The organism is Pseudomonas sp. HLS-6 (genome assembly GCF_002753995.1).
Lineage (GTDB): Bacteria > Pseudomonadota > Gammaproteobacteria > Pseudomonadales > Pseudomonadaceae > Aquipseudomonas > Aquipseudomonas defluvii.
Window position 1 is genome coordinate 3,818,514 of record NZ_CP024478.1, and the last position, 115,343, is coordinate 3,933,856.

Here is a 115,343-nt window from a genome sequence, read left to right on the forward strand (position 1 = left end):
TGCGAGCCATTCCCAAATTGGCAAAACCACCCTTGCTGGCCGAATTCATTGCGCCCCGCTCCCCTGCTGCCATCCCGGAAACCCCGGAAAATCCCCAGGACGCAGAGTGGCAATCACGCAAGCCGCCGCACAAGCCTTTGGCGTCGGAATAATGGCAAAAAGCTAGGTGTGCGTCGTTTTCAGTAAGCTGAAGGTCGCGCTGACGATGCCTGGGTTACCGCCTGAAAATACCCGCTGTACGGGACAGACCACATTCGGCAAACAGCCCCTCAGGCTCAATCACCCAGATCAATCATCGAGTATTTCGCCAAACGCTAACCCTTGCCGATACCGCCCGCAGGGGCTATGAACAGGCTTGACCTTTTCATTAGAGAACGACGCCATGCCCGCCTTGAACAACCGCCGTTTCCTGCTCGCCAAACGCCCAGTGGGCGCCGTGACACGGGATGACTTCACCTTTGAGCAGGTGCCCGTCGACGAACCGGCAGACGGCCAGGTGCTGGTCAAAAACCTCTACCTGTCACTGGACCCGGCCATGCGCGGCTGGATGAATGAGGGCAAGTCCTACATTCCACCAGTGGCTCTCGGTGAAGTGATGCGCGCCTTGGGCGTTGGCGAAGTGATCGCCTCGAAACACCCCGACTTCGCCGTAGGCGACTACGTCAACGGCGCACTCGGCGTACAAGACTACTTCCTCGGGGCGCCCAAAGGCTTCTACACCATCGATCCACGGCTGGCACCGCTGCCGCGCTACCTGTCGGCACTGGGCATGACCGGCATGACCGCCTACTTCGCCCTGCTGGACGTTGGCGCACCCAAGGCCGGTGAAACCGTGGTGATATCCGGCGCGGCCGGTGCGGTCGGCAGCATCGCCGGGCAGATCGCCAAGCTCAAAGGGTGCCGCGTGGTCGGCATTGCCGGTGGGCAGGAGAAGTGCCGCTACCTGATCGATGAGCTGGGCTTCGACGGCATCATTGACTACAAAGCCGAAGACGTCCTCGAAGGCCTCAAGCGCGAGTGCCCCAAGGGTGTGGATATCTATTTCGACAACGTTGGTGGCGACATCCTGGATGCTGTGCTCAGCCGCCTGAACTTCAAGGCGCGGGTGGTGATTTGCGGCGCCATCAGCCAGTACAACAACAAGCAGGCGGTGAAAGGACCGGCCAACTACCTGTCGCTACTGGTGAATCGGGCACGGATGGAAGGCTTTGTGGTGATGGACCACGCCCCGCAGTTTGCCGCCGCCGCGCAGGAAATCGCCGGCTGGCTGGCCACCGGCATGCTGAAAAGCCGGGAGGACGTGGCCGAAGGGCTGGAAACCTTCCCCGAAACCCTGTTGAAGCTGTTTAACGGGGAAAATTTCGGCAAGCTGGTGCTTAAGCCCTGATCTCGGCAACCACGTCGGCCAGCGCTTTGGCTGGATCGGCGGCCTGGCTGATCGGACGACCAATCACCAGGTAGTCGGAGCCTGCATCCAGCGCCTGACGAGGTGTCAGGATACGGCGCTGGTCATCCTGAGCGCTGCCCGCAGGGCGGATACCCGGGGTGACCAGTTGCAGCGACGGGTGAGCTGCCTTCAGCGCCGGGGCTTCCAGAGCCGAGCAGACCAGGCCGTCCATACCGGCCTTCTCGGCCAGCGCAGCCAGGCGCAGCACCTGCTCTTGCGGCTCGATGTCCAGACCGATGCCGGCCAGGTCTTCGCGCTCCATGCTGGTGAGCACGGTAACACCAATCAGCAGAGGCTGAGGGCCGCTGCGCTGGGCCAGCACGTCACGGCAGGCCGCCATCATGCGCAGGCCACCGGAGCAATGCACGTTCACCATCCACACGCCCATCTCGGCAGCCGCTTTGACAGCCATGGCGGTGGTGTTCGGAATGTCGTGGAATTTCAGGTCGAGAAACACCTCGAAGCCTTTTTCACACAGGCTCTCGACGATGCCCGAAGCGCTGCTGGTGAACAGCTCCTTACCGACTTTGACCCGGCAAAGGCTAGGGTCCAGCTGATCGGCCAGCTTCAGGGCGGCGTCACGGGAAGGGAAATCCAGGGCGACGATAATAGGCGTCTGGCAGACGGACATGGGCAAGTCTCTTGGCAAGTCGAAATCGGCGCGCATTGTAGCCGATGCAGCGGCGCAAGGGGGCCCACTGATCACGAATTCGCCGTCAACCCGCTAGCCCTCTTATACTTCAGGTAATACACCCAACACTAAACAAGGAGCACCCCATGCCCTGGTATGCCTGGTTGATCCTGGTGGTTGCCCTTGGCTCCATCATTGGCGGCCTGATGCTGCTGCGCGACACCGCACAAAAACTGCCGCTGACCGAAGAACAGCTCAAGCGCATTCACGAACGCAACGCCGAAATGGACGCCAAAGACGCCAAGGACCGCTAAACATGCGGGACCGAGCCCGCCCGAAAAAATGGACTGCCCACCAAGGGATGGATTTGTGTCCAATTTCTCGGAGGCAGTCCAAAAAGTAGGAGCGGGCTTGCCCGCGATGGAAGACAACACCTCCCCAGCGCCAAATGCTCACAACGCCGCGCCGACACATCCGCCCCACTCCCGATCAGTTAACCGTCAACTTATCGCGATTGCGCTCCAGCAGCGCTTTGCCAATACCCTTGACCTCCAGCAGCTCATCAACCGACGCAAAGTCCCCGTGAACCTCACGGTAGGCGACGATAGCCTCGGCCTTGGCTTTACCGATACCGGTCAATTCACTTTGCAGGGCAGCGGCACTGGCTTTATTCAAATCAACCTTACCCACGCTTTGCTCAACAACAACCTGAGCGACAGGCTGGGCCGGGGCCGTTGGCGCCGCCGAAGCGGGCAATGAAAAGGTCGCGAACAGGGCTAACAGCAGAGAGGACAAGTACATATGGCGCATAAGGTGACACTCCTTAGGTCGTTTGCTTGCTGAGGCAGCTTTTCCTTGGCTGCCCCTGAAACCTAGCCCCTGAGTGCCGTGCGTCAAACGCGATAAGCCGAGGATTTTTTACTAAATTCGACAGCGCGTTCACCCCCAGCCTTGCCTGCACACCTCAACAGACACCCACCCAAACGAATGCAAAATTCGTAAAGGAAATGTAAAAAAAATGTAAAAAAACCTAAAAATGCTATGTTCATCAGTCACATGGCATTTTGATATAGGGCTTCAAACGTGGGCAGGGATGCGAAACAACTGGTCAAGGACTTCCCTTTTACCTACACCCATCAGCGGTCGACACTGCACTTCAGCACGCCGATTACGCCCCGTGTGGCTGACGCGATGAAACATTTGCTAACCCAGGCACGCCAAGACAAACGCGTGAGTGCGCCGGTACTCAGCAGCGGTTGCCGCCTGTTCGCAAAACGCCAGCCCATCGACACCTTCAAGAAAAAAATACGTATCGCCAGAGGCCGCGCCAAACGTTGCGGCATGTATGACTGGCCCATAGAAGAGTTGATGAACACGGCTGAAGCCCAACGGCGCGGTGTACGCGTGCCGTCGTTGATAGCCTTTGGCTACACCCGCTCGCCTGTGGGGCTGGCAAACGACGTGATCATCATCACCGAGCTACTGCCCGACCACACCGATGGCCTTAAAATGGGTGAACGCCAACCCTCATAGGGTTGAACACCTCATCGCAAAAGCCTTCGAATTGCTGCAGGCCCTGAACAGCAAAGGCATCATTCACATGGACCTGTGGGCCGCGAATGTGATGCTCGCCAACACCGGCGACGCCCCTGCCCATGCCATCGACCTTGAGAACTGCTTCCTGAAAGCGCCCGACGACCTGAGCGAAACCCTGGCCTTTCAGTTTGGCTTTTTCTACCACCGGGAAATCTATCGGTTCATCACAGAAGCGCGGTATGACGCGCTGGTGTATGACGCGCTGAACGCGTACCCGGGTGTGGATAAGTCACGGTTTGCCAAAGTGTACGAGGAGAGCAAGCACCAGCATATTGGGCGTAAGGAACGGCGTGTAGTGGTCAACTAATCCCGGACACTGCGTTAAGTTTTTCCTCAACCACGGCGGGCGCCAACCCGCCGTTGAATTGATGTGGCCGTTGCCAGTTGTACCTGTGCATCAGAAATCGGCCAATATCCTGCTGTGCCAGCGAAGCGCTCATGTAGCCCACGGTTAGTATCCATTCCGTTTTCAGGCTGCGAAACAACCATTCCATCGGCGCAGTGTTGTGGCAGTTTCTACGTCGGCTCATGCTCTGTTTAAAAACGTTAGCGCCACAGTCGCTGGCGAAAGTTGCGGCTGCCATATTGGCTTCCAAGGTCGCTATGAAACATAACGTACTGAAGTCGGCCTCGCTGCTCATAGGCCGCCTCTAGCGCCTTAATCACCAGGTCGGCATCAGGCTTCGATGAAGATGCCCAGCCCACCACGCGACGGGCAAAAAGATCAATCACCGCTGCCAAATAGTGCCAGCGACCTTGAGCCCATACATACGTGATATCACCGCACAAGACTTAATTCGGCGCCGACACGGTGAACTCTCGATCCAGCACGTTCAGGATATCCGGCCGTTCCACCGTCGCGTTTTATAGGCATGTGAGCCACGTTGCTTGCTGATCAGTTTCATTTCGCTCATCAGCTTGCGCACCTTGAATCGTCCAATCTCTATGCCGTCCTCTCGCATCATGAACATGATGCTTCGGCTGCCCGCCGCGCTGCGGCTTTGGGTGAACAGTTCGTTCACCCGGCTGCGCAAAACCAGCCGCTCAACGTCTGGAGATCGACGCTTGCGGCAGTGCGTGTAATAGCAGGATCGAGTGACTTCAAATACCGAGCGCAACAGATCAACAGGCTCTTCAGCACGGAGTTGATCAATTAACGCAAACGCTCGTGTTCCTCGGCCTTCAAGAGCTCGGTGGCCTTTTTAATATAGATTTTTCCCGTTCCAATCGATTGATCCGGGCTTCCAACTCTTGGATTTTTTGCTGTTCGGGCGTCAGCGCTTTACTGGTCGGCGTCACACCATTGCGCTCTTCCTGAAGCTGGTTAACCCATCGACGCAGGGCCGACTCCACCAGCCCAAGCGAACGGGAGGCATCGATATGGCTGTAGCCTTGGTCGAGTACCAGGCTGGCCGCTTCGCGCTTGAATTCTGGGGTAAAGGTACGATGTTGCTTGGTCATCAGACACCTCTCTATGGCGAGCATTCTCGCCTAAGGAATCTCCGAACAAGTCACCCAACAGCAGACAACGGACGATTTTGGGGCTCAGAAAAGCTCGACTTGCGGTCACCGGCTACTGAAAACCAGGGCGCCCCCCTGGTTTTCAGACCTTACGGGCGCACCTCTCCCGCAGCGTTCAATAACTGCCGGCGTACCATCCACAGATTCGACAGCGCAAACAGCGTGGTCAACTACGCTGTGTTCTTGGCCAAGCCGCGAAAGCGAGTCTTTACATAGCAGAACTGGCGTTTGATCACCCGGAACGGGTGCTCCACTTTCGCACGTACCTGCGCCTTGGCCTTTTCGATCTTGCGCTTGGCTTTGTAGAGCGCGCTGCGTTTGCCCAAGTGTTTGTAAGTGCTGCGTCGCGCGGCGATCTGCCAGATCACTGCCCGCCCTTAATGCTCTGATCTTTTCTCAACCCCGGTATAACAGCCGACGTTCTCTGCGCCATGCAGCAGATGGGCAACTTCCGTTACGTCGGCCACGTTCGCAGCCGTGCCGTGAACGTGATGCACCAGCCCCGATTCAGCATCTGCGCCGATATGGGCCTTCATGCCGAAATGGTGAGTCGGCCACAGGAACTGCCCCCGTAGCCGCTCGCAGAACCGTACGTGACACTCTCGCGTCATACGGCTCCCGTTATCCAACCTGTTGCTCGGTTACTTGCCAGTGATAAAACAGTCGAGGGGCAGCCTTATGCACCGTGTCCAACCATTCAGATATACGCCGCTTGCGCCCGTGAAGTATTTTGTACTTACGACCGGCCCAACGCTTGAGCGCGCTATCGATATGTCGAAAGATACCAAGCATGGCCGTCCGATAGAACGCGCCATAGTACTGCCACCAACCTTGTATCACTGGGTTGTAAAGCCGAGCCACAGCAGCCAGCGTCACATGAGTTTGGCGGCTGACCCGCCACTCGCGCACTGCTCGCCGCATCCGCTTCAACGCTTGCGCACTGACTCCCGGAAGGAAGCTGGTGAAAAGCTTGTTCTGCTGGCCGATTGCCTTCCTAGGTCTAAAAGTGAAACCAAGGAAGGTAAAGCTCACATGCGGATACCCTGCGCGTCGATTGCTGTCCTTGCAGTACACGATTTTCGATTTCTCGGGATGCATCGTGAGGCCACAAACCGCTAGACGTGAAGCGATTGAACGCATCACGTGTTCTGCTTGCCTCTGGCTACGACAATGCACTACCGCATCATCGGCATACCGGGCAAAAGGACAGTTTGGGCTATTTCGTTGCATCCATGCGTCAAAGGCGTAATGCATGAACAGATTCATCAACATGGGACTGATCACGCCGCCTTGCGGGGTGCCACGTTCGCGTTGAATGCGAACGCCATCTGCTGCCTCGAATGGAGCAACCAGCCATCGTTCGATGTACAGCAGTATCCAATCCTCTTTGATATGGGTTCGCACCGCTTTCATCAGCAGTTCATGATCAATGTGATCGAAAGCCGCCTTGATATCAAACTCCACCACCCAGTCGTATCGCCAGCAGCGTTCGCGTGTGATCGCTATGGCCTGTTTGGCTGAACGTCCTGGTCGGTATCCATATGAGTCCGGATGGAAAAGCGCATCCAGCTTTGGCTCGATGAGGAGTTTGACTACAGTTTGTGCGATACGGTCGCTGACCGTCGGCACTCCCAACCTGCGTATACCCCCCGATGCCTTCGGTATCTCAACAGCCTTGACCGGCGGCGGGAAATAAGACCCCGACGACATTCGATTCCATAGGTTGTAAAGATTCTTCGGCAGGTTCCGCTCAAAATCGGCAATGGTCTCATCGTCGATTCCAGCAGCTCCCCGGTTGGTTCTGACCTGCTGATAGGCCTCCCATATCACGCGCTTCGCTATGTTGTAAGGTTTGTTCGAACTCACACCGCTCATCCCCTGAGGTTGGCGGCGTTCGTTGACAGGATAACGCCTCCCCTTCGCTCCAGCTTCATTACAAAGCCTTCATCACTACTACAGGAGGCTCCGCCCCTTATTCCAGCATTGGTATTCTTCCTCATGGTTTTAGCCATTTGTCATTTTCCTTTGCATCTGGAACAAGGTTCTCACGTTCCGTACCCAAGCCTGTATGAAGATCATGCCGCCTTTACACCGGCTGCCACTGGGGCCGTAAGCAGGTAACGCCCCAACTCGTCCTGAAGCCAATACTCAACCTCAGTTTCGACAGCACTTTAGGGAATAACGATGCGTCATCGGACGGTTTGCTCTCGCTCATCTTCTCCATACTCACCTGCCATCATCATGGGATGACTTTTCCTCGGTCGCTCACCACCGCACCTTTTGGATGCAGCAGCACCGGGTGGTTTGAAGCCTGCTCCTGCAAGCCGACTTCGGAAGGCCTACTTCCATCTTCGGTACAGCATCACAGGTCATACGACCTGTGTTCGTGACACACAGTACTGGTTGCCCTTTTTCGTCTGATGCATCTCTGGATCGCGCTTGCCTTCCTTGTTCTTGGTCGAACTAGACGCGTGGATGATCGTGGCATCCACAATGGTGCCCTGACGCAACGACAGCCCCTTGTCCCGCAGGTAGGCATTGATCGTTTCCAGTATGCCTGCCGCCAACTGGTGTTTCTCCGTAAGCGTCCAGCCAAGTCACCTTCCGCAATCCCGCATTAAGGGCGATGGTGTCCGCGTATTTTTAAGCGGACGCGATAGCCCTTATCGCCGGGATTTCCATGCGCCAACGAAGCTCTTACCCCAAACCGTTCAAGGCCCAGGTTGTTCAGGAGTGCCTGCAACCTGGTGCGACCGTCTCCAGCGTGGCCATACGCCATGGCATCAACGCCAACGTCATTCGCAAGTGGCTACCGCTTTATCGGGATCAACTGCCAGCGGCGTTGCCGGCGTTCGTTCCTGCGAGGGTTACGCCCAAACGACCAGCTGAAGCAGCGGTGATTATCGAGCTACCGCTGGGCGCGCAATCGGTCACGGTGAAATGGCCAGCCTCCGATCCTGAAGGTTGCGCCCGCTTTGTCCGTGGGCTCGCCCAGTGATCCGCGTGGATAGTATCTGGCTCGCCACCGAGCCGATGGATATGCGTGCGGGTACTGAAACCGCGTTGGCCCGCGTGGTGGCGGTGTTCGGTGCGGCGAAGCCGCACTGCGCCTATCTGTTCGCCAATCGCCGCGCCAACCGCATGAAAGTTCTGGTGCATGACGGCGTGGGTATCTGGCTCGCCGCGCGGCGCTTGCACCAGGGCAAGTTTCATTGGCCAGGCATCCGGCACGGCTCGGAAGTCGAACTCGACACCGAGCAACTTCAGGCTTTGGTACTGGGGTTGCCCTGGCAGCGAGTCGGCGCAGCCGGCGCGATCACAGTGCTGTAGCACCTGCCATTAGCCCATCGGTTTATCTCCGCTGACCGCCTGCTCTGGCACAATCAGCGGCATGACTTCCTCGCCCAATCTCGACCAACTGACACCTGACCAGCTGCGCGCACTGGCCGCGCAGTTGCTCACGCAAGTCGATGCGATGGGCAAAAAGATCCACCGCGATCAAACAGTCATCGAGCAGCTCACCCACGAAATCGCATGGTTCAAACGGCACAAGTTCGCCAAGCGCAGCGAGCAGCTAAGCCCTGATCAGGGCAGCCTGCTTGATGACCTGCTCGACACCGACATCGCCGCCATCGAGGCCGAGCTGAAAGCCGTCAATCCTCCGGTTACCCCAGCCGAACCACGCCAACAACCCAAGCGCACACCGCTGCCACCGCAATTTCCGCGCACCGTGATCCGTCACGAGCCGGAGAACACCCAGTGCGCCTGCGGTTGCCAGCTTCAGCGCGTCGGCGAAGACGTCAGCGAAAAGCTCGACTACACGCCGGGCGTGTTCACCGTCGAACAGCACGTGCGTGGGAAATGGGCCTGCCGCCAATGCGAAACGCTGATCCAGGCGCCCGTGCCGGCCCAGGTGATCAACAAGGGGATCCCTACCGCCGGCCTGCTGGCTCACGTGATGGTGGCCAAGTTCGCCGACCACCTACCGCTGTACCGGCAGGAGAAGATCTTTGGCCGTGCCGGCCTGGCCATCGCTCGTTCGACACTGGCACAGTGGGTCGGGCAAACCGGCGTGCAGCTCCAGCCCCTAGTCGATGCGCTGCGCGAAGCGGTGCTTGCCCAGCGCGTGATCCATGCCGACGAAACCCCGGTTTCGATGCTCGCGCCCGGCGAGAAGAAGACCCACCGTGCCTACGTCTGGGCCTACAGCACCACGCCCTTCGCCGATCTGAAGGCCGTGGTCTACGACTTCAGCCCCAGCCGTGCCGGCGAGCATGCGCGCAATTTTCTTGGCCAGTGGAATGGCAAGCTGGTCTGCGACGACTTCGCTGGCTACAAGGCCAGCTTCGAGCAAGGCATCACCGAAATCGGTTGCATGGCTCACGCCCGCCGCAAGTTCTTCGATCTGCACGCGGCGAACAAAAGCCAACTGGCCGAACAGGCGCTGCACTCTATCGCTGGGCTGTACGAAGTCGAACGCCAAGTGCGCGACATGAGCAATGAAGAACGCTGGCGAATACGGCAGGAAAAGGCTTCACCGCTCCTCGACGCACTACATGACTGGATGCTGGCCCAGCGTGATCTTGTGCCCAACGGCTCAGCCACGGCGAAAGCTTTGGATTACAGCCTCAAACGCTGGGTAGCGCTGACGCGCTACCTGGACGATGGCGCTGTGCCCATCGACAACAACCAAGTCGAGAACCAGATCCGCCCGTGGGCTCTAGGTCGCTCCAATTGGCTGTTTGCCGGGTCGCTACGCAGCGGCAAACGGGCGGCGGCAATCATGAGCCTGATCCAGTCGGCGCGGATGAATGGGCATGATCCGTATGCCTATCTCAAGGATGTGCTAACGCGACTGCCGACGCAGAAGGCCAGCGCTCTGGCCGAGCTGCTGCCGCACAGCTGGGTATCCGTCGGCAAGGTGTAATGCCCGTTCGCTTACGTTTCTCCAGCAAGTGCCGGAAATTCATGATCGTCGTGTCTTCCGGGATCGGGGCGCTGAGCGTCAGCCGAGCAAACTGGCGCATGGAGGTGATCTCGTACAACGCTTCTTCCATCGCCGGATCGCTCAGCGAAAACCAGTTCTGCAGCAAGTGAATGCGCAGCATCGTTTCCAATGGATAAGGCTTACGACCGCCAACGGCCTTCGGATAGTGCGGCTCGATCAACGCGACCAACCCGCTCCACGGCACGAACTGTTCCATCTCGACCAGGAAACGCTCACGGCGGGTCAGCTTGCGCTTACCGGCGTACTCGAAATCGGAAAAGCTCATCCGACTCATGGGCAAGGCTTGTGAGGGGCTGGTTGAACGGGGGCTATTTCAGCGCTGGTCGGGCGAACTGTGCTGACTTGATCGGAGAATCCCTAAATGGGTGTCCGGAATCATTAGACCACTACACTTGCTCCTTGACCATCAAGAGCGCGGTTGCCTTTTTAATATCGATTCTTCCCGTTCCAGCCGATTGATCCGAGCTTCCAGTTCTTGGATTTTTGCTGTTCAGGTGTCAGCACTTTACCAGTCGGAATCACGCCATTTCGCCACCGTTGAAGCTGGCTACCCCAACGACGCAAGGCCGAACCAACCAGTCAAAGCGAACGGGCTGCATCGACATCGCTGTAGCGTTGCTCGCGCACCAAGCTGACAGCCTCGCGCTTGAATTCCGAGGTAAAGGTACGACGTTGTTTGGTCATCAGCCCCCCCTTTATGGCGGGCATTCTCGCCTAAATGGGTGTCCCCACTAAACGGCTTTCAAGGATGCACCATGACTCTCCGAGACCGAACACCTAGGTATGACTTGAAAGAATTATCTAATTTTCGCAGAATACCTAGACTAAGGCCTACTGAATTTCCAAGTGACGCCCTTTACCAACGGCAAGCTCGCTTGCAAGAGCACAAGCAGCTGCATAGAAATCATTCCTGATTGAGATGGATCAGGTGGTGCCATGGAAAGATTGATTACCTTGACCGAACCATACTATCCAAATGGCAAAGGCGTATTTCAGCGCATCTGGCAGTTTTTTCAGTTCCGTAGCGGTCTGGTGATGGAAGAAACCCCAAAAAGAACTGGTACCCCACGCCGGCAAATGGGGGTAGCTTTGGCATGCCTCACTGGTGGATCCACGATGCTCAGCTCCCAGCACCGACCCAAGAGAGATCGGCAGGCGACAAGCGCATGGGTGGCCTCAAATGTTTTTTAAGGGACCGTTACCTGCCGCTACGCGAGGACGCCATCATTAAACTCGGCACACTGGCGACCGTAACCAAGATTGCAAATGTCACGAAGCTCGACGAACTGCCGTACGCAAGAGAAAGCGCAGCGAATGTAAGTGCCTGTTACATCAAGAGCGTGCCACAACCAATGATACCGTCCACCCAGTCAGATTTATGAATGACGCATAGTCGCGCAAGATAGCGGCGCTTGCAACATGGAAGCTCTCTCTACGGGATCCCATGATAACTGCCAACTGTCTTGCGAGGCATTTTCGAGGAGAGCTCAAGCCAGTAAACATACTGATCTCAGACCAATACCTCCACAGGAATAAATATATTTTACAATCCCTAGCTCCATCCTACCAATGCAGCCTTTAATTACTGGATAGTACAATGTCATCATCACAAAGCCTAGGGATTACCAAGTGGCGAGACCTAGTTATAAACCTTGTATCCAAGGAAATCAAAATTCGCTACACGGGAGCAGCCCTGGGGTTCATTTGGTCCTTGGGCAACCCACTTGTTGTGACCCTTACCTACTACGTAGTTTTTACCTATATCTTGCCAAGCAACCAAGATCGCTTTGCTCTTCATCTAGTAACAGGTGTCGTCCACTGGATGCTATTATCTCAAGTTATTTCTCAGAGTGGTGAGTGGCTGATCAATAACAATAATCTTATCCGCAAGCTCCGCTTCCCTCGCATACTACTACCCCTATCGAGTGCACTAACAGTGATCGTTTTTTGGGGCGTCGCCATGATTGTCTACGCGATCCTTTTTTCCCTACTTGGCGGCATTGCAACCAAGGCATTACTTTGGTACCCGGTCATTTTAGCATCCTTTATAGCGCTTATTATGGGAATTGGCCTAGCAATCAGCGTCATACAGATTACCGTACGCGACACCAAACATTTTGTAGACGTTTTTCTACCACTTCTATTCTGGTTCACCCCTATTGTATGGATGACTTCTTCGCTGCCTGTCAGCACGGCTAAAATTGTCGCCTTCAATCCCATTGCACCTTATTTTAACAGTTTCACTGCCATTCTCCATGATGGCGTCAGCCCCAATAATATCGACTTATTATTTTGCACAATACTGGGTGCCACATCTCTTTTAATCGGCCTTGCCATATTCAAAAAAGCAGACAAGATGGTGGAGTATCTATGAGCAATATCGCCATTAAAGCCGAAGGCCTCAGCAAGCAATTCATTCTTCGCCACAATCGAGGTGGCCTGAAACAAAAAATCCTGGGCCTATTTGACTCTCAATACCGCGAGCGCGTTGAGCGTTTCATGGCAGTCAATGAAGTTTCATTCACCCTAAATAAAGGCGAATCGCTAGCCCTTATTGGCCATAATGGTTCAGGTAAAAGTACACTACTGCAGCTAATCTCTGGCATTCTCGTCCCAACCAGCGGAAGCGTCAGCACTGTAGGCCGTGTGGCACCATTGATCGAGTTGGGAGTTGGCTTCCACCACGAGCTCACTGGCGAAGAAAATATTTACCTTAACGCCAGCCTGTTCGGCCTAAGCAACAAAGAAACACGTGCAAGATTTAATGAAATCGTTGACTTTTCTGGACTGGGAAACTTTATCGACACGCCAGTAAAGAACTACTCATCAGGCATGTACATGAGACTTGGTTTTTCGGTGGCTGTCCATGTAGAACCACAGACCTTGCTAGCCGACGAAGTACTGGCAGTTGGTGACGAGGACTTCAAGCAAAAATGCCACCAGCGAATACGTGACATGCAAGATGATGGCATGGCTCTAATCCTCGTCACTCATGCAGCAGAACAGGGCAAGCAGTTCTGCCAGCGTTACCTAACTCTTGAGCACGGCCGGGTTATTGACCAAGGCTTCTTTTAACTATGGCACACCTTCAAAATTAAGTTTTTGAAAATCCAAAATACCACATTTACAAAGGTATTAATTATGCTGCAAATTATCATTCCGATGGCGGGAGCAGGAAGCCGTTTTGCTGTTGCCGGGTACAAAGATCCAAAACCGCTGATCCCCATACACGGGGTACCTATGATTAAGGTTGTCATCGACAACCTCACCCCTGACTGCGAACACAAGTTTATTTTCATCTGCCAGGCGAAACATGTCGCAGACTACGGTCTTAAAGAAAAGCTGAATACCTGGGCGCCTAATTGCGAAATTATCGAGCTCGACGGTATAACTGAGGGCGCAGCCTGCACTGTATATGCCGCAAAAAACCTGATTGATAACGATCACCCCGTGATGATAGCCAATAGTGATCAGTACGTGGATATGGATATTAATACCTACCTGCAGGCGATGGACGAGGCCTGCGCAGACGGTTTGATCATGACGATGAAGGCTAATGACCCGAAGTGGTCGTTCGTTGGCTTCAACGATAGCGGCCTTATCAATCGGGTTATCGAGAAGGAGGTTATCTCCGATGAGGCAACTGTTGGAATCTACAATTTTCGCTACGGAAAGCAGTTAATATCCGCCATCAAATCAATGTTTGAAAAGGACCTCCGCGTCAACGGTGAGTTCTACGTCGCCCCAGCCTACAACGAAATTATCGAACAAAACACAAAAGTTATCCATTACTGCATCGGCTCTGAAGGTCAAGGAATGTATGGCCTAGGAATTCCGGCAGACCTGGAACTGTTCCTATCACTTCCGGTAAGCAACAGAGCTACCTCGACCGAGGCCGCCTGATATGCGGATCATAAGCCACCGTGGCTACTGGCTGCAGAAGTCGGAGCGCAACCAACCTGAAGCTTTTCATAGGTCGTTCGACCTCGGTTTCGGCACAGAAACCGACGTACGTGATGTTGCTGGCCAGCTCGTAATTTCCCACGACATGCCAGTAGGCCATGAACTAACCCTCGACAACCTCCTCGAAATAATGGCAGATCGCAACCTACCTTTGGCAATTAACATTAAGGCTGATGGTCTGGCTAAAGCCGTGAGAGAAAAGTTTGACCAGCACGGTCACACCAACTGGTTCGTCTTCGACATGGCGGTTCCGGACATGCGCAGCTACATGCGAGAAGGCATCGCCACCTATACCCGTCTTAGCGAAGTGGAGCAATCACCAGCATGGCTCGACCAAGCAGCAGGTGTTTGGCTCGATGGATTCGAGGGCGAATGGTACACCAACTCCCTCATCACGAACCTACTATCTCAAGGTAAGCAGGTTTGCGTAGTTTCTCCGGAACTCCACGACCGCAGCCCAACGGCGCTATGGCAGCAGCTGTCCGACCTAAAGTCGGAAGACGGCCTAACACTATGCACCGACCTCCCAGAAGATGCAGTTAACTTTTTCAAGTGAGGCAATCATGATCAAAGCAGTAATTTTCGATATGGACGGTGTCCTCATCGAAGCTAAGGAATGGCACTACGACGCACTGAACAAGGCGCTCAACCTCTTCGGCTACAACATCAGTCGCCATGAGCACTTGACCTCCTATGACGGCCTGCCGACCTCACGCAAACTCGACATACTGAGCGTCGAACGTGATCTACCGGTTGCCCTGCATAAATTCATCAACGAGATGAAACAGGTCTACACAATGGAAATAGTGTATGCCCAATGCAAGCCGACTTTCGTACACCAGTATGCATTGTCCTCACTGAAAAAGTTTGGCTACAAACTAGCCGTCGCTTCCAACTCCATCCGCAATACTGTAGAGGTGATGATGGACAAGGCAAATCTCGACCAGTACCTCGACCTGCAACTCTCTAACGAAGACGTAGAGCGGGCCAAGCCAGCACCGGATATCTACCTTAAGGCCATCAACAGTCTGGGTTTGGCGCCTGAAGAGTGCCTGATCGTCGAAGACAACGAAAACGGTATCAAGGCGGCAGTAGCGTCTGGCGCTCATGTTCTGGTTGTCTCGGAAACCACTGATGTAAATCTTGAAAATATCCTCAACAAGATCGACGAGATCAATTCCAACCTCAACACGGTAGCCAACCTATGAATATGCTGAATGTAATCCTACTCTCTGGCAAAAAAAATGAAGTGCAACGCAGTGACGGAGAGTATCCAGAATATCTGTCAGAGTGCGACGGCAAGCCCTTAATTCAGTCCCTCATCGAGAACTGCGCAGCACTCAGCCCACGCAAGATAATCTGCATGTTCTCCAGCAGCGATACTACCAAGCTGCATCTGCGAAACATGGTTCACCAGATGCATCCAGCGGCCAGTGTCCTTCCAATCCAAGATATAACCAAAGGAGCGGCTTGCACCGCCCTGCTGGCAAGTGAGCAGATCGACAACGACGAAGAGTTGCTGATCCTTAGCACTACCGAAGTTTTGGACGTGTCGCTGGCTGACGTGGTGCACACATTCCGCGAGAATGGCGATGATGCTGGCGTTGTTATCTTTAAATCGCTACACCCCCGCTATTCGTTCGTGCGCCTAGCCACTGACAATCTTGTAGTTGAAGCTGCTGAAAAAAACCCGATCAGCCCCCATGCTATTGCCGGAGTGTACTGGTTTAAGTCTGGCTCGATGTTCGTATCGGCGGTGAAGGACATGATCCGTAAAGATGCCAAGGTCAATAACAGTTTCTTCATATCTCCATCCCTTAACGAGTTGGTGTTACAGCACAAGAGAATTGGCACCTACCGTATAGAGCCAACCCAGTACCGACCACTGAAAACCCATAGCCAACTTCAGGCATTTGAAACAGGAACTAATCGATGAACTCAGCACAATTGAAAGACATGGTCAAAGGCTGGTTCGTAGGAGGGTTTGAGCCGACCGCTTTCAGCACAGAGGCCTGTGAAGTCGGTGTCAAGGCCTACAAGGCTGGTGATAACGAAGCGGCACACTACCACAAGGTTGCGACGGAGATAACGCTGGTACTCTCAGGGACGGTAGTGATGCGTGACCAAGAGTTTGCTGAGGGCGATATCGTGGTACTTGAGCCCGGTGACGTCACCGCATTTAAAGCTATCACTGATGCAGTAACCGTCGTGGTCAAAGTGCCAGGCGCCCTGAATGACAAGTACGTTGTCTAACACATGAAAACGACCCATCTCCAACACCATCCAGGTCTCGAATACATTTCAACGGGCAAGTTGCGTGAACTCCCAGAAAATCTGCCACTGCCTCATGAGTGTTCGAGCTTCGTTTCCTTCCGCAAGCATCCATCTCGAAAGCCTGACCTGATCATTAAGAAGCTGCATGCTGCTCAACGGCCGCGGGAGATTTATGGCAATGGGTCGTACTGTTTCTATGCTGTTCAGAGTGACTCGCCGCTCGCACCGCTTCTGTTGTGGGATGCCGCTCACTTCCTTAGTATTGGCGAGAAAATCACCGTTATCGAAGACACATCTGTTGACTTCTATCTAGATCGCGAGTATTTCACAGGATCACTCAAAGCGATTGCACGCTCACCCAAGTCGGTTACCTACGAGAAGACATCAAAATTGGCAGCTGAGGTCGATGACGACCTCGATAGCTGGACTTTTGGCATCCCTGTCGGGCCGGAGGACGCTACTATTCTGAATGCCGTTGTGAAGCGCATTATGGAAATAGATATCCCGAACAAGGAGATCATCCTATGCGGCACACCGGGGAGTAACTTCGCCTACTTCGATAAGGTGAGCATTGTAGGCGAAGACATATCTGCCCCGCCGGTACAAATTTGTAAGAAAAAGAACCGCTTGGCTCTAGAAGCAAAATACAGCAATCTAGTGATCCTGCATGATCGTGTCTTCTTACCGAAACACTTCGGCGAGATGGTTCGCCGATTTGGCCCACGCTACCCGCTGATGACACTGCAGAGCATGTTCTTCGACAACCAAGTAAGCATGCACCCACGTCGCTACTCCGATTATGGCATGGCTATGGGTGAGATTGCTCAGGGTCTGCAAGGTTTGCACCGCAACTCCGGGAAAGCTGCAATCATTGCGCCTTCGATTTTCAGTGAAATCGAACGAACCGGATTCTGCTTCGCCAGTCCCATGCGCTACAACAAAGACACTAACTACCCCACCGGTAGCCTCTACATCTGCCGTAAAGAAGTCTGGAATTCTTACCCGCTGGACGAATCCCTATACTGGGTTGAATTTGAGGATATCGAGCAAGGCATTCGTGCTTCAAAAGCGGGCATTCCGAGCAGGGTCAACCCTTACGGTATTACCCAGTCGATTACTTCTCGTGCTCTACTGGGAGTGAAATTACCGGTAGAATTAATGAGCGGGCGCCTTGGGCATACCGGACCTTATAACTTCTCCGTACTAAAGAAGAAACCTCTATTCAAAGTTTCGACTGAAAATGCTCTTACCAAACTGCAGCAGTTTGCAAACAAATACGTTACCAACCCGACAACAGTCGAAATTCCAACCGGCGTGCGCAACATCAAACCTCGCGCTTGGGTAGAGCTGATCAACGAGGTAATTCAAAAGTCCACGTTCAGATATGATGTCGACGCAGTCCGCGAGTTTATTTCTGACTTTGAGAAATTGGTGCTACTCGACCAACTGCCGAACATGAGACAGAAAGATTTAGTTTGTCGTTTTTTCCTCGAACCCGCTAAAACAAAGAAAACGCTGATCACCCATAGCAACGAAATACACAACATGTTACATCAACGAGCCCTACAGACATGGTTCCTCAGTACCGTTACTGACTACTTTCACTATAATCTACTATCCCTTCCGGGAATCCTAGTTTCGGCGATGCGCGTCTACAAGAATAATGGGAAGGTTTTCTACTTTGAGAGTTTCGGCGCTGCTGTCAAAGCAATTTATAACTCGACCCCATTCAACTCCTACACCGAGACTTCCGAGTGAACATCTTCGTCGTTTCTCAACTAAATCCGAAGCCTACGAGCCAGGAGCTGATCAGCCAGCTTTCCCGCATCCAACACGAGAACAGAAAAACCGTCCCTATCATTGTAGTGGATGAACTCTATAACTTGTCGGAGCTTCTAGGTCGTAACCCACCGAAAGATTACACTCTGTTTAATCTGAATGACTTCCTGCATGAAAAAGTCAGCATCACCGATGGCGCCATGTGCACGGATCCAAACAAAATTACTGTACACATGAATAAAATCGATAGCAGTTGGATACTTATTGATTTTGGCCAGCACGCCGAGAAAACATGCGCCGAATTTATACTAAAGCTCTCGCGCTACAGCTATATAAATCCAAAACTTCAAAAACGCAACCTAGTTTTTACCGTACCGAGTATGTATCTCGGAACATTTGCACAGAAGATCAACGAATCTTTCAATAACCTGCCCATAAGCAGAATCTCCACACCCTATTCAGACCAAATAATAACAATGCTTTTCTTCAACACGATTAAAAAATTATCAATCAGCCTTCCGCTACCAAGCGGAGCACTGCCCCCAATAAAAAACCTGCTCCGACGCACTTACAAACGTCTTTTCAAATCTGCCAAATGAGCCGCACCGATACTGAACTTATATGACCAAATATCTTTGGCCGCCGCCACCCGAGAGGTGAGGCGACAGCATTTCATTCGGAGCGCGGGCGAAGCATCAAAATGAATAGTGGACGCCAGGCTGATTGTGCTGTGGGCGCTTTTACCATATGATCGTATGAAGAGCACTGCTCGCGAACCATTTGACGAGTCAAATCTTATAGACACCTGTATATGACAAAAGCACAACCCCAAGGAATCCTAAAAAAAGCCAAGCATAGCCTGAAAAAATCTAATTTAAATTTCATCTAACCACTAACACTAACGGGCATGTGCATCAACGATGCTAGACTCATAAGCGCACATAAAAACGACAGAAACACACACTGTGTCCGCATTAAGAAAAGTAGTTGATTGGCTGTTGCGACATCACAGTTTCACGCTCGCCAACAAGCTCAGCGGCTAATAGATTAGCAAAGGGTAGCACATATGGAATGGCATCTTACGCCTATTGAGGCGGAAAAAATCAGCATAGTGATCCAAGGTCCTCTTTACAGGAATCTGAGCCCAGAGAGGGGGATCTTTGCATGCATCGCCTCGATCAAAAAACACTTTCCAACGGCTGAAATCATCGTGTCAACTTGGACACATGAGGATACCTCCGGTATTGAGGCGGACCAGATTGTAGTTTCGGAAGATCCTGGTTACTTTCTCGACTGCTCGGGCAACCAGTTTAACTCGAATCGTATGCTGCGCTCAACGCTATCCGGTATTCAGGCGGCCACAAGGCCATACGTCATGAAATTTCGTGCGGATCACAACATGACCAGCACTTCCCTTGCCGTCATAGGAGAACCAGAGCATTTCGCTCCCGACGAGCCGAAACTGTTCAAAACCCCTATTACCATCACAACCCTCTACATCCGCAACCCAATAAAAGTCCCTATGCTGTTTCACATCTCGGATCTGGTTCAGTTCGGAACCCGAGAGGATATGCTCTCTTTCTGGAACCAACCGCTATTTAAGGAGAACGAAGTATTCCATAGCCGGCCATTTCGCAACCCATTCGGAAACTTCACGGGGTACTCGGCGGCTTACAAAATGGCAGAACAGTGCTTAATGCTCGGTGCCATGCGTATGCATGGTATTGACGTACACCTTATGCACCCCTGCCAAGTACGCATAAGCGACCTTAAACTATGGGAGTCTATCCTAAGGATCAATTTCAGGGTAATAGAGTACTCTGAGGCGGGTGTAGATTTTCCCGAGCGCTTCCTAAGCACTGGCTTCCCCTTGAGAACACTCTACAAGGCCTCAGAGATCAGACAGCTATACCGTCTTAGCCTAATTGGCTACCGACTAAAAATAGCCAGAATCTGGATCAACCAGTACGTCCTGAATTGCTTCCGTTCCACCTGGTGGGTTTCACTGGCCTCTATCGTTCTTTTCAGTACATCCCCAACGCTTGCGAAGGCTATACGTTCGCATTGGAGGAAGCTTAGGAGCGTAATCCACCCGGACTCAGGCCGAATGTGAAGAGCGTTTTACTCAGACGCAGGGAAAGGCAGACGCGCAATACGCCTACCTCAAAGCTACTAATTCGACACAGTGGCTTGCTCAGCGTCTTTAGACCGCATCGGCACCGCCAACAAAATCGCCACTGGCAACCAGAACAACGTCCAGTAGTCACCAGGTCGAGTAAAGATCCGCTCAACATCCGTAAGCATGGCGATCAGCGCAAAGACTAATGCAGGAAATGCAAGGCGCACCCAATAGTTGCTGCGCAGTTTCCACGCTTTATGGGCCAACCCCAGTAGACCCGCGCCTAGCAACGCAAGCGAAACGATGCCGCTGTCGTAGGCCTGTTGGAGGTACAAGCTATGGGCATGAGGGGAAACATGAACACCATCAGGCCAGCGATACTCGAAGGGTGTGCCCAACCCGTGCCCAACGGCCCAGTTACCTGACATGACTTTAAAATAGTAGACCCAAATAGGCCCGCGTCCAGACAACTGCTTTTCCTGAAACTCAATGATCAACTGTGGCCAAAACTTGATAAGCAGTACAACGACAAGCACTGTGCCGATCCCCAACAACCACCAACCGAGCCTGGAGTTTTGTAAAATGACTACAGCCACAATACCACCCAGCAAGGCAAACCATGCCCCCCTAGTATAAGTCAACAATACATAAAGGCTCAACAGCATGAAAATAGCGAGCCAAAACAGCGCTGACTTGAACACCGTGCGCTTATCCAATGCCACACCGAGCGCCCAAACAGCGATTGCACCGTGAAAAATACCCGCGACTACAGGCCAGCCGTAATTGGCAAAATTCCCGATACCCGAGCGATCTATACGGTAAGCACGATAGGCCAGTGGTTTATCCAAAATGCCAAACTGATAAACAATGCTGACAAGGGCACCTATAGCAACCATGACCACCCCTGCCAACAACGCTTTCTTCAGAAAGGCCTCATTGTAGGACATTAGTAAGTAGATCGCTTGAAGATACAGGGCAATCAACAACCCTCGCTTCGCAAGCGAGAACGCATCCTTTTCAGAGCCTGTTGCCCATAGTGTACTCAAGCCAACCCAAAGCAGAAAAAAAATCCATGGGATATAGTGAACCGACGGTACACATTTACTCCGAACGATCAATTTGTAGAAAACAAAAATTAGCGCCGGCAAAAGAAGCCATATATATACCTGAGTGCCCCTCGCACCACCGGACTGGATCCAAACCTTACCACTCAACTGAATGAATAACCCAATAGCCAGCATCCAGATCAAAACAAGCTGCCAGCTTCGTCCTCTAGAAAAATCACTCCGCAATACTTCTACTCCATTCATAACCACCACTACCTCCTCAAACAAAATCAAAATGCGTTTTTATTAATGAAGCCTTTAAAAACAGTAAGAACTATAATTTTCAGGTCAACCCAAAGTGACCAGTTATCGATATACCAAAGATCGTACTCGACACGCTTTTGCATTTTCTCAAGCGTATCTGTCTCACCGCGGTAGCCACTGACCTGAGCCCAGCCGGTGATACCTGGCTTGACCTTATGCCGCTGCATGTAAGATTCGACCAAGTCCTTGTAGTACTCGTTGTGCGCCAACGCATGAGGGCGAGGCCCAACAATCGACATGCGCCCTTGGAGCACATTGAAAAACTGCGGTAGTTCATCAAGGCTGGTACGCCGTAAAAACGCTCCGACGTTGGTCACACGCGCATCGTTGCGTGTGGCCTGGGTAATGCCACCTTCGCTATGCACTACCATTGAGCGGAATTTGTACACCTTGAAGTGTTTACCGTTGATACCCATTCGATACTGTTTAAACAAAATCGGACCAGGGGAGGATACCTTGATGGCGACAGCAACGATCAGGCAGACCGGGAGTATCAAAAGGCTGATCAAGCCCCCGATAGTCAAGTCTTCAAGCCGCTTGACCAGCAATGCAGGGCCATCCATCGGACTGCAGCTAAGGTCCAATGAATACAAGCCTGCAATATGGCTCACTTTGTGGTTCAGCAAGCGGATATCACCCCACTCCGGAATGAAGCGAACTGCAACGGTGTGGTGGCGAAGGGCATACATGATGGAGCGGATGACGCCCCCTTCACTGAGCGGCAGGCACAGCCATACTTCATGCACGCCTAACTTATCAACTTTGGCGACCAGGCTGTCCATCCAGTCGTCGTTTTGACTAAATGCAAGGCTTGCGGAGATACGAAAACCGTCTTCTTCCAAGGTACGGCCACTGTTTAGCTGGCTGGCGGACTGCCCTCCAGAATCAACCAGCAGTACACTCTTCAGGTTCAGCCCTGAGCCACGTATACGGCGTAAAAACAAAAACACGGAAAGGCGCAGCAACAAACACAATGCCCCTCCCGTAAATAACATTACACTGAACCAGATGCGGGAATAGCTACCTGAAAGCTTCAGGAAAAACGTCAACGATAAAAGAACACCAGCAGCCGACAGCCAGCAAACCACCAAGACACTGAGTTGACGCCAGAACGACTGGCCTCGCTGCGAGCCATAAACACCGCCCAACGCCAAGCAGATCACGACCACAATGGCCGTAATCATCGTTGCGGTGTTGTAACGCCCCGTCATTTCAAAGTGCTGAAAACGGTAATGGAAAGCAAACAAGCCCGCCACCAAGACGATGACCATGTCCGTTAACGCGACAAAAAAAGGAACGGGATAACGCTCTGCAAATGTTGGTTGATACCGATGAATGACTTGCATGTCTTTGAACAGACCCCAATCTCTATAAAACACTGGTTAGCATGCACTGCAGCCAGGCACCGCGCCCGCAGCCAAAACACCCGACCCTACACAGCAACTCAGAGGCGCCAGCACCGGCCAGCCCCGCCTGAGTCACTATCAGTCATGCTTTGTTTTTTGGCTTGACACGCCCGTACTTGTCTTCAAAGCGAACGATATCGTCTTCACCCAGGTACGTGCCTGACTGAACCTCGATCAGCTCCAATGGGATAACGCCCGGATTTTCCAAGGCGTGAACCTGCCCGATAGGGATGTAGGTAGACTGGTTCTCGGTGACCAGATAGGTTTTGTCGCCATTGGTGACACTCGCCGTACCAATCACCACGATCCAGTGCTCGGCACGGTGATGGTGCATCTGTAACGACAGCTTGGCTCCCGGTTTTACGGTGATACGCTTAACCTGATAACGGTGCCCACTGTCGATCGAATCATATACCCCCCAAGGACGATACACTTCACGGTGATTGGCATGTTCATGGCGCTGGTCCTGCTTGAGCTGCTCAACAATCTTTTTGACGTCTTGCACATGACTCTTGTGGGCAACCAGGACAGCATCCTTGGTCTCAACAATAACCAGGTCCTCGACCCCTACCGTCGTCACCAAGCGATGCTCGGCATGCACATAGCTATGACGAGTACCGTGTTGAAGGACATCCCCCTTCAAGACATTCCCGTTGCTGTCCTTTTCGCTGACATCCCACAGTGCAGACCATGACCCAATGTCACTCCATCCAGCATCCAAAGGCACCATGGCGGCATCGGCCGTTTTTTCCATCACCGCATAATCGATCGAGTCGTCCGGGCACTGGCGAAAGGCATCTGCATCAATACGGGTGAAGTACAGGTCCTGCTCTGCCCCCGCCAATGCCTGACGGCACACCTTGAGAATGTCGGGCTGGAACGCCTCCAGCTCCGCCAAGTAGCGGCTGGCACGAAACATGAACATGCCACTGTTCCAAAAATAGTCCCCAGAGGCAACGTAATGCTGGGCTGTGGGAAGGTCGGGCTTCTCAACGAAACGGTTAACCTTGAACCCTTCACTACCAAGCACTTCGCCCTTCTGGATGTAGCCATAACCGGTTTCAGGGTAGGCCGGTACGATGCCAAAGGTAACAAGCTTGCCTGCTTTGGCTAACACCATGGCAGCCTCAATACTGGCATGGAACGCAGGCACGTCCTGAATCAAGTGATCGGCAGCCAAAACCAGCAGCAACGGATCCTGACCTTCTTCTATGGCCTGTAATGCCGCCAAAGCAATCGCAGGTGCCGTGTTACGTCCCATTGGCTCCAACAGAATGTTGGCCTCCTCCAGGCCAATCTGACGTAGCTGCTCTGCTGCAAGAAACCGATGCTGCTCGTTGCAAATCAAGCGCGGCGCTTGGGCGTCCAGCCCCTGCAGGCGCTCAATCGTTGCCTGCAGCATGGACTGATTCTGGTCGACCAACGGCAAAAATTGCTTAGGGTTAAGTTGACGCGAAAGCGGCCAGAGACGCGAGCCGGAACCGCCAGCCATGATTACCGGAAGCAACATGTGTTTTTGTCCTTTGAAGTCGTACTACCAAAAAATGAATTCTGCATGCCGTGCAGCACGCCCAACACATTACAACAAGAAAGAAAATTAAACCTCATCGATAAACCGAGCCAGAATCCGATCCTTGTCGAGAAAATCATGGGCATATGCTGTAGCAATCAGGTTAGGCAAGGGCATAGCCAGGCAACCCTCAATCCCCCTAAGCAATGCCTCGACAGACTCGGGCTCTACCCGTTCTGCAATGCCTGGATGGTCCAGGCACAGCAAGCCCAGACTGGTCTCAGGGTCTGCGGTTATCACTGCATTGCCGCCTACTGCAAGGATGTTGGTCAGTTTTGATGGCAGTACCGCATCTGCAGCCCCGCGTTTCTGAATGACCAAATGGCAATCGGCACTGGCGAGCAGCGCGGGCAAGTCCTCATAGGGTTGCAAAGGTGCAAAGACCACATTCGACAGTTGCTTCGATGCTGCCAACGCTTGCAATCGGGCCTTACCTGCTCCTTCGCCAACGATCAGGAACACAAGCTCTGCCCGGCCCTTAAGGCGATCCGCAGCTTCGATTACACTTTCCAGCCCCTGCTTTTCGCCTATGTTCCCGGAGTAAAGCAGCACCTTCTTGGCTGGATCAATGCCCAGCCGCGCAAGCAATGCGTCATTACGCGCAACATTGGCAAACCGTGCGGTTTCAGACCAGTTAGGAAAAAAACGCAACTGCTCAACGCTGACACCTTTGCTCTGGGCGAGCCGCAGCATGGCCGCAGAAATGCTTGAAACTCGGTCAAATGCACGCAAAATGAGCCGTTCTGCACCATAAGCAATACGTTTTAGCACGCCGCTGTTGGCAATCCCCAGGCCAAACAATGCATCGACTTCAAAATCCTGAATGTGCAGAACGGCCTTAGCGCCCGTCAGCTTAGCCAGCAGGAGCGTCTGAGGTGCACAAAATAGCGTCGGGACCACCAGAATGACCAGGTCTGGCTTCCACCTCAACTGTGCCAGCATTGCCAACGAAGATGAGATAGAAAAACTTGCCAGGTGCAACAAGCGCGTTAGTGCCGTCGGTTTAGCCGGCACATAGAGCGGGCACCGGTAAACACTGACGCCCTCCTCTTGAGTACAGTTGAAACGCCAGGACGAAAACGCAGGCCACACTTTCCAATCCGGATAGTACGGTGGTGCGGTAACAACCCGCACCTCATGGCCCTGCTCAGCAAGCCAGCGGGCCATTTCGCCGCTGTATTTACCGATTCCAGTCAGCTCTGGGCTGTAATTGATGCCATAAAGCAGAATTTTCATCAGTGAGTCCGAGCGTTTTGCACATTGTCGACGTACCACTGATAGGCACTCTGCAAGCCTTGTTCAAGGCCAATACTGGCTGTCCAGCCCAACGCGGCCAAACGCGAAACGTCCATCAACTTGCGCGGAGCACCGTCAGGCTTCGTCGCATCGAACGTCAGCTTGCCCTGAAATCCGGTCACTTTGGCAACCGTGTGCGCCAACTCAGCAATCGTGCAATCAACTCCCGTACCAACGTTGATGTGAGAAAGCATTGGCTGTGTGTGAGACTGATATAGCTGGGGCTCGAGCTCCATGACATGCACGCAGGCAGCAGCCATATCGTCGACATGCAGAAATTCGCGCATTGGCTTGCCACTGCCCCAGATCACAACCTCTGCATCACCTCGCTGAGTAGCCTCGTGGAACCTACGCAAAAGCGCCGGAATAACATGGCTGTTTTCAGGGTGATAATTATCGTGCGGGCCATAGAGGTTGGTTGGCATCACACTGCGATAATCCCGGCCATACTGACGGTTGTAGCTCTCACAGAGCTTGATACCAGCAATTTTGGCCAACGCATAAGGCTCATTTGTCGGCTCAAGACCACCCGTCAACAACGCAGCCTCTGTCATAGGCTGTACTGCGAGCTTTGGATAGATGCAGGAAGAGCCGAGAAACAGCAGCTTCTGAACACCATTCAAGTGCGCGGCCTGAATGATGTTGGCCTCAATCATCAGATTGTCAAAAATGAAATCGGCCGGATAGGTGTTATTCGCATGGATACCACCTACCTTCGCTGCGGCCAGATAAACCTGATCAATAGCATGAGTTTGGAAAAAATGCCGAACAGCACCCTGATCGAGCAAATCCAACTCTTCCCGCGTTGCGGTGAGGATGTTCGAGTAACCAAGCGTCTTGAGCCTGCGAACGATGGCCGAGCCAACCATTCCACGATGACCGGCCACAAAAATCGACTGTTCCAGATTACGGGCCACAATCAGTTCTCCAGAGATACAGGCAAGTCGTGGCCGTGGGACTTCAGAAGCGCATGGCGCTGAGCTGCTTTCAAGTCCTCGCGCACCATCTCTTCGCACATTTGCTGTACGGTAATTTCCGGTACCCAACCCAATTTTTCTTTAGCCTTGGTTGGATCGCCCAACAAGGTTTCCACCTCTGCAGGCCGGAAATAACGTGCATCCACACGCACAACGACATCACCTACCTTCAGTGCCGGCGCCTTGTCACCTTCAATGTGTTCGACAATCGCATGCTCTTCGACGCCTTTACCTTCAAAGCGCAGCGTAAGACCAAGCTCAGCAGCCGACCACCGCACGAACTCACGCACCGAATATTGCACGCCGGTTGCAATCACGAAGTCTTCAGGTTGTTCTTGCTGCAACATCATCCATTGCATGCGGACGTAGTCCTTGGCATGACCCCAGTCACGTAGGGCATCCATATTGCCGAGGAACAAACACTTTTCCAGGCCTTGGGCGATGTTCGCCAAGGCGCGTGTAATCTTACGTGTTACGAATGTTTCACCACGACGTGGCGACTCATGGTTGAACAAAATGCCGTTGCAGGCATACATACCATAAGCTTCACGATAGTTTACTGTAATCCAGTAGGCATAAAGCTTGGCTACCGCATAAGGGGAGCGAGGGTAGAACGGTGTCGTTTCCTTTTGAGGAATCTCTTGCACCAGTCCATAGAGCTCAGACGTCGACGCCTGATAGAAGCGTGTTTTTTTCTCCAAGCCCAACAAACGAATAGCTTCAAGAATACGCAGTGTGCCCATGGCATCAACGTCTGCGGTGTACTCCGGGGACTCAAAACTCACTGCAACATGGGACTGTGCCCCCAAGTTGTACACCTCATCAGGCTGTACTTCCTGAATAATACGGGTGAGGTTAGAAGAGTCACTCAAATCGCCATAATGCAAAACAAAATTGCGATTATCTACGTGCGGATCCTGGTAGATATGGTCAACACGCTGAGTATTAAAAGACGAAGCACGGCGCTTAATACCATGTACTTCATAGCCTTTCTCCAAGAGAAACTCAGCCAAGTAAGAGCCGTCCTGCCCTGTAACGCCGGTAATAAGTGCCTTTTTCATTTTTCCGCCTTAAAAATATCTTCTTTATTGAGTGGGACATACTCAATAAAATCAAGCCAACCATGTTTAGAAGTATACTTCAGAGACCTACCTAACAATTCAAAAATCTTTCGACAGTACTCATACCGCACAAATACACTCTTCGCATTATCCAGATTCTTAATTATACCTTCACGCCAATTATCACCCGAGGTAGCATTTTTCCTTGGATCCTGACCTGCCTCATAAAAATCCTCAACAGCACCCCCATAATCTTTTAATACATTATGATCACGACCGAGAAGAAACACTCGCTTATAGCCCATATAATGGAGCACTAGAAAAACCATAATAGGACTGGCCTGCGGAGCCAGCACAGGACGAGTAAGATCAATATTTCATCACCCTCTACCCCTTTGGGGTAGCGCATTTGCAAGCCGATGTAGGCACTCAACAGGTCAGCCTTTTTGGGGTCTGGCTGTACCAGCTTGAGTGAGTCGCGGTTGAACTCGTCAAACACCTGCTCGGGCGACTGCCCTGCCTTGCCGAACGCTTCAAACAGTTTGGGGTTGGCGCGAAAGTAGCTGAGGCGCGTGTCGTAGGAGTCCAGCGCCGCACCTACTCGCACCAAGGCCTTGCCGGGCGGCAGGGAATAGACCTCGGTACGGTTCAAGGCGTCCAGGTCGTTGAGGGCTGCGGTGCGCAGCAGCGTGCTCATTTCATACACAGGTGTGGCCAAAAACGCATAAGCGCCGGCAATGAAACGCAAGAGCAACGCCCTAGCCGCAATCAGCTTCTTTTGCTTCCAGATGGATTGCATCATCGCAAAAAGGTCAATTTCATCGTGAGCAACAACGGAGGGTACGCGGGTAATACTGGTCACACCAACTGCCTGTCTGATTGAGTTGAACTGACTCGCCCAGGACAGACAAAAACGTCCATCGTCATCGCTGCCGACTACGATCCTCGAACACTCCCTGTCGTCAGACGACGCAAGGCGGCATTGTGACAGTTTCTGTAAAAGCGGACCACCCTTGAAACAAAGTAACGGTAACGACTCTTATTCCGTGCCGGTTAATGGGGAGCGTTTCGGCGTGAGCACTTGCCGGTACAGGTGGCGCATCAAGGTCAACCCCACACCCACCAGCACACCTGCAACCAGGCCGAGCAGTACAATCAGCAACTTCTTGGGTTTTACCGGCTTGCCTGGAAGCTCTACTACACCATCCTGCCGGTACGTCGCAACCAAGGCAGGGTCGATGCTCAGGTTGCGATAAAACGTCAAGGCTGCCTGTTGCTGGCGCAGGTTCTGGATAAATGGGTCATCAGACTGGCGCTTCTGCAGGTTTTCAATTTCTGCCTCCAGTGCCTTGCTCCCGCGCATATAGGTCAGCGAACCTTCCATGCCCGCGGACACTTCAGCAGAGAGGTTACCGGAAATGATCGGCGGCTTTTCCCGGCCAATAGACTTGGCGACCTGAAGCGTTTCTTTCAATTGCACGATGTCATCTTCGCGTTGCTTGCGTGAGCTTTCCTGCGCGGTCAGGATTTGCTGCTGCAGGTTATTGGCCTTTACCGTGGCATCGCTTTTGATGTTCTTGAGCACTTACCGCTTGGCGCCCCCCCTGCCAGCTGGGCATAGTTCGTCACCCATTCGGCAGCCTGCTGTGGGCTGTAAACGTTCGCGGTAATGGCAAGGCGCGTCGGGGTGTCCCTGGCAGCGACCGCCACAACCAGCAGCTTGTTGAAATCGCTGTACAAGAGATCCTGAGAACCTTTGCGCTCCTGCTCTGTGAGCGTAGGAAGGTAGGCGGTCTGGAAAAAGCTACGGCGCAGCGACTCGGACTGCAGGTGCTTCACGTAGACATCGTAGATATCCTTGACCGTAAGCGTGCCTAGCCCGGTGTCGGGGCCGCGCCCATAGTTGAGGTGCGCGATGTCATTCTGCGTAGGGGGCTGGACGAATACCTTGGCTTCATAAACAGGCCTTGCCAGAAGCGCATAGGCAAGGGCTGCCAGAAAATCACGGCAGTCGTGACCATAATCAGCATTTTCTGCTGCCATAAGCCTTTGATCAGCTCAATCAGGTCGATGTCATCGGATGCGATCAAGCGTTCGCGGTCTTGGGCCATTTATTCTTTTTCCCGAATCCACATTGTAAATGAGTTGTGATATCAACTCCTGAAAAACTCAGGGCACTCACGAGCTGGAAATGACAGGGAATATGGCAATAAGCTATAAATTGAGTAATTGCCTTTTACTTTGTTATTTCTGACCTTAGCACTTGGTTTCTTTCCTAGCACCACGCAGTGAGGTCCCGCTTTTTTGCGCTCTGTTTACAACTGATCCATGTCAGAAAAAATACTGGTCAATACGACTCGCCAGATGAAGTGAAGTTCATTTCACCTGGCTGCCGATCGTCGAAAAAACTGCATTTATCATTAATGATAATAACTAGCAGTAGCGCTATTCACCTTGGGCCTTTATGCGGGTATTTCCACCGAAAGTGCCTTTCCTTGCTCGTTGTAACGGCACCTCAATGCGTGTGCCAATGCGGCCTTGGCCCGCTTCTCTCCGTGCACCAGCAGCACCCTTTCAGGCCACTGCTGCATTCCGGTGACGAAATCCACCAGGCCTTTTTGGTCGGCGTGGGCCGAGTAGCCACCCAGCGTTGCGACTTTGGCCTTGATTTCGTACATCTCTGCATCCAGGTCAATCATCACAAAGCCTTCGGCGCCCTCGCTGGCCTGGATCACCGCACCCGGCGTGCCCCTAGCCTGATAGCCCACAAACAGCACCTGGTGCCGCGGGTCGCCGAGCATGGCCTTGAGGTAGTTAACGATTCGCCCACCTGAACACATGCCGTTGCCTGCAATGACGATAGCAGGCCTGCCGGTGCTCGCCAGGTAGTTGACGGTTTTCTGGTTGCTCGCCAGGTAGTTGACGGTTTTCTGGTGCTGCACATGGCTGTCGAGGGTGATCAGTTGCCTGAAGCGCAGCGGTTTTCGCCCCTCGCTAAGGCGTTGTTGGGCTTCATCGTTCCAGAAGTCGTTGAGTTCACGGTAGGCCTGGGTGAATCGGCTGGCCAGGGGCGAGTCAAGGATGATGGGCAGTTGTGGCCAGTCGATGGGCAGCCCTTGCTGCGCTTCCCGCTCGCCTGTGCAAAGCTCGGCAGGCAGCAGCGCCTTGCGATGGAGGATGTCTTCGATTTCGTAGAGCAGTTCTTGGGTGCGGCCGGCACTGAATGCCGGAATGAGGATGGTGCCATGGTCAGCCAAGGCCTGGTCTATTGCCTGTTCGAGCCGTTGCTGACGGTGAGTGCGGTCTTCATGCAGGCGGTCGCCGTAGGTGCTTTCCAGCACCAGGATGTCGGCGCGCTCCGGCGATTTGGGCGGCTGCAACAATGGCGTATGGGCCGCCCCAAGGTCGCCGGAGAACACGACGCGCTTGCTGGTAGCGGCTTTCGGGTAGTGGATATCGCACTCGATGTAAGCAGACCCCAGCACATGCCCCGCACGCTGAAGGCGGATGTTGCAGACCAGCTCCGGGGTGTTGATGAGCACATGCCATTGGTCGTAGGCCACGGCAATGATGGCTTGCTCTACGCGCTTGAGGTAGCGGTCTACCGTGTTCTGGTCACGGGTAACGCTAAGCTTGAAGGCATCTTCCAAGACCAGCGGCAGCAGCTTGGCAGAAGGCTGACTGCAGATGATCGGGCCGTTGAAACCTGCGGCGAGCAGGTTGGGAATGCGCCCTACATGGTCGATATGAATATGGCTGATTAGCAGGGCCTTGATACCCTCGACCGGGAAGTCGATTTCAAGGTTGGCCGCTGGGCTCGACTCGTCACCCTGAAACAGGCCGCAATCGATCAGCAGGCTGTGGGCGGCATCAAGATGAAGCTGGTGACAGGAGCCGGTTACGCCTTGGGTGGCGCCGTGGTGGGTAATAGCGGGAAAAACCATACGAGCCCGTTCCGTGCATATTTATGGAGCGCTATTACTCCACAGAAGCGTGCGGGCACGGTGCCAGAATCGGATGGGATAGCTGTAGGAAAAGTCCTATTTTTTAGTGCTCTCCAGTATTCCGCTGCCTGAAACCAGGCAGGCCTCAGACACTGGAGCGGCGAGCACGGCCTTTGGCGCGCAGGGCGATGTACATTCCCAACAGTGGGCCTACGGCGAGCCCCAGCAATAGCGCCACCAGCACAATCACCGCAACAGGCAAGGCCGGTGCAGACCAACCAAACAAGACCAGCGCCACGGATTGTTGGTTTTCCAGCACAAACAGCAGCACAACCGCAGCCACCGCCATAACGAACAGCACCAGCAGCAGGCGTTTAAGGTTGCGCATGTTTATCTCCTTTTCCAGACAGTATCACGCCTGTTCCTCGTCTTCATTGACCCGATCCCGTAACTCTTTACCGGGTTTGAAATGCGGCACGAACTTGCCATCAAGGCTGACAGACTGACCGGTCTTGGGGTTGCGCCCTACGCGGGGTGCGCGGTAGTGCAGCGAGAAGCTGCCGAAACCGCGAATTTCAATGCGGTCACCCGTCGCAAGGCACTGGGACATTTGCTCAAGCATGGTCTTGATGGCCAGCTCCACATCTTTGGACGAGAGCAGCCCCTGATGGGTGACAATACGTTCGATCAACTCGGACTTCGTCATATTTTTCCCTTCTTTATCAAGCAGCTAGATCATTGCTTCTTCTGTTTGTAGCATGCTCGGAGGGATTTGAACAGGGTGGATCTTGACTTAATCAAAAATTCAAAATTGCACCATGGTGGGGATGGCCCAGGATGATGGGCTGGCATCAGGAAGCGGGTGCCGATCTGCAAGGGCTGGGTTGAGGCTGATGACGCCATCGCGGGCAAGCCCGCTCCTACAAAGGCCTTGCAAGCTATAAGAGCCGGGCTGAACTGCAATGCAGACGCCGCGAACTTACTGACACCCCGCCTCGTCCAACAAAGGCCGTGCAAGCTGTAGGAGCCGGGCTTGCCCGCGATGCAGACGCCGCGAACTTACTGGCACCGCACCGACGCCATCGCGTGCAAGCCCGCTCCCACAAGGACCTGCTCAGGGGTGCTTTTTTTCGGACACAAAAAAGGGCGACCGAAGTCGCCCTTTTTCTTAACCAGTCAGAACTTAGTTCTGCTTGGCCATTGCCTCGCGCAGCAGGGCAGCCATGGTGGTGTCACCGGTGACTTCTGGAGCGGTTTTCAGGCTCTGGATCGCTTCGCGCTCTTCTGCATCGTCTTTCGACTTGATGGACAGGTTGATTACGCGGCTCTTACGGTCGACGCTGATGATCTTAGCTTCGATCTCTTCGCCTTCTTTCAGAACGTTACGCGCGTCTTCAACGCGGTCACGGCTGATTTCGGAGGCTTTCAGAGTAGCTTCAATGTCGTCAGCCAGGGTAACTACAGCGCCCTTGGCGTCAACTTCTTTCACGATACCTTTGACGATAGCGCCCTTGTCGTTGACAGCAACGTAGTTGGAGAACGGATCGTCTTCCAGCTGCTTGATGCCCAGGGAGATGCGCTCGCGCTCTGGGTCAACCGACAGAATGACGGTTTCCAGCTCGTCGCCCTTCTTGAAGCGACGTACGGCTTCTTCGCCGACTTCGTTCCAGGAGATGTCCGACAGGTGAACCAGACCGTCGATGCCGCCGTCCAGACCAATGAAGATACCGAAATCGGTGATCGACTTGATGGTGCCGGAGATCTTGTCGCCCTTGTTGAACTGGCCAGAGAAGTCTTCCCATGGGTTGGACTTGCACTGTTTGATGCCCAGGGAGATACGACGACGCTCTTCGTCGATGTCCAGAACCATAACTTCCACTTCGTCGCCAACTTGAACGACTTTCGATGGGTGGATGTTCTTGTTGGTCCAGTCCATTTCGGAAACGTGTACCAGGCCTTCCACGCCTTCTTCCAGCTCTGCGAAGCAGCCGTAGTCGGTCAGGTTGGTGACGCGCGCCATGACGCGGGTGCTCTCTGGGTAACGTGCCTTGATAGCAACCCATGGGTCTTCGCCCAGTTGCTTCAGGCCCAGGGATACGCGGTTACGCTCGCGATCGTACTTCAGAACCTTGACATCGATCTCGTCGCCAACGTTGACGATTTCCGATGGGTGCTTGATACGCTTCCAAGCCATGTCGGTGATGTGCAGCAGGCCATCGACGCCGCCCAGATCAACGAATGCACCGTAGTCGGTGAGGTTCTTGACGATACCTTTGACTTGTTGGCCTTCCTGCAGCGATTCCAGCAGAGCTTCGCGCTCGGCGCTGTTTTCGGCTTCCAGGACGCTGCGACGGGAAACGACAACGTTGTTGCGCTTCTGGTCCAGCTTGATGACCTTGAATTCCAGCTCTTTGCCTTCCAGGTGGGTGGTGTCGCGCACTGGGCGGACATCAACCAGGGAACCTGGCAGGAAGGCGCGGATGCCGTTGACGTCAACAGTGAAGCCGCCTTTGACTTTACCGTTGATAACGCCCTTGACCACTTCTTCGGCGGCGAAAGCTGCTTCCAGAACAATCCAGCACTCGGCGCGCTTGGCTTTTTCACGGGACAGTTTGGTTTCGCCAAAGCCGTCTTCGACCGCGTCCAGCGCAACGTGAACTTCGTCACCGACCTTGATGGTCAGCTCGCCAGCTTCGTTGTAGAACTGCTCGAGCGGGATGACGCCCTCGGATTTCAGACCGGCGTGGACAGTAACCCAGTCACCGTCGATATCAACAACGATACCGGTGATGATCGCACCTGGTTGAAGGTTGAGGGTTTTCAGGCTTTCTTCAAAAAGTTCTGCAAAGCTTTCGCTCATTTTAATTCCTGTAGATTAGGGCGAAACAGACGCCCAGCAACCACACTCCAGACAATGTGGGTTTCGTTCATAGTAAGGGCAGCCTGCAGGACGTTGACTGGTGGACCTGCAAACCTCCCTGATCACCCGGCGATGTCGCGCAGTGCGACTTCACTCATGATGCGTTCCAACACCTGCTCGATGGACAATTCCGTGGAATCCAGCTGAATTGCGTCGGGCGCCGGCTTGAGCGGGGCCACTGCGCGCTGGGTGTCGCGCTCATCGCGCGCACGTATCTCATCTAGCAGACTCGACAGACTAACATCATCACCCTTGGCCTTCAACTGCAAGTAGCGTCGACGCGCACGCTCCTCGGCACTGGCCGTCAGGAAAATCTTCAGCGGGGCATCGGGAAACACCACGGTGCCCATGTCACGACCATCAGCGACCAGGCCCGGCGATTCCTGAAATGCACGCTGGCGCTGCAACAATGCATCCCGTACGGCCGGCAGCGAGGCCACCTTGGAGGCATTCGCCCCCACGGTCTCGTTGCGAATGACATCGCTGACGTCGTCGCCTTCCAGAATAATACGCTGCGGCTGGCCATCGCTGGCAGCGATGAATTGCACATCCAGATGAGCGGCCAGCGCCTTGAGCAGTTCTTCGTTGGTCAGGTCTACACCGTGGTTGCCAGCCGCATAGGCCAGCAAACGGTACAGCGCGCCCGAGTCGAGCAGGTTCCAGCCCAGGCGCTTGGAGAGCAGCCCGGCAATGGTGCCCTTGCCGGAGCCGCTAGGCCCGTCGATGGCGATGACTGGTGCTTGCTGGTTCACGACTTGCCCTCTTCAGCAACACGGATGCCGACTTCGGCACACAGCGCCAGGAAGTTCGGGAACGACGTGGCGACGTTGGCACAATCATGGATGCGAATCGGCGCATTTGCACGCAGCGAGGCAACACTGAAGGCCATGGCGATACGGTGGTCACCGTGCCCATGAACTTCACCACCGCCGATAGGGCCGCCATAGATGATGATGCCATCCGGGGTCGGCTCACATTTCACGCCCAGGGTCAGCAGACCATCGGCCATGACCTGGATGCGGTCGGATTCCTTGACCCGCAATTCTTCGGCGCCACGCAGTACGGTACGGCCTTCGGCACAGGCGGCAGCCACGAACAATACCGGGAACTCGTCGATGGCCAGCGGTACCAGCGCCTCAGGAATTTCGATGCCCTTGAGCTTGGCGCCACGCACGCGCAGGTCTGCCACAGGCTCGCCGCCGACTTCGCGCTGGTTTTCCAGGGTGATGTCGCCGCCCATCAAACGCAGGATGTCGATGACACCAGTGCGGGTCGGGTTGATGCCAACGTGTTCAAGCAGCAACTCGGAGCCTTCGGCAATCGACGCTGCCACCAGGAAGAACGCCGCCGAGGAGATGTCGGCAGGCACTTCGATCGACGTGGCAGTGAGCTTGTGCCCGGACTCCAGCGATGCGGTCGCCCCCTCAACCGTGACCGGGTAGCCGAAGCCACGCAGCATGCGCTCGGTATGGTCGCGGGTCGGTGCAGGTTCGGTAACGGTGGTCTTGCCTTCGGCATACAGGCCCGCCAGCAGCAGGCAGGATTTCACCTGGGCACTGGCCATTGGCAGGGTGTAGTTCAGCGCCTTGAGCGTGTGACCACCACGGATGGTCATCGGCGGACGACCTTCGGCAGCGGTTTCAATGACCGCACCCATTTCGCGCAGCGGGTTGGCCACACGATTCATCGGACGCTTGGACAGCGAGGCATCACCGGTCAGTACGGTATCGAAGCTTTGCGCGGCCAGCAGGCCGGACAGCAGGCGCATCGAAGTACCGGAGTTACCCAGGTAGATCGGCCCAGGTGGCGGTTTCAGGCCATTGAGGCCAACGCCATGGATGGTCACGCGGCCGTGATGCGGGCCCTCGATCACCACACCCATGTCACGGAAGGCCTGCAGGGTAGCCAGCGCATCTTCGCCCTCAAGGAAACCTTCCACCTCGGTGGTGCCTTCGGCCAGCGAGCCGAGCATGATCGAGCGGTGGGAAATCGATTTGTCGCCTGGTACGCGAATACGGCCGGACAGGCGACCACCAGGATTTGCCAGGAAAATCAGATCGTTGGAGTTCATAGCGTCCACATAGGCCCGGCGGGCCAGGATTTTACTGAAATGCTCGCGAGCTACCCGAGCGCGGGTGAACACACCCAGCAGCTGGTGCCCGTCCCCTGCATCGACCGCATCGCGCAAGGCGTCGAGGTCGCTGCGAAATGTATCCAGTGTGCGCAGAACAGCTTCGCGGTTGGCGAGAAAAATGTCGTGCCACATGACCGGGTCGCTTCCGGCGATTCTCGTGAAATCGCGAAAGCCGCCCGCAGCGTAACGGAAGATATCCAGGTTTTCGTTGCGTTTTGCCAACGAGTCGACCAGACCAAAGGCCAACAGGTGCGGCAGATGACTGGTTGCCGCGAGCACCTCGTCGTGGCGCTCGACCTGCATGTGCTCGACGTCAGCACCCAGCGCACGCCAGAGGCGATCAACCAGCGCCAAGGCGGCGGGATCGGTCTCGGCAAGCGGGGTCAGAATGACTTTGTGTCGACGAAACAGCTCGGCATTGGAGGCTTCCACGCCGCTTTGCTCGGAGCCGGCAATCGGATGCCCTGGCACGAAGTTCGGCAGGCGTGAGCCAAAGGCCTCGCGCGCTGCGCGCACGACATTGCCCTTGGCGCTACCAACATCTGTCAGTACCGCCTGCCCCAGTTCGAGCTGCGCGAGTTTGGCCAGGAGCTTTTCCATGGCCAGAATCGGTACGGCCAATTGAATGACATCGGCACCGACACAGGCCTTGGCCAGGTCGTCTTCGCAGCGATCGACTACACCCAGCTCAACCGCCAGCTTGCGCGACTGCGGGTCGAGATCGACCCCGACCACTTCACGACACAGGCCGCTTTCGCGCAGGCCCTTGGCGAAGGACCCACCGATCAGGCCCAGGCCGACAACGACCAGGCGCGCAATAATGGGCTCAGCCTTTTCTACTGTCACGTCAACCACAAACCGGCACCCTGTTCAGAACATCACGCATGGCTATACCTCAGAGTACGGCTTTCGGATAGGAGCCCAGTACTTTCAGGGCCACCGCCTCCTGGCTGATCTTCTCCAGCACGGCCTTGATCAGCGGATCGCGGTGGTGCCCGACGAAGTCGATGAAGAAGACGTAGGTCCATTTGCCGCTGCGCGACGGACGGGTTTCGATGCGGGTCAGGTCGATACCGTTCTCGTGGAACGGCACCAGCAGTTCATGCAGCGCACCCGGCTTGTTGCTCATCGAGACGATGATCGAGGTCTTGTCGTCGCCCGTCGGCGGGACTTCCTGGTTACCGATCATCAAGAAGCGCGTGGAGTTGTCCGGGCGGTCTTCGATTTTTTCCGCCAGACGGGTCAGGCCATAGAGCCCAGCCGCCATGTCACCGGCAATTGCCGCGGAGTTCCATTCGCCCTTGACCCGCTTGGCCGCCTCGGCGTTGCTCGATACAGCAACGCGCTCGACGTTCGGGTAGTGCGCATCCAGCCACTTGCGGCACTGGGCCAGCGACTGGGCATGGGAGTAGATACGGCTGATGCTGTCGGTCTTGGTGTTCTCGCCCACCAGCAGGTGGTGGTGAATACGCAGCTCGACTTCACCACAGATCACCATGTCGTGTTCGAGGAAGCTGTCCAGGGTGTGGTTGACCGCACCCTCGGTGGAGTTTTCCACCGGCACGACACCGAAGTTCACGGCACCGGCTGCAACCTCGCGGAACACCTCGTCGATTGCCGCCATTGGCTTGCTGATCACGGCATGGCCAAAGTGCTTCAGGGCCGCCGCCTGGGTGAAGGTGCCCTCTGGACCGAGGTAAGCCACTTTCAGCGGCTGCTCCAGGGCCAGGCAGGAGGACATGATTTCGCGGAACAAACGCGCCATTTCCTCGTTGCCCAGCGGCCCCGGGTTGCGTTCCATGACCCGCTTGAGCACTTGTGCTTCACGCTCGGGACGATAGAACACCGGGGTTTCGCCTTCGCTCAGGGACGCCATCTTGACCCGTGCAACTTCCTGGGCGCAACGCGCGCGGTCGCTGATCAGCTCGAGGATTTTCTCGTCGAGGCTGTCAATGCGCACGCGCAGCGCCTTGAGCTCCTGTTCGGACATCAGGCGTGTTCCTTCTCGAATTCAGCCATGTAGGCCACCAGTGCCTCGATCGCTTCAAGGCCCAGAGCGTTGTAGATCGACGCACGCATGCCGCCTACCGAGCGATGGCCCTTGAGGTTGAGCAGGCCACGGGCATCAGCACCGGCCAGGAAGGCTTTGTCCAAACGCTCGTCCGCCAGGCGGAACGGCACGTTCATCCACGAACGGGCGTTGTGCGCAATCGGGTTGGTGTAGAACTCGCTGCTGTCGATGAAGCCGTACAGGCGGTCTTTCTTCGCCCGGTTACGACGCTCCATGGCCTCGACGCCGCCCTGCTCCTTGAGCCATTCGAAGACCAGCCCGGAGAGGTACCAGGAGTAGGTCGCCGGGGTGTTGTACATCGAGCCGTTGTCGGCTGCGACCTTGTAGTCGAGCATGGTCGGGCAGCTGCTGCGGGCATGGCCCAGCAGGTCTTCACGAACGATGACCACCACCAGACCGCTCGGGCCGATGTTTTTCTGCGCACCGGCATAGATCATGCCGAACTGCGAGACGTCGATCGGGCGCGAAAGGATGTCCGAAGACATGTCGACCACCAGCGGCACGTCACCGGTTTGCGGAACCCAGTCGAACTGCAGGCCGCCGATGGTTTCGTTGGAGGCGTAGTGCAGGTAGGCGGCGTCCTTGGTCAGGTTCCACTCGTTCTGCCCAGGAATGGCCAGGTAATCGTATGGCTTGGCGCTGGCGGCAACATTGACGTGACCGAAGCGGCGCGCTTCTTCAATCGCCTTCTTCGACCAGATGCCGGTTTCCACGTAGTCCGCAGTGCCACCCTCGGGCAGCAGGTTCAGTGGAATTTCAGCGAATTGCTGACTGGCACCGCCCTGCAGGAACAGGACCTTGTAGTTGGAGGGAACAGAGAGCAGATCACGCAGATCCTGCTCGGCTTTCTCGGCGATGGCCACGTAGTCGTCGCTACGGTGGCTCATTTCCATGACCGACAGGCCTTTGCCGTGCCAGTCCAGCATCTCGGCCTGGGCACGCTGCAGCACAGCATCAGGAAGCGCAGCAGGGCCTGCGCAGAAGTTAAAGGCTCGTTTGCTCACATCCACTCTCGCTCTGCTCTTGATGTCTGCGGGATTCGCTGCGAGGCCGATTACCAGCCCCGCAGGCCCTCCCACATAAAATCCGCGTTTACACTATTCCTGCGGCGCTTCTTCTGCGTCCGCGTCAGCATCAACGTCGGTATCAACGTCTGCATCTGCATCTGCATCGACGGCGGTGTCGGCTTCACCTTCGAAACCTTCCTCGTCACCCTCCTCTTCGGAAGGCTCCTGCACGCGCTCAAGGCCCACCAGGGTCTCGTCGCTCGCCAGTTTGATCAAGGTTACGCCCTGGGTATTACGACCCAGGCTGGACACTTCGCTGACGCGGGTGCGTACCAAGGTGCCCTGGTCGGAAATCAGCATGATTTCCTCACCGTCCTGCACCTGAACTGCACCGACCAGGCGGCCGTTACGCTCGTTGCTGACCATGGCGATTACACCCTGGCCACCGCGCTTGTACTCTGGGAACTCGGTGATCGCCGTACGCTTGCCGTAGCCACGCTCGGACGCGGTGAGGATCTGACTGCCCTCCTCCGGAATGATCATCGAGATCAGTTTCTGACCTTCGCCCAGACGCATGCCGCGCACACCGCGCGCGGTACGGCCCATGGCACGTACGTCGGACTCTTTGAAGCGTGTCACCTTGCCCGCGTCGGAGAACAGCATGACCTCACGCTCGCCATCGGTAATGGCAGCGGAAATCAGGATATCGCCCTCGTCCAGCTCCAGCGCGATCAGGCCAACGCTGCGCTGACGGCTGAACTGCTCCAGCGGGGTCTTCTTCACGGTACCGTTGGCGGTCGCCATGAAGATGAAGTGGCCTTCGGTGTATTCCTCGACCGGCAGCATGGTGGTGATGTGCTCACCCTCATCCAGCGGCAGCAGGTTGACCAGCGGACGACCGCGGGCGGCACGCGAGGCCTCAGGGATTTCGTAGGTTTTCAGCCAGTACACCTTGCCCTTGCTGGAGAACAGCAGCAGCGTGGTGTGGCTGTTGGCAACCAGCAGGTGCGAGATGTAGTCCTCGTCCTTGACGCCGGTCGCCGACTTGCCTTTGCCGCCGCGACGCTGGGCCTGGTAGGCCGCCAGCGGCTGGGTCTTGGCGTAGCCGCCATGGGAGATGGTCACAACCCGGTCTTCTTCCGGAATCATGTCACCCAGGGTCAGGTCGAGGCGCGCGTCGAGAATTTCGGTGCGGCGCACGTCGCCGTATTCGGCACGGATCAGTTCCAGCTCTTCGCGGATCACTTCCATCAGGCGCTCGGCACTGTTGAGGATGCGGATCAGCTCGCCGATCTGGTTGAGAATCTCCTGGTACTCGGCCAGCAGCTTCTCGTGCTCCAGGCCTGTCAGGCGGTGCAGACGCAGGTCAAGGATCGCCTGAGCCTGTTCAGGCGACAGGAAGTACTTGCCGTCGCGCAGGCCATATTGCTCGTCGAGGGTTTCCGGACGGCAGGAATCGGCGCCAGCGCGCTCGACCATGACCTGCACGGCACTGGACTCCCAAGGGGTGCTGATCAGCGCTTCCTTGGCCTCGGACGGGGTTGGCGATGCCTTGATCAAGGCGATGACCGGGTCGATGTTGGACAGGGCAACCGCCTGGCCTTCAAGGATATGGCCACGTTCACGCGCCTTGCGCAGCTCGAATACGGTACGACGGGTAACCACTTCGCGGCGGTGACGGACGAACGCCTCGAGCAGGTCCTTGAGGTTCAGAACCTTTGGCTGGCCGTCGATCAGCGCGACAACGTTGATGCCGAACACGCTTTGCAGCTGGGTCTGGGCATAGAGGTTGTTGAGAATGACCTCAGGCACCTCGCCACGACGCAGCTCGATCACGATGCGCATACCGTCCTTGTCGGACTCGTCACGCAGCTCGGTGATACCTTCGAGTTTCTTTTCCTTGACCAGCTCGGCGATCTTTTCGATCAACCGCGCCTTGTTCAGCTGATACGGCAGCTCGGTGACCACGATCTGCTGACGACCACCGACCTTGTCGATGTCTTCGACTGTGGAGCGGGCGCGCATGTAGATGCGGCCACGGCCCGTGCGGTAGGCCTCGATGATGCCGGCACGGCCGTTGATGATGGCCGCGGTCGGGAAGTCCGGACCCGGGATGAACTGCATCAGTTCATCGACCGTGATGTCCGCGTTATCGATCAGCGCCAGGCAACCGTCGATGACTTCGCCCAGGTTGTGCGGCGGAATGTTGGTTGCCATGCCCACGGCGATACCGCTGGAACCGTTGACCAGCAGGTTCGGGATACGGGTCGGCATGACCGCCGGGATCTGCTCGGTGCCGTCGTAGTTGGGCACCCAGTCGACGGTTTCCTTGTGCAGGTCGGCCAGCAGCTCGTGGGCCAGCTTGGTCATGCGCACTTCGGTGTAACGCATCGCGGCTGCGTTGTCGCCGTCGACCGAACCGAAGTTGCCCTGGCCGTCGACCAGCAGGTAGCGCAGGGAGAAAGGCTGAGCCATACGTACGATGGTGTCGTAGACCGCCGTGTCACCGTGAGGGTGATACTTACCGATCACGTCACCGACCACACGGGCAGATTTCTTGTACGGTTTGTTCCAGTCGTTACCCAGCTCGCTCATCGCAAACAGAACACGACGATGCACGGGCTTCAAGCCATCACGCGCATCGGGCAGTGCTCGCCCGACAATGACGCTCATCGCGTAGTCGAGGTAGGACTGTCTCAGTTCGTCTTCGATATTGACCGGGAGGATTTCTTTGGCCAGTTCGCCCATGAGAAGCCTGATTCCTTTTTCTGGTGAAACTCCGTCACATCCATGATCGGACGAACGAAGCTCGCCGCCGCAAAGCTGCTGCCCTGCAACGACTTACGACAAATCAACGAGTTAAGCCATGGATCTGCGCAGTAAAGACAGCCAAATTGAGCGGTCTTGGAAACCGTCGGATGTTACCACAGTCGCCGAGGGCTTGGGAGTACGGCAAAGCGTCGCTGGTGCAGGCACCCTAGCACCCGCGACGATAAAGGCCGCCAAGGGCCACTCAGTCAATGCAGGCGCTTGCGGCACATCAATTGGGCCATTTTCGCGGTATCCGGGCGCTCGACGATGCCTTTCTCGGTGACGATGGCGTCGATAAGGTCCGCCGGGGTCACGTCGAATACCGGGTTGAAGGCATCGACATCGGCACCGACGCGCTGCCCGCCGACGTCCAGCAACTCACTGCCGGCACGCTCTTCGATCGGGATGTCATCGCCACTGGCCAGGCTCATGTCGATGGTCGAGCTCGGCGCCACCACCATGAAACGCACACCATGGTGCATGGCGTTGACCGCCAGTTGGTAGGTACCGATCTTGTTCGCCACGTCGCCATTGGCAGTGATGCGGTCTGCCCCGACGATGACCCAGGTAATGCCCTTGGTCTTCATGAGGTGAGCCGCTGCCGAATCGGCATTCAGGGTCACCGGAATGCCTTCGTTGGCCAGTTCCCAGGCGGTCAGCCGCGAGCCCTGCAACCAGGGCCGGGTTTCATCGGCGTAGACGCGCTCGATCATACCCTCCAGCCAGGCACCGCGAATCACCCCCAGCGCAGTACCAAAACCACCCGTTGCCAGCGCACCCGTGTTGCAGTGGGTCAGTACCGCCTGCTCGCTACCCTGATGCTTGCGAATCAGCTCGACACCCAGCTGAGCCATGGTCAGGTTGGCCTCGCGGTCACTTTCGTGAATCGCGATAGCCTCAGCCTCCATGAGCGCCAGCGGGTCATCGGTGCTTTTCAGGCGTTCCAGGCGCTCGCGCATGCGGTTCAGCGCCCAAAACAGGTTGACTGCGGTTGGCCGCGACTCGGCCAGAACAGTGAAATCTTCTTCCAGCGCCGCTTTCCAGTCGCCACCGACGGCCAGGCGCTGACGCACTGCCAAAACGATGCCATAGGCAGCGCTGATGCCAATTGCAGGTGCGCCACGCACCACCATGGAACGAATCGCCTCGGCCACGCCGTGCGCATCGGTATACGCCAGCCAGGTTTCATCAGCTGGCAGGATGCGCTGGTCGAGCAGGTACAAGGCACCGTCTCGCCAATCGATGGCCTTTACCTTCTCTGCAGCCAACAGTCGATCGCGCATGCCTCACCCCACCATTCAGACATCAAAAGCGAATGATTATAACGATCCCCAGGCGCGGGCGCTCGGGTATACTTCGCCCTTACTCCTTTAGCCCTTGGATTTTCTGCCATGCCCAAGCTTGCCACCCCCCTCGACCTGTTGCTCCTGCCAACCTGGCTGGTGCCCGTCGAACCGGCCGGGGTGGTGTTCAAGGACTACGGCCTGGGCATCCGTGACGGCAAGATCGCCTTCGTGGGCCCACGCGAAGACGCCCTGCGCCACGGCGCCGGGGAGATCCGCGAGTTGCCAGGCTGCCTGCTCAGCCCCGGCCTGATCAACGCACACGGCCACGCAGCAATGACCCTGTTCCGTGGCCTGGCCGACGACCTGCCGTTGATGACCTGGCTCGAAAAGCACATCTGGCCGGCCGAGAGCCGCTGGGTCGACGAAGCCTTCGTGCGCGACGGTACCGACCTGGCTATCGCCGAGCAGCTCAAGGGCGGCATCACCTGCTTCTCGGACATGTACTTTTTCCCGAAGATTGCCAGCGAGCGCGTACACGAGAGCGGCATTCGCGCCCAGATCGCCATTCCCCTGCTGGACTTCCCGATTCCTGGCGCACGCAGCACCGATGAAGCGCTGCACCAGGGGGTCGAGCTGTTCGGCGACCTGCGCCACCATCCCCGCATTACCGTGGCCTTCGGCCCACACGCGCCTTACACGGTGAGCGACGAGAACCTGGAGAAAATCCGGGTGATCGCCGAGGAACTGGACGCGCCGATTCACATGCATATCCAGGAAACCGCCTTTGAGGTCCAGCAGTCGCTGGAGCAGCGTGGCGAGCGCCCTCTGGCACGCCTGGCCCGCCTCGGCCTGCTTGGCCCGCGCCTGCAGGCGGTACACATGACCCAGGTCAGCGACGAAGACCTGGCGCTGCTGGTAGAAAGCAACACCAACGTTGTCCACTGCCCGGAATCGAACCTGAAACTGGCCAGCGGCTTCTGCCCGGTCGAACGCCTTTGGCAAGCCGGCGTCAACGTCGCCGTTGGAACCGACGGCGCGGCCAGCAACAACGATCTCGACCTGCTCGGCGAAACCCGCACTGCGGCCCTGTTGGCCAAGGCAGTGGCTGGCTCGGCCACCGCACTGGACGCACACCGCGCCCTGCGCATGGCGACCCTCAATGGCGCACGCGCACTGGGCCTTGATGCGATTACCGGCTCACTGGAGCTGGGCAAGGCCGCCGACCTGGCCGCCTTCGATCTTTCGGGCCTGGCTCAACAGCCGGTCTACGACCCGGTTTCGCAACTGATCTACGCCTGCGGCCGTGACTGCGTGAAGCATGTCTGGGTCAACGGCAAGCAACTGCTGGACGAGCGGCGCCTGACGCGCCTGGACGAACAGGCCCTGAGCAGCGCAGCCCGCGCCTGGGGCCAGCGCATTGGCGGCCATCACGAATAACCCGTCGCCAGCCCCGCTGCCGACCCGTAACGTATTATTGAAGCTTCAGAGGACTGTTCCATGAGCAACGTCGACCACGCTGAAATCGCCAAATTCGAAGCCCTCGCCCACCGCTGGTGGGACCGCGAAAGCGAGTTCAAACCGCTGCACGACATCAACCCGCTACGGGTCAACTGGATTGACGAGCGCGTCAAGCTGGCCGGCAAGAAGGTGCTCGACGTTGGCTGCGGCGGCGGCATTCTCAGCGAATCCATGGCCCAGCGCGGCGCGACCGTCACCGGTATCGACATGGGTGAGGCACCACTGGCCGTCGCCCAACTGCACCAACTGGAATCGGGCGTAAACGTTGAGTACCGGCAGATCACCGCCGAGGCCCTGGCCGAGGAAATGCCAGGCCAGTTTGACGTGGTCACCTGCCTGGAGATGCTGGAGCACGTCCCTGACCCATCCTCGGTGATTCGCGCCTGCTACCGCATGGTCAAACCGGGCGGCCAGGTATTTTTCTCGACCATCAACCGCAACCCCAAGGCGTACCTGTTTGCGATCATTGGCGCCGAGTACATCATGAAGTTGCTGCCGCGCGGCACCCATGACTTCAAGAAGTTCATCCGCCCTTCGGAACTGGGCGCCTGGAGCCGTGAAGCCGGCCTGAGCGTCAAGGACATCATCGGCCTGACCTACAACCCGCTGACCAAGCATTACAAGCTGGCGGCCGATGTCGACGTCAACTACATGATTCAAACCCTGCGCGAGGAATGAGCATGCGTTTGCGAGCCGTACTTTTTGACATGGATGGCACCTTGCTGGATACGGCGCCGGACTTCGTCGCCATCTGCCAGGCCATGCTGGCCGACCGCGGCCTGCCCCCTGTAGACGAACAGAGAGTTCGTGACGTGATTTCCGGTGGTGCCCGGGCCATGGTCTCGGCAACCTTCGCACTGGACCCAGCCGACGCGGCGTTTGAAGCACTGCGCCTGGAGTTCCTTGAGCGCTACCAGGCCAACTGCGCGGTCCACAGTTGCCTGTTCGACGGCATGGCCGAATTGCTGGCCGACATCGAAAAAGGCAACTTGCTGTGGGGTGTGGTCACCAACAAGCCCGTGCGCTTCGCCGAGCCCATCATGCAACAACTCGGCCTGGCCGAGCGTTCGGCGCTGCTGATCTGCCCGGACCACGTGAAGAACAGCAAGCCCGATCCAGAGCCACTGATCCTGGCCTGTAAAACCCTGAACCTGGACCCGGCCAGCGTGCTGTTCGTGGGCGACGACCTGCGTGACATCGAGTCGGGACGCGATGCCGGCACCCGCACCGCTGCCGTGCGCTATGGCTATATCCACCCCGAAGACAACCCGAACAACTGGGGTGCGGACGTGGTGGTCGACCATCCACTGGAACTGCGCAAGGTGATCGACAGCGCACTCTGCGGCTGCTGATAGCGACTATTTAGAGGTAAACACCATGTTCGACTACTCCGCCCGCCCCGACCTGCTCAAAGACCGGGTCATCCTTGTCACCGGCGCCGGTCGCGGCATCGGCGCAGCCGCCGCCAAGAGCTTCGCTGCCCACGGTGCGACGGTGCTGCTGCTGGGCAAGACCGAAGCCAACCTGACCCAGGTCTATGACGAAATCGAAGCGGCCGGGCATCCACAACCGGTGGTCATTCCGTTCAACCTGGAAACGGCGCTTCCACACCAGTACGACGAACTGGCGGTGATGATCGAGAATGAGTTCGGTCGGCTCGACGGCCTGCTGCACAACGCCTCGATCATTGGCCCGCGGACACCGATTGAACAGCTGTCTGGCGACAACTTCATGCGGGTGATGCACATCAACGTGAACGCCACGTTCATGCTGACCAGCACCCTGCTGCCACTGTTGAAGCTGTCGGAGGACGCTTCGGTGATCTTCACCTCCAGCAGTGTTGGCCGCAAAGGCCGCGCCTACTGGGGCGCCTATGGCGTGTCGAAGTTCGCCACCGAGGGCCTGATGCAAACCCTGGCAGATGAGCTGGAGGGCGTTGCCCCTGTGCGCGCCAACAGTGTCAACCCAGGCGCAACCCGCACCAGCATGCGCGCCCAGGCCTACCCGGGCGAAAACCCCGAAAGCAATCCGCTGCCGGCCGATATCATGCCAGTGTATCTGTACCTGATGGGCCCGGACAGCGCCGGCATCAACGGCCAGGCGTTCGACGCGCAGTAAGCTTCAGCCTTGCACCAGAGCCATCCGTTCGCGGGGGCTCTGGCGCTCATGCGACACTTCCATTTGCATGCAGCGCTCAAGGAACAGGTACATGTATTCGTAACTCTTGCAGATGGCCTGCCGCAGCTCGGCCTGCAAGGCCCTGGACGGGTTGTTGCCGGCCAGCGTGCAGATGATCTCCAGCGCCTCCCATGGGTGCGCATCGTCATACTGAGCGTGCAGATTCAGCCACTTCATAGCGCGCTTGCGCTGCGCTTCCGGGAACGCCTCGGCATAGGCACCGGTAGAGCAGACCAAGGCCGACCACTCACCGGTAGCCCCTTCAATGGCATAGTTGGTCGCTGCAATCGCGATGATCAGCGGGTCTGCCGAGCTGGTGTGCCAGCACCAGTGGCTCAACGCCTGCAGCTCTGTTGGCACCTGCTGCGCCTGCAAGTCGTCGAGGCTGACGCCATGGGCATGGCACCAGTTCAGCCAATAATCAGCATGATTGAGTTCGACGCGAATGTTGCGCATCAGCCAGCGGCGCGCCAGGTCCTCACCGGGATGGCGGGCAAAGCGGGTCTTGGTCAGGTTCTGCGCCATGTACAGGGCGAACTGTTCAACCACCGGCCAGCCACCAATCAGGTACTGACGCATCGTTCGAGCCCCCAAGCGGTTATCGCGCATGCGCTGGTAAAGCTCGTGCTCGACCACCTTTCGCTTACTTTCGCTGCAGGCTTCAATCAACTGTTGGGCCCAGAGCGGGTAACTGGCGGGATCCATCAACGGACCGATTCGAACAAATGCATCATTCACTATCAGCTCCTTTTCCTTGTGATTGTTAATGTTCAGCGAAACGTTCCTGGCGCCTTCATCATCTGAGGGCGCTCCGGCGAACGTTTGCGCTGCAGGCTGTCGCACGAAAACACTGTCGGACGCTCGATGAGGTACCCCTGGGCATAGTCCACGCCAATTTCCCGCAAGGCCTGTTCAATCAGCGGGGTTTCGACGAACTCGGCGATCGTGCGTTTGCCCATGACATGGCCAATGTGGTTGATCACTTCGACCATCGCCCGATTAATCGGGTCATCCAGCATGTCCTTGACAAAACTTCCGTCGATCTTAAGGAAGTCTACTGGCAAATGTTTCAAATATGCGAACGACGACATGCCTGCGCAGAAGTCATCAAGCGAGAACCTGCAGCCCAACCCCTTCAAGTCGTTGATGAAACGAATGGCGCTACCCAGGTTGGCAATGGCACTGGTTTCAGTGATTTCAAAGCAGACCAACTGCGGTGGAATCGAAAACTCGCTGAACATGCGGTGCAGGTATTCAAGGAAGTTGTCGTCGCCGATACTGCTCCCGGACAGGTTGATCGCGCACATGGCCAACGGCCCTTGGCGCGGCCTGTCCAGGGCTTCGCGAATCACCTGAAACACGTTGCGCACGACCCAACGGTCCAGCGCGGTCATCAACCCGTATCGTTCGGCGGCCGGGATAAAGCTGTCCGGCAGGATGGTGCGCCCACTCTCATCGTGCAGCCGCAGAAGAATCTCAAGGTGCCCACCGGCATTGCCAGGCTCACCCAGTGCAGCAATTTCCTGGGAGTAAAGGCAAAAGCGGTTTTCTTCCAATGCGACGTGCAAACGCTGAATCCAGGCCATTTCACCAACGCGCATGGACAACTCGGTGTCGTCGGCATGGTAGACCTGAACGCGGTTACGCCCCTTCTCCTTGGCCATATAACACGCCATGTCCGCGGCCCGTAACGACGCTTCCAGGGTAGCCGGAGGCTGGCTGAGGGGAACCAGGCCAATACTGACCGTGGTCATGAACGGGCGCCCTTTCCAGACAAAATGCAGGCTCTGCACTGTCTGACGAAGGTTTTCGGCAATGCGCTCGGCCTGTTCCGGCGGGCAGTTTTCCAGCAGGATGCCGAACTCATCCCCCCCGAGACGCGCCAAGGTATCCCCTTCACGCAACCCACCCTGAAGCAAGGCACAAATGTGCCGCAGCAACTCATCACCCGCCGCATGGCCAGAGGTGTCGTTGACCAGCTTGAACTGATCCAGGTCCAGGAACAGTAATGAATGGCGCGCCGTACTTCGGCTCAGGCCTGCGAGCGCCTGCTCCAGACGGAACTCGAATTCCCGGCGGTTGGCCAACCCTGTCAGGGCGTCATGGGTGGCCTGCCAGGACAGGTTGGCAATGTATTGGCGCTCCTGGGTCATGTCATGCAGCACCACCACAACGCCACTGATACGCCCTTCGTTGAGTATCGGCGCGCCCACCAGGGCGACGGAAACGGTGCTGCCATCGAGCCGCTGAATCAGCTTGGCATGCTCACCGCCTTCATGCAGGGTGCCGTTGAGAATGTGCTCAATCAGCGTCAGGCTGTCCTTCTCGGCATGCTCATCAAGCAGATTGAACAGTGCCGCCAAGGGCAAGCCCTGCGCCTGCTGGGCATCCCAGTGGGTCAACTGCTCGGCAGCCGGGTTCATGTAGGTAATACAACCATCGACGTCGGTGGTTATCACACCATCGCCAATCGACGCCAGGGTGACTTGCGCACGCTCTTTTTCAACCTGCAGCGCACTGGCAAAGGCTTGGCGCTGAACCAGCAGCTTGTGCGAGCGCTTCCAAGCCAGGGCAATCAGGAACAATGCGGTCGCCACGTTGATGAACAGCAACAGGCGCAGGAGCACCCGCGAGCCTTCGCTCAAGGCATCGCTGAACGCCTTGGCGGCCGGCGCCACGCCCTCATTGATCGAGGCAATCCTGGCCTTCCAGTCGGCCACTTTCCTGGCCGAGGCCTTCCCACGCGCAAAGCCTTGGCGTATTTCCTGGGCAAGAGTGTCGAGTTGCTGCACGAAGCCGTCGCCGACGGCCCACAGTTGAATGGCCTTTTCCAGGTAACTGACATGACGAAAATTCAGGTACAACCAGATCACACTGGAGACGTCATCGGGGTGGTTGCCACCCTGCAACATGCCCTTGCGAGCCGCTGCGATGTCCGGTGTCGGCAAATCCAGTGCGGTGCGCAACTCATGCCCCCCCATGGGCACGGCGATAGCCCGCTGGTACTTCTCGAACGCCGCCTGATCGCCACTGTCGACATACAGCGTAAGGTAGTAGATGGCGTCCTTCTGGCCCTTGGACCAGAGGCTTTCGCCCCCCACGTAACCACGCACAGCCGAGAGCGCGTAAAGGCTGATGCTTCCTAGCAACGCCTGAAACAGCACGACCGCGACAAATGGCCAAATGATGCCCAGCAACTTTGGCGCTTCGAGAGTCCGTTTTCCCTTCATGAGGTCCCTTGCTTGTTGCAGAGCCGTATGAGTCTAAACCTACAACAGACTAGGATATTTGCCACCAGGGCAAACGGCCTTTACCTCAAAATTCGCTTTTCCCGCTCAACTTTGTTGCAGATGCCCATACAGTTTGGCGTATAAACCGCCATCAGCGATGAGCTGCTGATGGCAACCGTCCTCGGCAACATGCCCCCCATCAAACACCAGAACACGGTCTGCCTGCTTCACCGCCGACAGGCGGTGGGCGATGATCAAGGTTGTGCGGGCACTGAGAAAACGGGCCAGGGCCTGATGCAGGTTGTACTCGGTGGCCGCGTCCAGGGCCGACGTGGCTTCATCGAGGATAACCACCTTGGGCTCGGCCAGTACCATCCGGGCAATGGCCAGACGCTGACGCTGCCCACCGGACAGGCGTACCCCGGAGCGCCCTACCACGCTGTCCAGGCCCTGAGGCAGTGCAGCAATAGTGCTATCGAGCTGGGCAATGCCCAATGCCTGCCAGCATGCCTCGTCGGTGCAGTCGCGGCCCATGGTCAGGTTGGCGCGCACGGTGTCGTTGAACAGCGAGGGGTGCTGCAAAACCACGGCCACCTGCTCACGCAAGGTTTCCAGACCAATTTCCTGCAAGGTCGCGCCACCGAAGCGGATCGTCCCGGCTTGCGGTGTGTAGAGCCCCAGCAACAACTGCACCAGGGTGCTCTTGCCGCCACCGCTGGCACCGACTATCGCCACTTTTTCGCCGGGTGCGATCGACAGGTTGAGCTGGTCGAGCACCGGCTCCTCGCCGTAGGCAAAACGCAGGCCGCGCACGTCGATGCCAACCGTGTCACGGCCCTTGAACGGGTCGACGCCCCCGGCAAACTGCGGTTCATCGTCACGCGCCAGCAGTTCGTTGATGCGGGTCAGCGCACCGCCAGCGGCGTAGTAGGCGTATTGCAGGTTCAATAACTGCTCTACCGGCCCGATCATGAACCACAGGTAGCTGAACACAGCCAGCATCTGGCCAATGGAAAGGTCGGAGAACAGCACGGTGAGCATTGCCGCCGCGCGGAAAATATCGATACCAAACTGGAACAACAGGCCACTGGCACGCCCACTGGCGTCACTCTTCCACTGCGAGGCGACGGCATAGTTGCGAACCTCCTGGGCACGTACCCCCAGTCGCCCAAGGAAATAGCCCTGGCGGTTACCGGCTCGAATTTCCTGAATGGCATCCAGCGTTTCTGCCAGGGCCTGGGTAAACCGCGAGGTGCTGTCGTTCTCCAGTTTTTTCAGGTGCTTGACCCGCTTGCCCAATTGCACGGTGGCAAAAATCACCAACGGGTTGAACAGCAGGATCAATAGCGCCAACTGCCAATGCATCCAGATCAGGATGCCGGCCGTACCGGTCAAGGTCAGTACCGCCACCAGGAAGCGGCTGAGGGTTTCACCGACAAACTTGTCCAGGGTGTCGAGGTCGGTCACCAGGTGCGTCGTGACCGTTCCGCTGCCAAGGCTTTCGTACTCGCTCAGGGAGATGCGCTTGAGCCGCTCGATCAGGCGGATACGCAAGCGGTAGACGATGTCTTTGGCCAAGCCGGCAAACAGCCTGGCCTGAACCACGTTGAATGCCAGCGCGAATACCCGCAGGCACAGGGTCGCCAGGAGCATCAGGCCGATATAGCCAGCGGGCACGTGCCAAGCCTGCGGCAGAAACTGATTCATCCATTTCAGCGCGGCGTCGCCATGCCCCAGCAGCACTTCGTCGACGAGCAGCGGCAGCAGCAGCGGGATCGGCACACTGCACAGCGCCGCCAGCACGGCAACGCCATTGGCGATCCACAGGGCTTTTTTGTGTTGCAGTGCCAGGCGACGAATTTCAGCCCAGCTCAGACGATCGCCATGACTTGCCGGTGAACCCGGCACCGGGTCGGGTGAGCCCGGCAGGTCAAGCATGAGCGGCACGCTCCAACCAACGACCGAGCAACGGCGCCAATGCGTCTTGAGGCTGGTAGCCGTTGGTCAGCAGCGCCAACTGGCCATTGCGCTCGGCCAGCAGGGTCGGGAAACCGGCAATACCCAAATCCTGCACCCAGACGAAATCGGCAGCCGTGGCCTGGCGTTGTTCGGCGCTGGTGAAGCGCTCGGAGAACACCGCACGCTCAAAGCCTGCCTGGGTAGCCAGTTCGACCAATTGCGGCGCACGGGTGACATCTTCGCTGCGCTCATAGAAGGCCTGCTGGATAAGCGTGAGCAGGCCCCAGGCGCGTTGCGGGTCAAGGCTGCGCGCCGTCACCAAGGCGCGGCACGCAGGTTCGGTGTCGTAGACGAAACCCTCGGGCATCGCCCCTTCAATGCGAAACGGCTGACCAGTCGCTTCGTGCACCGCTTGCCAGTGCTCAAGGATGTAGCGTCGGGTAGACACATCAAGTGCGCTGCTACCGCTACGCAGGCCACCGACCACCAGATGGGTCGGCACCCCCGCCGCCTGCGCCTGGGCGATCAGGGCCTCGGCCACTGGTGCAAAACCCCAGCACCAGGAGCACATCGGGTCCATCACATAGAGCAGGCGAGCGGACATCATCAAACCTCGGCAGCTTTGCGGTAATTATGGCCAATCGGGTGCGGCTGGTTGCGGGCCTTGGCCAGTTCGATCTGCTTCTGCCGGTCGATGGCGCTGCGGCGCGTCTTCTCGCTCAGGCTGTCCCAGCAGTGCGGGCAGCTGATACCTGGCGAGTAGTGCTCCGAAGCACGGTCTTCCACACTGATCGGCGTGCGGCAGGCGTGGCACTGGTCATAATCGCCTTCGCTCAGGTCATGACGAACGGTGACCCGGTTGTCGAAGACGAAGCACTCGCCCTCCCAGCGGCTCTCTTCCTGCGGCACTTCCTCAAGGTATTTGAGGATGCCACCCTTGAGATGATAGACCTCTTCGAACCCCTCGCCGAGCATGTAGCTGGAGGCTTTTTCACAGCGAATGCCGCCGGTGCAGAACATGGCGACTTTCTTGTGACGGCTTGGGTCGAAGTTGGCCTTGATGTACTCGGGAAACTCACGGAAGGTCGTGGTTTTCGGGTCGATCGCCCCTTCAAAGGTGCCGATGGACACTTCGTAATCGTTACGGGTATCGATCAACAGCACTTCCGGATCGCTGATCAGTGCGTTCCAGTCCTTGGGCTCGACGTAGGTACCGACCTTCTTGTTCGGGTCGACGCCCGGCACACCCAGGGTGACGATCTCTTTCTTCAGTTTGACCTTGGTGCGGTAGAACGGCTGTTCATCGCAGTAGGACTCTTTGTGGTCGATGTCTACCAGGCGCGCATCGCTGCGCAACCAGGCCAGCAGGCCATCGATGCCTTCACGGGTACCGGACACCGTACCGTTGATGCCTTCTTCAGCCAGCAACAGGGTGCCTTTGACGCCATTGGCGGTCATCGTTTCGAGCAGCGGTTCACGCAGCTCGACGTAATCTTCGAGGGTAACGAATTTGTACAGCGCCGCCACGACGATAGCTTGGGTCATGCCTTGATTCTCCAGGTGGCTGTCCTCGCAAAGGACGAACCGGGTGTCAAAAAAAACGCGCCGACGAGCGGCGCGTTGCACATTCTAACAAAAACCCGGCAGCAAAATCAGTGTTTGCTACCACCGGCACAGGTTGGCGAGGCCGGGGCTGCACCGACCTTTTCCCACTCCTGCGGCGTGTAGGTATGCAAGGCCAAGGCGTGGAACTGGCTCATCAACTCGCCCAGGGTGGCGTACACCTTCTGGTGGCGCTTGACGCTGTTCAGCCCCTCGAACTGCTCACTGACCAAAATCGCCTTGTAGTGGGTTTCCTGGCCACGGCTATGCATGTGGCTTTCGTCACGCACTTCAAGGTGCTGCGGGGCCAGGGCGGCCAGGCTTTGCTCAATTCGTTGCTGCATCGACATGACGGGCTCCGCTTACGGCTTCTTGGCCGGCGCGGCCTTGCCCGCGGACGGGTCCAGTTCGGTGGTCATGTCAGACAGCAGCTTGTTGACCACCGGTACTGCGCTTTCCAGTTTCTGCTGGGTCAACTGAGCCGACTGCTGGGTGACCATCGGCATTTTTTCCAGGACTTTCTTGCCCAGTGGCGACTCGTAGAACTTCACCAGGTCTTTCAGCTCGCTTTCGCTGAAGGTGCTGGTGTAGAGCTTAACCATATCGGGCTTGAGCTTGTTCCAGCCGATCGCCTGGTCAAGGGCGGCATTGGCCTTGGCCTGGTAGCTGTCCAGCACAGCCTTTTTCGAAGCAGGTGCCTTGGTCTGTTCAAAGCGCTGGGCGAACATCTGCTGCACTTGCATGTAGACCGGGGTTCCGAGCTTGTCGGCGTGCGCCAGCTTAAGGAAGGCTTCGGCGCTGGCATTGTGGCTGGCAGTATCGGCAAGCACCTGGCCGCTGGCACAAACCAGTACAACTGCGGTGCAAAGGGCGCGAAGACGGGTCATCGGAAATCCTTAATTGTCGGAAGAGGTGGCACCTCAGAGTAGAGCATTCTGCGCCGACTCGGGCTGAGCGCTCAAGTGGATCGACACGTAAAGAAACCGCCGTGTCGAATCAGGACCTAAACTGCGGAATCAGACGACAAAGGAGTGACCGCAGCATGAGCCGTAACGAGACAGACAGCCTGGGAACGGTCGAAGTTCCGGATCAGGCCTACTGGGGCGCCCAGACGCAGCGCTCGCTGATCAACTTCGCAATTGGCAAGGAACGGATGCCGCTGGCTGTCCTGCACGCCCTGGCGCTGATCAAGAAGGCGGCCGCCCGGGTCAACGTGCGTAACGGCAACCTGCCAGCCGACGTTGCCCGGCTGATTGAACAAGCCGCTGACGAGGTACTGGCCGGGCAGCACGATGAGCAGTTTCCGCTGATGGTCTGGCAGACCGGTAGCGGCACCCAGAGCAACATGAACGTCAACGAGGTGATAGCCGGCCGCGCCAACGAACTTGCCGGCCAGGGCCGAGGGGGGAAAGCGCCGGTCCACCCCAACGACCACGTCAACCGCTCGCAGAGCTCCAACGACTGTTTCCCCACCGCCATGCACATCGCCGTAGCACAGGCAGTACACGTGCGACTACTGCCGGCAATCAGCGAACTGGCTGCGGGCCTGGCAGAACAGTCGGTGCGTCATCAGCACCTGGTCAAGACCGGACGCACCCACATGATGGACGCCACACCGATTACCTTCGGCCAGGAACTGTCGGCCTATGTCGCCCAGCTCGACTACGCACAACGAGCAATCCGCTCGGCACTGCCGGCAGTCTACGAGCTGGCACAGGGTGGCACGGCAGTCGGTACCGGCCTGAACGCGCCGAAAGGCTTTGCCGAAGCCATCGCCGCAGAGCTTGCGGCCCTGGCCGGGCTGCCCTTCGTCAGCGCACCGAACAAATTCGCCGCGCTGGCCGGGCATGAACCACTGACGCTCCTGGCCGGGGCGCTGAAAACCCTGGCGATCACCCTGATGAAACTGGCCAACGATTTGCGCTTGCTCAGCTCCGGCCCGCGCACCGGGCTGGCGGAAGTGCGATTGCCGGCCAACGAGCCGGGCAGCTCGATCATGCCCGGCAAGGTCAACCCGACCCAATGCGAGGCGCTGTCGATGCTCGCCTGCCAGGTGCTGGGCAACGACGCCGCGATCGGCTTTGCCGCCAGCCAGGGGCACCTTCAGCTCAACGTGTTCAAGCCGGTGATCATCCATAACCTGCTGCAGTCGATCGAACTGCTGGCCGACGGCTGCCATAACTTCCAGCAGCACTGTATTGCCGGGCTTGAGCCGGATCCTCAGCAGATGGCCGACCACCTGGAACGTGGGCTGATGCTGGTGACGGCGCTGAACCCGCACATCGGCTACGACAAAGCCGCCGAGATTGCCAAAAAGGCCTATGCCGAAGGCAGTACCTTGCGCGAGGCCGCACTGGCGCTGGGCTATGTCAGCGACCAGCAGTTCGACCAATGGGTACGGCCCGAACACATGCTCGATGCGGGCGACAACGGCTGAGTCAGCGTGCCAGGCGCACGCGCCTGGCACGCCAACCGGCAATCAGTGACGGCCCCAGCGCAATCAGCACCGAGCCAAGCACCACGATCACGGCACCGATGTACGCCAGGCCATTGATCTGCTCGGGTTGTACATAACCTGGCCAGAGCATGGCCGCCAGGGCAACACAGCCGAACGTCACCAGCGGGGTGATCGCCAGGGTCGCACTGACCCGCGATGCTTCCCAGTGGGCCAACGCTTCAGCAAAGGCACCGTAGGCTACCAGCGTGTTCAGGCAACAGGCCAACAGCAACCAGCCTTGCAACGGGCTCAGTTGCAGCGCCTCCAATGGGTGCGCCCACGGCGTCAGGATCAAGGCACAGATCAGGTAGATCACCATCATCACCTGTGGCGAGCTCCACACGGTGAGTAATTGCTTCTGGCCCAAGGCATAGAACGTCCACACCGCAGCGGCCAGCAGGATAATCAGAATGCCCTTGGTGTAGGTCCCCAAGGAGGTCAGCAGTTCGTCCAGGCGCTGATTGAAGAACAACCCGAAGCCCAGCAGCAGAATGACCAGGCCGATCCCCTGCCCCAGGCTGAAACGTTCCTTGAAAACCACAACACTACTGATCAACAGTAGCACCGGCCCCATCTGGATCATCAGTTGCGCCGTGCCGGGGCTGAGTATGTTCAGACCGATCAGGTAGAGCACATAGTTGCCGACCAGCCCGCCTACGCAGAGCAACAGCAGAAAACGCCCGTTTCTCCCCAGGGCACGCACGGACGGCAGACGCCGCGTGGCGCCAAGAAAGGCCAGCAGCAGGCCACCAGAAACCAGCAGGCGGAACCAGGTGACAGTGACCGGGTCCATCACCAGCAACACCTGCTTGAGCTTGATCGGAAGGATGCCCCAGAGCACGGCCGTCAACAACGCCAGGAACAGACCGTAGACCCAGCGTCCGGAAGAAATATGCATGACCGCCTCGAAAAACCCTGTGGTGGGGGGAGGCTTGATTCTACGGCGGTCACCGCAACTTACACAGTTACAGATATAGAAAAGAATTCAGCATCTCATTCCATGAAAGCCTGCAAGTGTTACGCGGGCTCTGTTGGAGCTGGCTTGCCTGCGATGGTGTCGGTGGGGTGTCAGTGAGTTCGCGGCGTTTGTATCGCGGGCAAGCCCGGCGCCTACAGGTTACGAGGGCTCTGTTGGAGCTGGCTTGCCTGCGATGGCCTCGGTGGGGTGTCAGTGGGTTCGCGCCGTTTGTATCGCGGGCAAGCCCGGCTCCTACAGGTTACGTGGGCTCTGTTGAAGCTGGCTTGCCTGCGATGGCGTCGGTGGGGTGTCCGTGAGTTCGCGGCGTTTGTATCGCGGGCAAGCCCGGCTCCTACAGGTTACGCGGGCTCTGTTGGAGCTGACTTGCCTGCGATGGCGTCGGTGGGGTGTCCGTGAGTTCGCGGTGGCTGCATCGCGGGCAAGCCCGGCTCCTACAGGTTACGCGGGCTCTGTTGGAGCTGACTTGCCTGCGATGGCGTCGGTGGGGTGTCCGTGAGTTCGCGGTGGCTGCATCGCGGGCAAGCCCGGCTCCTACAGGTTACGTGGGCTCTGTTGGAGCTGGCTTGCCTGCGATGGCGTCGGTGCGGTGTCAGCGAGTACGCGGCGTTTGTATCGCGGGCAAGCCCGGCGCCTACAGGTTACGAGGGCTCTGTTGGAGCTGGCTTGCCTGCGATGGCGTCGGTGGGGTATCCGTGAGTTCGCGGTGGCTGCATCGCGGGCAAGCCCGGCTCCTACAGGCTGCGCGGGCTCTGTTGGAGCTGGCTTGCCTGCGATGGCGTCGGTGGGGTGTCAGTGGGTTCGCGGCGTTTGCATCGCGGGCAAGCCCGGCTCCTACAGGTTACGTGGGCTCTGTTGGAGCTGGCTTGCCTGCGATGGCGTCGGTGGGGTGTCCGTGAGTTCGCGGCGTTTGTATCGCGGGCAAGCCCGGCTCCTACAGCTGGTGCAGTTCTATTAGAGCAGGTGGGGTGTCAGTGGGTTCGCGGTGTTTGTATCGCGGGCAAGCCCGGCTCCTACAGGTTACGCGGGCTCTGTTGGAGCTGGCTGGCCTGCGATGGCGTCGGTGGGGTGTCAGTGGGTTCGCGGTGTTTGCATCGCGGGCAAGCCCGGCTCCTACAGGCTGCGCGGGCTCTGTTGGAGCTGGCTTGCCTGCGATGGCGTCGGTGGGGTGTCAGTGGGTTCGCGGTGTTTGCATCGCGGGCAAGCCCGGCTCCTACAGGTTACGTGGGCTCTGTTGGAGCTGGCTGGCCTGCGATGGCGTCGGTGGGGTGTCAGTGGGTTCGCGGTGTTTGTATCGCGGGCAAGCCCGGCTCCTACAGGTTGCGCGGGCTCTGTTGGAGCTGGCTTGCCTGCGATGGAGTCGGTGGGGTGTCAGTGGGTTCGCGGCGTTTGTATCGCGGGCAAGCCCGGCGCCTACAGGCTGCACGGGCTGCGATGGCGTTGGTGGCTATTTCTTGTTGTTCTTGAACGCCGCTTCCAGCGCTTCGTTGATGGTGCGCAGCACTTTTACCCGGGCCCAGCGTTTGTCATTGGCTTCGACCAGGGTCCAGGGCGCAATTTCGGTGCTGGTACGGTCAACCATATCGCCCACCGCTTCGGCGTATTGCGGCCACTTGTCACGGTTGCGCCAGTCCTCTTCGGTGATTTTGAAGCGCTTGAAGGGGATCTGTTCGCGCGCCTGGAAGCGCTCCAGTTGGGTCTGCTGGTCAATCGCCATCCAGAACTTGACCAGCACCACGCCAGCGTTGTTCAACTGTTCTTCAAAATCATTGATCTCGCCATAGGCCCGCATCCAGTCTGCCTGCTGGCAAAACCCCTCGACTCGCTCCACCAGCACCCGGCCGTACCAGGAGCGATCGAACACGGTGAATTTGCCGCGCCCCGGGACGTGCCGCCAGAATCGCCAGAGGTAAGGCTGGGCACGTTCTTCTTCGGTCGGGGCGGCAACCGGCACGATACGGTATTGACGCGGGTCCAGTGCTGCGGCCACGCGGCGGATCGCACCGCCCTTGCCCGCCGCGTCGTTCCCTTCGAACACGGCCAGCAAGGCATGGCGGCGCATGCGTTTATCACGCAGCAGCCCGGCCAGGCGTGCCTGCTCGGTAATCAGTTGCTCCTGGTATTCGTCCTTGCTCAGTTGCTTGCTCAAATCCAGGCTGCCCAACAAGCTGCGCTGATCAATGCTCTGGCTCAACGGCGCGATGTTACTCGCACGAACCACGCGCCCTTCGGTCTTCAGCGCGTTCTGCAAGCCTTCAAGCAGAATGCGCCCGACTGCCAGGCTTCGGTAATAGGGGTCGACACCCTCGATGACATGCCATGGCGCATAGTCTCGGCTGGTACGGCGCAACACCCGCTCACCAAAACGCACGAAGCGGTCATAGGTCTGTGACTGTTGCCAGTCCAGCGGGCTGATCCGCCAACTGTGCAGCGGGTCGTCCTGCAGGGACTTGAGGCGGGCTTTCATCTGTTTTTTGGACAGGTGAAACCAGAACTTGAAGATCAGCGCACCTTCATCACAGAGCATCCGCTCCAGACGCTCGGCCCCCCCAATGCCCTGGTCGAGCACGGCGTCCTTGAATTCACCATGAACCCGCCCCTGCAGCATCTGGCTGTACCAGTTGCCGAAGAAAATCCCCATCCGCCCCTTGGCCGGCAAAGCCCGCCAGTAGCGCCAGGCCGGTGGATGGGCGAGCTCTTCATCGCTTTGCTGATCGAAGGTACGGACCTCAATCAACCGAGGGTCCATCCATTCGTTAAGCAGCTTGACCGTCTCGCCCTTGCCTGCACCTTCGACGCCATTGATCAATACAATGACCGGAAACCGTGCCTGCTGCTTGAGTTCGAACTGCGCTTCAAGCAACGCTTCTCGCAACGCCGGGACTTCAGCGTCATAGGTGTCCTTGTCGATGGCGTGACCGATTTCAGCAGATTCGAACATGTACCAGGCTCCCTTGGTTGATAAGCAAGCCTAGCGGATCAGCGCGGCTTTTGTCGGCAGAAAAATCAGTACCATGCGCCAAGTCAAACAGCGTTCAACCGATCGGCTAAAATGCCGGTCTTGCCGTTTTCGAGCCGAACATGACCGACGTAACCAACTATGCCCAGATTGACTGGGACGACCAGGGACGCCCGCATTCGCGGCAGTACGATGACGTCTATTTTTCCAAGGAACAGGGCCTTGAAGAAACCCGTCATGTGTTCATTGAGCAGAACAACCTGCGTCAGCGTTTCAGCGCCCTGCAGGACAACCAGTGCCTGGTGATCGGCGAAACCGGTTTTGGTACCGGGATGAACTTTCTTTGCGCCTGGCAGTTGTTCGCCGAATGCGCCGGCCTTGGTGCTCGCCTGCATTTCGTGACGGTCGAGAAATACCCCCTGAGCCGCGCCGATCTGGCCAAGGCCTTGGCCCTGTGGCCGGAGCTGGCAGATTTCGGCAATGCCCTGTTGGCCGAGTATGTGGCGGTGCATGAAGGCTTCCAGCAGTTTGTCTTCGAGCAGGGTCGGGTCACGCTGACCTTGATGGTGGGCGATGCGCTGGAACAGTTACCGCAACTCGATGCCCGGGTCGACGCCTGGTTCCTCGATGGTTTTGCCCCGGCGAAAAACCCGGAAATGTGGACCCCGGAGCTGTTCGCTCAGTTGGCCCGGCTCTCGGCCGAACAGGCCACACTCGGCACTTTTACCAGCACCGGCTGGGTTCGTCGCGGGTTGATGGCTGCCGGTTTCGCGCTGAAAAAGATCCCCGGCATCGGCAAGAAGTGGGAAATCGTGCGCGGCGTCTATGAAGGTTGCCCACCCGAGCAGGCTGCCCCGGCAACTGTCGCGCCCTGGTACGCCCGCCCGCCTGCCCTGCCGGGCCCACGCCAGGCGCTGGTGATTGGCGCCGGCCTGGCTGGCTGTGCGACGGCCGCAAGCCTGGCGGCACGGGGCTGGCAGGTCAGCCTGCTGGATCGCCATGCGCAACCGGCCAGCGAGGCCTCGGGCAACCCGCAAGGTGTGCTCTACCTGAAGCTCTCAGCCCACGGCACCGCCCTGTCGCGGTTGATCATCAGCGGCTTCGGTTACACCCGACGCTTGCTGGAACAACTGCAGCGCGGCCGTGATTGGGACGCCTGCGGTGTGCTGCAGTTAGCCTTCGACGACAAGGAAGATCAGCGCCAGGCCAAACTGGCCGAGGCTTTCGACCCGACATTGCTGCAACGCCTGAACCGTGCCGACGCCGAAACCGTGGCGGGCATCGGCCTGGCCAGTGGCGGCCTGTTCTACCCTGAAGGTGGCTGGGTTCACCCGCCGGCGCTGTGCGCCTGGCAGGCCAAGCATCCGAACATCCGCCTGTTGATGCATCACCAGGTACTGGAACTGCGCAAGGCCGATGGCCAGTGGCAGGCCTGGGAGGGCGAGCGCCTGTTGGCCAGTGCGCCGCTCGCGGTGTTGGCCTGCGCGGCGGAGATCCATCGGTTTGACGGCTGCAGTGAACTGCCGCTCAAGCGCATTCGCGGGCAAATCACCCGCCTGCCGGCCACTGGGCAGAGTTCAACCTTGAGCACCGTGGTCTGCGCCGAGGGTTACGTTGCCCCACCGCGCCTGGGTGAACACACCCTCGGCGCCAGTTTCGACTTCACCGCCACCGAGCTGACGCCGACCGCCGCCGAGCACCAAGGCAACCTGGCGTTGCTACAAGAGATCTCCGCCGACCTGGCGATGCGCCTGGGCGCCGATCATCTCGATCCCGAGGTGCTGGAAGGCAGGGCCGCGTTCCGCTGTACCAGCCCGGACTACCTGCCAATCGTTGGCCCGCTGGCTGATCAAAAAGCGTTCGCTCAGGCCTTTGCGGTGCTGGCCAAAGACGCCCGGCAACAACCGAGCACGCCCTGCCCTTGGCTTGAGGGCTTGTACATCAACAGCGGTCATGGCTCGCGCGGGTTGATCACCGCACCGCTTTCAGGCGAGCTGGTTGCTGCCTGGGCTGACGGTGCACCGCTGCCACTGCCCCGTGCAGTCGCCGAAGCCTGCCATCCGAACCGCTTCATGCTGCGTGAACTGGTTCGCGGCAAGCGCAGACAGGGCGAAGCCAGCCAGTAACGATTCGCGTAGGATGTGGGCACTCTTAACTACGTCCAAGTCCTTTTATGCTGATTCCTTACGACCAACTGGAAGCTGAGACCCTGACCCGCCTGATCGAGGATTTCGTCACCCGCGACGGTACCGACAACGGTGACGAAACCCCGCTCGAAACCCGTGTACTGCGGGTTCGCCAAGCGCTGCTCAAAGGTCAGGCCTTTATCCTCTTCGACCTGGAAAGCCAACAGTGCCAGTTGCTGCCCAAGCACGAAGTCCCTCGGGAACTGCTGGACTGAATCAGTCCGTGCTCATCTTCTTGCCGGCCTGCTCGACAATACGCCGGTAGATTTCCGCCCTGTGCACCTCGATATGCCGTGGAGCGCTGATACCGAAACGTACGGTACCGCCTTCCACGGACAACACTTCGATCCTGATCTGACCATCAATGGCGATCACCTCACCTACCTCACGTCCGATAACCAGCATCGCTTTTTCCTCCAACTTTTGGCGAATCTGGAGACTGCTGCATGGGCAAGGTGCCATCAATGCTGCGAGCGGGATTTAGACAGTTCCCACCGCAATTTCAGATTTTCCCTACAAATAAACTTAAAAAAGAGGCTTTCAGGCGTTGTGAAAACGCGGCCCCAATACAATGAGGGTGGCGCCCAGCACACACAGCAGCGCGCCCATCCAGTCCGTGCTCAACGGCCTGGCGCGTTCGATGACTGCCAGCCAGATCAACGAGGTGACGATGTAAATACCGCCATAAGCCGCGTATGCCCGACCGGCATAGGCCGCCTCGACCCGGGTCAGGATCAGCCCAAACAGGGTCAGGCTGAACAACGCTGGCGCGATCCACCACGCGCTCTTGCCCAGTCGTAGCCAGAGATAGAAGGCATAACAACCGCCAATCTCGAAGACTGCAGCGAGGAAGAACCAGAAGTAATTGATCACGCCAGGGCACCTTGGGTTGTTCAGCAAAGGCGCCCAGAATACCTGAGGCGAACGCTCAAGCCTGCGTCGAGCGAGCCTTGCCGCACATTTTCTCGGCCATTGTGGCCATCTCGTCATACAGCGCCTGAGGGTTTTGCTGCTTGAGTTGCCAGGCCTGGCGACCTTGTTCGTGAGGGAGGATCATGAATTCGCCTTGCGCGACGCGCTGGAAGATATAGTCGGCGATGTCACTCGCCGTAATCGGCGAGCTTTCCAGCAACTTGCCCACTTGCGCTTTCATTGCTGGCGTCGGGCCACGGAACGAGTCCAGCAGATTGGTCTGGAAGTACGAGGGGCACACCACGTGCACAGCGACCTCCTGTTGGCGCAACTCCACCAGCAGGCTTTCCGACAGGGCCACCACGCCCGCCTTGGCCACGTTGTAGTTACTCATGGCAGGGGCCTGCATCAAGGCCGCCATGGAGGCAATATTGATGATCCGCCCCTTGCTGCGGGTCAGCAGGGGCAAGAACGCCTTGCAGCCCTTGACCACGCCCATCAGGTTGATTGCCAGTTGCCAATCCCAGTCCTCCAGCGACAACTCGGCGAAAAAGCCGCCAGAGGCAACGCCGGCATTGTTGACGACGACATCAACGCCACCGAAATGCTCTTCGCAGGCCTGCGCCAATGCTGTCAGCTGGCTGTAGTCGCGCACGTCGCAGCGCTGGGTAAAGCCTGTTCCACCGGCCTCACGCACCAGGGCCAGGGTGTCCCGCAAGCCGGCCTCATTGACATCGGCAAGTGCCAGTTGCCAGCCCTCACGCGCCCAACGCAACGCAATTTCCCGGCCCAGCCCCGATCCGGCGCCAGTGATCATCATGCGGTTTTGCATAGACGGATGCCTCGTTCAACCATGGATACGTTCGGCGAGTGTAGCGAAGGCATGGGCCGGCCCCATCCTTCATCAGGTTGCTGAATGGCGCAGGCTAAATGAACGGCGTGACCTGAAAGCACCGTAGGGCTGGAGACTTGAAACCAGCACCTGCGACGCAAAAGCCCCAAAAAAAATGCCAGTCAATCGACTGGCATTTTTCTGTGGCTTAACCGCTCAGCGTCTTAGTGCGATACCGCACCGCTGGCGCCCAGGCCGGTTTGCGAACGAACGAACTGCGGGTAGAACAGTGCACGTTCTTCATCAGCTGCTTTGGACTTGTCGGTGATCGAGAAGAACCAGATACCGACGAAGGCAATCAGCATCGAGAACAGCGCTGGATACTCGTACGGGTAGATGGCTTTCTCGTGACCGAGGATCTGTACCCAAATGGTTGGGCCGAGAACCATCAGGCCTACTGCACTGACCAGGCCCATCCAGCCGCCGATCATGGCGCCACGGGTAGTCAGTTTCTTCCAGTACATCGACAGCAGCAGTACCGGGAAGTTGCAGCTGGCAGCGATGGAGAACGCCAGGCCTACCATGAACGCGATGTTCTGCTTCTCGAACAGGATGCCCAGGAAGATTGCCAGTACCGCCAGAGCGATCGTGGTGATCTTCGAAACGCGGATCTCGTCCTTCTCGTTGGCGCGACCTTTACGGAACACGCTGGCATACAGGTCGTGGGACACTGCCGAGGCACCGGCCAGGGTCAGGCCTGCAACCACAGCCAGGATGGTCGCGAACGCCACCGCCGAGATGAAGCCGAGGAAGATGCTGCCGCCCACCGCTTTGGCCAGGTGGATAGCTGCCATGTTGTTACCGCCCAACAGCGCGCCAGCCGCGTCCTTGAAGTCCGGGTTGGTGCTGACCAGCAGGATCGCGCCGAAGCCGATGATGAAGGTCAGGATGTAGAAGTAGCCGATGAAGCCCGTTGCATACAGCACGCTCTTACGCGCTTCCTTGGCGTCGCTCACAGTGAAGAAGCGCATCAGGATGTGCGGCAGGCCAGCGGTACCGAACATCAGTGCCAGGCCCAGCGAGAACGCCGAGATCGGATCTTTCACGAGGCCACCCGGGCTCATGATCGCTTCACCTTTAGGGTGAACGCTGATCGACTCGGAGAACAGCATGTTGAAGTCGAAGTTGACGTGTTTCATGACCATCAGTGCCATGAAGCTCGCACCGGACAGCAGCAGTACAGCCTTGATGATCTGTACCCAGGTGGTCGCCAGCATGCCGCCGAACAACACGTACAGCGCCATCAGGATGCCCACCAGGATCACCGCAACGTGGTAGTCCAGGCCGAACAGCAGTTGGATCAGTTTACCTGCACCCACCATCTGAGCGATCAGATAGAACGCTACCACCACCAGCGAGCCGGAGGCCGACAGGGTGCGGATTTCCTTCTGCTTCAGGCGATAGGAAGCGACGTCGGCAAAGGTGTATTTGCCCAGGTTGCGCAACCGCTCGGCGATCAGGAACAGAATGATTGGCCAGCCGACCAGGAAGCCGATCGAGTAGATCAGGCCATCGTAGCCAGAGGTGTACACCAGTGCGGAAATACCCAGGAAGGACGCCGCGGACATGTAGTCACCGGCGATTGCCAGACCGTTCTGGAAGCCCGTGATACGACCACCCGCAGCATAGTAATCCGCTGCCGAGTTGTTGCGCTTGGATGCCCAGTAGGTAATGCATAGGGTGGCGCCAACGAAAACCACGAACATCGCAATGGCAGAAATGTTCAGGGGTTGTTTGTGGACCTCACCGGTCAGGGCTTCTCCCGCCCAGACGGCCGGCGCGAAAACGCCGAAGGCCAGTGTTGCCAGTAAACGCCGGATCATTGCTGAGCCTCCTTGAGAATCGCGTTGTTCAGGTCGTCGAACTCACCGTTCGCGCGACGTACGTAGATCCCAGTGAGAATGAAGGCCGCCACAATAATGCCGACACCCACAGGAATGCCCCACGTAATCGAACTCTCAGGGCTGATCTTGGTGCCCAGAATCTGGGGACCATAAGCGATAAGCAGGATGAAGCCAGTGTAAAGCCCAAGCATGATCGCCGATAGAATCATGGCGAACCGCTCCCGTTTCGAAACCAGCTCCTTGAACCGCGGGCTGTTTTGTATCGAGAGGTAAATGCTGTCGTTCATTGTTTTTGTCCTCGCAGCACAGAGTAGAAAGAACTCACCGCTACTTTATGCTGCCTTGGGACTCACTCCAGACGACCTTAGTCTTAGATGTAAAACTCTTTTGCAGTTTCTGTAACAGCCAGAAATGCAAAGGGCTGCATGATCGCAACGATTCATGCAGCCCTGGAGCCCCGAAAAAAGGCTTGAAGCCGTTACTTGGCAGTCCACTCCGCGACGCGCTCAGGGTGCTTGGCAACCCAATCCTTGGCGGCGGCCTCAGGCTTGGCGCCCTCCTGAATCGCAAGCATGACCTCGCCGATTTCGTCTTTCGACTGCCAGGAGAACTTTTTCAGGAACGTGGCGATTTCTGGCGCCTTGGTCGCCAGTTCTTTGCTGCCAATGCTGTTGACGGTTTCAGCAGCGCCGTACACCCCTTTTGGGTCTTCAAGGAAGCGCAGTTTCCACTTGGCGAACATCCAGTGCGGTACCCAGCCAGTGACCGCAATCGACTGCTGCTTGGCATAGGCACGCCCCAGCTCAGCCGTCATCGCCGCACCAGAACTGGCTTGCAGCTTGTAGCCGGTCAGGTCGTAGTCCTTGATCGCTTGATCGGTCTTGAGCATCACGCCGGAGCCGGCATCGATACCTACAATCTTTTTCTTGAAGCTGTCGTCAGTCTTCAAATCGGCCAGCGAAACAGCCTTGACGTACTCCGGCACGATCAGGCCGATCTTGGCGTCCTTGAAGTTAGGGCCGTAATCGACCACGTTGTCTTTGTTTTTGCTCCAGTACTCGCCGTGAGTGACCGGCAGCCAGGCGGAGAGCATGGCGTCCAGTTTGCCGGTGGCGACGCCTTGCCACATGATGCCGGTCGCAACGGGCATCAGCTTGACCTCATAGCCGAGTTTTTCCTTGATCACTTGTGCCGCGACAAACGTCGTCGCGACGCTGTCCGACCAGCCATCGACGTAGCCGATGCTCACTTCCTTGGCCATCGCCTGCGTGGCGCCCATTGCCAGTACCAGGGCGGAGGCCGCCCCCAGGAGTCGTCGCATTTTCATCAAAGCTTCCCCTCGTTACTTCACGGAAAGTGCAGCGCCCGACGATGGTCGAGCATCGTCACGTTATTTTGGTGCATGGCGCCCCCGTCACGCCCACTTACCAGGACAGCCGAAGCATCAGCGGAGTACTGATGCAAGGCATCATCAACCGACACGTCTCGGGAACCTGCTCTGTCAGCGACCTCAAGACACCGAGAAACGACATCATCAGGCCAGCAGGCCGGGGCGTGGTTCGAACGGCTGCCGGTTATGCCCAAACTTTGCATGCCAAGGCTTTAGCGGGCGGCGTTTGCGGGTACTATTGGCGGCTTTGTTACCAGACGGCGTCGATTAATGTCCTCCTCCGCCCGCTTTCCCGTGCTGCCTTACCTGCTCGCCTGCCTGCTCGGCCTGTTCGCCCTTGCCGGGCTTTGGTACGGGCTGGGGAAACCGGTGGTACTGCCCGATGCGGCCAGTGCCACGCACAAACTCCAATGCGCGTCCTATACGCCGTTCGATAAAGACCAGTCCCCGTTCGACCAGCCTTTCCAACTGCGCCCGGCGCGCATGGATGCCGACCTGGCATTGCTGGCCAAGCGTTTCGAGTGCATTCGCACCTACTCAATGACCGGTCTCGAGGCGATCCCTGAGCTGGCACGCAAGCACGGCCTTAAGGTAATGCTGGGTGCCTGGATCAACAGCAACCCGGCAGACACTGAGAAGGAAATCCAGGCACTGATTGCCTCGGCCAATGCCAACAAGGACGTCGTTCGAGCGGTGATCGTCGGCAATGAGGCGCTGTTGCGCAAGGAAGTGACGGGCCCGCAACTGGCCGGCCTGATCGCCCGGGTGAAAAGCCAGGTCAGCGTGCCGGTGACCTATGCCGATGTCTGGGAGTTCTGGTTGAAACATCCTGAGATTGCCCCAGAGGTGGACTTTCTGACCATCCACCTGCTGCCCTACTGGGAAGACGATCCGAAGCGAATCGACGACGCCCTCGCCCACGTCGGCGAGATCCGCCAGGTGTTCGGCAACCGCTTCGCGCCCAAGGATATCCTGATCGGTGAAACCGGCTGGCCCAGCGAAGGTCGCCAGCGCGAAACCGCCCTGCCCAGCCGGGTCAACGAGGCACGCTTCATTCGTGGTTTCGTGGCCATGGCCGAGCAGCAAGGCTGGCATTACAACCTGATAGAAGCCTTTGACCAGCCGTGGAAACGCGCCAGCGAAGGTGCCGTCGGCGGTTACTGGGGGCTATATGACGCAGACCGTCAGGACAAGGGCGTGCTTGAAGGGCCGGTGTCGAACCTGCCGCTCTGGCCGCAGTGGCTGGGCTTCGGTGGCGTACTGTTCCTGATCACGCTGTGGCTTGCCGGCCCCGTGCGCGGCACCCGCTCGGCCTTGCTGCTGCCGTTGCTGGCAGCAACCGGTGCCGCCAGCATCGGGCTGTGGGGAGAGCTTGCGCGAATCAACAGCCGGTTTGCCGGTGAGTGGTTGTGGGCGGGCCTGTTGGTCGGCTTGAACCTGCTGGTGCTGGCCCATGCGGCCCTGGCACTGGCGACACGTCAAGGTTGGCGTGATCGCGCCTTCAACTGGCTGGAGGCCCGGGCGGGATGGTGGCTGGTGGCGGCAGGCTTTGCCGCAGCGGTAAGCATGCTGGCGTTGGTGTTTGACCCGCGTTACCGCAGTTTTCCAAGCGCGGCATTGGTGTTGCCAGCACTGGTCTATGCCCTGCGGCCGGTACGTGCGCCACGGGCGGAGGTCGGTGTGCTGACGTTTATCATCGGGGCCGGTATCGCGCCGCAACTGTTCCGTGAGGGCCTGGGCAACCAGCAAGCATGGATCTGGGCGGCGGTCAGTGTGGTGATGGTGGTGGGATTGTGGCGGAGTTTGAGGGTGCGTCAGTAACGTACAGACGCTACCACAGCTGGTGCGGGCGCTGTTGAAGCAGGTTTGCCTGCGATGGCGTCGGTGGGGTGTCAGCGAGTAAGCGGTGTTTGCATCGCGGGCAAGCCCGGCTCCTACAGGCTGCGCGGGTTCTGTTGGAGCTGGCTTGCCTGCGATGGCGTCGGTGGGGTGTCCTTGAGTTCGCGGCGTTTGCATCGCGGGCAAGCCCGGCTCCTACAGGCTGGCGCGGGCTCTGTTGGAGCTGGCTTGCCTGCGATGGCGTCGGTGGGGTGTCCTTGAGTTCGCGGCGTTTGCATCGCGGGCAAGCCTGAACTGGCCTAATGATTTTGGACACTTTGATCGGGCGCTATGATGGCGCCCATATCAGAGGATGTTCCGATGCGAAATTCTTATTCGAACGAGTTCAAGCTTGAAGCGGCCAGCATGGTTCTGGACAACGACCAGTCCGTGCCCGAAGTCTGTGCCAGCTTGGGTATTGGTCCCACCGCGTTACGCCGTTGGGTTGAACAGCTTCGCAAAGAGCGGATGGGCGTGACGCCTGTTAATGCCAAGGCAATCACTCCCGAGCAGAAGGAAATTCAGGCGCTCAAGGCACTGCTCAAGCAAAAGGACCGGGATATCGAAATACTAAAAAAGGCCAGTGCTCTCCTGCTTTTGGACGCCAAAGATCATTCCCGCTGATCGATGAGCTGGGCGAGCGTTATGGCATAGCAGACTGCTGTTGGGTGTTCGAAATCAATCGCAGCAGTTTCTATGCTTGGCGTAAACGGCAGGGAAAGACCGACCCGCATCGTGAAGCGCTCAAGGTAGCTTTGATCAAGCTGCACAAGGCCTCACGAGGTTCTGCCGGTGCCAGAACTTTGGCCCGCGAGCTGCAAAACAAAGGTCATCAAGTCGGCCGCTTCATGACCGCGAACTTGATGAAGGAGGCGCAGGTTGTGAGCCGTCAACGGCGACGACATCGTTACCGCTCGACAGGTGTGGAGGCGCTGGTGGCCCCACACGAGCTTAAGCGCCATTTTGATGTGGGGGCGATTAACCAGGTCTGGTGCGGAGATGTGACATATATCCAGATCGGTAAACGCTGGCTGTATTTCGCAGCGGTCTTGGACTTGTTTGCTAGACGTATCGTCGGTTGGGCGTTTTCCCTGATCGCTGACGCTACGCTAGCGAGCAAGGCGCTTCGCATGGCAGCGGAACTGAGAGGGAAACCAACTGGTGTGATGTTTCATTCAGATCAAGGCTGCCAGTACACCAGTCATAAATTCAGGGAAGAGCTGGCTAGATTTGGGATCAGGCAGAGCATGAGCCGTAAAGGTGAGTGTTGGGACAATGCACCTGTGGAACGTTTCTTCGGAAGCCTGAAATCTGAGTGGGTACCTGAAGGCGGTTACGACTCAGAATTAGAGGCAATGGCTGACCTGCAGCGCTATGTGCTGCGTTACAACAACGTCAGGCTCCACAGCTACAACGACTATCTGTCGCCTGTAGCCATGGAGAAACTGGCGGCGTGAAACCTAAAGCGGTGTCCACTTTTACTTGACCAGTTCAGCCCGGCTCCTACAGGTTACGCGGGCTCTGTTGGGGCAGGCTTGCCTGCGATGGCGTCGGTGGGGTGTCCGTGAGTTCGCGGTGGCTGCATCGCGGGCAAGCCCGGCTCCTACAGGCTGCGCGGGTTCTGTTGGAGCTGGCTTGCCTGCGATGGCGTCGGTGGGGTGTCCTTGAGTTCGCGGCGTTTGCATCGCGGGCAAGACCCGCTCCTACAGCTTGCGCGGGCGCTGTTGGAGCTGGCTTGCCTGCGATGGCGTCGGTGGGGTGTCCTTGAGTTCACGGCGTTTGCATCGCGGGCAAGACCCGCTCCTACAGCTTGCGCGGGCTCTGTTGGAGCTGGCTTGCCTGCGATGGCGTCGGTGGGGTGACCGTGAGTTCGCGGTGGCTGCATCGCGGGCAAGCCCGGCTCCTACAGGTTACGCGGGCTCTGTTGGAGCTGGCTTGCCTGCGATAGGCTCAACACGGTCTCAGGGGGTACGCGGCGCCTGCCTAACCAGGCGCAACGCCGCCAGCACCACGGCAAACACGGCCATACTGGCGGTGTACAAGACCAAGGCCGGAATCCCGAACAGTAATGCCAACACCGCCATACGCCAGCCGGCACGCCCCGGGATCAGCATCGCCAGCAGTGCCAGGCCCAACGCCGTCCAGGCCAGTACACGCCAGTGGATCATCAAACCCAACGTCGAACGCACCTGACACGACCAGGTCGTCGCCTGCTCCAGGCACAGGCCAACCCACTGTGGGTCTTCCATCAACACGTAACGCACCCCGTAGCTTGCGGCCAGCCACAACGGCAGCAAAACCAGCAAAGCGACAAACGGTAACAAGCGGGGCATGCGCAACTCCAAAATTCTGAAAATCGGCACCCAGCATAATCGTCCAAACGGTCTATGCAAGGCGAAAGCGCCAGCCCGGGCTACTTTACCCCTATGACCAATCAAACCTGTTGTTGCAGCAACAGATACCGCAACGGCACTATCGGCTGCGATGAATGCAACACCGCTTGGCAACTTTGCCAGCCTCAGGGTTGTCCTAACCTGCGCATTTCGCTTGTATTTTCCGGGGACTCGTCATGCTTCGATCACTGCACCTTGCCACTTTGTTGGGTGGCCTCCTGCTGAGTGCGTGCGCCTTGGCGGCCGATATCGATGCCGCCAGCTACGGTTACCCACTGACCAATCCCTTTGAAGCGACTATCGCCTCGACCCCGCCCGAGCTGCGCCCGGAGCTGCCCAGTGATGAGGATATCCGTCAGTCCGATTACAGCCTGAATCTCAGGCCTGAGCGGGCGTTCAGCCTGCCCGACAATTTTTGGCCCGTGAAAAAACTGCGCTATCGAATGGCCCGTCAGGACCACCCCGCACCGCTGATTTTCCTCATTGCCGGCACCGGTGCGCCTTACAACAGCAGCCTCAACGAGTACCTGAAGAAGCTCTACTACAAGGCCGGTTACCATGTGGTGCAGTTGTCGTCGCCCACGAGTTTCGACTTCATGACCTCGGCTTCGCGCTTCGCCACCCCCGGGGTTTCCAAGGACGACGCCGAAGACATGTACCGGGTGATGCAAGCAGTAAGGGCTCAGCACTCACATTTGCCCATTACCGACTTCTACCTCACCGGCTACAGCCTCGGCGCCCTGGATGCGGCGTTTGTCAGTCATCTGGATGAAACCCGACGCAGTTTCAACTTCAAGCGCGTACTGCTGCTCAACCCACCCGTGAACCTCTATACCTCCGTCAGTAACCTCGACAAGTTGGTGCAGACGCAGGTCAAGGGCATCAACAACAGCACCACGTTCTACGAGCTGGTGCTGGGCAAGCTGACCCGTTACTTCCAGCAAAAGGGCTACATCGACCTCAACGATGCCTTGCTTTACGACTTCCAGCAGTCGCGCCAGCATTTGTCCAACGAGCAGATGGCCATGGTGATTGGTACCTCGTTCCGCTTTTCCGCGGCCGATATTGCCTTCACTTCGGACCTGATCAACCGCCGCGGCCTGATCACCCCGCCCAAGTACCCGATCACCGAAGGCAGTAGCCTGACGCCCTTCTTCAAGCGCGCCCTGCAGTGTGACTTCGACTGCTACCTGACTGAGCAGGTTATCCCGATGTGGCGTGCCCGTACCGACGGTGGCAGCCTGCTGCAACTGATCGATCAGGTCAGCCTGTATGCCTTGAAGGACTACCTCAAGGGCAGCTCGAAAATCGCCGTGATGCACAACGCCGACGACGTGATCCTCGGCCCCGGCGATATCGGTTTTCTGCGTAGCACCTTTGGTGACCGCCTGACGCTTTACCCACATGGAGGCCATTGCGGCAACATCAATTACCGCGTCAACAGCGACGCCATGCTGGAGTTTTTCCGTGGTTAAAAAACTTCTATTCCTATCGGCGCTGTTCACCGCAGGCCTGGCCCAGGCCGACGGCCCTTCGAACCAGACGCGTACGGCGGACGCGGATGGTTTTACCCAGCCGCTCAAGACCCTGAAGTTCAACCCAGGCCTGGACCAGCGCGAATTTGAGCGTTCGACGCTCACCGCCCTGAACGTCTACGACCCATGGGAGTCCTGGAATCGCCGGGTGTACCACTTCAACTACCGCTTCGATCAGTGGGTGTTCCTGCCCGTGGTCAACGGCTATCAGGCGATTACGCCGGGCTTCGTCCGTAGCGGCGTAAGCAACTTCTTCAGCAACCTGGGCGATGTACCTAACCTGTTCAACAGCCTGTTGCAGCTCAAGGGCAAGCGCTCGATGGAGGTCACCGCACGCCTGTTGCTGAACACCACGATTGGGGTCGCAGGGTTGTGGGATCCGGCCACCAAAATGGGCCTTCCGCACCAAAGCGAAGACTTCGGCCAGACACTGGGCTTCTATGGTGTGCCCGAAGGCCCCTACCTGATGCTACCGATCCTCGGGCCGTCCAACCTGCGTGATACCGGCGGACTGGTGGTGGACTATAGCGGCGAGACGCAGCTCAACTTCCTCAACGTTGCCGAGGTCAGCAGCAATCACCCGGAACTGGTCGTACTACGCGCGGTCGACAAGCGCTACACCACCAGCTTCCGCTATGGCCAGACGAACTCGCCATTCGAATATGAGAAGGTGCGCTACGTCTACACGGCAGCACGGCAACTGCAGATCAATGAGTGATCAGAGCCCGAGAAACCGGCTGAGCTGCGAACGCTTGGCCAGGGCATCGCGCCGCCCCAGTTCAATCAGCTCACTGCAGTAGCTGGCCTCGAACAGCAGGTAGCTGAGCACTCCGGCGCCGCTGGTCCTGGTCGCCCCCGGCCCACGCAGGAACAGGCGCAAAGCCGCTGGCAACTCGCGCCGGTGACGGGCTGCGATTTCATCCAGCGGCTGGCTGGGCGCGACCACCAGCACTTCCACTGGCGTCAACCCCAAGTGCTTGGGGCGTCGCTCGGACGGCAACAGGTGGCTCAGGTGGTTAAGCCGCTGCAGTAACTCCAGGTCGTCTTCCAGGCTGTCAATGAAGGTACTGTTGAGCATGTGCCCGCCAATTTGCGCCAAGCTCGGGTGCTGGCCTCTGAAGCTGCGCTGATGCGGGTGAGGTACCGATGGCTGCTGGGGGTTACCACTGACCCCGACCACCAGTACCCGGTTCGCGCCCAGGTGCAGCGCCGGGCTGATCGGCGCCGACTGGCGCACCGCACCATCACCATAGAACTCCTGGCCCAGCATGACCGGCGCAAAAAGCAAGGGGATCGCCGAGCTGGCCAGCAGGTGCTCAATGGTCAAGCGCGTGGGCATGCCGATGCGTCGGTGGCGCAACCAAGGGTCGATAGCACCACGCCCCTGATAGAAGGTCACGGCCTGCCCCGACTCGTAACCGAAGGCGGTCACCGCCACGGCGTGCAGGTGTTTTTGCTCAATCGCCGTGGTAATGCCATTCAGGTTCAAATGCGTATTGAGTAGACCGCGCAACGGGGAGCTGTCAAGCAACGCAACCGGTACTGGCCTGCCCAGCCCCAACAGGCTGTGAAAGACAAAGCGCGCGGCCTGGCGCACCACGCCTGGCCAATCACTGCGCAGCACCTGACTGCTGCGAAAGCCTTGCCAAAGCTCGGTGAGCCGGTGAATCGTCTCGGAAAACTGCATGGCGCCGCTGGCCAGGGTTACGGCATTGATGGCGCCGGCCGAGGTACCGACAATCACCGGGAAGGGATTGGCGGCACCCGCTGGCAACAGATCGGCAATCCCGGCCAACACCCCGACTTGATAAGCGGCACGGGCACCGCCGCCGGAAAGGATCAGACCGGTGACCGGTTCTGCTGCTGCCATGCTGTTGCTCCCTGAGAACTCGCTGGAAAGTCCGTATATGGACTAACGCCGTTTTTCGTAAAGCTTCGGCGCCCCTGGTGGCCGCGATTTGAAGCGTCGATGCGCCCAGAGATACTGCTCAGGGCATTCACGGACCGAGGCCTCAACCCACTGGTTGATTCGCAGGCAATCGGCCTCTTCGGTCTCACCCGGGAAGTCGGCCAGCGGCGGATGGATCACCAACCGGTAGCCGCTACCATCGGCCAGGCGCTGCTGGGTAAAGGGGATCACCCTGGCCTTGCCCAGGCGGGCGAACTTGGTGGTTGCCGTCACGGTCGCAGCCTGAATGCCGAACAGCGGCACAAACAGGCTCTGCTTGGCACCGTAGTCCTGGTCTGGCGCGTACCAGATCGCCCGGCCGGCACGGAGCAGTTTGAGCATACCGCGCACGTCTTCACGCTCCACCGCCAGCGAATCGAGGTTGTGCCGCTCGCGCCCCTGGCGCTGAACAAAGTCGAACAGCGGGTTCTTATGTTCGCGGTACATGCCGTCGATGGTGTGTTTCTGGCCAAGCAAGGCCGCACCGATCTCCAGCGTGGTGAAATGCAACGCCATCAGGATGGCACCCTGGCCATCACGCTGCGCGGCCTGCAGGTGTTCCAGCCCTTCGATATGCGCCAGGCGCGCCAGACGGGCTTTTGGCCACCACCAACTCATGGCCATCTCGAAGAATGCGATACCGGTAGAGGCGAAATTTTCCTTGAGCAGGCGAGTCCGCTCGTCGGACGACAGCTCGGGGAAACACAACTCGAGATTGCGTGCGGCAATACGCCGACGCTCGCCAGCGACGCGGTACATGGCCAGCCCGAGGCCACGGCCGATAGCCAGCAATACCCGGTAAGGCAACTGTACGATCAGCCAGAGCAGGCCCAGGCCCAGCCACAAAGGCCAAAAGCGCGGGTGCAAAAAATACGGACGAAAACGCGGGCGATCCATTCAAGATTCCGGAAAGACAAAGGCCGCGCATTCTACAACGGTTCGGTGCGGGTTGCGGCTAACGAACGATCTCGTTATAAGTCTGGGCACTTTTTCGTAACAAGTCGCCCGATGCAGACCATGAGCCAAACTCAGACGCCCGACCAAGAACCCGTGTTCCAGCTCAAGGGCAGCATGCTCGCCATTACTGTGCTTGAGCTTGCGCAAAACAACCTTGAGGGCCTGGATCGGCAATTGGCCGCCAAGGTTGCCCAGGCCCCCAATTTCTTCAGCAATACGCCGCTGGTACTGGCCCTGGACAAGTTGCCTGCCAGCGAGGGCGCCGTAGACCTGCCGGGGCTGATGCGCGTCTGCCGTCAGCACGGCCTGCGCACCCTGGCGATTCGCGCCAGCCGTATCGAGGACATTGCTGCCGCGATAGCCATCGACCTGCCCGTGCTGCCGCCTTCCGGCGCCCGTGAACGGCCCGTGGAGCTGCCAGAGCCGGTGGTCGAGAAGAAAAAGCCCGAACCACCGGCAGAACCTGCGGTAAAACCGACCAAAATCATCACTTCGCCTGTACGCGGCGGCCAACAGATCTATGCTCAGGGCGGCGACCTGGTGGTGATTTCATCGGTCAGCCCGGGGGCGGAACTTCTTGCCGACGGTAATATCCATGTTTACGGGGCAATGCGGGGACGCGCCCTGGCAGGGATCAAGGGGAACACCAAGGCGCGGATTTTCTGCCAGCAAATGACCGCTGAACTGGTCTCGATCGCCGGGCAATACAAGGTCTCCGAAGACCTGCGCCGCGATCCGCTGTGGGGGGCCGGGGTACAGGTCAGCCTGTCCGGCGACGTGTTGAACATCACCCGTCTTTAACGGATACTGCCGCCATTTTCCGCGCAACTTTTTTCGACGTTGCCGTTTTGTATTTTTTGGGACTGAACGTCCTTTTTTCTTTAGGGGTGATACACCTTGGCCAAGATTCTCGTGGTTACATCCGGCAAGGGTGGTGTGGGTAAGACCACCACCAGCGCCGCTATCGGTACCGGCCTCGCTCTGCGTGGCCACAAGACAGTCATCGTCGACTTCGACGTCGGCCTGCGTAATCTTGACCTGATCATGGGCTGTGAGCGCCGCGTGGTGTATGACTTCGTCAACGTCGTGAACGGCGAAGCCAACCTGCAACAAGCCCTGATCAAAGACAAGCGCCTTGAAAACCTGTACGTACTGGCTGCCAGCCAGACCCGTGACAAGGACGCGCTGACCCAGGAAGGCGTCGAAAAAGTCCTGATGGAACTCAAGGACTCGTTCGACTACGTGGTCTGCGACTCGCCGGCCGGTATCGAGAAAGGTGCCCACCTGGCCATGTACTTCGCGGATGAAGCGATCGTCGTGACCAACCCGGAAGTCTCCTCGGTACGTGACTCCGACCGTATGCTCGGCCTGTTGGCGAGCAAGTCGCGTCGCGCCGAAAACGGCGAAGACCCAATCAAGGAACACCTGCTGATCACCCGCTACCATCCAGAGCGCGTGAGCAAGGGCGAAATGCTCGGCGTTGAAGACGTGAAGGAAATTCTCGCCGTGGCCCTGCTGGGCGTTATCCCTGAATCCCAGGCGGTGCTCAAGGCATCCAACCAGGGCGTTCCCGTCATCCTCGATGACCAGAGCGACGCTGGCCAGGCGTACAGCGATACCGTTGACCGCTTGCTGGGCAAAACCGTGGAGCATCGTTTCCTCGATGTACAGAAGAAGGGATTCTTCGAGCGCCTGTTTGGAGGCAACTAATCAATGAACCTTTTTGACTTCTTTCGTGCCAGCAAAAAAGTAAGTACCGCCTCGGTTGCGAAAGAGCGTCTACAGATCATCGTGGCGCACGAGCGCGGTCAGCGCAGTACCCCGGACTACCTGCCAGCCTTGCAGAAGGAACTGGTGGAGGTGATCCGCAAGTACGTCAACATCGGCAACGATGATGTGCAGGTCGCTCTGGAAAACCAGGGCAGCTGCTCGATCCTGGAACTCAACATCACCCTGCCCGACCGCTAACAGGCAGCCGGGCAAGCCACCACGGCGGCCGCCGGGCCTTCGCACTGCGAGGGCTCGACGGTCGCCGTTGGTGTTTACAGAGAGCACGCAATGCCGCTGTCCAATGTCCACATCCTGCACCAGGATGCCGCTGTCCTGGTGGTCAATAAACCGACCCTGCTGCTGTCCGTCCCGGGCCGCGCCGAGGACAACCGCGACTGCCTGATTACCCGCCTGCAGGAAAACGGCTACCCGGAAGCCCGTATCGTCCATCGCCTGGACTGGGAAACCTCCGGGATCATCCTGCTGGCACGTGATGCCGACAGCCACCGCGAGCTGTCCCGACAGTTCCATGACCGGGAAACCGAGAAGGCCTACACCGCACTGTGCTGGGGGCAACCGGAGCTGGACAGCGGCAGTATCGACCTGCCCCTGCGCTACGACCCGCCAACCAAGCCACGCCATGTGGTGGACCATGAACAGGGCAAACATGCGCTGACCTTCTGGCGTATCGTCGAGCGTTGCGGTGACCATTGCCGGGTTGAGCTGACGCCGATTACCGGCCGCTCACATCAGTTGCGCGTGCACATGCTCTCCATCGGCCATCCGCTGCTGGGCGATCGCCTGTACGCCAACCCCGAAGCATTGGCTGCCCATGAACGGCTGTGCCTGCATGCAAGCATGCTGAGTTTTACCCATCCGGTGACCGGCGAGCGTTTGCGCTTCGAGTGCCCGGCGCCGTTCTGATCGATTGCATCGCCTCTATCGCGGGCAAGGCCGGCTCCAGCACCCTTGCTGGAGCCGGCCTTACTGGCGATTCGGGCCGCCCCAATCCCCAAGCAATACGTTAAACTCGCGCCACTGCTGTCTGGAGTGACTTATGCGCGATGCTCTGAATCAAGGCCTGATCGATTTTCTGAAGGCCTCCCCCACGCCGTTCCATGCCACCACCGGCCTTGCTTTACGCCTTGAAGCGGCGGGTTTCCAGCGCCTTGACGAGCGCGACAGTTGGGCCACCACCGCTGGCGGCCGCTACTACCTGACCCGAAACGACTCCTCGATCATCGCGTTCAAGCTCGGTCGACACTCGCCCTTGATCGACGGTATCCGCCTGGTCGGCGCCCATACCGACAGCCCGTGCCTGCGGGTCAAGCCACAGCCGGAACTGCAACGCCAGGGCTTCTTGCAATTGGGCGTGGAAGTTTACGGCGGCGCGCTGCTGGCGCCGTGGTTCGACCGCGACCTGTCCCTGGCCGGGCGGGTAACCTTCCGCCGTGACGGCAAGGTTGAAAGCCAACTGATCGACTTCAAGCTGCCGATTGCGGTGATCCCCAACCTGGCGATCCACCTCAATCGCGCCGCCAATGAGGGCTGGGCAATCAACGCCCAGACCGAGCTGCCGCCTATTTTGGCGCAGGTGGCCGGCGATGAGCGTGTTGACTTCCGCGCTCTGCTCACCGATCAACTGGCGCGTGAGCACGGCCTGAACGCCGACGTGGTGCTGGACTACGAACTGAGCTTCTACGACACCCAGACCGCTGCGCTGGTTGGCCTGAACGGCGACTTTATCGCCGGGGCGCGGCTGGACAACCTGCTGTCCTGCTACGCCGGCCTGCAAGCCCTGCTCGCCGCCGACAGTGACGAAACCTGTGTGCTGGTGTGCAATGACCACGAGGAAGTCGGCTCTTCCTCGGCCTGTGGTGCCGATGGCCCGATGCTGGAACAAACCCTGCGCCGCCTGCTGCCTGACGGCGATGATTTCGTCCGGACCATTCAGCGCTCGCTGCTGGTCTCGGCCGACAACGCCCACGGCGTTCATCCGAACTACGCCGACAAGCATGACGGCAACCACGGCCCCAAGCTCAACGCCGGCCCGGTGATCAAGGTCAACAACAACCAGCGTTACGCCACCAACAGCGAAACCGCGGGTTTCTTCCGCCATCTGTGCATGGCCGAGGAAGTGCCGGTGCAGAGCTTCGTGGTACGCAGCGACATGGGTTGCGGCTCGACCATCGGCCCGATCACCGCCAGCCACCTGGGCGTGCGTACCGTCGACATCGGCCTGCCGACCTTTGCCATGCACTCCATTCGCGAGCTGTGCGGCAGCCATGACCTGGCGCATCTGGTGAAAGTACTGACGGCGTTCTACCGCAGCCGCGACCTGCCGTAACACCCGGCCTGCCGAAGCAGGCCTTGCTGGGTATTTGAACCGGGCCGTGTGGGATCAAGCTTTGCCAGCGATGCGCGTATCGCGCACTGGCTGACAGGCCGTTGATCCCATCGTAGGCAAGCCTACTCCCACAGGGATCTGCGCAGAACACTGCATTTTCTGTGGTAGCAAGGCTTGCCTGCGATGCTGCCTTTTGCCGGGCCAACCACTGAAACACATCAACCCTGCGCCATAAGTTCCCAGATGGAGAACTCGGCGGGGAGTTTGCCGAGGCGTTGTTCTTCCTGAGCAAGAAAGCGTTCAACTTTCTCGCGATCACCCGCCGGATATCGCAAACGCTCTACAGGGCTGAGGTTGTCCAGAAACTCTATGTAACTGCGATAAAAAGGGCGAGCATCGCCTCCTGGAAAAATAAAGCTGGTTGAAGCCTGAAAATATTCGAAATCCAAGTCACTTTTGGCATGAAGCGCCACATAACGCTCTTCATCCGTATACTCACCGCTTTCGTCCTCCACAATCGCCGCAAGTTCCGGACGGGACAGCCCTGCAAACGGGTTAGACGGCTTACCCTTTCCCTCATGAATGGACAGCAGAAAATCAAAAGACCTCTGCTTTCGAGACAGTTGCTCAGGCGAACAATCTGCCGACACCTCGGCCTGTTTGAAAGCCTCTGCGCCATACATCCTTACCCGTAAAAAGGCCGTTTTACCAAGGCCATGGGCACCGTAAATTCTTTCGTATTTATCCCTGGCTTGATCATTCTGGCGATCGACCTGCGCCATGTTGGCGCTCAACTTCAACCCCTCCGCCGAGAGGCTCACGCTCTCCTTCGTATTTGAGGTTGAAAGGTCTTCTGTGGGTGCTGGTTTTGGTGGTGCTCTAACAATAGCTACCGATGATGGAATTGTGCCTATTTTCATATTAATCCCTCCAACCGCTCCAATACAACGAGGCACTTATTCAAGTGCCTCGCTGAACGATTACTTAATAGAGAACTTCACGGTGTAATTGAAGGGTAGATTGGAATCTGCACCCACCAGTGTTGCGGTACAGGTTGCAGGGCTCGAACCAATAGACACTGCATCCTTCTTCCAGCTAGGCAGGTATCCACCCAGATGCATTTCAACCAGGTGCGATGCCGAGAACCGGCATTTTTTCGAGCCCACTGCGTAAGTAAATCGCATACCGGACGCAATATCACTTCCACTGGTATGAACAAACCTAATACTGGAGTTTTGTAATATATTTGTCGGCAGGGGATTAACACTTCCAAAAAAATACTCATAGCCGTACACAGCTTCTGCACTGGTTTCATTTACAACTGTCACAGTCGCCAGATTGGCCGCTTGTACCGCCCCACCCACCGTACACCCCAACACCACAAAAGAACCCAACAACACTTTCTTGATATTTATCATTCGCGACATCCATTCAAAGGTTAACGACACGCAGCTGTTGCTGCATGTCCGTGCCGGGGAGATTCATCGATCGCTCATGACGCTTTTAACCAGTCGGCAGGAAGCCTTGGGCGCTGTATCAGACGCGATCTGATATCGATGTAGGAAATTTCTCTGCTGTTAGAATCAGCACGGGCCGTGCCCACGCTGACCTCCATCAACCCCGGCCCAGCGATTCCGGCCTATGCTTGCCCCATGAAATTCCACGCTTTGAGAAGGTTCTTGCGCATGTCAGAGTTCCAGATGATGTTCCTCCCGGTGATCGCCGGCCTGATCCTGTTGACCGTCGGTTTCAACATGCGTGAGCGCAATATCGGGGTGCTGATGATGTGGATCGGAACCTTGGGCATGATTGGCATCATGGCCTGGAAGATCCTTGAGAAACTGAACTGACAAATACACTACACTCGGGCGATTGATTGCCTGAGGTCGATTTGCCAGTGCCTGCCTTTTTCCGTTTTTTCGCGCTGTTTCTGATACTGCTGGCGCCCGTCAGCCTGGCACAGGCAGCAGGTTTGCCGGGTTTGCTCGGCAGTAGCAAAGCCCAGCCCGAAGCCACCGAGCCGTTGAGCCAGTCCCTGGACGAGGTCATCAAGCGCCTGGAAAACGATCAGCAACGTGCCAGTTTGCTGGCCGATCTGAAGAAGCTGCGCGACAGCACCAAACAGGCCCAGCCGTCGGTAGAGCAAGGCGTACTGGGGGTGATTGGCAACACCGTGGCCAGCCTCGAGAAGCAGTTCAGTGGTGATGCCAGCCCCTTCACGCGGTGGTCGCAGGAGCTGGACCAGGCTCAGGAGGAACTGGCCGCCCTGATGGTGCCGGTGAAAGAGTTGCCCGCCATGCTGTTCGGCTTTGCCGCGGTCATCGCCCTCTGGAGCCTGTTGGCTTACGGTTTTATCTGGGTCGGGCATCGGGTGCGGCTGCGCTTCGGCCTGACCGAGGAACTCCCCCATCATCCCAAAACCTGGGACATGGTGCGCTTCGCCTTGCGTAAGCTTGGCCCTTGGCTGGTGGCGCTGATCATCACCCTGTACCTGAGTTTTGCCCTGCCCTCGTCACTGGGCAAGTCAATGGCCATGGTGCTGGCCTATGCGCTGGTGGTCGGTACCTGTTTCTCGGCCATTTGCGTGATTGCCTTTTCCTTGCTCGACGGCCCGCACCGCCATCATGCGCTGCACATTTTACGGCGCCGCGCGTTCCGCCCGCTGTGGCTGATCGGCAGTTTTGCCGCGTTCGGTGAGGCGATGAACGATCCGCGCCTGGCCACTGCGCTGGGCACCCACCTGGCGCATAGCCTGGCAACGCTGGCGAATGTGCTGGCGGCCCTTTCCAGCGGGCTGTTCATCCTACGTTTCCGGCGCCCTATCGCTCACCTGATCCGCAACCAACCGCTGTCGCGTCGCCTGACCCGGCGCGCCCTGAGCGACACCATCGAGATTCTCGGCAGTTTCTGGTACCTGCCGGCGTTGGTGCTGGTGGCCATCTCATTGTTTGCCACCTTTGTTTCCGCAGGCGACACCAGCACCGCACTGCGTCAGTCGCTGATGTGCGCCGTACTGCTGGTGCTGTGCATGGTGATCAACGGCCTGGTCCGTCGCCATGCTGCAAAACCGCACCGGAGCAACCGCCGCCAACCGCTCTACTACGAGCGGCTCAAAAGTTTTGGCTACACCTTGGTACACCTGACGATCTGGCTGCTGTTCATCGAGTTGGGGCTTCGGGTCTGGGGCTTCTCGCTGATCGGTTTCGCCGAGGGCGACGGCCATGACGCCGCCATGCGCCTGCTTGGCCTGGGCGGCACGCTGCTCGCCGCGTGGCTGGTGTGGATACTCAGCGATACCGCCGTGCACCATGCCCTGACGCGCTCACGCAAAGGCGCGGCCAATGCCCGTGCACAAACCATGATGCCGCTGATCCGCAACGTGCTGTTCGTGGCCATTTTCATCATTGCGGTGATCGTCGCCCTGGCCAACATGGGCATGAACGTCACGCCGCTGCTGGCGGGTGCAGGGGTGATCGGCCTGGCGATCGGTTTCGGCGCGCAGTCGCTGGTGGCCGATTTGATCACCGGCCTGTTCATCATCATCGAGGACTCCCTGGCCATTGACGACTATGTCGATGTCGGCGGCCACCTGGGAACTGTCGAAGGCCTGACTATCCGTACCGTACGCCTGCGTGATATCGACGGTATCGTCCATACCATCCCGTTCAGCGAGATCAAAAGCATCAAGAACTACTCGCGGGAGTTTGGTTACGCGATCTTCCGCATCGCCATTCCCCACAGCATGAACATCGATCAGGCCATCAGCCTGGTTCGCGATGTTGGCCAGAAGCTGCGCAACGACCCGCTGCAACGCCGCAGCATCTGGTCACCGCTGGAGTTGCAAGGCGTGGAGAGCTTCGAGTCTGGCTCGGCCATCCTGCGGGCGCGGTTCAAGACCGCACCGATCAAACAGTGGGAGGTTTCACGGGCGTTCAACCTGGCGCTCAAGCGCGAGCTTGATGAAGCCGGCCTGGACCTGGCCACTCCGCGGCTGTCGGTGCAGGTGATCACCGCCGGTGGCGGCGCCGAGGGCAACAACGCTTAACCGGCATCGGCTCGAATGCGAATCGCATCATGCCGCCAATACTCCAGGTCGCAGTCGATCAAGCGCCCGTGCTGATCGCTGTTGACCCGAGTGATCTGCAGCCCGGGGCTGCCCGACGATACTTTCAGGGCCATACCCGCGGCGACGGGCAATGCCGTAGGCAGAATTTCAAAACACACCCGGCCGTACTGGATCCCGTAGTGCTCGGCGTACAACTCAGTCAATGACTGGCCCAGGTCGAAGCTGAGGATATCCGGAAAGTACTCAGGGTTCAGGTAGTGCTCGGCATACAGCACCGCACGCCCGTCGATACGCCGTAACCGACAGATCTGAATCACGCTGGACAGCGGCGACAGTTGCAAGCGCGCACAAATCGCGGCGGGCGCAGGTTGCAGACGTGCCGACAACAACTCGGTAGCCGGCACCCGTCCCTGGGCGCGCACCATGGCGTGAAAGTGGCTACGCTCGATCAGGTCATAGGTCAATCGCTCGGGTGCAACGAACCAGCCACGACGCTCTTCACGGTAGATCACCCCAAGGGCTTCAAGCTGCACCAGCGCTTCACGCAGGGTAATGCGCGTCGTGTCGAACACTTCGCTGAGCTTGCGCTCGGCCGGCAACTTGCAACCGGCGGCCAGCAGGCCGTGCTCGATCTGTTCCTGCAACGCCTGGCATATGGCTGTTACTGCGCGTGGTGGCAGTGGACGCATCAAAGGTTACCTATCTGGACTAGTCCAGCGCCAATACTGAGCAGTAAAACGCTCAGAAAGGGGCGCACGGGAATACTTCAAGACTAGGCAATGCAGATGAACGCCAGATGACATTACCGCTCAACGGTCATCAAAACCCTCTCGAACAAGGCCTTCAGGCGTTGCGGATCAAGCACTTGAATCTGGTCTACGCTGTATTTTCAGAGCCAGCTGCCATGCCGGAACAACCCGCAGCGACATCAAAATGTCATGCAGCCGGCCTACCTTGGCTCAGGTATTGCTGACCTAGACCAACCGAATCGCAACAACGTCCAACACCCCATGCGTTTTGCAAGGCACCCAATAAGGAGCTTCGGATGAAACAGCTTTTCCTGGCGTCACTGTTAGGTTCTACCATTGCCCTGTGCACCTCGGCGATGGCCGCCGGTACCGACCTGAAAGCCCTGGAGGACGCTGCCCGTAAAGAGGGCGCGGTCAACAGCGTCGGCATGCCCGACGCCTGGGCCAACTGGAAAGGAACCTGGGAAGACCTGGCCAGCAAGTATGGCCTCAAGCATATGGACACCGACATGAGTTCGGCTCAGGAGGTGGCCAAGTTCGAGGCAGAGAAAGACAACGCCAGCGCTGATATCGGCGACGTTGGCGCCGCCTTCGGCCCGATTGCCGCAGCCAAAGGCGTGACCCAACCCTACAAGCCCAGCACCTGGGATCAAGTGCCTGCGTGGGCCAAGGACAAGGACGGCCATTGGGCGCTGGCCTATACCGGCACCATCGCCTTCATCATCAACAAGCAGTTGGTGAAGGAAGCCGACATGCCAAAAACCTGGCATGACCTGGAAAAGGGCAAGTACAAGGTCGCCATCGGTGATGTCGGCACCGCCGCCCAGGCGGCCAACGGTGTACTGGCTGCCGCCATCGCTTACAAGGGTGACGAGAAGAATCTCGAGCCGGGCCTGCAACTGTTCACCAAGCTGGCGCAGCAGAAGCGTCTGTCGCTGGCCAACCCCACCATCCAGACCCTGGAGAAGGGTGAAGTGGAAGTGGGTGTGGTCTGGGACTTCAACGGCCTGAGCTACCGCGAGCAGATCGATCCGAAGCGCTTTGAGGTCTTGATCCCGGCAGATGGCTCGGTGATCTCGGGCTACACCACCATCATCAACAAGTACGCCAAGAACCCCAATGCCGCCAAACTGACTCGCGAATACATTTTCAGCGATGCCGGGCAAACCAACCTCGCCCGCGGCAATGCGCGGCCGATTCGTGCCGAGCACCTGAAACTGCCCGCCGATGTACAGGCCAAGCTGCTGCCCAATGAGCAGTACAAGGCCGCTCAGCCGATCAAGGATGCCGCGGCCTGGGAAGCCACCTCGAAGAAACTGCCGCAGATGTGGCAGGAGCAAGTGATCATCGAGATGGAGTGAGGCTGTGGGCGCAACCGGGAAACCGTGGCGCCCCGATCGCCGGCAAACCAGTTCCCACAAGGCTCATGTGGGCGCTGGCTTGCCAGCGATGAAGCCCTCCCGCGTACTTCGGAGAAATCATGAAACACAACGTCATTCTGGTCCTGCTTGATGGCCTCAACTATCAGGTCGCACATCACGCCATGGGCCACCTGCATGCCTATGTCGAAGCCGACCGTGCAGCCCTGTACCGCCTCGAATGCGAGCTGCCGGCACTGTCCCGCCCGCTGTATGAGTGCATCCTTACCGGCGTAGCCCCCATCGACAGCGGTATCGTTCACAACAACGTCACGCGCCTGTCCACACAGCGCAGCATCTTTCATTACGCCCACGAAGCAGGCCTGAGCACGGCGGCAGCGGCCTACCACTGGGTCAGCGAACTGTACAACCGCTCACCGTTCGACCCGTTGCGTGATCGCCACACGCACTCGCCGAAACTGCCGATTCAACACGGCCTGTTTTATTACGTCGACCACTACCCGGACTCGCACCTGTTTGCCGATGCCGAGTACCTGCGACGCCGGCATGCCCCGAACTTCCTGCTCGTGCATCCGATGAACATTGACGACGCAGGCCATCGCCACGGGCTGGACAGCCGTCAGTACCGTAACAGTGCACGCGGCGCCGACATCCTGCTGGCCGACTATCTGCAAGGCTGGCTCGACAGTGGCTATCAGGTACTCGTCACCTCTGACCACGGCATGAACAACGACCACTCGCACAATGGCCTGCTGCCTGAAGAGCGCGAAGTGCCGCTGTTCGTGTTTGGCGATGCCTTCAGCCTCGACCCTGCCGCCAAACCCTTGCAGACCGAGTTGTGTGGCACGATTTGCGAGCTGATGGGCATTGCCCATGACAAGCCGGTGTGCCGGGAGCTACTCACGTGAACGCGCTCACTCGCGGTAAATACCTGGCGCTGCTCTGCCTGCTGCCCTTTGCGGTGTTTTTCCTGGTCTTTCAAATTGCCCCGCTGGCCTGGGTCGCCCTACACAGTCTTCAGGCCGAAAGTGGCTGGGGCCTGGACAACTTCAGCAAGGTGTTCAACTCGAAGTTCTACCGCCAGGCTATCCAGCACAGCCTGGAGATCAGTTTCTGGTCGAGCCTGTTCGGCATCCTGATCGCCATCCTCGGCAGCTACTCGCTGCGCCGGGTCGATTCGCGGCTGCGCGACTTCGTCAACGCCTTCGCCAACATGACCAGCAATTTCGCCGGGGTGCCACTGGCCTTCGCCTTCATCATCCTGCTGGGCTTCAACGGTGCCCTGACCATGCTGCTAAAGCAGGCCGGGATCATCGAAGACTTCAACCTGTACTCCAAAAGCGGGTTGATCATCCTCTACACCTACTTCCAGATCCCGCTGGGTGTGCTGCTGCTCTACCCGGCATTTGACGCCCTGCGTGAAGACTGGCGTGAGTCCGCCGAGTTGCTCGGTGCCAACGCCTGGCAGTACTGGCGGCACATCGGCCTGCCGGTGCTGACCCCGGCCCTGCTCGGCACCTTCGTGATCCTGCTGGCCAACGCGCTGGGGGCTTACGCCACGGTGTACGCCTTGACCACCGGCAACTTCAACGTGTTACCGATCCGCATCGCCGCGCTAGTCGCGGGCGACATCTCCCTGGACCCGAACCTGGCCAGTGCACTGGCCATGATCCTGGTCGGCTTGATGACGCTGGTTACCCTGGTTCACCAATGGATGCTGAAGAGGAGCTACCATGTCGCGCGCTGAACCCGCTTCGACCCACCTCTATCATCGGTTGGTGGTCTACGCCCTGTTTCTGCTGTTGCTGTTGCCCCTGGCCGGCACCTTGCTCTACTCCCTGGCCACCAGTTGGTCAGCGAGCATTCTGCCCAGTGGGCTGACCCTCAAGTGGTACCTGGCCTTGTGGAGCGACCCGCGCTTTCTTGCCGCATTCGGCCAATCGCTGCTGGTATGCGTGGGGGCGTTGATTCTCTCGGTACTGCTGATTCTGCCGTTGCTGTTCGTGGTGCATTACCACTTCCCCCGGCTCGACGCACTGATGAACATCCTCATCCTGCTGCCCTTCGCGGTACCGCCGGTGGTGTCCTCGGTGGGCCTGCTGCAGCTCTATGGCTCGGGGCCGCTGGCGATGGTCGGTACGCCATGGATCCTGATCGGTTGCTATTTCACCGTGGCCTTGCCCTTCATGTACCGGGCAATCACCAACAACCTGCAAGCCATTAACCTGCGTGACCTGATGGACGCCGCCCAATTACTCGGCGCCAGTACCTTTCAGGCCGCGCTGCTGGTGGTACTGCCCAACCTGCGCAAGGGCCTGATGGTCGCGCTGCTTTTGTCGTTCTCGTTCCTGTTTGGCGAGTTCGTCTTCGCCAACCTGTTGGTCGGCACGCGCTATGAAACCCTGCAGGTGTACCTCAACAACATGCGTAACAGCAGCGGCCATTTCAACAGCGCCCTGGTGATTTCCTATTTCCTCTTCGTGCTGGTGCTGACCTGGGCAGCCAACCGCCTGAACAAGGACAAGTCGTGATATGAGCTTCGTCAGTGTGCAAAACCTGCAGAAACGTTATGCCGGCAACCCGGTGTTCAATGACATCAACTGCCACATCGAACGCGGTGAGTTCGTCACCCTGCTCGGCCCTTCCGGCTGCGGCAAATCCACCCTGCTGCGCTGCATCGCCGGGCTTACGGCAGTGGACAGCGGCAAGATTCTTCTGGACGGCCAGGACCTGGTGCCTCTGAGCCCGCAGAAACGCGGAATCGGCATGGTCTTTCAGAGCTATGCCCTGTTCCCCAACATGACCGTGGAACAGAACGTCGCCTTTGGCCTGCGTATGCAGAAGGTTGCCCCCGAAGAAAGCCGCAGCCGCGTGCTTGAGGTACTGCAACTGGTCGAGCTGCAAGACTTCGCCAGCCGCTATCCGCACCAGCTTTCCGGAGGCCAGTGCCAGCGTGTGGCCCTGGCCCGCTCACTGGTGACCCGGCCACGCCTGCTGCTGCTCGACGAGCCGCTGTCGGCCCTGGATGCGCGGATCCGCAAGCACCTGCGCGAACAGATCCGAAATATCCAGCGTGAGTTGGGCCTGACGACCATCTTTGTGACCCATGACCAGGAGGAAGCACTGATCCTGTCGGATCGCATTTTCCTGATGAACCAAGGGCGTATCGTCCAGAGCGGCGATGCCGAAACCCTCTACACCGCCCCCGCCGATGCCTTCGCCGCCGGTTTTATCGGCAACTACAACCTGCTCGATGCCGACAGCGCCAGCCGCTTGCTGCAACGACCGATCAGCAGTCGCCTGGCCATTCGCCCGGAAGCCATCGTCCTGAGCCTGAACGGCGAACTGGAAGGCCAGGTACGCAGTCATAGTCTGCTGGGCAACGTGATCCGTTACCGGGTCGAGGCCCGGGGTGTCGAGTTACTGGTCGATGTACTGAATCGCTCGTCTGCCGATCTGCATCCCAATGGTCAACGGGTATCCTTGTCCATCGATCCCACCGCCCTCTGCGAAGTTGCCTGAGGGTTGCACAGGAGTTTGAGTGAAATGGCTTTAGCGATTTTCGATCTGGACGAAACCTTGATCCACGGTGACTGCGCCTCGCTGTGGAGTGAAGAAATGGCCCGCCTGGGTTGGGTCGATGGTGAGTCTTTTCTGCGCCGCGACCGTGAGTTGATGGATGCATATGGCCGTGGCCACTTGGCCATGGAGGACTACATGGCGTTCAGCCTGGAGCCCATTGCCGGGCGTACCCAAGAAGAACTGCAGCACCTGGTGGAGCCTTGGGTCGAGAACATCATTGAGCCGATCATCTTCAGCGAAGCCTGCAAACGGATCGCCGAACACCGCAAGCGTGGCGACCGGGTGCTGGTGATATCGGCCTCCGGCACCCACCTGGTAGCACCCATTGCGGCGCGGCTGGGTATCGACGAATTTCTCGCCATTGATCTTGAGGTCGTGAACGGCGTGTACACCGGCAAGACCCGGGGCGTGCTGACTTACCGCGAAGGCAAGATCACCCGCCTGCTGGAGTGGCTGGATCAGGAAGAAGAGAACCTTGAGGGTGCCAGTTTCTACTCTGACTCGCGCAACGACTTGCCGCTGCTGCTCAAGGTGGACCACCCCGTCGTGGTGAACCCCGACCCGGTACTGCGCGGGCACGCCGAGCAACACGGCTGGCCAATCCTGAGTTGGAGCTGACCAGGGCTGTTCACTTGAGCCCTTGGAGTGCTTGATACGTCAATCAACCACATCAATGAATGGGTATGTTCACGAAGTGAGTGCCAATAGCCACAAACATGCGTTGCCCCCTGATGGCGGCAGGCATATCCGTTTGCGATGTTGGGCCCGATGCCCCGTTCCGCCTTTACGGCGTGTCACTTTTGTCGGGGCAAAAGTGGGTCGCCGTAAAAGGCGAAACCAGCCGGTGGTGCCGCTGCAGGGAATGGATATGTTCGCGAAGTGAATGCCACACATCACAAGCGTGTATCGCCGCTGATGCAAGCAGGCATATCCATTCACGATGTTGGGCCCGATGCCCCGTTCCGCCTTTACGGCGGGTCACTTTTGTGCGGGACAAAAGTAACCAAAACCCCTCGTCCCAACATCCGGCCCTCCGCTGCGCTGCGGGTTCTCTCACTCCAGCAGTGCTCCCGCCGGGACCGCGCTGAAGGGCCTTCCTGGCCCTCAGCACTTGCCAGGCATCCTTGCCTGGCACCCGACTACGCACTGCCTGCGTTCGACCTCCTGAAGGGACAATTTGGCGGCGCCTGCGAGGTCAGCGTATGGAAAAGCATTGGCGCCAAGGTTGGCGCCTTGATGGATAGCGTCGATTTCCTGCGTGGGCTTTGTTTGTCAGTGCGCGCAGTGGCAGGCGCTGCAGGGTGTCCCTTCAGGAGGCTGAGTGGAGCCGTCGCGTAGTGGGGTGCGAGGCAGGGATGCCTCGCAAGCGCTGATGGGCCATGGATGGCCCGTCGGCGCGCCCCCGCGGGAGCGATGGCGTAAGGAAGGAACCCGAAGCGCAGCGTAGGGCCGGATGTCGGGACAGGGCGTTTTGCCCACTTTTGTGCCTTTCAAAAGTGGGTCGCCGTAAAAGGCGAAACCAGCCGGTGGTGCCGCTGCCGGGAATGGATATGTCCGCGAGACAAGTGCCACAAATCACAAACCTGTATCGCCGCTGATGCAAGCAGGCATATCCATTCGCGATGTCGGGCCTGATACCAGGCTATGCCGTTTCCTTGCGCAACGAATTACACCAGGCTTTCGTCAATCACCAGCACCAGCTTGCCCGACACCTGGTTACCCGCCAGTTCGGCAAAGGCAGCCTCGGCATCCTTGATCGGGTAACGACCGACCAATTGCGGCTTGAGCCGCCCTTCAGTGAACAACGGCCACACCTGCTGGCTCAGGTCACTGAGCAGGTCGGCCTTGAACTGGTCATCACGGTTACGCAAGGTCGAACCGGTCACCTGCACGCGCTTGGCCAGCACCTGGGCCAGGTCCAGCTCAGCTTTTCGACCGCCCATCAGGCCAATGATCACCCAACGCCCATCACGCGCCAGTAACTTGAGGTTCAATGCCGCGTAATTGGCCCCGACCGGATCGAGAATCACGTCAAACGGAGCGAAATCGTTCAGGCTTTCCAGGTCATCACCACGCACTACACCGCCCGTGGCGCCGAGGCCCTGGCAGTAAGCCAACCGATCGGCCGAGCCCACGCTGACCCAGCATGGGCTACCAAACGCCTTGCACAGCTGGATTGCCGCCGAGCCGACACCACTGGCGCCCGCGTGCAACAGCACCTTCTCACCCGGCTTGAGCCCCCCCAACTGGAACAGGTTGAGCCAGGCGGTGGCATACACTTCAGGAATCGCCGCCGCTTCGTGCAGGCTCAGGCCTTCAGGCACGGGGAGCACGTGGCGGGCATCGACCACCACTTCCTCGGCCATGCCGCCACCGGACAATAACGCGCAGACACGATCACCGACCTGCCAGGACGCGCCAGGGCCGACTTCGACGATCACCCCGGAACATTCCAGGCCCAGGTACTCGCTCGCGCCCGGAGGTGGCGGATAAAGCCCGGCTTTTTGCAGTAGATCGGCCCGATTGAGGCCCGCAGCCGCAACACGGATTCGTACTTGACCTACATCGCAGGTTGGACTTGTCGTCGTAACCCACTCCACATGTCCGTCAACGCCTTGCAATGCCTTCACAGTGCCTCCATAGTTGTGTTATCACGAGCCCGAGTGCGAACGCGTCGGGCTTTTTGCAGTATGCGTCCGGTTTTTATGGAACCGGCGAATTCAAAGACGGCCTAATATGCGTGATCAATTGCCCTTACGTCGAATCAGCATGAAGCATTTTCTGCCCAGTACCGCCCTCGCATTGTTGATCGGCCTTGGCAGCCTACCGCTGGTGGGCAATGCTTATGCCGCCAACAGTTGGGACAAACTGCAACCCGACCGTGACGAAGTGGTCGCAAGCCTGAACGTGGTCGAGCTGCTCAAGCGCCATCATTACAGCAAACCTCCGCTCAATGACGCTCGCTCAGTCATCATCTATGACAGCTACCTGAAGCTGCTCGACCCGGCGCGCAGCTATTTCCTGGCCAGTGACATCGCCGAATTCGACAAGTGGAAGACTCAGTTCGATGACTTCCTCAAAAGTGGCAATCTCGATCCTGGTTTCACGATCTACAAGCGCTACCTGGACCGCGTCAAATCGCGCCTGGACTTCACCCTCGCGCAATTGGACAAGGGCGTCGACAGCATCGACTTCAACACCCAGGAAACCTTGCTGGTCGACCGCAAGGACGCCCCGTGGCTGAAAAACGAAGCCGAGCTTGACGACCTCTGGCGCAAGCGCCTGAAGGACGAAGTGTTGCGCCTGAAGATAGCCGGCAAGGAACCCAAGGCCATTCAGGAACTGTTGACCAAGCGCTACAAGAACCAGCTGTCGCGCCTGGACCAGACCCGTGCCGAGGATATTTTCCAGGCCTACATCAACACGTTCGCCCAGTCCTACGACCCGCACACCAACTATTTGTCGCCCGACAACGCAGAGAACTTCGATATCAACATGAGCCTGTCGCTCGAAGGTATCGGCGCAGTCCTGCAAAGCGACAACGATCAGGTCAAGATCGTCCGCCTGGTGCCGGCTGGCCCTGCCGCCAAGACCAAGCAGGTCGCGCCAGCCGACAAGATCGTCGGCGTGGCCCAGGGCGACAAGGAAATGGTCGACGTGATCGGCTGGCGCCTGGACGAAGTGGTCAAGCTGATCCGCGGCCCGAAAGGCTCGGTGGTGCGCCTGGAAGTGATTCCAGCCAGCAATGCGCCTAACGACCAGACCAGCAAGATCGTCTCCATCACCCGTGAAGCGGTGAAGCTGGAAGAGCAGGCCGCGAAAAAATCGGTGCTCAAGCTCAAGCAGGATGGCCGTGACTACAAGCTGGGCATCATCGAGATCCCGGCCTTCTACCTCGACTTCAAAGCCTTCCGCGCCGGCGATCCAGAGTACAAGAGCACCACCCGTGACGTGAAAAAGCTGCTGACCGAGCTGCAGAAGGAAAAAGTCGACGGCGTGGTCATCGACCTGCGCAACAACGGCGGCGGCTCCCTGCAGGAAGCCACCGAATTGACCAGCCTGTTCATCGACAACGGCCCGACCGTGCTGGTGCGCAACAGCGATGGTCGAGTCGATGTGCTTGAGGACGAAAACAACGGTGCCTTCTATAAAGGCCCGATGGCCTTGCTGGTCAACCGCCTGTCGGCTTCCGCCTCGGAGATTTTCGCTGGCGCCATGCAGGACTACCACCGCGCACTGATCATCGGTGGCCAGACCTTCGGTAAAGGCACGGTGCAGACCATTCAGCCGTTGAACCATGGCGAACTGAAGCTGACCCTGGCCAAGTTCTACCGTGTTTCTGGCCAGAGCACCCAGCATCAGGGCGTACTGCCAGACATCGACTACCCGTCGGTGATCGACACCAAGGAAATCGGCGAGAGCGCCCTGCCCGAGGCGATGCCATGGGACACCATTCGCCCGGCGATCAAGCCTGCAAGCGATCCGTTCAAGCCGTTCCTGGCTCAGCTCAAGGCACGTCATGACGAGCGCAGCGCCAAGGATCCAGAGTTCGTCTACATCCGCGATCGCCTGGCCCTGACCCAGAAGCTGATGAACGAAAAATCCGTGAGCCTGAACGAAACCGAACGTCGTGCCCGACACGCCACGATCGAAGGCAAACAACTGGCGCTGGAGAACACCCGGCGTAAAGCCAAGGGCGAGGAACCGCTCAAGGAACTGAAAAAAGAAGACGAGGATGCTCTGCCGGCCGAGCCGGATGACACCAAACCCGAGGATGACGCCTACCTGGCTGAAACCGGGCGCATCCTGCTGGATTACCTGAGCCTGAACTCAGCGGTGGCCAAGCATTGAAGCACTAATGGCAAAATAATATGGCTGGACGCTGGCGCGTCATCAAACAGTCATTTATCTGTCGTGAAATAAGGGGCTGCGTACCACGGGTACGCAGCCCTTTTTTCGTAAGGAACGCCTGACATGACCGTGACCGAACAGCTTAGCGCGCTGAGCTCCATCCTGGCTCAAAGCGGCTTGCACAGCCTGTTCCAACCCATCGTCTGCCTATCAGAACGGCGTATTCTCGGTTATGAAGCCTTAAGCCGCGGCCCTTCCAACAGCCCGCTGCACTCCCCCATCAACCTGTTCGCGGTGGCCCGTCAGGCGGGTCGGCTGACTGAGCTGGAAGTGGCCTGCCGAGAAAGTGCCTGTCGTCGCTTCAGCCAGCAAAAACTGGAGGGCAAGCTGTTCCTCAACGTCTCGCCGGAGTCGTTGCTGGAGCCGCAGTATCAGTCGGGGCGCACCCTGAAAATGCTGGAAGACATGGGCCTGTCACCAAGCCGGGTGGTCATTGAGTTGACTGAACAGACCCCCACAGATGATTTCCAACTGTTGTTCAATGCCCTGCACCACTACCGCGACATGGGTTTTTCCATCGCCCTGGACGACCTCGGTGCCGGTTACTCGAGCCTGCGGTTGTGGTCGGAACTGCGTCCGGACTACGTGAAGATCGACCGCCACTTTATCGATGGCATTCACCTGGACGCGGTCAAACGAGAGTTCGTCGGCTCTATCCTGCAAATTGCCAAAGCCTCACGGGCGCAAGTGATTGCCGAAGGCATCGAGTTGGCCGAAGAGCTCAGCGTGCTCACCGAAATGGGGGTGGACCTGGTTCAGGGCTACCTGCTGGGCCGCCCTCAGGAACAGCCGCCGCGCAGTATCCAGAACGTGCTGCCAAGCCAGACGAACGTCAGTCAAACCCTCAGCGAGGAGAGTAGCGACCTCGAGGCGCTGCTGATCGATCAGCCGGCGGTGATGGGCGATACCCCTACCGCACTGGTACTGGAATCGTTCCGCCGCCAGGCCAACCTGAACTCACTGGCCGTGCTGGATGCCAACCAGCGCCCCTGCGGCATCGTTCACCGGCATGCGTTCTCCGACGCCCTGCTCAAGCCCTTCGCGACCGACCTGTTCGCGCGCAAGCCGATCAGCCGGCTAATGAGCGAGGACTTTCTTGCCGTGGAGCTTAGCCAGTCACTGCAGCAGGTCAGCCGACTGCTGACCAGCCGGGCACGCCAGCGCATCGAGGAAGACTTCATCATCACGCAGAACGGGCAGTACCTGGGCCTGGGGCGGGTCATCGACGTGCTCAAGTTGATCACCGAACAAAAAATCCAGCAGGCCCGCTACGCCAATCCCCTGACCTTACTGCCGGGCAACGTGCCGATCCAGCAATGCCTGACGCACCTGCTGCAGCAGCAACGTGAGGCAGCCATCTGCTATGTGGATATCGATAACTTCAAGCCGTTCAATGACATCTACGGCTATGCCCGTGGTGATGAGGTTCTACTGTGCCTGGCGCAGTGCCTGAGTGAACGGGTAGACCCCAGCCGCGACTTCGTCGGGCATATCGGCGGCGATGACTTCATGCTGGTGCTCAGTGCCAGTGACTGGCACACACGCTTGAAGCAATTGCTGGAAGACTTTCAGAAACAGTGCAGACGCTTCTACCGCGCCGAACACCTGGAGGCAGGATGTTTCGTCGGCCATGACCGTCAAGGGCAGCGTCAGTCCTTTGAACTGTTGTCGCTGTCTATCGGCGTGGTACAGCTACACGCACAAGCGGGCCTGCAGCTCAATGCCGGGCAACTGGCAGAGTTGGCCTCCAAGGCCAAGCACCATGCCAAGGACGTCAAAGGCTACAGCCTCTACGTGATCGAAACCGCCGAACTGGCTCAGGCCTCAGCCTCGGCCGGGTAACTGTACTCGAACACCCGAACCACTTCTGACGCATGCCAGGACGCAGCAGCCATGCCATCGGACGGCCCGGAAAAACGCCCCAGGCGCTCGACACACTCGAAAAAGCCGGTGCGTGGCAAGCGACTGGCGCCTTGGCTGATCACCAGCGAACTGCGCAGCGGCTGCTCGGCACGGGCATCCAGCACGGCCAGGTACTCCAGTGCTGCGGTGAGGGTCTGCATGGCCGGGCTCGGCAGTTGCAGGCGCTCAAGCAAGGCGCGATAGGTCAGTAGATGGCGCTGCCGACGCGCGACGTCCAGCTCGCCCAGCAGGCTTTCCCACTGCTGGCGGCTGATCCGCACGCTGCTCACGATGGATCACTCCAGCCAGGCACACCAAGTTCCCACGCCAAGCTACGGCGAATGGCGGCATCGGGCTGGCGCTCGCCACGCTCAATCATGCCCAGGTAGGCCGGGCTGATACCCACGGTTCGCGCCAGTTGCTCTGGGGCCAGGCCCTTGGCCTGACGCAACTGAGCCAACTCACTCAAGCTCGGAACACGGGCCGGTGCCGACTCGACAACCGGCTCGCAGGTAACCTGCTGGCCGCTTGAATCAACCGCAGGCTGGCCGGCGGCCTTGAGCAGGGCCTGGTAGTGCTCCCAGGGTACGACCGCATATTCCGGTTGGCCGTCCCGGCTGATGACCTGAATACCCATTACAACCCCCTCGTAGGACAACTCGCATGTAATCGGTAGGCATAATCCTTATGCCAATTATATTACCAGCCAACGGAAGCGTGCGGCGTCAGCTTTTTTTATGCTCCAGGGACAATGCCTCAGGCGAATCAGGCAAACGCTCTACAACGCGCAGCTTCTCCGGTGCCTGCCGATCACGCCAGGCGCGAAAAGCCGCCATTTCATCGCCCACCGCCTTGAGCACCCAGGCCAGTACCGCGATGTCATCGAGCAAGCCCACCCCCAGCAACCAGTCTGGGATGGCATCCAAAGGGCTGACAAAGTACAACAGGCCAGCAACTACTGTGACCATGGCCTTGGGGCTGATTGCCCGGTACTCGCCGCGCCACCAGGCCAGGCACAGCGCCTGCAACAGGCGTACATCATCTTTCAGCTTGCCCAGCTGCGGCCCTTTGCGGGCCACGGCAAAAATCAGCGCAGGGAGCCGCCCACGGCTGAGCAAACGCTCGGCCAAAGGCAGAAAACGAGTGAAATTCCACGGAGCTTTCATGGAGCCTCCAAGCAATACCTCAGGGAAGGTTATCCACAATTATTGTGGATAACCTTGTGAACAGACCCGCTTTTGAGGCTCAGGGTGCCCGTAGCACAAGGGCCTTACTCAAATCGGGCGTTTTTTACACACCTGTTTAAATACGCAATCGTTCGGCTGCAGCGTCAACAGGTTGGGCGATTCAGACCTCGCCCTGCGTGGGCCTGATGGTACAGGGAAATGCCGCCCTGCCCCAGAAACGACAACGCCCCGTGAGTACGGGGCGTTGTCAGTACAGGCGTAAACTTACTTGGCGTCAGCTTCGGCTTCTGGCTTCGGCTGATCCTTGATGCCCAGCAGTTCCAGCTCGAATACCAGCACGGAGTTGGCCGGGATCATCGGGCTTGGGCTCTGTGCGCCGTATGCCAGATCGGACGGGATGTACAGCTTGTACTTCTCGCCAACGTGCATCAGTTGCAGGCCTTCGACCCAACCCGGGATCACGCCGCTGACCGGCAGGTCAATCGGGCTACCACGCTCAACCGAGCTGTCGAAGACCTTGCCGTCGATCAGCTTGCCTTCGTAATGAACAGTGACCACGTCGGTCGGCTTGGGCTGAGCGCCATCGGCCTTCTTCACGACTTCATACTGCAGGCCGGAAGCGGTGGTGACAACACCCGCCTTCTTGCCGTTTTCTTCGAGGAACTTCTTGCCGGCAGCGGCCGACTCTTCGCTCATCTTGACCAGACGTTCTTCGGCACGCTTCTGCAGTGCGGCGAAGGCTTCGACCAGTTCCTCGTCCTTGATTTTCTGCTCTTTCTTGCCGACAGCATCTTCGATGCCTTGGGCGACCGCCTTGGAGTCGAGGTCGTCCATGCCTTCCTGAGCCAGGCTCTTGCCCATGTTCAGGCCGATACCGTAGGAGGCTTTCTGTGCCGGAGTTTTCAGCTCGACGCTGGTCTGCGAATCGCAACCCGCCAGTACCAGGCCAACCAGGGCAACCGCAGCCGCCAACCGATGCTGTTTCATGCTATTTCCTTGTTCATGCGCCAATAGGGCAATCGAGTAAAGCCGCGAGCTTATCAGGCCGCCACGACCAATGGCTACCGGCATGAGAGCGAGAAAACGGGGATAAGTTCAGACAGATAAAACCTTCTTCATCCAGATGACAGCCAATGGCCGCTATCGCTCAGCGCGATACGCTCCGGCAACCTCGCGCAGCACCTCGCACAACCACTGTGCAGGCAGTGACGGGGGCAAGGCGGCATTGCTGCAAATACCGACCGAACCGCCCGGCTCACGCACGCCCAGGTCCAGTTCGCACAGCTCACCCGCATCAAGATCGACCCGTACGGCATCGCGTGGCGCGACCCAGACCGCATCACTGCCCAATACATACCGGCGGCTCAAGGCCGGGGAAAGGGTTTCCAGGCGTTGCAACGACGGCTTGATCGCGCACTGCACGAACAAACTGTCGGCATGTTTGCGGATGGTGGTCCCGGCCAACGGTAACACCAAGGGGTAATCGCCGACACGGTTGCGTTCCAGCGGCTGACGCTGCAACAACGGATGGCCCGGACGCACCACCAGGGCCATCGACTCGCTGTACAGGTGCTCGAAGATCAGGCCCTGGATTTGCGGGCTGTCGGTCATTCGGCCAATGACCAGATCCAGCTCGCCGACATGCAACTGCGCCAACAGATAGGCACCGGGGCCGGTGGCGACACTGACCACCAGCGCCTCATGACGCTGGTGCAAACGGCAGAGCGCCTCGGGCATCAACAGGCTTTCGACCGTGGACAACACCCCGACCCGCACCTGCGGCGGTGCGTGCTCCTCACCGCGCACGCTGCTCACGCCCTCACGCAAGGCCTGCACGCTAGGGCCTGCATAACGCATGAAGCGAAATCCGGCCGGGGTCAGCTCAACGCCCTGTTTGCCTCGCTCGAACAAGCGCGCCTGCAGCAAGTCCTCCAGTTCCTTGAGGGTTTTGGAGGTCGCAGGCTGACTGATTGCCAGGACATCGGCAGCCTTGGCGAAACTGCCCTGCCGGGCGATTTCGAGAAAGCACAGCAGATGGCGGTATTTGATACGGGTGTCGAGGTTCATGCCAGGCAGTGTAACGGCCTGCCGCGCAGGCGGCGACTGCTTTGAACAGCCACCACCGCCCTCTCAAAAGCCGCCGTGGCCGACGTGTGCTAAGGGGCAGCCACCTCGACGCAGTCGCCATTGAAGCGCACAGCCCATACCCGCAGTACCTGCTGCGGGTCTTCCAGACAGCGCCCGTCCAGCAGACTGAAGTGCTGTTTGTACAACGGCGCCGCCACGACCGGCTGCCCGTTGAGGCTGCCAATGATTCCACGTCCGATCACATTGGCGCCGGACTGCGGGTCATGGTTGTCCACGGCATACAGTGCCTGCGCGGCCTCCGGCAAGTAGAACAGGGCCACCTGGGCGTCACCCAAGCGGGCCACCACCCCTGAATTGGGTACCAGGTCATGGCGGCTGCACACCGCCTGCCAGTCTTGCAGGTCAACACGTACCGCTTGATTCGACGGGTTCATCACAGCACCTCTTCAGTGGTCGGGATCAGGTGAAGCTCGGCCTTGCCCACCGGCCGGCGCTGGCCGCGCTCCTTGACGAAATGAATCGCCGGATCTGCACGGTGGTCGTTGACGAAAGTACGGAAGCGTTTGAGCTTCTCGGGATCCTTCAGGGCATTGGCCCATTCACACTCGTAGCGATCGACTACCTGCTGCATCTGCGCTTCCAGCTCGGCGCCCAAGCCCAGGCTGTCGTCGAGAATCACCGCCTTGAGGTAATCCAGCCCGCCCTCAAGGCGCTCGCGCCAGACCGACGTGCGCTGCAGTTTGTCAGCGGTACGGATGTAGAACATCAATACGCGGTCGATGGTGCGAATCAGGCCGGCATCGTCCAGGTCCGTGGCGAACAGCTCGGCGTGCCGTGGACGCATGCCGCCGTTACCGCAGACATAAAGGTTCCAGCCCTTCTCGGTGGCAATCACGCCGATGTCCTTGCTTTGCGCCTCGGCGCATTCGCGGGTACAGCCAGATACGGCGAACTTGAGCTTGTGTGGCGAACGCAGGCCCTTGTAGCGGTCCTCCAGGGTAAGCGCCATGGCCACGCTGTCCTGCACGCCGTAGCGGCACCATGTGCTGCCGACGCAGGACTTCACCGTGCGGGTTGATTTGCCATAGGCATGCCCGGTCTCAAAGCCGGCGGCGATCAACTCGGACCAGATCTCCGGCAATTCATGCAACTGCGCGCCGAAAAGGTCGATGCGTTGGCCGCCGGTGATCTTGGTGTAGAGGTCGTACTTCTTGGCCACCTGACCAATCACGATCAACTTGTCCGGTGTGATTTCCCCACCCGGAATACGCGGCACCACCGAATACGTGCCGTTTTTCTGCATGTTGGCCATGAAGGTGTCGTTGGTGTCCTGCAACGGCACCAGCGCGGCATCCATGATCGGCTGGTTCCAGCAGGACGCGAGGATCGAGCCTACTGTCGGCTTGCAGATATCGCAGCCCAGGTGGCCACGACCATGACGGGCGTGCAGGTCTTCGAACGTCGTAATGCCCTCGACCCTGACCAATGCATAGAGCTCCTGACGGGTGAAGGCAAAGTGCTCGCAAAGGCTCTTGTCCACCGCCACACCGCGGGCGCTCAGCTCATGCTCGAAGACCTGCTTGAGCAAGGCGGCGCAGCCACCGCAACCGGTGCAGGCCTTGGTCTGGCCCTTGAGTTGCGCCAGGTCGCTACACCCCCCGTCGATAGCAGCACAGATCGCGCCCTTGCTGACGTTATGGCACGAGCAGATGGTGGCGGCGTCTGGCAAGGCATCTGCACCCAGTGCTGGCGTGGCGCTGCCCATTGGCAGGATCAAGCCGGCGGGGTCCGCTGGCAGGGCAATAGCATTCTGCACGTACTGCAACAGAGTGTCGTAGTAACGGTTATCACCGACCAGCACCGCCCCCAGAACGCGCTTGCCCTCGGCGTCGATCACCAAGCGCCGGTAGGCGCTGCCAGCCTCGTCGATAAAGCGGTAGCTGCGCGCACCGGGGGTCGCCGCGTGTGCATCGCCAATGGAACCGACATCCACCCCCAACAGCTTGAGCTTGGTCGACATGTCGGCACCGGCAAAGGCCTCGAATGGCTCACCCGCCAAGGCTGACGCCAGGTTGCGGGCCATGCTGTAACCCGGGGCCACCAGGCCAAAGACGCTGCCGTTCCAGGAAGCACACTCGCCGATGGCAAAAATCCGTGGGTCGCTGGTGCGGCATTCACCATCGATCACGACCCCGCCCCGTGGCGCGATTTCCAGCCCGCAGCCACGGCCCAGGCTGTCCTGCGGGCGAATGCCAGCCGAAAACACAATCAGGTCGGTTTCCAGGAACTGGTCGCCATCGAAATTCATCCGATAACGGAAGTCACTGCCTTCAACAATGCTCTGGGTGGCGCGAGACAGGTGTACGCCGACACCCAACGCCTCAATCTGGGCGCGCAGGGCCGCACCGCCTTCAGCATCCAGTTGCACCGGCATCAGGCGCGGCGCGAATTCCACCACATGGGCTTCAAGCCCCAGGGATTTGAGGGCGTTGGCTGCCTCCAGGCCCAGCAGGCCACCACCGATGACCACGCCACGCTGTGCGCCATAGGCCGCCGCGCGAATCGCATCCAGGTCGTCCAGGGTTCGATAGACCAGTCGCGCCGCACCGTCCGGCCCGGGAATCGGCGGCACGAAGGGATAGGAACCGGTGGCCAGGATCAACCGATCAAACGGGTAGCGGCCCTGCGCCGTCACCACTTCACCGGCCTCGCGGTCGATCTCGACGACCGCCTCCCCCAAGTGCAGCCGCACGCCATGCTCGGCATACAATTGCGCATCACCCAACGCCAGGGTTTCAGCATCGCTGCCACTGAAGTACTCCGACAGGTGCACGCGGTCGTAGGCACGCTGACGCTCCTCGCCGAACACCCGCAGGTCGAAGCGGGCCAAGGCGCCGCGTTCGATCAGTTGTTCGACGCAATGATGGCCCACCATGCCGTTGCCGACGATGATCAGACGTTCCCGTTGCTCGATGGTCGCTTGAGCGTTCATAGCGTTTCCTCACACTGGCCGATCACGGCGGCCGGAAAAACACCCACAAAAAAAGGCGCCTGGAGCCGAAGCTCCAGGCGCCTTTGCCTGGTCGTTCATAGTCGTGGTCCGTGGGGCGGATCGCCGTTGATCACCCCTGGACGTTGTAATGTGTCTTCAGCAGATACCGTGCCAACTGCGCCAACCCCGCCTATTCAAGGGCATCGCCGCAAACTCTAGGCCTCCCGCGGCGCCATCCTGGTGCAGTGCTACCCGTTCTGGGGCATTTCAGTACACATCTCGCCGGTAGCGTTTGGCCCGGCCTAACGCCGCAACATATTCGCCGGCCTGCTCGGTGCTCATCCCTCCGTGCTCGGTCACCACCTGCTGTAGCGCGGCCTCCACATCCCGCGCCATGCGTCCGGCATCGCCACAGACGTAGAAGTACGCGCCCGCCTCCAGCCAGCGCCACAGCTCGGCGCCCTGCTCCAGCATGCGCTGCTGTACATAGACCTTCTCTGCCTGGTCACGGGAGAACGCCGTGTCGAGCCGCGTCAGGTGGCCATCGCGTTGCCAGGCCAGCAACTCGTCGCGGTAGTAAAAATCACTGTCAGCGCGCTGCTCGCCGAACAGCAGCCAGTTGCGCCCACGGGCGCCGCGCGCCTGACGCTCCTGGAGAAACGCCCGGAACGGTGCGATCCCGGTCCCCGGCCCGACCATGATCAGCGGTGCCGTATCATCGCTCGGTACGTGAAAGTGAGCCGAGGGCTGCACAAAGATCCCAACCTGCCCGGCTTCGGCACGATCCGCGAGGAAGGTCGAACACACACCTTTTCGCTGGCGGTAGCGCACCGTCGAAACCGTCAGGTGAACCTGCTGCGGGTGCAACAACGGGCTTGAACTGATGGAGTACAAACGCGGCTGCAGGGGTTTGAGCAGGCTCAGCCAGGTGTCGAGCGACATGCTTACGGGAAACTGCTGCAGCAGATCGACCAGTTGCCGCCCCCATAGCCAGTCCTGCAACGCGGCGTTGTGCGCCGGCTCCAGCAGGCCTTGCAACTCAGGATCAGCACTGCAGCGGGCGACCTGTTCGAGCAGCGCAGGCGTGATACGGGCAATCTCCAGTCGTTCGCGCAGCGCGCTACGCAACGACATGGGTGGCTGGCCCTTGAGGCTGACACTCGCTTCTGCGTCAAGCTTCATGGCACTCAGCAGCTCTTCGACCAGTGCCGGGCAGTTGCGCGGCCAGACGCCCAACGCGTCGCCCGCCTGATACGTCAGGCCGCTGCTCGCAAGATCGAAGACCACGTGCCGGGTTTCCTTGGCGGCACCGGGCGCATTGAGCAGGCGGTTTTCCACCACCCTTACCGGCAACGGCTGCTGCTTGCTGAAGGTTGGCGCTGTCGCCGCCGAGGACGTGACCGCTGGCGCCGCTGCACTTGGCGCCTGCCCAAGGGCCGTCACCAGCGTGCCCAGCCACTGCTCGGCCGGCTCGTCGAAGTCCGGCTCGCACTCGACCCGCTCCAGCAGGCGCACAGCGCCAAGCTCCGCCAGACGCTGGTCCAGCTTGCGGCCGAAACCACAGAACTCGGCGTAGCTGGAGTCTCCCAGGGCCAGTACTGCGTAACGCAGCCCTGTGCAGCGGCTGGCGGACGCAGCCTGCAGGGCCTGCCAAAAGGCCTTGGCGCAATCCGGTGCCTCACCATCACCAAACGTGCTCGCCACCAGCAGCAGGCTGGCGGCGTTGCTCACCTGCTCAAGGCTGACCTGCTCCATGCTGCTCACCTGAACAGCCAGACCGGCCTCCCGCAAACGCTGCGCACAGTGTTGCGCCAGAGCCTGGCCGTTGCCGGTCTGCGAAGCCCAGAGCAGCCAATGGCTAGTGGCTTCGGCAGGCTCCGGGGCCTGGATTGCAGGGGCCTGTACCGAGGTACTGCGCGAAAACAACCCCGCCAGCAACCCTTCCACCAACAGACGCCGCGCCGGCGCCAGTGGTGCATTGACCGGCAAGCTCGGTACGCCCTGCTGAGGGCTGTTACGCAGACCCAGCACATAACCCTGCATATACAGTTGTTCATCCTCGGCCAAAGCCAGTTCAACGCGGTTGTTCAGGCCGAGCAGTTGGCTGAGGGTTTCGATCGGCATGGTCGCAGACTCCTGAAGCGTGTGGGCCGGCAGTTCAACAGTGGCAATACGTTCACCGGCGACCCGGCTGAGGGCCACGGCGCAGTACTTGAACGCCGGTTGCAGGGACACCGGGTCGATGGCATCGCTGGTCAGTGCATTGATCGCCAAACGCTCGCCATAGACATCATTCCAGTGAAAGGGGGCGAAGCAGTTCCCAGGCAGTACCCGCTCACTCAGGCGCGCCGGCAATAACGCCTCACCACGCCGGGAGCGAACCTGCACCTGATCGTGCTCAGCGATACCCAATTGCCGGGCATCTTCGGGGTGAATTTCCAGGTACGGGCCAGGCTCCAGCGCATTCAACGCGCTGACCTTGCCGGTCTTGGTCAGGGTGTGCCAATGGTGCTGTACCCGCCCGGTATTGAGCACCAGCGGGTAGGCTTCGTCCGGTAGCTCCGCTGGAGGCAGGTAGGGCCGGGCAAAAAAGCGTGCTTTGCCGCTGGCAGTAGCAAAGGCGAGTGACGGCCGCTGGCCTTGGGCGTCCTCGTGCAGCCGCTGACTGATACCGTCATTCAGGTAGCGTTGCGGGTGCCGTGTATCAGCCTGATCGGGTGCACAGGGCCATTGCCGTGGCGACTGGCGCAACAAGGGGTAACTGATACCGCGCAGGTCGTAACCTGTGTCGGGGTTCCAGGCCTGGCGCAGTTCATCGAAAATCTGTTCGGCACAGGTGTAGCTGAACGCAGCCTCATAGCCCATCGCACAGGCCACTCGGGCGATGAGTTGCCAGTCGGCCAGGCTCGCGCCCGGTGGCTCGACGGCCTGCGCAGTGAGGGTCAGGTTGCGCTCGGAGTTGACCATTACCCCATCGGCTTCAGCCCAGAGCGCCGCCGGCAGGAGGATATCGGCATAGCGATTGGTTTCGGTATCGAGAAAGGCGTCCTGGGTGATGACCAGCTCGGCCGATTGCAGGCCCTCGATCACCTGCTGACGGTTGGCGACACTGGCCACTGGGTTACTGCAGATGATCCAGCAGGCCTTGATCCGCCCGGCAGCCATGCCCTCGAACATGGCGACGGTGCCGTCTCCGGCCTCGGCCCTCAGGCTGCCACGCGGCACCTGCCAGAGGTCCTCAACGAAATGACGGTCAGCCTTTACCAGCGCCGAACGCTGGCCGGGCAACCCCGGCCCCATGTAGCCCATCTCACGTCCGCCCATAGCATTGGGCTGGCCCGTCAGCGAAAACGGTCCGCAGCCGGGGCGGCAGATCGCCCCGGTGGCCAGGTGCAGGTTGCACAGCGCATTGGTCTGCCAGGTGCCGTGAATACTCTGGTTCAGGCCCATGGTCCAGCAGCTGAGCCACGCGGGTGCTTGGCCGATCCACTCGGCGGCCTTGCGGATATCGGCTTCGGCCAGGCCAGTAATCTGCGCCACCTGCGCCGGCGCATAGTCCTGCAGGAAGTCCGGCATGGCCTCCCAGCCCTCGGTAAAGCGCTCAACGAACGCCGTATCCACCGCGCCGTTGATCAACAACAGGTGCAACAGACCATTGAGCAGTGCCAGGTCGGTGCCGGGTTTGATCTGCAAGAACAGGTCGGCCTTTTCCGCTGTCGCAGTGCGCCTGGGGTCGACCACAATCAGCCGGGCACCGGCCTTGCGCCGGTCAAGCAGGCGCAGAAACAGGATCGGATGACAGTCCGCCATGTTGGCGCCAATGACAAAGAACAGCTCGCTGTGGTCGAAGTCCTCATAGCTGCCAGGCGGGCCATCCGCGCCCAGCGAGAGTTTGTAGCCACTGCTGGTGCTGGCCATGCACAGCCGGGAGTTGGACTCGATATGCCGGCTGCGCACGAAGCCTTTGGCCAGCTTGTTGATCAAGTACTGGGCCTCCAGCGACAGCTGCCCGGAAACGTAAAACGCCAGGGCATCCGGGCCATGCTCGACGAGGAGGGTCTTCAGGCGCCGGGCCGCCTCGTCGATCGCCTGATCAATTGCGGTCTGCACCGGGTCGCGCTGACGCGAGTGACGGACAAAGGCCTGCTCCATGCGCCCCGACTCGCGCAGCGGCTGATGGCAGGTCTGCCCTTTGGTGCAGAGTCGCCCGAAATTGCTTGGGTGCTGTTTGTCACCACTGACCTTGATTACCCGGTTTTCGGCCACGGTCATGACAATGCCGCAGCCGACGCCGCAATAGGGGCAGACGCTGCGCACGGTTGTCTGGGTCATTACCCGGTCTCCTGCTTAGGCAAAACAAAAAGGCGCCCTGCCGCTCCTGCTTGCGTTGCAAGCGGGAGCGACACGGCGCCTTTGTCGTGAATAGAGCAATCTGCGTTGATTGCCTGATGAACAAGCCAAAGCAAGGGCCGCGCCAAACCGCAATACCCCGTCATCTGCGGCGTCAAACCAACGCCACAGGGGTAGCAACGCACCATTGCGGAACAACCCGCACCAGTGCGAGGCAGGCGCTGAAGACTGCAGTTTGCCGCTAACCAGCCAGGTCTCTACAATTCGCGCCAATTAGTGCCGGCGCTCTCCACTCCCCCGCCGGCTCAGGAGCATTTTTCATGGAAGAAATAGAACAGCGCTGGCTGTACGCCCTTTCTGCCCCCATGGCAGCCCTCAACGGTTCCAGTTACACCGCCCCGGACTACATCGAGATGGACCTGCAGGACGGCTGGGGCATCAGCAATCGCGAGCAGTTGCTCGAGATGCTCTACATGGCCGACCGTGGCCATGCCAGCGGGATGCTCGAGGCTTACTGGAACTGGCAGCGCTGCCTGCCCAGTGAATGGTCGGCCCTGCTCGACGGCCTGGCGCCACGGCAACGCGCGCTGCATGAGTTTGCCAGTCGGACCTTCAGCGAATGCGGCCACGGAGGCATTCGTGCCTGGGACCTGGGGCGCATGGGTTTCCTGCTGCGCAACGGCCTGCGCAGCGGCTGGATCAACCTTGATGAAAGCCTCTGGCTACACAGCCGACTGGCCTTGAGGGCACGTCATTACTACAACAGCTGGAGCACCTACCTGGGCGGCTACATGACCGGCCGCATGTACTGGTGCTGCCTGGACAGCGCAGACGACGAGCTCGGCCACGCCCTTGACCGCGAAGGCTACGCCTACTGGAGCCGCTGCAGCGCTCGCGCCCTCGCTCAGGACGCCGCCGAACTGTTTGCCGAACTGCCTTGGGACCTGCCCCTGAACCTGCCACAAAAACCTGACTCGCTTGCGGAGTTCAACTGGTCATGAGCTGCTGGATATCCCTGGGCATCGAGCCTACCCGCGATCAGGACGCCATCCGCAGCGCCTACCGTACGCGCCTGCCAGAGCATCATCCGGAAACCGACCCACAAGGTTTTCAGGCCTTGCGTGAAGCCTACGAGGCCGCACTGAAGGAAGCCCGTAGCGTCGAAACCGCAGACGCCGACGATGAGCAAAGCCCGACCCGCGAGCTGCTGGACGCATTCGACGAACTGTTCAGCGACGGCGCACGACGTTTCGACCCGGCCGCCTGGCGGAGCTATATCGAACGCTTCGACAGCGTCTCACTTGAGGTTGTCGAAGCGCTGCGCTGGAGCCTGCTGGAGCGGCTGATCGACAGCGGGCCGATCTCCAACAATTGCGCACGCCTGTTGGCCGAGCGGCTGGACTGGCAGGGCAACCTGCTGCGTATCGATAACGTCGAGCAGGTCGAAGCGTTTATCGAACGCATCGCGCAGCCAGACCTCTTCGATACCGCAACGATCTCGTCCTGGCCACCACCGGCACAGATCGAAACCCTCTGGTACCTGAACACCCTGGAACACCTCTATCAGGAACGGCCGCTGGACGAGCTCCGCGACTTCGTCAACCAGCCTACCTGCCTGCCGCTGCCGAACGACGACGCCTGGCTGCGGCGTCTGCTGGTACAACTCACCCAGGCCGATGTCGCGAGCAAGACCCTCTACGCACTGTGTGCTGAAAAACATCGGCACGCACCGGATGATGTCGACTGGCTGTACCTGCTGGCCCGTCAGTGCAGTGCCCTTGGCCTGGAAGAGCAAGCCCTGAGCAGCTGGTTGCGCTTGTGGCGCGAGCACCAACATCCGCAGGCCGCACAGTGGCTGCTCGAACTGTGCGGCAAACACCAGCCACAGCGCCTGCCGCTGCTGATTCAAGCGTTCGACCACCGCGAGCATTTCCGCGACTGGCCGAACAACCTGAGTGAGCCAGCCCAGGCCTGGGGCAGCCCGGCGCAGCGCCCGGAGACGTTGACCCGCTGGCTCAACGCCGGTCGCCAGAACCTCGGAGGCCTTGCGGGGGCTTATGTGAACTGGCGCCTGGACGGTGATGAACTGCCATTGCTGGCGTTACTGCTCGATGAGCCTGACGATGCGGGGTTAACGAACCTGTATCGCCAGGCCTGGGCATTGCACCGTGGCGACACCGCCCTGCTGGAACGCCTGCTGGCCGAACCCGACAGTAACGATGTGCTCGATTCACTGGTGCTGGAAGGCCTCAAGTACCAGGCCGAACAACACCTGTACTGGCTGCAGCACGCTCCCATTCCACAGGCGTTGACAGCCTTTATCAACGCACCGGATGACAGCGTGCAACTGAACCCGCTGTTGGGTCAGGACCTGGCACTGGACGTCACCCAACATTGGCTGCGCCGGCTCAAGGCCTTTACTGCAGCGCAATGGACGCGCCTGGACAGCGCCTTTGAACAGGAGCTCATTGCCTCGCTACCGTTTGGGGTAAAGATGCTCGCAGTCCTCAATCGCGAGGGCGTTGTATTGCCGCCCCAACCTGACGGTGAACAGCTGTGGGAATGGCACCGGCAAGCGCTGTTCTTCATTGCCCTGATGTCCGACCCGCTGCGCTGGCTGACACTGATTTCCCCTGCACTGCTTCACAGCATGCGTGCCGACACCGGGCATCCACTGTCGCGCGTACTGCCGCTGTTGCAGCGCGTGCATCAACAGGAAGGCCACTTCAATGGCTTGCTGGGCTGGCTGTCAGAAGAGGAGCCTGTGCAGAACGACGTCGCACTGAACCTGCTCACCGTGCCTCAGGCGTTGGGCAGTGCCAGGCTGCTGAGCAACACACGCCTGTACGACTGCGTCGTGAGCGATTACGACACCTTCAGCGATGATCTGCTGGGCTTGATGTTGCTCTGTGGCGTGCTCTATCAGGACCCGACCCTGGATGCCGAGCAGCACCGTGTACTGCTGAACAATATCGCCGGGATCGCCTGCTCCGATGCCTGGTTCGAGTCATTCCGGGATGGCTTGATCAAGGGCGAACCGGTACGCCCACCCCGGGAGATCCTCGAAGAGCAGCAAGGCATCGACAGCAGCGCCTTCTATCTCGGCGTCGATACCCTGCGCAGGCTGGTGCTGGTGGAGAACCGTACCGGCGTGCCGCGCACCAAGATTCTGCGCCAACTGCAGCAGGCCAAGGATGATCCGCGCCATGGACCAGGCCTGCGCCTGGCCTTGGCGGCGCTGTTGTCCTGGAGCGAGCGCCTGATGCTGGCCAGATCGGGCAGCCAACCGGTATCAGAATGGAACATGCTGAGCCTGAACAGCCGCCTGGGGCGTGTTGCCTGCGCCCAACAGAGCCTGATGTGCCAGGGATTGGCTGTTTTTCTGAGCCTCGCCAGCGGCAACGCGCAGGTGGCGCTAGGGATCGTGGCCGTTACCGTGCTGGTGCAACTGAGCATCATCCTGCGGCGGCTGCATGACATCGGGTTTGGCGTAGCCATGCTGCTGATTGGCATGGCCCTGACCATCGTGCTGCCGTTCCTGCCGTTGGTGCTGCTGGTCTTGCCCGGCGACAGCCTGCCGAACCGTTACGGTGTACCACCCGGTGGCGAAAAGCATGCACTGGAAGGCGGCCTGCAAGCCGCCCTGCGGCGCCTGAACGCTTAGCGGCTCAGAGGCCCTGCTCGTCCAGCGCTGTATTCAGGCGCTGGCGAGTGCTGTTGATGTCCTGCGCATGCTGGTTACCCAGCACTGCAGTAAAGGCTTCAAGCCACTGACCGACCTGATCACGCTGCTCACCCAGGCATTGCATCCAGGCACGCTCCAGACGCGCCAGCAGTGCACGGTTGGGCAGCGCATCGCGCGGGTGAATCTTCAACGCCGCCAGGCGACCATGGCTGGCCGCCCGGGCCACGTCGTCGAGCCCTGCGGGGCTGCGGTCGATCACATGACTGTGGCGCTCGCCGTCCTCCAGGGCAACATCCACTTCCAACAGGCCATTGATGTCGTAACTGAAACGCACATCCATGGACTGAATCCGGCCGGCCTGCGGCAACTCGATATCGAATGCATCGATGAAAATGTTGTCGCTCACCCAGGGTCGCTCCCCCTGATAGACCTCGATGCGCACGGTTTTCTGTTCGGGATGAGTACTCTGAAAGCGCTCGACCCGCGAGGTTGGAATGACCGTATTACGCTCGATGATCGGCACAAATGCTTGGCGCCGGCTTTCACCGCGCATGGCTGCAACACCCAGTGTATAGGGGCAGACATCGGTCAGGATCAGCTCTTCGATGGCCTGGTCACGTGCCCTGCACGCGGCCTGGCTGGCCGCCCCCAAGGCAACGATGGTGTCGGGGTCAAGATGCCGGTAAGGCAAACGCCCAAACAAGGTGGCAACCATCTGCTGGACCACCGGCATACGCGTGGCGCCTCCCACCAGCACCAGGCTATCGAGGTCACGCGGGTTCAGCCGGGCATCACGCAACGCCTGCTCCACCGGGGCGCGCAGGCGCGTCAGCAAGGGTTCCCAGATCTTTTGCGCACGCGCTTCATCCAACGACCACTCGCGCAGTTCACCGGCACAACGCCACTGCACGTGCTGCGGACCTTCGCTGAGCTTGCGCTTGATCTGCTCCAGAGCGTCGTACAGCGAAGCCAGGGCTTGCGGCTCAACGCTGTCGGTCGCCAGTTGCAGGTCCTTGAGACAAGCCTGCAGCAGTGCATGGGTAAAATCCTCGCCCCCCAGGTAGTTGTCGCCAGTAGAGGCATGCACCTCGATCAGCGGCAAGGCGTACTCCAGTACGGTCACATCGAAGGTGCCGCCACCCAGGTCGAAAATCAGCGTGCGCTCGAATTTCTGCTCATGCAGACCGTAGGCCATGGCGGCAGCGGTAGGCTCGTTGATCAGGCGCTGTACCTTGAGCCCGGCCAGCTCGGCAGCAAAACAGGTGCGTTTACGCTGTTCATCGCTGAAGTAAGCCGGCACCGAAATCACCGACTCGCTTACCGGGCAACCCAGCCAGGCTTCCGCGTCCTGTTTGAGCGCACCGAGCACCAGTGCAGACAACTCTTCAGGGCTGAAGGTCTGGCCGGCAAGCTCCAGACGTTTTTCACTGCCCATAAAGCGTTTGAACGCTGCTGCGCTACGTTCCGGGTGCGTGGTCAGCCGTGAGCGAGCCGCCTGGCCGACCAGAATACTGCCATCCTCATCGATGCTGACTGCGGACGGGGTAAGCCATTCGCCAAGGGCGTTGGGGATCAACTGCGCTCGCCCGTCCTGCCAGACGGCAATCAGGCTGTTGGTGGTACCCAGGTCGATACCCAGCAAGGGCGTACGGGGGGTGCTTGCATCCTGCATCATGGGACTCTTCCTGAGTAGCGGGAATGAGAAACAAAAAAAGCGACCCTAAGGTCGCTTTCTTTGTGGCTTCCGGGTGTTCAGTGGGCCCTGGAAGCTTGAATATGGCGCAGCGGACGGGACTCGAACCCGCGACCCCCGGCGTGACAGGCCGGTATTCTAACCGACTGAACTACCGCTGCGCTAACACTGAGAAGTGGTGGGTGATGACGGGATCGAACCGCCGACCCTCTGCTTGTAAGGCAGATGCTCTCCCGGCTGAGCTAATCACCCATCGTCTCGGTGTGGTGCGCATTCTACGGAGCACCTTAGAGTCTGGCAAGCACTTTTTTAAAAAAATTTTTCAAGCCTTCCAACGACTTAGCAGACTTGGCCTGAGACGGCTGCTCGGAGAATAATGCCCCCCTTATGTGTTAAGGAGAGATGCACCCCATGTGGTTCAAAAACCTGCTGATCTATCGCCTGACCCAGGACATCCCGTTTGACCCCGAGGCGCTGGAAACCGCTCTGGCCAGCAAGCCAGCGCGCCCTTGTGCCAGCCAGGAATTGACCACCTACGGCTTCGTCGCGCCATTTGGCAAGGGTGAAGACGCTCCACTGGTGCATGTCAGTCAGGACTTCCTGCTGATCGCCGCACGTAAAGAAGAACGTATCCTGCCTGGCAGTGTCGTGCGCGATGCGGTTAAAGAGAAGATCGACGAGATCGAGGCCGAGCAAATGCGCAAGGTCTATAAAAAGGAACGTGATCAGATCAAGGATGAAATCATCCAGGCGTTCCTGCCACGTGCCTTTATCCGTCGCTCGGCAACCTTCGCCGCCATCGCCCCCAAGCAGGGCCTGATTCTGGTCAATGCCTCCAGCGCCAAGCGTGCCGAAGACCTGCTCTCCACCCTGCGCGAAGTGATGGGCTCGCTTCCCGTACGACCACTGAGCGTGAAGATCGCCCCAAGCGCGACCATGACCGAGTGGGTGAAAACCCAACAAGCCGCCCCGGACTTCTATGTCCTGGACGAGTGCGAGCTGCGTGACACCCATGAAGACGGCGGTATCGTTCGCTGCAAACGTCAGGACCTGACCAGCGACGAGATCCAGATGCACCTGGGCACTGGCAAGCAAGTCACCCAATTGTCGCTGGCATGGCAGGACAAGCTGTCCTTCGTGCTCGACGACAAGATGGTGATCAAACGCCTGAAGTTCGAAGAACTGCTGCAGGATCAGGCCGAGGAAGACGGTGGTGATGAGGCCCTGGGCCAACTCGATGCCAGCTTCACCCTGATGATGCTCACTTTCGGTGAGTTCCTGCCGGCCCTGTTTGAAGCGCTGGGTGACGAAGAGATCCCCCAGGGGATCTAAGCGCAACGTCTAGATCGCGAGCAAACCAGCCCACCTGCATGAGAGCAGGTGGCTGGTCTTGCCCGTGATAGAGGCACCACGCACTCACTGGCACCTCACCGATGCCATCGCAGGCACGCCTGCTCATAACCGCGTGAGGCGAGTGCCACAAATCACAAACCTTTATCGCCGCTGATGCAAGCAGGCATATCCATTCGCGATATCGGGCCTGACACCCCGTTCCGCCTTTACGGCGGGTCACTTTTGTGCCCTTCAAAAGTGGGTC

At 58.7% G+C, this 115,343-nt stretch carries 98 protein-coding genes, 2 tRNA genes and 9 pseudogenes (1 of these 109 only partly in view); 46 read left to right on the top strand and 63 right to left on the bottom strand.

Annotation, left to right across the window (positions count from 1 at the left end; genetic code table 11):
* Nucleotides 1-73 (bottom strand): annotated as a pseudogene (locus CS390_RS25745) (HAMP domain-containing protein) (its annotated part extends 1,031 nt beyond the left edge of the window); the annotation flags it as partial.
* Nucleotides 74-382: 309 nt separating this feature from the next.
* Here CS390_RS25745 and CS390_RS17890 point away from each other — a divergent pair.
* Nucleotides 383-1,387: an NADP-dependent oxidoreductase gene (locus CS390_RS17890; RefSeq protein WP_099775496.1), complete on the top strand. Its 1,005-nt coding sequence runs from the start codon at nt 383-385 to the stop codon at nt 1,385-1,387.
* On the opposite strand, the gene pyrF is transcribed toward CS390_RS17890, so the two are convergent.
* The gene (gene pyrF / locus CS390_RS17895; protein ID WP_065759864.1) at nt 1,377-2,078 is read right to left on the bottom strand and encodes an orotidine-5'-phosphate decarboxylase; all 702 of its coding nucleotides are present in this window, start codon (nt 2,076-2,078) and stop codon (nt 1,377-1,379) included. The two genes, CS390_RS17890 and pyrF, sit on opposite strands and share 11 nt — an antisense overlap.
* 146 nt (nt 2,079-2,224) lie before the next feature.
* On the opposite strand from pyrF, the gene CS390_RS17900 reads away from it, so the two are divergent.
* Nucleotides 2,225-2,392 (top strand): DUF2897 family protein, encoded by a 168-nt coding sequence (locus CS390_RS17900; RefSeq protein ID WP_065759863.1) that lies wholly within the window; start codon nt 2,225-2,227, stop codon nt 2,390-2,392.
* A 175-nt stretch (nt 2,393-2,567) separates the two neighbouring features.
* Here CS390_RS17900 and CS390_RS17905 read toward each other — a convergent pair whose 3' ends face one another.
* A complete protein-coding gene (locus tag CS390_RS17905; protein WP_099775497.1) occupies nt 2,568-2,888 on the bottom strand; it encodes a helix-hairpin-helix domain-containing protein in 321 nt (106 codons plus the stop codon).
* A 273-nt stretch (nt 2,889-3,161) separates the two neighbouring features.
* On the opposite strand from CS390_RS17905, the gene CS390_RS25390 reads away from it, so the two are divergent.
* Both CS390_RS25390 and CS390_RS25395 read left to right on the top strand, forming a co-directional pair.
* Nucleotides 3,162-3,611 (top strand): hypothetical protein, encoded by a 450-nt coding sequence (locus tag CS390_RS25390; protein WP_256587511.1) that lies wholly within the window; start codon nt 3,162-3,164, stop codon nt 3,609-3,611.
* Nucleotides 3,612-3,678: 67 nt separating this feature from the next.
* Nucleotides 3,679-3,981, top strand: a complete 303-nt coding sequence (locus CS390_RS25395) for a hypothetical protein (RefSeq protein ID WP_256587512.1) — start codon at nt 3,679-3,681, stop codon at nt 3,979-3,981.
* On the opposite strand, the pseudogene CS390_RS17915 reads toward CS390_RS25395, so the two are convergent.
* The 4 pseudogenes from CS390_RS17915 to CS390_RS17935 form a co-directional block, all read right to left on the bottom strand.
* Nucleotides 3,974-5,135, bottom strand: a pseudogene (locus CS390_RS17915) (IS3 family transposase). The gene CS390_RS25395 and the pseudogene CS390_RS17915 sit on opposite strands and share 8 nt — an antisense overlap.
* A gap of 149 nt (nt 5,136-5,284) precedes the next feature.
* A pseudogene (locus tag CS390_RS17920) lies at nt 5,285-5,743 on the bottom strand (transposase); the annotation flags it as partial.
* Nucleotides 5,744-5,802: 59 nt separating this feature from the next.
* Nucleotides 5,803-7,070, bottom strand: a pseudogene (ltrA, locus tag CS390_RS17925) (group II intron reverse transcriptase/maturase).
* 521 nt (nt 7,071-7,591) lie between these two features.
* Nucleotides 7,592-7,780, bottom strand: a pseudogene (locus tag CS390_RS17935) (IS5/IS1182 family transposase); the annotation flags it as partial.
* Between the two features lie 95 nt (nt 7,781-7,875).
* Between CS390_RS17935 and CS390_RS17940 the strand changes: the two are divergent.
* From CS390_RS17940 to CS390_RS17950, 3 genes are all read left to right on the top strand, one after another.
* Nucleotides 7,876-8,193 (top strand): transposase, encoded by a 318-nt coding sequence (locus tag CS390_RS17940; RefSeq protein WP_079761861.1) that lies wholly within the window; start codon nt 7,876-7,878, stop codon nt 8,191-8,193.
* A 5-nt stretch (nt 8,194-8,198) separates the two neighbouring features.
* Complete coding sequence (tnpB, locus tag CS390_RS25400; protein WP_145991801.1) at nt 8,199-8,525, top strand: IS66 family insertion sequence element accessory protein TnpB; 327 nt, start codon at nt 8,199-8,201, stop codon at nt 8,523-8,525.
* A gap of 61 nt (nt 8,526-8,586) precedes the next feature.
* Nucleotides 8,587-10,122 carry an IS66 family transposase gene (locus CS390_RS17950; RefSeq protein ID WP_099773211.1) on the top strand — a complete coding sequence of 512 codons (1,536 nt, stop codon included), beginning with the start codon at nt 8,587-8,589 and terminating at the stop codon, nt 10,120-10,122.
* A gap of 10 nt (nt 10,123-10,132) precedes the next feature.
* Here CS390_RS17950 and CS390_RS17955 read toward each other — a convergent pair.
* Both CS390_RS17955 and CS390_RS25405 read right to left on the bottom strand, forming a co-directional pair.
* Nucleotides 10,133-10,477 (bottom strand): annotated as a pseudogene (locus CS390_RS17955) (transposase); the annotation flags it as partial.
* Between the two features lie 147 nt (nt 10,478-10,624).
* Nucleotides 10,625-10,887, bottom strand: a pseudogene (locus CS390_RS25405) (transposase); the annotation flags it as partial.
* A 913-nt stretch (nt 10,888-11,800) separates the two neighbouring features.
* On the opposite strand from CS390_RS25405, the gene CS390_RS17970 reads away from it, so the two are divergent.
* The 10 genes from CS390_RS17970 (at nt 11,801) to CS390_RS18015 (ending at nt 20,332) form a co-directional block, all read left to right on the top strand.
* Nucleotides 11,801-12,577, top strand: a complete 777-nt coding sequence (locus CS390_RS17970; protein ID WP_099775500.1) for an ABC transporter permease — start codon at nt 11,801-11,803, stop codon at nt 12,575-12,577.
* The gene (locus CS390_RS17975; RefSeq protein ID WP_099775501.1) at nt 12,574-13,278 is read left to right on the top strand and encodes an ABC transporter ATP-binding protein; all 705 of its coding nucleotides are present in this window, start codon (nt 12,574-12,576) and stop codon (nt 13,276-13,278) included. Before CS390_RS17970 ends, CS390_RS17975 begins: the two co-directional genes overlap by 4 nt.
* Before the next feature lie 66 nt (nt 13,279-13,344).
* Nucleotides 13,345-14,106: a glycosyltransferase family 2 protein gene (locus CS390_RS17980; protein ID WP_099775502.1), complete on the top strand. Its 762-nt coding sequence runs from the start codon at nt 13,345-13,347 to the stop codon at nt 14,104-14,106.
* A 1-nt stretch (nt 14,107) separates the two neighbouring features.
* Nucleotides 14,108-14,722: a phosphodiesterase gene (locus CS390_RS17985; protein WP_099775503.1), complete on the top strand. Its 615-nt coding sequence runs from the start codon at nt 14,108-14,110 to the stop codon at nt 14,720-14,722.
* Nucleotides 14,723-14,729: 7 nt separating this feature from the next.
* Nucleotides 14,730-15,374: an HAD family phosphatase gene (locus tag CS390_RS17990; RefSeq protein WP_099775504.1), complete on the top strand. Its 645-nt coding sequence runs from the start codon at nt 14,730-14,732 to the stop codon at nt 15,372-15,374.
* Nucleotides 15,371-16,102, top strand: a complete 732-nt coding sequence (locus tag CS390_RS17995) for a glycosyltransferase family 2 protein (RefSeq protein ID WP_099775505.1) — start codon at nt 15,371-15,373, stop codon at nt 16,100-16,102. The genes CS390_RS17990 and CS390_RS17995 overlap by 4 nt, the downstream gene beginning before the upstream one ends.
* Nucleotides 16,099-16,419 carry a hypothetical protein gene (locus CS390_RS18000; protein WP_099775506.1) on the top strand — a complete coding sequence of 107 codons (321 nt, stop codon included), beginning with the start codon at nt 16,099-16,101 and terminating at the stop codon, nt 16,417-16,419. The genes CS390_RS17995 and CS390_RS18000 overlap by 4 nt, the downstream gene beginning before the upstream one ends.
* A 3-nt stretch (nt 16,420-16,422) precedes the next feature.
* Nucleotides 16,423-18,198, top strand: coding sequence for a hypothetical protein (locus tag CS390_RS18005; RefSeq protein ID WP_099775507.1), 1,776 nt, complete (start codon nt 16,423-16,425; stop codon nt 18,196-18,198).
* Complete coding sequence (locus CS390_RS18010; protein WP_099775508.1) at nt 18,195-18,818, top strand: hypothetical protein; 624 nt, start codon at nt 18,195-18,197, stop codon at nt 18,816-18,818. The genes CS390_RS18005 and CS390_RS18010 overlap by 4 nt, the downstream gene beginning before the upstream one ends.
* Nucleotides 18,819-19,285: 467 nt before the next feature.
* Entirely contained in the window at nt 19,286-20,332 is a 1,047-nt protein-coding gene (locus tag CS390_RS18015) for a WavE lipopolysaccharide synthesis family protein (RefSeq protein ID WP_099775509.1), read from the top strand.
* 59 nt (nt 20,333-20,391) lie between these two features.
* Here the strand turns inward: CS390_RS18015 and CS390_RS18020 are convergent, their stop codons facing one another.
* The 20 genes from CS390_RS18020 to mtnA form a co-directional block, all read right to left on the bottom strand.
* On the bottom strand, nt 20,392-21,648 hold the full coding sequence (locus tag CS390_RS18020) for an O-antigen ligase (protein ID WP_099775510.1): 1,257 nt from the start codon (nt 21,646-21,648) through the stop codon (nt 20,392-20,394).
* Between the two features lie 26 nt (nt 21,649-21,674).
* Nucleotides 21,675-23,054 carry an undecaprenyl-phosphate glucose phosphotransferase gene (locus CS390_RS18025; RefSeq protein WP_099775511.1) on the bottom strand — a complete coding sequence of 460 codons (1,380 nt, stop codon included), beginning with the start codon at nt 23,052-23,054 and terminating at the stop codon, nt 21,675-21,677.
* Nucleotides 23,055-23,196: 142 nt separating this feature from the next.
* Nucleotides 23,197-24,624, bottom strand: coding sequence for a mannose-1-phosphate guanylyltransferase/mannose-6-phosphate isomerase (locus CS390_RS18030; protein WP_099775512.1), 1,428 nt, complete (start codon nt 24,622-24,624; stop codon nt 23,197-23,199).
* Nucleotides 24,625-24,711: 87 nt separating this feature from the next.
* Entirely contained in the window at nt 24,712-25,920 is a 1,209-nt protein-coding gene (locus tag CS390_RS18035; RefSeq protein WP_099775513.1) for a glycosyltransferase WbuB, read from the bottom strand.
* Nucleotides 25,920-26,897 carry a GDP-L-fucose synthase gene (locus CS390_RS18040; RefSeq protein WP_099775514.1) on the bottom strand — a complete coding sequence of 326 codons (978 nt, stop codon included), beginning with the start codon at nt 26,895-26,897 and terminating at the stop codon, nt 25,920-25,922. The genes CS390_RS18035 and CS390_RS18040 overlap by 1 nt, the downstream gene beginning before the upstream one ends.
* A gap of 2 nt (nt 26,898-26,899) precedes the next feature.
* The gene (gene gmd / locus CS390_RS18045; RefSeq protein ID WP_099775515.1) at nt 26,900-28,018 is read right to left on the bottom strand and encodes a GDP-mannose 4,6-dehydratase; all 1,119 of its coding nucleotides are present in this window, start codon (nt 28,016-28,018) and stop codon (nt 26,900-26,902) included.
* A complete protein-coding gene (locus tag CS390_RS25000) occupies nt 28,015-28,335 on the bottom strand; it encodes a hypothetical protein (protein WP_177442418.1) in 321 nt (106 codons plus the stop codon). The genes gmd and CS390_RS25000 overlap by 4 nt, the downstream gene beginning before the upstream one ends.
* Nucleotides 28,335-28,880 carry a Wzz/FepE/Etk N-terminal domain-containing protein gene (locus CS390_RS18050; RefSeq protein WP_256587513.1) on the bottom strand — a complete coding sequence of 182 codons (546 nt, stop codon included), beginning with the start codon at nt 28,878-28,880 and terminating at the stop codon, nt 28,335-28,337. Before CS390_RS18050 ends, CS390_RS25000 begins: the two co-directional genes overlap by 1 nt.
* A 177-nt stretch (nt 28,881-29,057) precedes the next feature.
* Nucleotides 29,058-29,603, bottom strand: a complete 546-nt coding sequence (locus CS390_RS25410) for a GNVR domain-containing protein (RefSeq protein ID WP_256587514.1) — start codon at nt 29,601-29,603, stop codon at nt 29,058-29,060.
* Nucleotides 29,570-30,061 (bottom strand): hypothetical protein, encoded by a 492-nt coding sequence (locus CS390_RS25415; RefSeq protein ID WP_256587515.1) that lies wholly within the window; start codon nt 30,059-30,061, stop codon nt 29,570-29,572. Before CS390_RS25415 ends, CS390_RS25410 begins: the two co-directional genes overlap by 34 nt.
* Nucleotides 30,062-30,480: 419 nt before the next feature.
* The gene (locus CS390_RS18060) at nt 30,481-31,962 is read right to left on the bottom strand and encodes an MBL fold metallo-hydrolase RNA specificity domain-containing protein (protein WP_099775516.1); all 1,482 of its coding nucleotides are present in this window, start codon (nt 31,960-31,962) and stop codon (nt 30,481-30,483) included.
* Between the two features lie 145 nt (nt 31,963-32,107).
* Complete coding sequence (locus CS390_RS18065; protein ID WP_099775517.1) at nt 32,108-32,350, bottom strand: lipopolysaccharide assembly protein LapA domain-containing protein; 243 nt, start codon at nt 32,348-32,350, stop codon at nt 32,108-32,110.
* A 24-nt stretch (nt 32,351-32,374) separates the two neighbouring features.
* The gene (gene ihfB, locus CS390_RS18070) at nt 32,375-32,668 is read right to left on the bottom strand and encodes an integration host factor subunit beta (protein ID WP_099775518.1); all 294 of its coding nucleotides are present in this window, start codon (nt 32,666-32,668) and stop codon (nt 32,375-32,377) included.
* A 477-nt stretch (nt 32,669-33,145) separates the two neighbouring features.
* The gene (gene rpsA, locus CS390_RS18075; RefSeq protein ID WP_065760855.1) at nt 33,146-34,822 is read right to left on the bottom strand and encodes a 30S ribosomal protein S1; all 1,677 of its coding nucleotides are present in this window, start codon (nt 34,820-34,822) and stop codon (nt 33,146-33,148) included.
* Nucleotides 34,823-34,944: 122 nt separating this feature from the next.
* Nucleotides 34,945-35,634: a (d)CMP kinase gene (cmk, locus tag CS390_RS18080; protein ID WP_065760854.1), complete on the bottom strand. Its 690-nt coding sequence runs from the start codon at nt 35,632-35,634 to the stop codon at nt 34,945-34,947.
* Nucleotides 35,631-37,838, bottom strand: coding sequence for a bifunctional prephenate dehydrogenase/3-phosphoshikimate 1-carboxyvinyltransferase (locus CS390_RS18085; RefSeq protein ID WP_256587642.1), 2,208 nt, complete (start codon nt 37,836-37,838; stop codon nt 35,631-35,633). The genes cmk and CS390_RS18085 overlap by 4 nt, the downstream gene beginning before the upstream one ends.
* A 73-nt stretch (nt 37,839-37,911) precedes the next feature.
* The gene (gene pheA / locus CS390_RS18090; RefSeq protein WP_065760853.1) at nt 37,912-39,006 is read right to left on the bottom strand and encodes a prephenate dehydratase; all 1,095 of its coding nucleotides are present in this window, start codon (nt 39,004-39,006) and stop codon (nt 37,912-37,914) included.
* A complete protein-coding gene (gene serC, locus CS390_RS18095; RefSeq protein ID WP_099776753.1) occupies nt 39,006-40,091 on the bottom strand; it encodes a 3-phosphoserine/phosphohydroxythreonine transaminase in 1,086 nt (361 codons plus the stop codon). Before serC ends, pheA begins: the two co-directional genes overlap by 1 nt.
* A 93-nt stretch (nt 40,092-40,184) precedes the next feature.
* Nucleotides 40,185-42,842: a DNA gyrase subunit A gene (gene gyrA, locus CS390_RS18100; RefSeq protein ID WP_099775520.1), complete on the bottom strand. Its 2,658-nt coding sequence runs from the start codon at nt 42,840-42,842 to the stop codon at nt 40,185-40,187.
* Between the two features lie 269 nt (nt 42,843-43,111).
* Entirely contained in the window at nt 43,112-44,188 is a 1,077-nt protein-coding gene (mtnA, locus tag CS390_RS18105; RefSeq protein ID WP_099775521.1) for an S-methyl-5-thioribose-1-phosphate isomerase, read from the bottom strand.
* A 108-nt stretch (nt 44,189-44,296) separates the two neighbouring features.
* Here mtnA and CS390_RS18110 point away from each other — a divergent pair, with 108 nt between their 5' ends.
* Genes CS390_RS18110 through CS390_RS18125 form a run of 4 tightly spaced genes read left to right on the top strand, consistent with a single transcriptional unit; the run spans nt 44,297 to nt 47,827 of the window.
* Nucleotides 44,297-45,628: a TRZ/ATZ family hydrolase gene (locus CS390_RS18110; RefSeq protein ID WP_099775522.1), complete on the top strand. Its 1,332-nt coding sequence runs from the start codon at nt 44,297-44,299 to the stop codon at nt 45,626-45,628.
* A gap of 60 nt (nt 45,629-45,688) precedes the next feature.
* Nucleotides 45,689-46,387, top strand: coding sequence for a bifunctional 2-polyprenyl-6-hydroxyphenol methylase/3-demethylubiquinol 3-O-methyltransferase UbiG (gene ubiG / locus CS390_RS18115; RefSeq protein ID WP_065760849.1), 699 nt, complete (start codon nt 45,689-45,691; stop codon nt 46,385-46,387).
* 2 nt (nt 46,388-46,389) lie between these two features.
* Nucleotides 46,390-47,061, top strand: a complete 672-nt coding sequence (gene mupP / locus CS390_RS18120) for an N-acetylmuramic acid 6-phosphate phosphatase MupP (RefSeq protein WP_065760848.1) — start codon at nt 46,390-46,392, stop codon at nt 47,059-47,061.
* Nucleotides 47,062-47,086: 25 nt separating this feature from the next.
* Entirely contained in the window at nt 47,087-47,827 is a 741-nt protein-coding gene (locus CS390_RS18125) for a YciK family oxidoreductase (RefSeq protein WP_065760847.1), read from the top strand.
* Between the two features lie 3 nt (nt 47,828-47,830).
* Here the strand turns inward: CS390_RS18125 and CS390_RS18130 are convergent, their stop codons facing one another.
* The 7 genes from CS390_RS18130 to CS390_RS18160 all read right to left on the bottom strand — a co-directional run bounded on the left by CS390_RS18130 (nt 47,831) and on the right by CS390_RS18160 (nt 55,565).
* Complete coding sequence (locus tag CS390_RS18130; protein ID WP_065760846.1) at nt 47,831-48,625, bottom strand: TenA family transcriptional regulator; 795 nt, start codon at nt 48,623-48,625, stop codon at nt 47,831-47,833.
* Nucleotides 48,626-48,657: 32 nt separating this feature from the next.
* Nucleotides 48,658-51,117: an EAL domain-containing protein gene (locus CS390_RS18135; RefSeq protein WP_099775523.1), complete on the bottom strand. Its 2,460-nt coding sequence runs from the start codon at nt 51,115-51,117 to the stop codon at nt 48,658-48,660.
* A 105-nt stretch (nt 51,118-51,222) separates the two neighbouring features.
* Entirely contained in the window at nt 51,223-53,055 is a 1,833-nt protein-coding gene (locus CS390_RS18140; protein WP_065760844.1) for an ABC transporter ATP-binding protein, read from the bottom strand.
* Nucleotides 53,048-53,680, bottom strand: a complete 633-nt coding sequence (locus tag CS390_RS18145) for a DsbA family protein (RefSeq protein WP_065760843.1) — start codon at nt 53,678-53,680, stop codon at nt 53,048-53,050. Before CS390_RS18145 ends, CS390_RS18140 begins: the two co-directional genes overlap by 8 nt.
* A 2-nt stretch (nt 53,681-53,682) precedes the next feature.
* Nucleotides 53,683-54,621, bottom strand: coding sequence for a rhodanese-related sulfurtransferase (locus tag CS390_RS18150; RefSeq protein WP_177442419.1), 939 nt, complete (start codon nt 54,619-54,621; stop codon nt 53,683-53,685).
* A gap of 107 nt (nt 54,622-54,728) precedes the next feature.
* Nucleotides 54,729-55,028, bottom strand: a complete 300-nt coding sequence (locus CS390_RS18155) for a BolA family transcriptional regulator (protein WP_065760841.1) — start codon at nt 55,026-55,028, stop codon at nt 54,729-54,731.
* 12 nt (nt 55,029-55,040) lie between these two features.
* A complete protein-coding gene (locus CS390_RS18160) occupies nt 55,041-55,565 on the bottom strand; it encodes a DUF2059 domain-containing protein (protein ID WP_065760840.1) in 525 nt (174 codons plus the stop codon).
* Nucleotides 55,566-55,720: 155 nt separating this feature from the next.
* On the opposite strand from CS390_RS18160, the gene CS390_RS18165 reads away from it, so the two are divergent.
* The gene (locus CS390_RS18165) at nt 55,721-57,115 is read left to right on the top strand and encodes a class II fumarate hydratase (protein WP_099775524.1); all 1,395 of its coding nucleotides are present in this window, start codon (nt 55,721-55,723) and stop codon (nt 57,113-57,115) included.
* A 1-nt stretch (nt 57,116) separates the two neighbouring features.
* Here CS390_RS18165 and CS390_RS18170 read toward each other — a convergent pair whose 3' ends face one another.
* Complete coding sequence (locus tag CS390_RS18170; protein WP_065760838.1) at nt 57,117-58,073, bottom strand: DMT family transporter; 957 nt, start codon at nt 58,071-58,073, stop codon at nt 57,117-57,119.
* Nucleotides 58,074-59,598: 1,525 nt separating this feature from the next.
* Nucleotides 59,599-61,092, bottom strand: coding sequence for a polyphosphate:AMP phosphotransferase (gene pap / locus CS390_RS18175; protein WP_099775525.1), 1,494 nt, complete (start codon nt 61,090-61,092; stop codon nt 59,599-59,601).
* Between the two features lie 140 nt (nt 61,093-61,232).
* Here pap and mnmC point away from each other — a divergent pair, with 140 nt between their 5' ends.
* On the top strand, nt 61,233-63,236 hold the full coding sequence (gene mnmC, locus CS390_RS18180; RefSeq protein ID WP_099775526.1) for a bifunctional tRNA (5-methylaminomethyl-2-thiouridine)(34)-methyltransferase MnmD/FAD-dependent 5-carboxymethylaminomethyl-2-thiouridine(34) oxidoreductase MnmC: 2,004 nt from the start codon (nt 61,233-61,235) through the stop codon (nt 63,234-63,236).
* Nucleotides 63,237-63,283: 47 nt separating this feature from the next.
* Nucleotides 63,284-63,511 carry a YheU family protein gene (locus CS390_RS18185; RefSeq protein ID WP_065760398.1) on the top strand — a complete coding sequence of 76 codons (228 nt, stop codon included), beginning with the start codon at nt 63,284-63,286 and terminating at the stop codon, nt 63,509-63,511.
* A gap of 1 nt (nt 63,512) precedes the next feature.
* On the opposite strand, the gene csrA is transcribed toward CS390_RS18185, so the two are convergent.
* From csrA to CS390_RS18215, 6 genes are all read right to left on the bottom strand, one after another.
* Entirely contained in the window at nt 63,513-63,701 is a 189-nt protein-coding gene (gene csrA / locus CS390_RS18190; RefSeq protein ID WP_065760399.1) for a carbon storage regulator CsrA, read from the bottom strand.
* Nucleotides 63,702-63,836: 135 nt separating this feature from the next.
* A complete protein-coding gene (locus tag CS390_RS18195; protein WP_065760400.1) occupies nt 63,837-64,169 on the bottom strand; it encodes a YnfA family protein in 333 nt (110 codons plus the stop codon).
* Between the two features lie 55 nt (nt 64,170-64,224).
* Nucleotides 64,225-65,040: an SDR family oxidoreductase gene (locus tag CS390_RS18200; RefSeq protein ID WP_065760401.1), complete on the bottom strand. Its 816-nt coding sequence runs from the start codon at nt 65,038-65,040 to the stop codon at nt 64,225-64,227.
* Between the two features lie 224 nt (nt 65,041-65,264).
* Nucleotides 65,265-66,923 (bottom strand): cation acetate symporter, encoded by a 1,659-nt coding sequence (locus tag CS390_RS18205; RefSeq protein ID WP_065760402.1) that lies wholly within the window; start codon nt 66,921-66,923, stop codon nt 65,265-65,267.
* On the bottom strand, nt 66,920-67,231 hold the full coding sequence (locus CS390_RS18210) for a DUF485 domain-containing protein (protein ID WP_065760403.1): 312 nt from the start codon (nt 67,229-67,231) through the stop codon (nt 66,920-66,922). Before CS390_RS18210 ends, CS390_RS18205 begins: the two co-directional genes overlap by 4 nt.
* A 191-nt stretch (nt 67,232-67,422) precedes the next feature.
* Nucleotides 67,423-68,271, bottom strand: a complete 849-nt coding sequence (locus CS390_RS18215) for a glycine betaine ABC transporter substrate-binding protein (RefSeq protein WP_099775527.1) — start codon at nt 68,269-68,271, stop codon at nt 67,423-67,425.
* 333 nt (nt 68,272-68,604) lie between these two features.
* Here CS390_RS18215 and CS390_RS18220 point away from each other — a divergent pair, with 333 nt between their 5' ends.
* Both CS390_RS18220 and CS390_RS18225 read left to right on the top strand, forming a co-directional pair.
* Nucleotides 68,605-70,155: a beta (1-6) glucans synthase gene (locus tag CS390_RS18220; RefSeq protein WP_099775528.1), complete on the top strand. Its 1,551-nt coding sequence runs from the start codon at nt 68,605-68,607 to the stop codon at nt 70,153-70,155.
* Nucleotides 70,156-70,533: 378 nt separating this feature from the next.
* Nucleotides 70,534-71,669 (top strand): IS3 family transposase gene (locus CS390_RS18225; RefSeq protein ID WP_256587516.1). Its coding sequence is split into 2 segments (ribosomal slippage): nt 70,534-70,783 and nt 70,783-71,669, totalling 1,137 coding nucleotides; the frame shifts between segments, so codons are not numbered across the junction.
* A 504-nt stretch (nt 71,670-72,173) separates the two neighbouring features.
* On the opposite strand, the gene CS390_RS18230 is transcribed toward CS390_RS18225, so the two are convergent.
* Nucleotides 72,174-72,545: a hypothetical protein gene (locus CS390_RS18230; protein WP_065760406.1), complete on the bottom strand. Its 372-nt coding sequence runs from the start codon at nt 72,543-72,545 to the stop codon at nt 72,174-72,176.
* 236 nt (nt 72,546-72,781) lie between these two features.
* Between CS390_RS18230 and CS390_RS18235 the strand changes: the two genes are divergently transcribed.
* Nucleotides 72,782-74,080, top strand: a complete 1,299-nt coding sequence (locus CS390_RS18235) for a serine/threonine protein kinase (RefSeq protein ID WP_099775529.1) — start codon at nt 72,782-72,784, stop codon at nt 74,078-74,080.
* Complete coding sequence (locus CS390_RS18240) at nt 74,073-74,858, top strand: VacJ family lipoprotein (protein ID WP_099775530.1); 786 nt, start codon at nt 74,073-74,075, stop codon at nt 74,856-74,858. Before CS390_RS18235 ends, CS390_RS18240 begins: the two co-directional genes overlap by 8 nt.
* Here the strand turns inward: CS390_RS18240 and CS390_RS18245 are convergent, their stop codons facing one another.
* Entirely contained in the window at nt 74,859-76,010 is a 1,152-nt protein-coding gene (locus tag CS390_RS18245) for a patatin-like phospholipase family protein (RefSeq protein ID WP_099775531.1), read from the bottom strand.
* Between the two features lie 42 nt (nt 76,011-76,052).
* Nucleotides 76,053-76,985: a lipid A biosynthesis lauroyl acyltransferase gene (locus tag CS390_RS18250; RefSeq protein WP_099775532.1), complete on the bottom strand. Its 933-nt coding sequence runs from the start codon at nt 76,983-76,985 to the stop codon at nt 76,053-76,055.
* Nucleotides 76,986-77,105: 120 nt separating this feature from the next.
* Between CS390_RS18250 and minC the strand changes: the two genes are divergently transcribed.
* The 5 genes from minC (at nt 77,106) to CS390_RS18275 (ending at nt 81,162) form a co-directional block, all read left to right on the top strand.
* Nucleotides 77,106-77,846, top strand: coding sequence for a septum site-determining protein MinC (gene minC / locus CS390_RS18255; protein WP_065760424.1), 741 nt, complete (start codon nt 77,106-77,108; stop codon nt 77,844-77,846).
* A 96-nt stretch (nt 77,847-77,942) separates the two neighbouring features.
* Nucleotides 77,943-78,755, top strand: a complete 813-nt coding sequence (minD, locus tag CS390_RS18260; RefSeq protein WP_065760411.1) for a septum site-determining protein MinD — start codon at nt 77,943-77,945, stop codon at nt 78,753-78,755.
* A 3-nt stretch (nt 78,756-78,758) separates the two neighbouring features.
* On the top strand, nt 78,759-79,013 hold the full coding sequence (minE, locus tag CS390_RS18265; RefSeq protein ID WP_065760412.1) for a cell division topological specificity factor MinE: 255 nt from the start codon (nt 78,759-78,761) through the stop codon (nt 79,011-79,013).
* 90 nt (nt 79,014-79,103) lie between these two features.
* Nucleotides 79,104-79,739, top strand: coding sequence for an RluA family pseudouridine synthase (locus tag CS390_RS18270; RefSeq protein WP_065760413.1), 636 nt, complete (start codon nt 79,104-79,106; stop codon nt 79,737-79,739).
* Nucleotides 79,740-79,872: 133 nt separating this feature from the next.
* Entirely contained in the window at nt 79,873-81,162 is a 1,290-nt protein-coding gene (locus tag CS390_RS18275; protein ID WP_065760414.1) for a M18 family aminopeptidase, read from the top strand.
* A 218-nt stretch (nt 81,163-81,380) separates the two neighbouring features.
* Here the strand turns inward: CS390_RS18275 and CS390_RS18280 are convergent, their stop codons facing one another.
* Nucleotides 81,381-82,082, bottom strand: coding sequence for a hypothetical protein (locus CS390_RS18280; RefSeq protein ID WP_157767157.1), 702 nt, complete (start codon nt 82,080-82,082; stop codon nt 81,381-81,383).
* 60 nt (nt 82,083-82,142) lie between these two features.
* Nucleotides 82,143-82,580 carry a hypothetical protein gene (locus tag CS390_RS25005; protein ID WP_157767158.1) on the bottom strand — a complete coding sequence of 146 codons (438 nt, stop codon included), beginning with the start codon at nt 82,578-82,580 and terminating at the stop codon, nt 82,143-82,145.
* Nucleotides 82,581-82,847: 267 nt separating this feature from the next.
* Between CS390_RS25005 and CS390_RS25095 the strand changes: the two genes are divergently transcribed.
* Both CS390_RS25095 and CS390_RS18285 read left to right on the top strand, forming a co-directional pair.
* The gene (locus CS390_RS25095; protein ID WP_167524074.1) at nt 82,848-83,012 is read left to right on the top strand and encodes a hypothetical protein; all 165 of its coding nucleotides are present in this window, start codon (nt 82,848-82,850) and stop codon (nt 83,010-83,012) included.
* A 41-nt stretch (nt 83,013-83,053) separates the two neighbouring features.
* Nucleotides 83,054-85,207 (top strand): mechanosensitive ion channel family protein, encoded by a 2,154-nt coding sequence (locus CS390_RS18285; RefSeq protein ID WP_371918271.1) that lies wholly within the window; start codon nt 83,054-83,056, stop codon nt 85,205-85,207.
* Here CS390_RS18285 and phnR read toward each other — a convergent pair.
* Nucleotides 85,204-85,917: a phosphonate utilization transcriptional regulator PhnR gene (phnR, locus tag CS390_RS18290; RefSeq protein ID WP_099775534.1), complete on the bottom strand. Its 714-nt coding sequence runs from the start codon at nt 85,915-85,917 to the stop codon at nt 85,204-85,206. The two genes, CS390_RS18285 and phnR, sit on opposite strands and share 4 nt — an antisense overlap.
* A gap of 356 nt (nt 85,918-86,273) precedes the next feature.
* Here phnR and CS390_RS18295 point away from each other — a divergent pair, with 356 nt between their 5' ends.
* The 6 genes from CS390_RS18295 to CS390_RS18320 all read left to right on the top strand — a co-directional run bounded on the left by CS390_RS18295 (nt 86,274) and on the right by CS390_RS18320 (nt 91,556).
* Nucleotides 86,274-87,338, top strand: a complete 1,065-nt coding sequence (locus tag CS390_RS18295; RefSeq protein WP_065760418.1) for an ABC transporter substrate-binding protein — start codon at nt 86,274-86,276, stop codon at nt 87,336-87,338.
* A gap of 119 nt (nt 87,339-87,457) precedes the next feature.
* On the top strand, nt 87,458-88,264 hold the full coding sequence (locus CS390_RS18300; protein ID WP_065760419.1) for an alkaline phosphatase family protein: 807 nt from the start codon (nt 87,458-87,460) through the stop codon (nt 88,262-88,264).
* The gene (locus CS390_RS18305) at nt 88,261-89,103 is read left to right on the top strand and encodes an ABC transporter permease subunit (protein WP_099775535.1); all 843 of its coding nucleotides are present in this window, start codon (nt 88,261-88,263) and stop codon (nt 89,101-89,103) included. The genes CS390_RS18300 and CS390_RS18305 overlap by 4 nt, the downstream gene beginning before the upstream one ends.
* Nucleotides 89,090-89,887, top strand: a complete 798-nt coding sequence (locus tag CS390_RS18310; protein ID WP_065760421.1) for an ABC transporter permease — start codon at nt 89,090-89,092, stop codon at nt 89,885-89,887. The genes CS390_RS18305 and CS390_RS18310 overlap by 14 nt, the downstream gene beginning before the upstream one ends.
* 1 nt (nt 89,888) lies before the next feature.
* On the top strand, nt 89,889-90,878 hold the full coding sequence (locus CS390_RS18315) for an ABC transporter ATP-binding protein (RefSeq protein ID WP_065760422.1): 990 nt from the start codon (nt 89,889-89,891) through the stop codon (nt 90,876-90,878).
* A 24-nt stretch (nt 90,879-90,902) separates the two neighbouring features.
* Nucleotides 90,903-91,556 carry an HAD family phosphatase gene (locus tag CS390_RS18320; RefSeq protein ID WP_065760423.1) on the top strand — a complete coding sequence of 218 codons (654 nt, stop codon included), beginning with the start codon at nt 90,903-90,905 and terminating at the stop codon, nt 91,554-91,556.
* Nucleotides 91,557-92,605: 1,049 nt separating this feature from the next.
* Here the strand turns inward: CS390_RS18320 and CS390_RS18325 are convergent.
* On the bottom strand, nt 92,606-93,568 hold the full coding sequence (locus CS390_RS18325; protein ID WP_099775536.1) for an NAD(P)H-quinone oxidoreductase: 963 nt from the start codon (nt 93,566-93,568) through the stop codon (nt 92,606-92,608).
* Between the two features lie 139 nt (nt 93,569-93,707).
* On the opposite strand from CS390_RS18325, the gene CS390_RS18330 reads away from it, so the two are divergent.
* Nucleotides 93,708-95,789 (top strand): carboxy terminal-processing peptidase, encoded by a 2,082-nt coding sequence (locus CS390_RS18330; protein WP_176717470.1) that lies wholly within the window; start codon nt 93,708-93,710, stop codon nt 95,787-95,789.
* 123 nt (nt 95,790-95,912) lie between these two features.
* Nucleotides 95,913-97,691: a bifunctional diguanylate cyclase/phosphodiesterase gene (locus CS390_RS18335; protein ID WP_065761455.1), complete on the top strand. Its 1,779-nt coding sequence runs from the start codon at nt 95,913-95,915 to the stop codon at nt 97,689-97,691.
* On the opposite strand, the gene CS390_RS18340 is transcribed toward CS390_RS18335, so the two are convergent.
* The 9 genes and pseudogenes from CS390_RS18340 to CS390_RS18375 form a co-directional block, all read right to left on the bottom strand.
* The gene (locus CS390_RS18340) at nt 97,667-98,041 is read right to left on the bottom strand and encodes a hypothetical protein (protein ID WP_065761454.1); all 375 of its coding nucleotides are present in this window, start codon (nt 98,039-98,041) and stop codon (nt 97,667-97,669) included. The two genes, CS390_RS18335 and CS390_RS18340, sit on opposite strands and share 25 nt — an antisense overlap.
* Nucleotides 98,038-98,226, bottom strand: a pseudogene (locus CS390_RS25750) (multiprotein-bridging factor 1 family protein); the annotation flags it as partial. The gene CS390_RS18340 and the pseudogene CS390_RS25750, both read right to left, overlap by 4 nt.
* Before the next feature lie 69 nt (nt 98,227-98,295).
* Nucleotides 98,296-98,388 (bottom strand): annotated as a pseudogene (locus CS390_RS25755) (transcriptional regulator); the annotation flags it as partial.
* An 88-nt stretch (nt 98,389-98,476) separates the two neighbouring features.
* Nucleotides 98,477-98,917: a YkvA family protein gene (locus CS390_RS18350; RefSeq protein ID WP_065761452.1), complete on the bottom strand. Its 441-nt coding sequence runs from the start codon at nt 98,915-98,917 to the stop codon at nt 98,477-98,479.
* 285 nt (nt 98,918-99,202) lie between these two features.
* The gene (locus tag CS390_RS18355; RefSeq protein WP_065761451.1) at nt 99,203-99,925 is read right to left on the bottom strand and encodes an FKBP-type peptidyl-prolyl cis-trans isomerase; all 723 of its coding nucleotides are present in this window, start codon (nt 99,923-99,925) and stop codon (nt 99,203-99,205) included.
* A gap of 153 nt (nt 99,926-100,078) precedes the next feature.
* The gene (pcaQ, locus tag CS390_RS18360) at nt 100,079-101,005 is read right to left on the bottom strand and encodes a pca operon transcription factor PcaQ (protein WP_099775537.1); all 927 of its coding nucleotides are present in this window, start codon (nt 101,003-101,005) and stop codon (nt 100,079-100,081) included.
* An 89-nt stretch (nt 101,006-101,094) separates the two neighbouring features.
* Nucleotides 101,095-101,460 (bottom strand): nitrite reductase small subunit NirD, encoded by a 366-nt coding sequence (gene nirD / locus CS390_RS18365; protein ID WP_099775538.1) that lies wholly within the window; start codon nt 101,458-101,460, stop codon nt 101,095-101,097.
* Nucleotides 101,460-104,018, bottom strand: coding sequence for a nitrite reductase large subunit NirB (gene nirB / locus CS390_RS18370; RefSeq protein ID WP_099775539.1), 2,559 nt, complete (start codon nt 104,016-104,018; stop codon nt 101,460-101,462). The genes nirD and nirB overlap by 1 nt, the downstream gene beginning before the upstream one ends.
* Nucleotides 104,019-104,285: 267 nt before the next feature.
* The gene (locus CS390_RS18375; RefSeq protein WP_099775540.1) at nt 104,286-108,350 is read right to left on the bottom strand and encodes a sulfite reductase subunit alpha; all 4,065 of its coding nucleotides are present in this window, start codon (nt 108,348-108,350) and stop codon (nt 104,286-104,288) included.
* Nucleotides 108,351-108,688: 338 nt separating this feature from the next.
* On the opposite strand from CS390_RS18375, the gene CS390_RS18380 reads away from it, so the two are divergent.
* Together CS390_RS18380 and CS390_RS18385 are read left to right on the top strand one after the other, a co-directional pair.
* A complete protein-coding gene (locus CS390_RS18380; protein WP_099775541.1) occupies nt 108,689-109,369 on the top strand; it encodes a DUF1266 domain-containing protein in 681 nt (226 codons plus the stop codon).
* The gene (locus tag CS390_RS18385; RefSeq protein WP_099775542.1) at nt 109,366-112,032 is read left to right on the top strand and encodes a J domain-containing protein; all 2,667 of its coding nucleotides are present in this window, start codon (nt 109,366-109,368) and stop codon (nt 112,030-112,032) included. The genes CS390_RS18380 and CS390_RS18385 overlap by 4 nt, the downstream gene beginning before the upstream one ends.
* 4 nt (nt 112,033-112,036) lie before the next feature.
* Here the strand turns inward: CS390_RS18385 and CS390_RS18390 are convergent, their stop codons facing one another.
* The 3 genes from CS390_RS18390 to CS390_RS18400 all read right to left on the bottom strand — a co-directional run bounded on the left by CS390_RS18390 (nt 112,037) and on the right by CS390_RS18400 (nt 113,998).
* On the bottom strand, nt 112,037-113,725 hold the full coding sequence (locus tag CS390_RS18390; protein ID WP_099776758.1) for a molecular chaperone HscC: 1,689 nt from the start codon (nt 113,723-113,725) through the stop codon (nt 112,037-112,039).
* Between the two features lie 105 nt (nt 113,726-113,830).
* Nucleotides 113,831-113,907 (bottom strand) — tRNA-Asp (locus CS390_RS18395).
* A 15-nt stretch (nt 113,908-113,922) separates the two neighbouring features.
* Nucleotides 113,923-113,998, bottom strand: a tRNA-Val gene (locus tag CS390_RS18400).
* Nucleotides 113,999-114,157: 159 nt separating this feature from the next.
* Between CS390_RS18400 and rdgC the strand changes: the two genes are divergently transcribed.
* The gene (gene rdgC, locus CS390_RS18405) at nt 114,158-115,078 is read left to right on the top strand and encodes a recombination-associated protein RdgC (RefSeq protein WP_099775543.1); all 921 of its coding nucleotides are present in this window, start codon (nt 114,158-114,160) and stop codon (nt 115,076-115,078) included.
* Nucleotides 115,079-115,343: the final 265 nt, after the last annotated feature.

Coding starts and splice junctions, on each gene's coding strand:
- pcaQ (WP_099775537.1), bottom strand. CDS start 101,005: ATGAACCTCGACACCCGTATCAAATACCGCCATCTGCTGTGCTTTCTC.
- CS390_RS18025 (WP_099775511.1), bottom strand. CDS start 23,054: ATGCAAGTCATTCATCGGTATCAACCAACATTTGCAGAGCGTTATCCC.
- CS390_RS25415 (WP_256587515.1), bottom strand. CDS start 30,061: ATGGCAGCAGAAAATGCTGATTATGGTCACGACTGCCGTGATTTTCTG.
- rdgC (WP_099775543.1), top strand. CDS start 114,158: ATGTGGTTCAAAAACCTGCTGATCTATCGCCTGACCCAGGACATCCCG.
- CS390_RS18060 (WP_099775516.1), bottom strand. CDS start 31,962: ATGGTTTTTCCCGCTATTACCCACCACGGCGCCACCCAAGGCGTAACC.
- CS390_RS18140 (WP_065760844.1), bottom strand. CDS start 53,055: ATGCTTGACCTGCCGGGCTCACCCGACCCGGTGCCGGGTTCACCGGCA.
- gyrA (WP_099775520.1), bottom strand. CDS start 42,842: ATGGGCGAACTGGCCAAAGAAATCCTCCCGGTCAATATCGAAGACGAA.
- mtnA (WP_099775521.1), bottom strand. CDS start 44,188: ATGCGCGATCGACTGTTGGCTGCAGAGAAGGTAAAGGCCATCGATTGG.
- minE (WP_065760412.1), top strand. CDS start 78,759: ATGAACCTTTTTGACTTCTTTCGTGCCAGCAAAAAAGTAAGTACCGCC.
- CS390_RS18310 (WP_065760421.1), top strand. CDS start 89,090: ATGTCGCGCGCTGAACCCGCTTCGACCCACCTCTATCATCGGTTGGTG.
- CS390_RS18155 (WP_065760841.1), bottom strand. CDS start 55,028: ATGTCGATGCAGCAACGAATTGAGCAAAGCCTGGCCGCCCTGGCCCCG.
- CS390_RS18205 (WP_065760402.1), bottom strand. CDS start 66,923: ATGATCCGGCGTTTACTGGCAACACTGGCCTTCGGCGTTTTCGCGCCG.
- CS390_RS18375 (WP_099775540.1), bottom strand. CDS start 108,350: ATGACCCAGACAACCGTGCGCAGCGTCTGCCCCTATTGCGGCGTCGGC.
- CS390_RS18065 (WP_099775517.1), bottom strand. CDS start 32,350: ATGCGCAACCTTAAACGCCTGCTGCTGGTGCTGTTCGTTATGGCGGTG.
- CS390_RS17890 (WP_099775496.1), top strand. CDS start 383: ATGCCCGCCTTGAACAACCGCCGTTTCCTGCTCGCCAAACGCCCAGTG.
- CS390_RS17900 (WP_065759863.1), top strand. CDS start 2,225: ATGCCCTGGTATGCCTGGTTGATCCTGGTGGTTGCCCTTGGCTCCATC.
- CS390_RS25005 (WP_157767158.1), bottom strand. CDS start 82,580: ATGATAAATATCAAGAAAGTGTTGTTGGGTTCTTTTGTGGTGTTGGGG.
- pap (WP_099775525.1), bottom strand. CDS start 61,092: ATGTTCGAATCTGCTGAAATCGGTCACGCCATCGACAAGGACACCTAT.
- CS390_RS18150 (WP_177442419.1), bottom strand. CDS start 54,621: ATGACCCAAGCTATCGTCGTGGCGGCGCTGTACAAATTCGTTACCCTC.
- CS390_RS18170 (WP_065760838.1), bottom strand. CDS start 58,073: ATGCATATTTCTTCCGGACGCTGGGTCTACGGTCTGTTCCTGGCGTTG.
- CS390_RS18220 (WP_099775528.1), top strand. CDS start 68,605: ATGTCCTCCTCCGCCCGCTTTCCCGTGCTGCCTTACCTGCTCGCCTGC.
- CS390_RS18185 (WP_065760398.1), top strand. CDS start 63,284: ATGCTGATTCCTTACGACCAACTGGAAGCTGAGACCCTGACCCGCCTG.
- CS390_RS18015 (WP_099775509.1), top strand. CDS start 19,286: ATGGAATGGCATCTTACGCCTATTGAGGCGGAAAAAATCAGCATAGTG.
- csrA (WP_065760399.1), bottom strand. CDS start 63,701: ATGCTGGTTATCGGACGTGAGGTAGGTGAGGTGATCGCCATTGATGGT.
- CS390_RS17905 (WP_099775497.1), bottom strand. CDS start 2,888: ATGCGCCATATGTACTTGTCCTCTCTGCTGTTAGCCCTGTTCGCGACC.
- nirB (WP_099775539.1), bottom strand. CDS start 104,018: ATGAACGCTCAAGCGACCATCGAGCAACGGGAACGTCTGATCATCGTC.
- CS390_RS18275 (WP_065760414.1), top strand. CDS start 79,873: ATGCGCGATGCTCTGAATCAAGGCCTGATCGATTTTCTGAAGGCCTCC.
- pheA (WP_065760853.1), bottom strand. CDS start 39,006: ATGTCCGAACAGGAGCTCAAGGCGCTGCGCGTGCGCATTGACAGCCTC.
- CS390_RS18030 (WP_099775512.1), bottom strand. CDS start 24,624: ATGTTGCTTCCGGTAATCATGGCTGGCGGTTCCGGCTCGCGTCTCTGG.
- CS390_RS18245 (WP_099775531.1), bottom strand. CDS start 76,010: ATGGCAGCAGCAGAACCGGTCACCGGTCTGATCCTTTCCGGCGGCGGT.
- ubiG (WP_065760849.1), top strand. CDS start 45,689: ATGAGCAACGTCGACCACGCTGAAATCGCCAAATTCGAAGCCCTCGCC.
- CS390_RS18125 (WP_065760847.1), top strand. CDS start 47,087: ATGTTCGACTACTCCGCCCGCCCCGACCTGCTCAAAGACCGGGTCATC.
- CS390_RS18000 (WP_099775506.1), top strand. CDS start 16,099: ATGAACTCAGCACAATTGAAAGACATGGTCAAAGGCTGGTTCGTAGGA.
- pyrF (WP_065759864.1), bottom strand. CDS start 2,078: ATGTCCGTCTGCCAGACGCCTATTATCGTCGCCCTGGATTTCCCTTCC.
- CS390_RS18035 (WP_099775513.1), bottom strand. CDS start 25,920: ATGAAAATTCTGCTTTATGGCATCAATTACAGCCCAGAGCTGACTGGA.
- CS390_RS17950 (WP_099773211.1), top strand. CDS start 8,587: ATGACTTCCTCGCCCAATCTCGACCAACTGACACCTGACCAGCTGCGC.
- CS390_RS18145 (WP_065760843.1), bottom strand. CDS start 53,680: ATGTCCGCTCGCCTGCTCTATGTGATGGACCCGATGTGCTCCTGGTGC.
- CS390_RS18315 (WP_065760422.1), top strand. CDS start 89,889: ATGAGCTTCGTCAGTGTGCAAAACCTGCAGAAACGTTATGCCGGCAAC.
- CS390_RS18215 (WP_099775527.1), bottom strand. CDS start 68,271: ATGAAAATGCGACGACTCCTGGGGGCGGCCTCCGCCCTGGTACTGGCA.
- CS390_RS17975 (WP_099775501.1), top strand. CDS start 12,574: ATGAGCAATATCGCCATTAAAGCCGAAGGCCTCAGCAAGCAATTCATT.
- CS390_RS17940 (WP_079761861.1), top strand. CDS start 7,876: ATGCGCCAACGAAGCTCTTACCCCAAACCGTTCAAGGCCCAGGTTGTT.
- CS390_RS18390 (WP_099776758.1), bottom strand. CDS start 113,725: ATGCAGGATGCAAGCACCCCCCGTACGCCCTTGCTGGGTATCGACCTG.
- CS390_RS18330 (WP_176717470.1), top strand. CDS start 93,708: ATGAAGCATTTTCTGCCCAGTACCGCCCTCGCATTGTTGATCGGCCTT.
- CS390_RS18380 (WP_099775541.1), top strand. CDS start 108,689: ATGGAAGAAATAGAACAGCGCTGGCTGTACGCCCTTTCTGCCCCCATG.
- CS390_RS17985 (WP_099775503.1), top strand. CDS start 14,108: ATGCGGATCATAAGCCACCGTGGCTACTGGCTGCAGAAGTCGGAGCGC.
- CS390_RS18335 (WP_065761455.1), top strand. CDS start 95,913: ATGACCGTGACCGAACAGCTTAGCGCGCTGAGCTCCATCCTGGCTCAA.
- CS390_RS17980 (WP_099775502.1), top strand. CDS start 13,345: ATGCTGCAAATTATCATTCCGATGGCGGGAGCAGGAAGCCGTTTTGCT.
- CS390_RS17995 (WP_099775505.1), top strand. CDS start 15,371: ATGAATATGCTGAATGTAATCCTACTCTCTGGCAAAAAAAATGAAGTG.
- nirD (WP_099775538.1), bottom strand. CDS start 101,460: ATGAACCCGTCGAATCAAGCGGTACGTGTTGACCTGCAAGACTGGCAG.
- CS390_RS25395 (WP_256587512.1), top strand. CDS start 3,679: ATGGACCTGTGGGCCGCGAATGTGATGCTCGCCAACACCGGCGACGCC.
- CS390_RS18135 (WP_099775523.1), bottom strand. CDS start 51,117: ATGAAGGGAAAACGGACTCTCGAAGCGCCAAAGTTGCTGGGCATCATT.
- CS390_RS18280 (WP_157767157.1), bottom strand. CDS start 82,082: ATGAAAATAGGCACAATTCCATCATCGGTAGCTATTGTTAGAGCACCA.
- CS390_RS18200 (WP_065760401.1), bottom strand. CDS start 65,040: ATGCAAAACCGCATGATGATCACTGGCGCCGGATCGGGGCTGGGCCGG.
- minC (WP_065760424.1), top strand. CDS start 77,106: ATGAGCCAAACTCAGACGCCCGACCAAGAACCCGTGTTCCAGCTCAAG.
- CS390_RS18235 (WP_099775529.1), top strand. CDS start 72,782: ATGCTTCGATCACTGCACCTTGCCACTTTGTTGGGTGGCCTCCTGCTG.
- CS390_RS18210 (WP_065760403.1), bottom strand. CDS start 67,231: ATGAACGACAGCATTTACCTCTCGATACAAAACAGCCCGCGGTTCAAG.
- CS390_RS18230 (WP_065760406.1), bottom strand. CDS start 72,545: ATGCCCCGCTTGTTACCGTTTGTCGCTTTGCTGGTTTTGCTGCCGTTG.
- gmd (WP_099775515.1), bottom strand. CDS start 28,018: ATGAAAAAGGCACTTATTACCGGCGTTACAGGGCAGGACGGCTCTTAC.
- CS390_RS18385 (WP_099775542.1), top strand. CDS start 109,366: ATGAGCTGCTGGATATCCCTGGGCATCGAGCCTACCCGCGATCAGGAC.
- CS390_RS25095 (WP_167524074.1), top strand. CDS start 82,848: ATGTCAGAGTTCCAGATGATGTTCCTCCCGGTGATCGCCGGCCTGATC.
- CS390_RS17990 (WP_099775504.1), top strand. CDS start 14,730: ATGATCAAAGCAGTAATTTTCGATATGGACGGTGTCCTCATCGAAGCT.
- ihfB (WP_099775518.1), bottom strand. CDS start 32,668: ATGACGAAGTCCGAGTTGATCGAACGTATTGTCACCCATCAGGGGCTG.
- phnR (WP_099775534.1), bottom strand. CDS start 85,917: ATGCGTCCACTGCCACCACGCGCAGTAACAGCCATATGCCAGGCGTTG.
- CS390_RS18165 (WP_099775524.1), top strand. CDS start 55,721: ATGAGCCGTAACGAGACAGACAGCCTGGGAACGGTCGAAGTTCCGGAT.
- CS390_RS18270 (WP_065760413.1), top strand. CDS start 79,104: ATGCCGCTGTCCAATGTCCACATCCTGCACCAGGATGCCGCTGTCCTG.
- CS390_RS18320 (WP_065760423.1), top strand. CDS start 90,903: ATGGCTTTAGCGATTTTCGATCTGGACGAAACCTTGATCCACGGTGAC.
- CS390_RS18005 (WP_099775507.1), top strand. CDS start 16,423: ATGAAAACGACCCATCTCCAACACCATCCAGGTCTCGAATACATTTCA.
- CS390_RS17970 (WP_099775500.1), top strand. CDS start 11,801: ATGTCATCATCACAAAGCCTAGGGATTACCAAGTGGCGAGACCTAGTT.
- CS390_RS18160 (WP_065760840.1), bottom strand. CDS start 55,565: ATGACCCGTCTTCGCGCCCTTTGCACCGCAGTTGTACTGGTTTGTGCC.
- CS390_RS18020 (WP_099775510.1), bottom strand. CDS start 21,648: ATGAATGGAGTAGAAGTATTGCGGAGTGATTTTTCTAGAGGACGAAGC.
- mnmC (WP_099775526.1), top strand. CDS start 61,233: ATGACCGACGTAACCAACTATGCCCAGATTGACTGGGACGACCAGGGA.
- rpsA (WP_065760855.1), bottom strand. CDS start 34,822: ATGAGCGAAAGCTTTGCAGAACTTTTTGAAGAAAGCCTGAAAACCCTC.
- CS390_RS18300 (WP_065760419.1), top strand. CDS start 87,458: ATGAAACACAACGTCATTCTGGTCCTGCTTGATGGCCTCAACTATCAG.
- CS390_RS18350 (WP_065761452.1), bottom strand. CDS start 98,917: ATGAAAGCTCCGTGGAATTTCACTCGTTTTCTGCCTTTGGCCGAGCGT.
- CS390_RS18110 (WP_099775522.1), top strand. CDS start 44,297: ATGCCCAAGCTTGCCACCCCCCTCGACCTGTTGCTCCTGCCAACCTGG.
- mupP (WP_065760848.1), top strand. CDS start 46,390: ATGCGTTTGCGAGCCGTACTTTTTGACATGGATGGCACCTTGCTGGAT.
- CS390_RS18355 (WP_065761451.1), bottom strand. CDS start 99,925: ATGAAACAGCATCGGTTGGCGGCTGCGGTTGCCCTGGTTGGCCTGGTA.
- CS390_RS18250 (WP_099775532.1), bottom strand. CDS start 76,985: ATGGATCGCCCGCGTTTTCGTCCGTATTTTTTGCACCCGCGCTTTTGG.
- CS390_RS18295 (WP_065760418.1), top strand. CDS start 86,274: ATGAAACAGCTTTTCCTGGCGTCACTGTTAGGTTCTACCATTGCCCTG.